89 protein-coding genes and 1 pseudogene (2 of these 90 cut by a window edge) are annotated in these 115343 nt (G+C 34.6%); 34 read left to right on the top strand and 56 right to left on the bottom strand.

Annotation, left to right across the window (positions count from 1 at the left end; all coding sequences use genetic code 11):
- The 4 genes from moeB to SJY30_RS07440 form a co-directional block, all read left to right on the top strand.
- A protein-coding gene (gene moeB, locus SJY30_RS07455; protein ID WP_396634940.1) for a molybdopterin-synthase adenylyltransferase MoeB crosses the window boundary here: on the top strand, positions 1–645 show its 3' portion. It extends 429 nt beyond the left edge of the window; only the last 645 of its 1074 coding nucleotides appear in the window; the start codon falls outside the window, past its left edge; the stop codon is at positions 643–645.
- On the top strand, positions 629–1405 hold the full coding sequence (locus SJY30_RS07450; RefSeq protein WP_396634939.1) for a sulfite exporter TauE/SafE family protein: 777 nt from the start codon (positions 629–631) through the stop codon (positions 1403–1405). The genes moeB and SJY30_RS07450 overlap by 17 nt, the downstream gene beginning before the upstream one ends.
- A gap of 65 nt (positions 1406–1470) precedes the next feature.
- Positions 1471–2661, top strand: a complete 1191-nt coding sequence (locus SJY30_RS07445; RefSeq protein WP_396634938.1) for a molybdopterin molybdotransferase MoeA — start codon at positions 1471–1473, stop codon at positions 2659–2661.
- A gap of 21 nt (positions 2662–2682) precedes the next feature.
- Positions 2683–3090 (top strand): hypothetical protein, encoded by a 408-nt coding sequence (locus tag SJY30_RS07440; RefSeq protein ID WP_396634937.1) that lies wholly within the window; start codon positions 2683–2685, stop codon positions 3088–3090.
- A gap of 80 nt (positions 3091–3170) precedes the next feature.
- Here the strand turns inward: SJY30_RS07440 and SJY30_RS07435 are convergent, their stop codons facing one another.
- From SJY30_RS07435 to SJY30_RS07425, 3 genes are all read right to left on the bottom strand, one after another.
- Entirely contained in the window at positions 3171–4463 is a 1293-nt protein-coding gene (locus tag SJY30_RS07435) for an amidohydrolase family protein (protein ID WP_396634936.1), read from the bottom strand.
- A gap of 39 nt (positions 4464–4502) precedes the next feature.
- Entirely contained in the window at positions 4503–7457 is a 2955-nt protein-coding gene (locus SJY30_RS07430; protein WP_396634935.1) for an amidohydrolase family protein, read from the bottom strand.
- 174 nt (positions 7458–7631) lie between these two features.
- On the bottom strand, positions 7632–8699 hold the full coding sequence (locus SJY30_RS07425; protein ID WP_396634934.1) for a DUF3810 domain-containing protein: 1068 nt from the start codon (positions 8697–8699) through the stop codon (positions 7632–7634).
- A gap of 68 nt (positions 8700–8767) precedes the next feature.
- On the opposite strand from SJY30_RS07425, the gene SJY30_RS07420 reads away from it, so the two are divergent.
- A complete protein-coding gene (locus SJY30_RS07420) occupies positions 8768–10213 on the top strand; it encodes an aminoacyl-histidine dipeptidase (RefSeq protein WP_396634933.1) in 1446 nt (481 codons plus the stop codon).
- Between the two features lie 60 nt (positions 10214–10273).
- On the opposite strand, the gene SJY30_RS07415 is transcribed toward SJY30_RS07420, so the two are convergent.
- The 3 genes from SJY30_RS07415 to SJY30_RS07405 are packed head-to-tail and all read right to left on the bottom strand — an operon-like array spanning position 10274 to position 12988.
- The gene (locus tag SJY30_RS07415; RefSeq protein ID WP_396634932.1) at positions 10274–11413 is read right to left on the bottom strand and encodes a peptidylprolyl isomerase; all 1140 of its coding nucleotides are present in this window, start codon (positions 11411–11413) and stop codon (positions 10274–10276) included.
- A 10-nt stretch (positions 11414–11423) separates the two neighbouring features.
- Positions 11424–11975 (bottom strand): gliding motility-associated peptidyl-prolyl isomerase GldI, encoded by a 552-nt coding sequence (gldI, locus tag SJY30_RS07410; RefSeq protein WP_396634931.1) that lies wholly within the window; start codon positions 11973–11975, stop codon positions 11424–11426.
- The gene (locus SJY30_RS07405; RefSeq protein ID WP_396634930.1) at positions 11972–12988 is read right to left on the bottom strand and encodes a bifunctional oligoribonuclease/PAP phosphatase NrnA; all 1017 of its coding nucleotides are present in this window, start codon (positions 12986–12988) and stop codon (positions 11972–11974) included. Before SJY30_RS07405 ends, gldI begins: the two co-directional genes overlap by 4 nt.
- Before the next feature lie 75 nt (positions 12989–13063).
- Between SJY30_RS07405 and SJY30_RS07400 the strand changes: the two genes are divergently transcribed.
- Together SJY30_RS07400 and SJY30_RS07395 are read left to right on the top strand one after the other, a co-directional pair.
- Positions 13064–14092: an alkaline phosphatase D family protein gene (locus SJY30_RS07400; RefSeq protein WP_396634929.1), complete on the top strand. Its 1029-nt coding sequence runs from the start codon at positions 13064–13066 to the stop codon at positions 14090–14092.
- A 45-nt stretch (positions 14093–14137) separates the two neighbouring features.
- On the top strand, positions 14138–14557 hold the full coding sequence (locus tag SJY30_RS07395) for a nucleoside-diphosphate kinase (protein ID WP_036153417.1): 420 nt from the start codon (positions 14138–14140) through the stop codon (positions 14555–14557).
- A gap of 80 nt (positions 14558–14637) precedes the next feature.
- Here the strand turns inward: SJY30_RS07395 and SJY30_RS07390 are convergent, their stop codons facing one another.
- From SJY30_RS07390 to recF, 3 genes are read right to left on the bottom strand one after another with little or no spacing between them, the layout of a single operon-like run.
- The gene (locus SJY30_RS07390) at positions 14638–14934 is read right to left on the bottom strand and encodes a DUF721 domain-containing protein (RefSeq protein WP_036153419.1); all 297 of its coding nucleotides are present in this window, start codon (positions 14932–14934) and stop codon (positions 14638–14640) included.
- Positions 14934–15350 (bottom strand): lipocalin family protein, encoded by a 417-nt coding sequence (locus SJY30_RS07385; RefSeq protein WP_396634928.1) that lies wholly within the window; start codon positions 15348–15350, stop codon positions 14934–14936. Before SJY30_RS07385 ends, SJY30_RS07390 begins: the two co-directional genes overlap by 1 nt.
- A 2-nt stretch (positions 15351–15352) precedes the next feature.
- Positions 15353–16432, bottom strand: coding sequence for a DNA replication/repair protein RecF (gene recF, locus SJY30_RS07380; RefSeq protein WP_396634927.1), 1080 nt, complete (start codon positions 16430–16432; stop codon positions 15353–15355).
- 123 nt (positions 16433–16555) lie between these two features.
- On the opposite strand from recF, the gene SJY30_RS07375 reads away from it, so the two are divergent.
- From SJY30_RS07375 to SJY30_RS07345, 7 genes are read left to right on the top strand one after another with little or no spacing between them, the layout of a single operon-like run.
- The gene (locus SJY30_RS07375) at positions 16556–17323 is read left to right on the top strand and encodes a tol-pal system YbgF family protein (protein ID WP_396634926.1); all 768 of its coding nucleotides are present in this window, start codon (positions 16556–16558) and stop codon (positions 17321–17323) included.
- Positions 17323–17808 carry a 6,7-dimethyl-8-ribityllumazine synthase gene (ribH, locus tag SJY30_RS07370; RefSeq protein WP_396634925.1) on the top strand — a complete coding sequence of 162 codons (486 nt, stop codon included), beginning with the start codon at positions 17323–17325 and terminating at the stop codon, positions 17806–17808. Before SJY30_RS07375 ends, ribH begins: the two co-directional genes overlap by 1 nt.
- Positions 17809–17865: 57 nt before the next feature.
- Positions 17866–18228 carry a riboflavin synthase subunit beta gene (locus SJY30_RS07365; RefSeq protein WP_396634924.1) on the top strand — a complete coding sequence of 121 codons (363 nt, stop codon included), beginning with the start codon at positions 17866–17868 and terminating at the stop codon, positions 18226–18228.
- Positions 18228–20078: a DNA mismatch repair endonuclease MutL gene (mutL, locus tag SJY30_RS07360; protein WP_396634923.1), complete on the top strand. Its 1851-nt coding sequence runs from the start codon at positions 18228–18230 to the stop codon at positions 20076–20078. The genes SJY30_RS07365 and mutL overlap by 1 nt, the downstream gene beginning before the upstream one ends.
- Positions 20079–20822 carry a rhomboid family intramembrane serine protease gene (locus tag SJY30_RS07355; RefSeq protein ID WP_396634922.1) on the top strand — a complete coding sequence of 248 codons (744 nt, stop codon included), beginning with the start codon at positions 20079–20081 and terminating at the stop codon, positions 20820–20822.
- A gap of 3 nt (positions 20823–20825) precedes the next feature.
- Positions 20826–21707 carry a rhomboid family intramembrane serine protease gene (locus tag SJY30_RS07350; protein ID WP_396634921.1) on the top strand — a complete coding sequence of 294 codons (882 nt, stop codon included), beginning with the start codon at positions 20826–20828 and terminating at the stop codon, positions 21705–21707.
- Positions 21708–21718: 11 nt separating this feature from the next.
- Positions 21719–22741 (top strand): endonuclease/exonuclease/phosphatase family protein, encoded by a 1023-nt coding sequence (locus SJY30_RS07345; RefSeq protein WP_396634920.1) that lies wholly within the window; start codon positions 21719–21721, stop codon positions 22739–22741.
- Here SJY30_RS07345 and SJY30_RS07340 read toward each other — a convergent pair.
- The 9 genes from SJY30_RS07340 to udk form a co-directional block, all read right to left on the bottom strand.
- Positions 22722–23042: a DUF6122 family protein gene (locus SJY30_RS07340; RefSeq protein ID WP_396634919.1), complete on the bottom strand. Its 321-nt coding sequence runs from the start codon at positions 23040–23042 to the stop codon at positions 22722–22724. The two genes, SJY30_RS07345 and SJY30_RS07340, sit on opposite strands and share 20 nt — an antisense overlap.
- A complete protein-coding gene (locus SJY30_RS07335; protein ID WP_396634918.1) occupies positions 23035–23664 on the bottom strand; it encodes a WbqC family protein in 630 nt (209 codons plus the stop codon). The genes SJY30_RS07340 and SJY30_RS07335 overlap by 8 nt, the downstream gene beginning before the upstream one ends.
- The gene (lepB, locus tag SJY30_RS07330) at positions 23661–25361 is read right to left on the bottom strand and encodes a signal peptidase I (RefSeq protein WP_396634917.1); all 1701 of its coding nucleotides are present in this window, start codon (positions 25359–25361) and stop codon (positions 23661–23663) included. The genes SJY30_RS07335 and lepB overlap by 4 nt, the downstream gene beginning before the upstream one ends.
- 94 nt (positions 25362–25455) lie before the next feature.
- Positions 25456–26157: a 4-hydroxy-tetrahydrodipicolinate reductase gene (gene dapB, locus SJY30_RS07325; protein ID WP_396634916.1), complete on the bottom strand. Its 702-nt coding sequence runs from the start codon at positions 26155–26157 to the stop codon at positions 25456–25458.
- Between the two features lie 2 nt (positions 26158–26159).
- On the bottom strand, positions 26160–26801 hold the full coding sequence (locus tag SJY30_RS07320; protein WP_396634915.1) for a DUF5683 domain-containing protein: 642 nt from the start codon (positions 26799–26801) through the stop codon (positions 26160–26162).
- Positions 26794–27702, bottom strand: a complete 909-nt coding sequence (locus tag SJY30_RS07315; protein WP_396634914.1) for a ParB/RepB/Spo0J family partition protein — start codon at positions 27700–27702, stop codon at positions 26794–26796. Before SJY30_RS07315 ends, SJY30_RS07320 begins: the two co-directional genes overlap by 8 nt.
- Before the next feature lie 2 nt (positions 27703–27704).
- Positions 27705–28478, bottom strand: a complete 774-nt coding sequence (locus SJY30_RS07310) for a ParA family protein (RefSeq protein WP_396634913.1) — start codon at positions 28476–28478, stop codon at positions 27705–27707.
- A 189-nt stretch (positions 28479–28667) separates the two neighbouring features.
- Complete coding sequence (locus SJY30_RS07305) at positions 28668–29000, bottom strand: septum formation initiator family protein (RefSeq protein ID WP_036153454.1); 333 nt, start codon at positions 28998–29000, stop codon at positions 28668–28670.
- A complete protein-coding gene (gene udk, locus SJY30_RS07300; protein WP_396634912.1) occupies positions 29000–29614 on the bottom strand; it encodes a uridine kinase in 615 nt (204 codons plus the stop codon). Before udk ends, SJY30_RS07305 begins: the two co-directional genes overlap by 1 nt.
- A gap of 107 nt (positions 29615–29721) precedes the next feature.
- Here udk and SJY30_RS07295 point away from each other — a divergent pair, with 107 nt between their 5' ends.
- On the top strand, positions 29722–30945 hold the full coding sequence (locus tag SJY30_RS07295) for a multidrug effflux MFS transporter (RefSeq protein ID WP_396634911.1): 1224 nt from the start codon (positions 29722–29724) through the stop codon (positions 30943–30945).
- A gap of 161 nt (positions 30946–31106) precedes the next feature.
- A complete protein-coding gene (locus tag SJY30_RS07290) occupies positions 31107–32825 on the top strand; it encodes a hypothetical protein (RefSeq protein WP_396634910.1) in 1719 nt (572 codons plus the stop codon).
- 64 nt (positions 32826–32889) lie between these two features.
- Here SJY30_RS07290 and acs read toward each other — a convergent pair whose 3' ends face one another.
- Positions 32890–34797 carry an acetate--CoA ligase gene (gene acs / locus SJY30_RS07285; protein ID WP_396634909.1) on the bottom strand — a complete coding sequence of 636 codons (1908 nt, stop codon included), beginning with the start codon at positions 34795–34797 and terminating at the stop codon, positions 32890–32892.
- 63 nt (positions 34798–34860) lie between these two features.
- Here acs and SJY30_RS07280 point away from each other — a divergent pair, with 63 nt between their 5' ends.
- Positions 34861–36120: a DUF3644 domain-containing protein gene (locus SJY30_RS07280; protein ID WP_396634908.1), complete on the top strand. Its 1260-nt coding sequence runs from the start codon at positions 34861–34863 to the stop codon at positions 36118–36120.
- Between the two features lie 7 nt (positions 36121–36127).
- On the opposite strand, the gene SJY30_RS07275 is transcribed toward SJY30_RS07280, so the two are convergent.
- The 7 genes from SJY30_RS07275 to nagB form a co-directional block, all read right to left on the bottom strand.
- Positions 36128–37822, bottom strand: a complete 1695-nt coding sequence (locus tag SJY30_RS07275; RefSeq protein ID WP_396634907.1) for a sodium:solute symporter family protein — start codon at positions 37820–37822, stop codon at positions 36128–36130.
- Between the two features lie 33 nt (positions 37823–37855).
- Positions 37856–38116, bottom strand: a complete 261-nt coding sequence (locus SJY30_RS07270) for a DUF4212 domain-containing protein (protein WP_036157977.1) — start codon at positions 38114–38116, stop codon at positions 37856–37858.
- A gap of 133 nt (positions 38117–38249) precedes the next feature.
- A complete protein-coding gene (locus SJY30_RS07265; RefSeq protein WP_396634906.1) occupies positions 38250–39326 on the bottom strand; it encodes an anhydro-N-acetylmuramic acid kinase in 1077 nt (358 codons plus the stop codon).
- A 25-nt stretch (positions 39327–39351) separates the two neighbouring features.
- Positions 39352–40908, bottom strand: a complete 1557-nt coding sequence (locus SJY30_RS07260; protein WP_396634905.1) for a glycoside hydrolase family 3 protein — start codon at positions 40906–40908, stop codon at positions 39352–39354.
- Entirely contained in the window at positions 40901–42175 is a 1275-nt protein-coding gene (locus SJY30_RS07255; RefSeq protein ID WP_396634904.1) for an MFS transporter, read from the bottom strand. The genes SJY30_RS07260 and SJY30_RS07255 overlap by 8 nt, the downstream gene beginning before the upstream one ends.
- A 1-nt stretch (position 42176) precedes the next feature.
- On the bottom strand, positions 42177–43694 hold the full coding sequence (locus SJY30_RS07250; protein WP_396634903.1) for a glycoside hydrolase family 10 protein: 1518 nt from the start codon (positions 43692–43694) through the stop codon (positions 42177–42179).
- Positions 43695–43753: 59 nt separating this feature from the next.
- The gene (nagB, locus tag SJY30_RS07245; protein ID WP_396634902.1) at positions 43754–45682 is read right to left on the bottom strand and encodes a glucosamine-6-phosphate deaminase; all 1929 of its coding nucleotides are present in this window, start codon (positions 45680–45682) and stop codon (positions 43754–43756) included.
- 202 nt (positions 45683–45884) lie between these two features.
- Here nagB and SJY30_RS07240 point away from each other — a divergent pair, with 202 nt between their 5' ends.
- Entirely contained in the window at positions 45885–46634 is a 750-nt protein-coding gene (locus SJY30_RS07240; RefSeq protein ID WP_396634901.1) for a DeoR/GlpR family DNA-binding transcription regulator, read from the top strand.
- Positions 46635–46638: 4 nt separating this feature from the next.
- Entirely contained in the window at positions 46639–47451 is an 813-nt protein-coding gene (gene murQ, locus SJY30_RS07235) for an N-acetylmuramic acid 6-phosphate etherase (protein ID WP_396634900.1), read from the top strand.
- Positions 47452–47542: 91 nt separating this feature from the next.
- On the opposite strand, the gene SJY30_RS07230 is transcribed toward murQ, so the two are convergent.
- Positions 47543–48664, bottom strand: a complete 1122-nt coding sequence (locus SJY30_RS07230; RefSeq protein WP_396634899.1) for a PQQ-dependent sugar dehydrogenase — start codon at positions 48662–48664, stop codon at positions 47543–47545.
- Between the two features lie 126 nt (positions 48665–48790).
- Here SJY30_RS07230 and SJY30_RS07225 point away from each other — a divergent pair, with 126 nt between their 5' ends.
- Positions 48791–57355, top strand: a complete 8565-nt coding sequence (locus tag SJY30_RS07225) for a T9SS type B sorting domain-containing protein (protein ID WP_396634898.1) — start codon at positions 48791–48793, stop codon at positions 57353–57355.
- A gap of 175 nt (positions 57356–57530) precedes the next feature.
- Positions 57531–58244 (top strand): prolyl oligopeptidase family serine peptidase, encoded by a 714-nt coding sequence (locus SJY30_RS07220; protein ID WP_396634897.1) that lies wholly within the window; start codon positions 57531–57533, stop codon positions 58242–58244.
- Positions 58245–58254: 10 nt separating this feature from the next.
- On the opposite strand, the gene SJY30_RS07215 is transcribed toward SJY30_RS07220, so the two are convergent.
- From SJY30_RS07215 to tsaD, 8 genes are all read right to left on the bottom strand, one after another.
- On the bottom strand, positions 58255–61629 hold the full coding sequence (locus tag SJY30_RS07215) for a VCBS repeat-containing protein (protein ID WP_396634896.1): 3375 nt from the start codon (positions 61627–61629) through the stop codon (positions 58255–58257).
- 304 nt (positions 61630–61933) lie between these two features.
- The gene (locus tag SJY30_RS07210; RefSeq protein ID WP_396634895.1) at positions 61934–63625 is read right to left on the bottom strand and encodes a RagB/SusD family nutrient uptake outer membrane protein; all 1692 of its coding nucleotides are present in this window, start codon (positions 63623–63625) and stop codon (positions 61934–61936) included.
- Positions 63626–63629: 4 nt separating this feature from the next.
- Positions 63630–66800 (bottom strand): SusC/RagA family TonB-linked outer membrane protein, encoded by a 3171-nt coding sequence (locus SJY30_RS07205; protein WP_396634894.1) that lies wholly within the window; start codon positions 66798–66800, stop codon positions 63630–63632.
- Positions 66801–67212: 412 nt separating this feature from the next.
- On the bottom strand, positions 67213–68391 hold the full coding sequence (locus SJY30_RS07200) for an RsmD family RNA methyltransferase (RefSeq protein WP_396634893.1): 1179 nt from the start codon (positions 68389–68391) through the stop codon (positions 67213–67215).
- Between the two features lie 6 nt (positions 68392–68397).
- Positions 68398–69498, bottom strand: a complete 1101-nt coding sequence (locus SJY30_RS07195) for an AI-2E family transporter (RefSeq protein ID WP_396634892.1) — start codon at positions 69496–69498, stop codon at positions 68398–68400.
- Between the two features lie 3 nt (positions 69499–69501).
- Positions 69502–70152 (bottom strand): DUF4159 domain-containing protein, encoded by a 651-nt coding sequence (locus SJY30_RS07190; RefSeq protein ID WP_396634891.1) that lies wholly within the window; start codon positions 70150–70152, stop codon positions 69502–69504.
- 57 nt (positions 70153–70209) lie between these two features.
- Positions 70210–70917: a 16S rRNA (uracil(1498)-N(3))-methyltransferase gene (locus SJY30_RS07185; protein ID WP_396634890.1), complete on the bottom strand. Its 708-nt coding sequence runs from the start codon at positions 70915–70917 to the stop codon at positions 70210–70212.
- Positions 70918–70933: 16 nt separating this feature from the next.
- Positions 70934–71962: a tRNA (adenosine(37)-N6)-threonylcarbamoyltransferase complex transferase subunit TsaD gene (gene tsaD, locus SJY30_RS07180; RefSeq protein WP_396634889.1), complete on the bottom strand. Its 1029-nt coding sequence runs from the start codon at positions 71960–71962 to the stop codon at positions 70934–70936.
- A 65-nt stretch (positions 71963–72027) separates the two neighbouring features.
- Here tsaD and SJY30_RS07175 point away from each other — a divergent pair, with 65 nt between their 5' ends.
- The 4 genes from SJY30_RS07175 to SJY30_RS07160 all read left to right on the top strand — a co-directional run bounded on the left by SJY30_RS07175 (position 72028) and on the right by SJY30_RS07160 (position 79590).
- Positions 72028–76476, top strand: coding sequence for a translocation/assembly module TamB domain-containing protein (locus tag SJY30_RS07175; RefSeq protein ID WP_396634888.1), 4449 nt, complete (start codon positions 72028–72030; stop codon positions 76474–76476).
- Between the two features lie 162 nt (positions 76477–76638).
- A complete protein-coding gene (gene pfkA / locus SJY30_RS07170; RefSeq protein WP_396634887.1) occupies positions 76639–77625 on the top strand; it encodes a 6-phosphofructokinase in 987 nt (328 codons plus the stop codon).
- A gap of 24 nt (positions 77626–77649) precedes the next feature.
- The gene (gene gap, locus SJY30_RS07165; RefSeq protein WP_396634886.1) at positions 77650–78651 is read left to right on the top strand and encodes a type I glyceraldehyde-3-phosphate dehydrogenase; all 1002 of its coding nucleotides are present in this window, start codon (positions 77650–77652) and stop codon (positions 78649–78651) included.
- 87 nt (positions 78652–78738) lie between these two features.
- Positions 78739–79590: an N-acetylglucosamine kinase gene (locus SJY30_RS07160; protein WP_396634885.1), complete on the top strand. Its 852-nt coding sequence runs from the start codon at positions 78739–78741 to the stop codon at positions 79588–79590.
- Between the two features lie 4 nt (positions 79591–79594).
- Here the strand turns inward: SJY30_RS07160 and SJY30_RS07155 are convergent, their stop codons facing one another.
- Positions 79595–79975 carry a RidA family protein gene (locus SJY30_RS07155; protein WP_396634884.1) on the bottom strand — a complete coding sequence of 127 codons (381 nt, stop codon included), beginning with the start codon at positions 79973–79975 and terminating at the stop codon, positions 79595–79597.
- A gap of 17 nt (positions 79976–79992) precedes the next feature.
- Positions 79993–82676, bottom strand: a pseudogene (locus SJY30_RS07150) (putative LPS assembly protein LptD).
- A 179-nt stretch (positions 82677–82855) separates the two neighbouring features.
- Here SJY30_RS07150 and SJY30_RS07145 point away from each other — a divergent pair.
- The 9 genes from SJY30_RS07145 to SJY30_RS07105 all read left to right on the top strand — a co-directional run bounded on the left by SJY30_RS07145 (position 82856) and on the right by SJY30_RS07105 (position 93729).
- A complete protein-coding gene (locus tag SJY30_RS07145; RefSeq protein ID WP_396634883.1) occupies positions 82856–84172 on the top strand; it encodes an N-acetylmuramoyl-L-alanine amidase in 1317 nt (438 codons plus the stop codon).
- A 47-nt stretch (positions 84173–84219) separates the two neighbouring features.
- Positions 84220–85185 (top strand): MlaD family protein, encoded by a 966-nt coding sequence (locus SJY30_RS07140; protein WP_396634882.1) that lies wholly within the window; start codon positions 84220–84222, stop codon positions 85183–85185.
- A 15-nt stretch (positions 85186–85200) separates the two neighbouring features.
- On the top strand, positions 85201–86526 hold the full coding sequence (locus SJY30_RS07135; RefSeq protein ID WP_396634881.1) for a 4Fe-4S dicluster domain-containing protein: 1326 nt from the start codon (positions 85201–85203) through the stop codon (positions 86524–86526).
- A gap of 8 nt (positions 86527–86534) precedes the next feature.
- A complete protein-coding gene (locus tag SJY30_RS07130; RefSeq protein WP_396634880.1) occupies positions 86535–87326 on the top strand; it encodes a (Fe-S)-binding protein in 792 nt (263 codons plus the stop codon).
- Between the two features lie 16 nt (positions 87327–87342).
- Positions 87343–87825, top strand: a complete 483-nt coding sequence (locus tag SJY30_RS07125; RefSeq protein WP_396634879.1) for an ABC transporter ATPase — start codon at positions 87343–87345, stop codon at positions 87823–87825.
- A gap of 94 nt (positions 87826–87919) precedes the next feature.
- Positions 87920–90829, top strand: a complete 2910-nt coding sequence (locus SJY30_RS07120) for a glycoside hydrolase family 3 N-terminal domain-containing protein (protein WP_396634878.1) — start codon at positions 87920–87922, stop codon at positions 90827–90829.
- A gap of 19 nt (positions 90830–90848) precedes the next feature.
- Complete coding sequence (bshA, locus tag SJY30_RS07115; protein ID WP_396634877.1) at positions 90849–91988, top strand: N-acetyl-alpha-D-glucosaminyl L-malate synthase BshA; 1140 nt, start codon at positions 90849–90851, stop codon at positions 91986–91988.
- Positions 91981–92427, top strand: a complete 447-nt coding sequence (locus tag SJY30_RS07110) for a hypothetical protein (RefSeq protein ID WP_396634876.1) — start codon at positions 91981–91983, stop codon at positions 92425–92427. Before bshA ends, SJY30_RS07110 begins: the two co-directional genes overlap by 8 nt.
- 120 nt (positions 92428–92547) lie before the next feature.
- Positions 92548–93729: an OmpA family protein gene (locus tag SJY30_RS07105; RefSeq protein ID WP_396634875.1), complete on the top strand. Its 1182-nt coding sequence runs from the start codon at positions 92548–92550 to the stop codon at positions 93727–93729.
- Positions 93730–93837: 108 nt separating this feature from the next.
- Here SJY30_RS07105 and SJY30_RS07100 read toward each other — a convergent pair whose 3' ends face one another.
- The 19 genes from SJY30_RS07100 to SJY30_RS07010 form a co-directional block, all read right to left on the bottom strand.
- On the bottom strand, positions 93838–94536 hold the full coding sequence (locus tag SJY30_RS07100; RefSeq protein ID WP_396634874.1) for a hypothetical protein: 699 nt from the start codon (positions 94534–94536) through the stop codon (positions 93838–93840).
- 384 nt (positions 94537–94920) lie between these two features.
- Positions 94921–97497 carry an Ig-like domain-containing protein gene (locus SJY30_RS07095; protein ID WP_396634873.1) on the bottom strand — a complete coding sequence of 859 codons (2577 nt, stop codon included), beginning with the start codon at positions 97495–97497 and terminating at the stop codon, positions 94921–94923.
- A gap of 601 nt (positions 97498–98098) precedes the next feature.
- Entirely contained in the window at positions 98099–98896 is a 798-nt protein-coding gene (locus tag SJY30_RS07090) for a hypothetical protein (RefSeq protein ID WP_396634872.1), read from the bottom strand.
- Positions 98897–98972: 76 nt separating this feature from the next.
- Positions 98973–100010 (bottom strand): glycosyltransferase, encoded by a 1038-nt coding sequence (locus SJY30_RS07085; protein WP_396634871.1) that lies wholly within the window; start codon positions 100008–100010, stop codon positions 98973–98975.
- A gap of 262 nt (positions 100011–100272) precedes the next feature.
- A complete protein-coding gene (locus SJY30_RS07080; protein WP_396634870.1) occupies positions 100273–101046 on the bottom strand; it encodes an SDR family oxidoreductase in 774 nt (257 codons plus the stop codon).
- A 10-nt stretch (positions 101047–101056) separates the two neighbouring features.
- Complete coding sequence (locus tag SJY30_RS07075; RefSeq protein ID WP_396634869.1) at positions 101057–101797, bottom strand: SDR family NAD(P)-dependent oxidoreductase; 741 nt, start codon at positions 101795–101797, stop codon at positions 101057–101059.
- A gap of 37 nt (positions 101798–101834) precedes the next feature.
- On the bottom strand, positions 101835–103109 hold the full coding sequence (locus SJY30_RS07070) for a carbamoyl-phosphate-synthetase (RefSeq protein ID WP_396634868.1): 1275 nt from the start codon (positions 103107–103109) through the stop codon (positions 101835–101837).
- Between the two features lie 62 nt (positions 103110–103171).
- Positions 103172–104404: a glycosyltransferase family 2 protein gene (locus SJY30_RS07065; protein ID WP_396634867.1), complete on the bottom strand. Its 1233-nt coding sequence runs from the start codon at positions 104402–104404 to the stop codon at positions 103172–103174.
- Positions 104405–104408: 4 nt separating this feature from the next.
- Complete coding sequence (locus SJY30_RS07060) at positions 104409–105227, bottom strand: SMP-30/gluconolactonase/LRE family protein (protein ID WP_396634866.1); 819 nt, start codon at positions 105225–105227, stop codon at positions 104409–104411.
- Positions 105228–105236: 9 nt separating this feature from the next.
- Entirely contained in the window at positions 105237–105983 is a 747-nt protein-coding gene (locus tag SJY30_RS07055; RefSeq protein WP_396634865.1) for an SDR family NAD(P)-dependent oxidoreductase, read from the bottom strand.
- An 82-nt stretch (positions 105984–106065) separates the two neighbouring features.
- Entirely contained in the window at positions 106066–106671 is a 606-nt protein-coding gene (locus tag SJY30_RS07050; protein ID WP_396634864.1) for a sugar transferase, read from the bottom strand.
- Positions 106672–106802: 131 nt separating this feature from the next.
- Positions 106803–107984 carry a glycosyltransferase family 4 protein gene (locus SJY30_RS07045; RefSeq protein WP_396634863.1) on the bottom strand — a complete coding sequence of 394 codons (1182 nt, stop codon included), beginning with the start codon at positions 107982–107984 and terminating at the stop codon, positions 106803–106805.
- Position 107985: 1 nt separating this feature from the next.
- Positions 107986–109134, bottom strand: a complete 1149-nt coding sequence (locus tag SJY30_RS07040; protein WP_396634862.1) for a glycosyltransferase — start codon at positions 109132–109134, stop codon at positions 107986–107988.
- 1 nt (position 109135) lies between these two features.
- Positions 109136–110212, bottom strand: a complete 1077-nt coding sequence (locus SJY30_RS07035) for a glycosyltransferase (RefSeq protein WP_396634861.1) — start codon at positions 110210–110212, stop codon at positions 109136–109138.
- A 4-nt stretch (positions 110213–110216) separates the two neighbouring features.
- Positions 110217–111104: an ATP-grasp fold amidoligase family protein gene (locus tag SJY30_RS07030; protein ID WP_396634860.1), complete on the bottom strand. Its 888-nt coding sequence runs from the start codon at positions 111102–111104 to the stop codon at positions 110217–110219.
- 55 nt (positions 111105–111159) lie between these two features.
- Positions 111160–112011 carry an O-antigen ligase family protein gene (locus tag SJY30_RS07025; RefSeq protein WP_396634859.1) on the bottom strand — a complete coding sequence of 284 codons (852 nt, stop codon included), beginning with the start codon at positions 112009–112011 and terminating at the stop codon, positions 111160–111162.
- A gap of 306 nt (positions 112012–112317) precedes the next feature.
- On the bottom strand, positions 112318–113250 hold the full coding sequence (locus SJY30_RS07020; RefSeq protein ID WP_396634858.1) for an ATP-grasp fold amidoligase family protein: 933 nt from the start codon (positions 113248–113250) through the stop codon (positions 112318–112320).
- 64 nt (positions 113251–113314) lie between these two features.
- Positions 113315–114658, bottom strand: a complete 1344-nt coding sequence (gene murJ / locus SJY30_RS07015; protein WP_396634857.1) for a murein biosynthesis integral membrane protein MurJ — start codon at positions 114656–114658, stop codon at positions 113315–113317.
- Positions 114655–115343: the 3' portion of a glycosyltransferase family 4 protein gene (locus SJY30_RS07010; protein WP_396634856.1), read on the bottom strand. It continues 415 nt past the right edge of the window; the window shows 689 of its 1104 coding nt (coding positions 416–1104); the start codon falls outside the window, past its right edge; the stop codon is at positions 114655–114657. Before SJY30_RS07010 ends, murJ begins: the two co-directional genes overlap by 4 nt.

The following is a 115343-nucleotide window of genomic DNA, read 5'->3' as shown; positions in this document are numbered from 1 at the left end:
GTGTATGGGGCACTACACGCTTTTGAAGGTCAAGTAAGTGTTTTTAATTACAAAGGCGGACCAACATACCGTTGCTTGTTCCCAACTATGCCGTCGGCAGATGCAGTGCCTAACTGTAATGAGAATGGCGTTTTGGGTATTTTGCCTGGAATTATTGGTAATCTACAAGCTTTAGAAGTGGTAAAGGTTATTGCGGATATAGGTGAGGTGTTATCTGGTGTTTTATTACTGTTTGATACACTTAGCCAGCGTATGCAACGAATGAAATTTCAATTGCAAGCTGGTAACAATGAGATTAAAACCTTAGCTTCTAGCTACGAGTTTGATTGTGAACTTCCGCTAAAATCAATTGAGTCCGGTGAACTTCAAAAATTGCTATCAAGTAACTCAATTGAACTTATAGATGTACGAACGGATAAAGAGTTTCAGAGGCAACATTTAAAAGAAGCCAAGCATATACCATTGGGTTCGTTAACTGATAGGGTCGCTGAGGTTAATTTAGAGAAAATGGTTTATGTAATTTGCCAGTCCGGTATTCGTAGCAAAAAAGCAATAGTAAAATTGCAAGAATTATTTCCGGGTAAAGACTTTGTTAACGTTACGGGTGGTATGAACCAGATGAAAAATTATGTTGATACCAATTGAGCAACTAATTATACTATGCATTGGTTTTTTTATCATTGCTACACTTTATTCTTCTGTAGGTTTTGGTGGTGGCTCTAGCTATTTGGCTTTGTTAACGCTATTTCTAACTAGTTTTTTTGAGATTAGATCAATTGCATTGGTTTGTAATTTAGTAGTTGTTTCCGGTAGTACGTTTCTGTATTTTAAAAATGATCATGCAAAGTGGAAAGATTTTTTACCCTTTGTTTTGGCAAGTATTCCGTTGGCATATATAGGAGCTACATTTCGTTTAGAAGAGCGTGTGTTTTTTATGATTTTGGGATGTTCTCTTATATCATCAGCATTGTTCTTGGCAGTTCAGACCTTTAATATAAACCAATCTAAAAATGAGGTTGAAGATTATCCTAATTATTTAAGTTATGTATTAGGAGCGGGAATTGGGTTCTTGTCTGGATTAGTAGGGATTGGTGGAGGAATTTTTCTTGCTCCGATTTTAAATCATTTACGATGGAATAAAGCCATCAAAATAGCCGCTCTAGCAAGTTTCTTCATTTTGGTAAATTCTGTATCTGGGTTATTTGGGTTGATAACCAGTAATTCATTGTCATTACCATGGCTAGAAACTATTTGTTTGGTTGTAGCCGTTCTTCTTGGCGGACAGTTAGGTATTCGCATCAGTCTTAAAAAACTTTCGGCAAACGGTATTAAAAGGGTTACTGCTTTGTTGGTGTTTGTAGTGGGTATTAGAGTCTTGTTGGTAAATGGACTCGGGTTATTTTAGAAGTTTAAAATAATTAGCTACAATTCTTCAAGGCTATAGTTTGTAATAGTTTTACCTTTAATTCTATGATTACATTTAAAGAAGCATTTCAGAAAGTGTTGGATGATCCTCTTGATTTGGGAACGGAGAATGTTTCACTTTTAAATAGTTTAAATAGAATATTGGCTGAAGATATTTATGCAGATAGGGATTTTCCTCCATTTGATCGGGCAACCAAAGATGGCATTGCAATTCAGTTCTCAGATTTTGTGAATAATGGTCATTCTTTTGCAGTTGAAGGAGTTGCTGCCGCTGGTGAAGTTCAACAAATTTTAAAAGATAAAAGTAATTGTTTGGAAGTGATGACGGGTGCTGTAGTGCCTGAAAATTGTGATACTGTTGTTATGTATGAACACATCACTATCGCAGATAACAAGGTTACAATTAAAGAGAAGGTCAAAAAAGGTCAGAATATACATTATCAAGGTAGTGATGAAAAGGCTGGTGCGCTTCTATTATCGAAAGGAAAAAAAATTACTCCAGCGGAAATCGGAGTGATGGCTACGGTTGGGAAAGCTATGGTTGAGGTTATGGGTAATCCTAAAATTTGCACTATTGCTACTGGTAATGAATTGGTAGAGGTAGAGGATATTCCCAAACCACATCAAATTAGAAAATCTAATATGCTAACAATTGAAGCAGCATTAATGAATTCTAAAATTGAAGCGAGTTCCCTTCATTTGTTAGATGATAAAGCAATTATTAAAAATGAATTGGAAAAAGCATTAACTGAAAACGATGTACTTTTGTTAAGTGGCGGAGTTTCAAAAGGAAAATTTGATTTTATTCCGGAAGTAATGGAATCATTGGGTGTGGAGAAAGTTTTTCATAGAGTATTGCAAAGACCAGGTAAGCCATTTTGGTTTGGAATTCACTCAAAATTGAAAACGGTTATTTTTTCTTTTCCAGGGAATCCGGTTTCTACATTTGCCAATTATCATCTCTATTTTTTACCATGGTTGCAGGTCTCTTGGGGACTACCATTAGAAAATTCGTATATTAAGCTAAGTGTGGCAATTAAAATAACACAGCCGTTAACCCGTTTTATTCAGGTGGGTACTGAAATAAAAGAAGGTATATCTTGGGCAACGCCCGTAGTCGAAAATGGATCGGGAGATTTAACAAGTTTAGCAAAAGCTGACGGTTTTGTCTGTCTAGAACCAAGAAGTACGGATTATGAGGTAGGGGAGGTTGTGCCATTTGTAAGAACCAGATAGTAATCAATTAATTTTTTCTATATGAATCCAGTAGTAAAGAATATTTTGGCGATCATAGCCGGAGTAGTTGTTGGTAGTATTGTAAATATGGGAATTATTATGATTAGTGGTTCCATAATTCCACCACCTGAGGGTGGTGATATAACAACAATGGAAGGACTAAAGGCCACCATGCATTTATTTGAACCCAAGCATTTTATTTTTCCTTTTCTTGCCCATGCTTTGGGAACTTTAGTAGGTGCCATCGTCGCAACTAAAATTGCGGCAACCAGAAAAATGGTAATGGCTTTGATTATTGGCTTGTTTTTTCTAATTGGTGGTACTGCAAATATTGCTATGTTGGGCGGTCCAATGTGGTTTACCGCTTTAGATATTATTGTGGCTTATATGCCAATGGCATATCTAGGATATATGCTTGGTAAGAAATAATTACAACATTTTTGTAAATAACAAAGAGGCTGTCTACAATTGTAGACAGCCTCTTTTGATATATCAACTTATAAAAATCACTATTCTCCTTCGTACTTGCCCATATAGCGTTTCCAAAGCTCAGTTTGGTGTGTTTCTAATGAAACTGTTCTACCATCAATAAAAACATGTGTTAATTGATTTCCGGCCATTTCTAAAGCATCACCTTCAGATATGAAAAGTGTGGCACTTTTGCCATTCTCTAATGTTCCATAAAGATCATCTATACCTAAAATCTTGGCAGTATTACCTGTTAATAATTGAACGGCTATTTCTTTGTCCAAACCTTGCTGTGCTGCTTGACCTGCATAGAAAGGTAGGTTTCTAGTTTGAAAGTTCGCTGCATCTGAATTTTGAATTCCTACTAATAAACCCGCATCTACTAACAACTTAGGTAATTTATAAGGTAAATCATAGTCATCATCATCAAATACAGGTAGGTTGTGTGTGTACTGAACCAAAACAGGAATGTTATTGCTCTTTAAAAACTCAGGAATTTTATAGGCATGATAACCTCCAATTAATACGACTTCTTTGGCGCCATTAGACTTTAAAGTGTTGATTGCATCTATAATTTGCTTTTCATCATCGGCATGCACATATAATTTTTGGCTGCCATCAAATACTCCTTGCATTGCTGCGTAAGCTGGGTTTACTTCTTTAGGGGTAGATTTACCATAGGCAGCGGAAGTCTTCAAAAATGTAACTACTGCTTCTGTTTGTGCAGCATAATCTTTGTTGGGGTGATACCCTGGGTCTTCGCCAGCCCACCAACGACCTTGCTTAAAAGTTGCAGGCCAGTTTAAATGAATCCCATCATCTACTTTAATAGCGGCATCTTCCCAGTTCCAAGCATCAAACTGAACAATACTTGATGTACCTGAGATTCTACCACCAGACGGTGCAATTTGTCCGATCAAAACTCCATTAGGGCGCATGCTTTCTACCACTTTAGATTCTGCATTATACGCGATTAAACTTCTTACATGTGGTATGAAATCTCCTATCTCATCTTCATCCTTAGATGCTCTTACGGCATCGATTTCAACAAGACCTAAAGTTTTTGCAGGGGCAATGAAGCCTGGGTAAACATGTTTGCCCGTAGCATCTATTACTTTGCCTTTTCTGGCAATTCTCATTTTAGAGTCGCCTACGAAAGTAATTTTACCATCTTCAAACATGATAAGTGAGCTTTTAATAACTTCCCCATTACCTAAATGCGCGGTTGCACCTTCAATAGTAATAGCTTCGGTTTGTTTAGAACCGGGTGTTTGTTGTGCCAAAGCTGGTAGGACCAATGCTAAGGCTATGATTAAGGTTATAAATTTTTTCATTTGTATTGTTTTATATTTTAAGAAATGCAGTTTGATGATTTAAAGGCTTTCACAAGTGAAATCTCTTTTTACACTCTGTTTAGGACCTTGAGTTTTTTTACCACTACTTTTCTCTTTAAGCATCATGGTGACCAACTCATTTCTTTCTTTTTTGATTTTCTCACGGTTTTTCTTGTCCGTTTCTAAATCAAAATAAGTAACACCTTCGATCATTGTTTTTTCTGCTTTCGTATAAATAGATAGTGGACTACCAGACCATAACACTAAATCTGCATCTTTACCTTCTTTAATACTTCCTACACGATTATCTAGATGTAAAAGCTTAGCAGGATTGATAGTAACCATTTTCCAAGCTTCTAATTCTGTCATGCCACCATACTTAATTGTTTTTGCAGCTTCTTGATTTAATCTTCTGATCATTTCGCGGTCATCACTATTAATTGCCGTAACAACACCTTGCTGTTGCATGATAGCAGCATTGTAAGGTATAGCGTCGTTTACTTCGAATTTGTATGCCCACCAGTCGCTAAAAGTACCGGCACCAACACCATGTTCCGCCATTTTATCGGCTACTTTGTACCCTTCTAAGATATGAGTGAAGGTATTAATTCTGAAGCCAAAGTGTTCAGCAACTTTCATCATCATATTGATCTCGCTTTGTACATAAGAGTGACAAGAAATAAATCGTTCTCCGTTTATGATTTCAGCCAATACTTCCATTTCCTCATCATAACGGTAAGGCTCACCGTTTTTCTTTTTGGTGTCATACTCTTTTGCCCTTTGAAAATAGTTCATGTATAACTGTTCAACACCCATACGTGTCTGTGGGAAACGAGAGAAGCTGCCCCAGTTACTTTGTTTTACATTTTCACCAAGTGCGAATTTGATGAACTTAGGTGAGTTGTCATATATTAATCCGTCTGCTTCTTCGCCCCATTTTAATTTCAATATGGCAGATCTACCACCAATTGGGTTTGCAGAACCATGTAGTAATTGTAGTGATGTAACACCACCTGCAAGAGAGCGATAAATACCCATATGTTCTGGGTCTACCACATCTTCCATTTTAACTTCGGCAGAACTGTTTTGACCAGCTTCGTTTACGGCTAAAGCTGCAATATGACTATGTTCGTCAATGATACCAGCAGTTAAATGTTTGCCTGTAGCATCAATAACTGTTGCGCCACCAGCGTTTAAATCTTTTCCTATTTTGACAATTTTTCCGTTTTTAACAAGAACATCGGTATTTTCTAAAATTCCAGCATCTTCGCTTGTCCATACCGTAGCATTTTTGAACAATGTGTTTTGTGCTTTTGGTTTTGATGCGAATCCATACCCTACATTAGGGAAGGTAACCGGCATTACTTTTATTGTTTTGTCCTTGTCTATTTTCTCAGCTTCTTTTTCTGTGAAAGATTTGGATTTGGTTGCCGTGAATTGCGACTCTGTACCATCAGGTAATACCAAGCGACCAGTTAGATTGTCCGATGCTTTAGTAACTGCACCTATCATTCTATATGTTTTTTCACCTTTATCTGTAGCAAATGACATAGTTACCCAATTGTCTTTATATGCTATTTTAGAAGACAATTTTGAAGTGTCTTGTTTTACCTCAATTTTAGGTTTAGAGATTTCTCCTGTTATAGAAACATCATAAGATTTTCCTTGAATGGTTAAGTTGTAATCTCCACGAATGTCTTTTGAATCCATTGAATTAACAACACTTTTTGTGCCTTGAACCCAGTTTTCATATAGTGTAGTAGATTTATCAAAAACATCACCTGAAGTTATTAAGAAGTTGGCAAGAGCACCTGTTTTTAAAGAACCTATTTCATTTGATTTTCCTAATATTTGCGCAGGTACAGTGGTTAAAGCTTCTAGCGCTTTGGTAGAGGAAAGTCCGTATTCAATGGCTTTCATCAACTTCGCTTTAAATTTAGCCGGTGATTTTAAATCATGGGTAGTCAGTGAAAACTGAATTCCGTTTTCTGCCAATACCTTTGGGTTAGAAGGAGCTTGGTTCCAATAGCGCATATCTTGTAAAGAAACATACCCTACGGCATACGGATTAGAAACATCGTAAGCGTCTGGAAAGTTAAGTGGTAAAATGAATTTTGCATTGGTAGCTTTTATTTCTTCAATACGCTCAAATTCATTACCGCCACCTAAAATGGTGTATTGTATACCATTGGCATCTCCTATCTTATCGGCACGTAAATCATGGGATTTATCTTTTGCTTCAAAAATTTGAACCAAACTTTTATTCTCATTAAGTGCTTCCAAAGAAAGGTCAGTAGTAGACGCATTGCCTTTAGCATACCAGTTGGCATCACTATACATTTGTCTCAACAGCGCCAATGTTCCCATTAATGAACCAGGGTAAGATTGCCCTTTGGCAATACTCCTGCTTAAAGAAAAATACTGTGCAGAACGGTCCTCTAGAATTCTGTTTGCATTAGTTCCGTTTCCATTTAGAGCAATAAGCACACCGGTACCTCTGGCAATACCATCTTGAATGTGAGAGTTAACGACACCAAAACCAGCTTCACGAAGTATTTTGGCTTCCTTGTCATCATAAGTGAATTTTTCAATTGCTTTGTTTTCTGGCATGATATGGTCGTTCCAGTAATAGCCCTCTCTAGAAGGTTCGTATTGGGTAGATCTGCCTCCGCCCGGTTTCTTCTTTGCTTGCTCTACGCCAAATTTAGAGTACACATCAATGAAGGAAGGGTAAATAGATTTTCCATCTAAATCGATAACAACAGCATTTTTTGGAATGCTAACGGTACTTGAAGCGCTAACTACTTTACCGTGTTGAATTAATAATGTTCCCTTTTCAATTACTTGTGTTGGGGTTACGAAGATTTTTGCATTCGTAAAAGCCGTGTAGTTGTTATTGTTGACTTTTACCCCAGCGTTTTCTGGGAAATAATCTTGTGCATTTAATAATGAGCCATACCCGAGTAGGCATAGCGCAAAAAATAGTTTTTTCATTATGTTTGGTTTGAATTAGTGTTTTAAAAATACTCGGATTCTATAGTAAATTCGGTCTGTTTCACTTTTCTTTAACAATTGAATTGGCAGTAATTGAGAATAGCCATTATTTTCTTAAAATATTAAAGGAAAGACTAATATATCGCTTTAGGATCGCGAAGTTCTAAACCTATTTTAAAGTTGATGATCTTTGTGATAGGCTACTAAAAAGAGTACAACGGCGCTATAACTTTTAATTCCTTCTTTTTGATTATTAGCTTTTAGGAACGTATCAAAAACAGATTTAAATACGGGTTCCATAGGGTTTTCATAAGAGTTCCAAAAAATAGCCATTTCTTGAAAGTTGCTTTTAACACCAGCGTTTAGCTGAAGCATTAATCTGTCGAAATCTTTTTTGTCCGATCGTCTAATATCATTTAGACAATAGCCTAAGCCATAGGCATAAGCTGCATATTTAAAATAGTCATCTTCGTTATTAGAAGTAACCAAATAACCTATAAAGTTTGTTTCGTTTTCTGCGGAATATCCCAACTGATGACCAACTTCATGACCGGCAACAAAGGGAAATCTAAAGTTGGGCAGTAAATCGTTTACTTGAGCTTCGTTGGTAAACGGATTTAAATATCCGGCGTAGCCCATATATGTTAGGCCGGTACTGAATAATGATTTTTTAATGCTTGGTGTATCGTAAGCTAAAAATGGATGTATCGTTTTTAAATGGTCGTAACCTTGAATTGTTTTATTGAAAATCTCCTTTTGAGAATACGGAATTTTGACTGCTAAACTTGAGTCATTTGTGATAGTTACCTGTGTTTCGTTCGTTTTTTGAATTAACCGTTCTGTGAATTCAAGTAAGTCTTGATAATCTTTATTAGGTGTTAATTCCAGTTTTTTAGCTAGCGGTTCCCTATAATAATTTAAACCCCACATCACATGAAATGTGAAATAAGCTACGGACAGTACCATGGCTACATTCTCTGTAAATTTCAGTTTATTTCGCCAAATGTATTTTCTGTTTTTAATTAGGTAAAGGAGTGCAAGTACTATTAACACGAAGTAAATGATATCACCTACTGAAAAGGGTATCCATCCCAATAGTAGTCTAAAGAATTTAGAAATTATAGGATATAATCCGTTACTATAGTATTTTTCAACTAAGTCTGACCGCGTACCTAGCCATTTTACAACTATAATTTGGGGAATCAATGAAATTACAATGGCATTCTTTAAAGATATCTTCATTATCTCAAAAATAGCGAAATCCTTTTTCTATCAGTATTTTTGCAGGCACTAACCATGAAAATAATAGTATGGATATAAATAAATTAGAGCCAATCTCAGTTTGGAAGAATTTTTCTAGATTGAATGCGGTGCCCAGACCTTCTAAAAAGGAGGAAAGGGTCATTAGCTTTATGTTGGAGTTTGGCAATGCTCTTGGTCTAGAAACTTTCTCTGATGAAATAGGTAATGTTATTATAAGAAAGCCTGCCACAAAAGGTATGGAAGATAAAAAAATGATAACGCTGCAGAGTCATTTAGATATGGTACATCAAAAAAATGCAGATACCGTTTTTGACTTTGAGACTCAAGGTATAGAAATGTATGTTGATGGTGATTGGGTGAAAGCAAAGGGCACCACCTTAGGAGCTGATAATGGTATGGGTGTTGCTGCTATAATGGCGCTTTTGGAAAGTACGGAAATACAGCATCCTGCTCTTGAAGCTTTGTTTACAATTGATGAGGAAACTGGAATGACTGGAGCTTTTGAATTGAAAGCAGGGGTCTTACAGGGTGAAATTCTTTTGAATTTAGATACGGAAGAAGATGATGAAATTGATATAGGTTGTGCAGGTGGTATTGACGTTACGGCAACTAGAACGTACAATGAAAAGGACGGAACTCACGGTGATGCCGGTTTAGAAATTACTGTAAAAGGTTTAAAAGGTGGCCATAGTGGTATGGATATTCATAAAGGTTTGGGTAACGCCAATAAGATAATGAATAGATTACTTTTTTTAGGTCTTGATTATAATGTTCGTATTAGTTCATTGTACGGTGGTAGTCTTAGAAATGCAATACCTAGGGAAAGTGTTTGTAAACTAAATGTTGGAAGAAAGCATGCCGAAGAATTCTTTGAAAAGATAAATGAACTTTCTAAAGCCATAAAGGCAGAGTTAAGTGTGCAAGAGCCAGATTTACAAATAGAATTTAAAGATTTAAAACCTGCCAAAAAGGTAATGGGTCTTGGTGCTCAAGAAAAACTGGTTAAAGCTGTCTATGCTGCACACAACGGCGTATATGCTATGAGTGCTGCAATTGATGATTTGGTGGAGACTTCTAACAATATTGCTATTGTAAAGGTTGAAAAAGGAGAAATATCTATTGGGTGTTTAACGCGCTCGTCTGTTGATAGCGCAAAGTTAGATTTGGCTAATTCTCTGCGTTCCGCTTTTGAGATCAGTGGTTTTAAGGTAGAGTTTAGTGGAGCTTACCCAGGTTGGAATCCTAATCCTAATTCAGAAATATTAACTGTAGCGAAAGACACCTATGTTAATTTGTTCAAAGAAGAGCCTAGGGTAGTTGCTTGCCATGCAGGTTTGGAATGTGGTATTTTAGGACAGAATTATCCTGATGTAGATATGGTAAGTTTTGGACCGACCATTCTTGGAGCCCATTCGCCAGATGAACGGGTTAGTATTTCATCTGTTCAGAAGTTCTGGAGTTTGCTTTTAGAAATTCTGAAGCATACTAATTAAAATTTCAGGTATAAAAAAAGCCCTTTAGTGAAAACTAAAGGGCTTTTTTACTTTTTATAATTATTGGGCTAAGCCCGTAATTTCTAAATCAAATATTAAATCTGCATCTGGTGGAATTGGACCGCCACCTTGTGGTCCATAACCTAAATGAGAAGGGATGAATAAACGAACTTTATCACCAACTTTCATTGTTAAAAGCCCTTCTCTAAATCCTGCGATTAAACGAGATTCGGGAGAATAGTCCATAGGTATTGGCATATAGCCACCACCTTGTTGTCTCTTAATATCGAACATACCATATTTCTGGGCAATTTCTTCGTAGTTGCTATCAAATAAAGTGCCGTCCATTAAATAACCAGCATACATTACGTTGACTTTCTGACCTACTTTTGGCTTTTCACCAGAACCACTTTCTAAGGTTAATACCTTAAGACCGGAATCCAATGTTTTTGCCTTTGCTTTTTGAGCTTCGATAGAAGAAGCAAACTCAGTTTTTATTTTTTGAACTGCAGCTAATTTTTTAGCTTTCTCTTTTTCAATAGCAGCAAGTCTATCTTCTTCACCATCAAAATAGTCTGTCATGATTTGCACGGCATCAAATTTACGAGCCTCTTTACCATTTCTAATAATCTCAACAGTATTCATAATAACTGGTTCTACAGGTTTGTTACCTGCACCTACAGCAACATTTGCAATAGAATCAACTACATCCATACCTTCTACAACTTCACCAAATACGGTGTGTTTGTTGTTTAGCCAAGGAGTTTCCTTATGTGTGATGAAAAACTGACTGCCGTTAGTTGTTGGTCCTGAATTGGCCATTGAAAGAATACCTTTTTTATCATGAACCAAAGAGTCATTGAATTCATCCATGAATTTATAACCAGGGTTGCCTGTTCCTTGACCTAAAGGATCACCACCTTGTATCATGAAATCTTTCATAATCCTGTGAAACGTTAATCCGTCATAGTATTTTTTGCCTTTGTATTCTTCGCTAACGAAAGTATTTGTTCCTTCTGCTAAAGAGACAAAGTTAGCCACGGTAACAGGAGTTTTCTCTTGCTCTAAACGAACAATGATATCGCCTTTAGAAGTTTTGATGTCTGCAAATAAACCGTCTCCTAAATCTGCTCTTTTACTGGTTTTGCAGCTAGCTAAAACTAAGCCTATTACTGCAATCAAGTACATTTTTTTAATCATAATGGTCATTTTAATTTACTGTGTTGTCTTCTTGTTTTTCTATTTTTAAAATGGTAATCGTAGATTTTATGGGAACATTACTGCCTATTTTATTTTCATCGCCATGGTAGCCAAATGCTATGGATGAAGGAAAGAGAAAGGTGGCTCGCTCATTTTCTTTTAGCATTTTAATAGCATCTCTAAGTCCTAAGAATAACTCTTGCTTATCAACTTTATAGGTAACAACACCAATTTCTTCTTGAGAATATATAGTGTCATTGTCCAAAGTTAATATGTCATAGTTGAATGCAACTAGATCGTCGGTTTTAGGCGTGTAATCACTTTCTTCATTAACGGTTAGGTAGTGGTACCATGATCCAGAGCTGCTATGAGAATAGTGCTTCAAAGAATCTAATGCTATAATTTCTTGAATTTTACTTTCTTCGGCTTCCAATAATTTTCTGCTTCTTTCAATAGACGCCTTAAAAAAACTGCCGCTTTTTGTCTGAATAGGTCTTCTTGGTTCTGGTCCGTCGCAACCTAATATCAATATGGATAAAAATAAAAATGAAACTAATCTCATGATTGTAATTGATCTTTATATAATGGTAGTAACGATGTAAATTTGGTAATTGTCTCTTCTAAATTATCGTCACTTTTTCCACCCGCTGCATTTGTATGTCCGCCACCACTAAAATGTTGTCTTGCAAAATCATTTACAGAAAATTCACCAACAGACCTAAATGATATTTTATAAATACCTTCTTCTCTGTTTTCTATAAATATGACGGCAAATTTAATACCGTCTAATGTTAAACCGTAGTTTACAAAACCTTCCGTGTCTCCTTTTTGGTAATTGAAGGTGTCCAGTTCATCTTGGCTCAACGTAATGTATGCTGTTGAAAACTCTTCTAATATCACCATGTTCTTCAAAGCGCAGCCTAGCAAATGTAATCTGCTTGGAGAATTGGTGTCATATATACGGTGGTGTATTTCGGTGCCTTCAGCACCTTTGTCCATAAGGTCGGCAATGACTCTGTGGGTATTACTTGTGGTAGCTGCAAATTTAAAAGATCCAGTATCTGTCATGATTCCTGTATAGATACAATTGGCCATTTCAGGAGTAATGCTGTTTTCTTTGCCCAGTTGATTAATGAGTACATAGACCATTTCGCAGGTAGAACTCATTTTTACATCTGAATACATGATTTTAGCGTAATCTGATGGCTCTTGATGGTGATCAACCATTACAAAAGTTGCTTTTGCGGATTCTAGAATATCACTCATTTGACCTACGCGACCCAAATGGTTGAAGTCTAATGTAAATATGATATCAGCATTATTGATGCATGCTTTAGACTGTGAATTTTCTTTTTCGAAATTCAAAATTTTATCTGAACCTGGCATCCATTTTAAAAACTTTGGATAATCATTGGGCGCTACAATGCTGGCGGTATGACCTGTATTGACTAAATAATGCCAAAGTGCCAATGTTGATCCAATGGCGTCTCCGTCGGGGTTTTTATGTGGGATAATTGCTATTTTCTTAGTTGAAGAAAGTAACTTTTTCAGCTCGTTCAGGTGCTCTAAATTCATGGCGGCAAAGATACAATTTAATAATATAGGCTTTAAACCGAAAGCCTTAATTTTACCCAGACTTAACTATCTCATATGAAAATAATATACTTTTTAATGAGCACCCTCGTATTGGCATCGTGTTCATCCAACAAAAAAACAGTAGAAGATAATGCTGTGAATGCCGATTTTGTACTGGCGTTTGGTTCCTGTAATAGAGTTGATTTACCAAATCTCTTATGGGATGATGTTTTAAATACAGAACCGGATGTTTGGGTATGGGGAGGCGATAATATTTATGCGGATACGGATGATATGGTTGCCTTAAGAGCTATGTACAATGTGCAAAAAGAACAATCCGATTATAAAAAACTACTAGAAAGTACTGATGTATTAGGTACTTGGGACGATCATGATTATGGTCTAAATGATGGCGGAGTAGAATTTAAAGCCAAAGAAGCTAGTCAGCAAGAGTTTTTAAATTTCATGAATGTGCCAGATGATAGTCCGCTAAGAGAACGTAAAGGGGTTTATAATGCTAAGAAATATGAAGTTGATGGTCATTCAATCAATATCATTATACTTGATACCCGATATTTTAGAACAAAATTGACTCCTGATACCGAAACCGAAAAAAGATTGAAACCCAATGAGTATGGAGAAGGAACTATGTTGGGAGAAGTACAATGGAATTGGTTGGAGAAGGAATTGAATACATCAAAATCTGATTTTAATATTATTGTAAGCAGTGTGCAGTATTTATCTAATGAACATGGCTTTGAAGCTTGGGGTAATTTTCCTCATGAAGTAGATAAACTGGCAAAGATGATAGCAGATTCTAATGCAGACGGTGTAATTGTGTTATCTGGAGACAGACATATTTCTGAATTTTCTAAAACCAACATTGATGGTGTGAGTTATCCGGTTATAGATTTTACCAGTAGCGGACTCACACATGCTTATAGAGGTTTTACCGGTGAGCCTAACAAATATAGAGTAGGAGATGTTGTTTTTACAGAAAGTTTTGGAATCTTAGAATTTGATTTTGATGCTAAAAAGGTTGATTTTAAGATAGTTGGTGATAACGGAATAGTACTGGAGAAATTAGAACAAGTCTACGAATAGTTGTGAGATATGTGGAAAAATGTATTTTTGCGCAAAAATTAAGATATGAGTACGAATAGAACGTTTACAATGATTAAACCAGATGCCGTTAAAAATGGACATATTGGGGCTATTTTAGAAAAAATTACTGCTGCTGGTTTTAAAATCGTAGCGATGAAATATACACAATTGAGCTTAAGAGATGCACAAGAATTTTATGGTGTACATAGAGAGCGTCCTTTCTTTGGTGAGTTAGTTGAATTCATGACTAGTGGTACAATTGTAGCGGCAATCTTGGAAAAAGAAAATGCTGTTGAAGATTTTAGAGCATTGATCGGTGCTACCAACCCTGCAGACGCAGCAGAAGGTACTATTCGTAAAATGTTCGCTACTAGTATTGGTGAGAATGCAGTACACGGTTCTGATAGCGATGAGAATGCAGCTATTGAAGGTTCATTCCATTTTTCTGGTAGAGAAATTTACTAAGTTAAATTGTTTAGATATAAAAAATGCCAGCTCTTTTGAGCTGGCATTTTTTATATATAGTATTTTCCAACAGCCAACAACTATCTAAGCACGAGTTTTTTTACGACTTCTTTTCCAATTTCTTCGTTTAGCATTCGAACTATTTTTGATTTGCCCATACTTAATTCATCGCGTAATACAGAAGAGCTTAACGCTACGTAAAGCGTACCGAATTTTAATTCTATTTCTGTAGTGTAATTATTAACACCGTTACCCATAAGCTTAGCCCATGCTTCTCTGGCGTCAACCTTATCTATTCCTTTTTCCAATTTATTCTTTTGAATAAATGCGGAAAGTGCATCTTTCATTGAAGTGTTGTCGTTGCCTCTACTTGCCATTATGGGGTTATGTTTATAGGTTCAAATTTGTAGTATGTATAGGTAATGCCTTGGTTGTTCTTTACCTTAAAGCTTTCTTCTGATAATTCTGTCAATACCTCTTCCCAAGTGTTAGCATTATTATTGTAGCTCATAAATATAGAATCGTTAGAAATTCTAATTGTAAAAGGCTCGGCATCATTAGAAGTTTCAAAAGTACCATTAAATTTAGGGTCTACTTTTTTTCTGAACCCTTTTAACGAATCTAACTTTATATAGTCAATAGTACTGTTAATTGAGTATTCTTTTTTAGCTCCGTCTTTAAAAGTAACTTCTTTAATTTCCCAATACCCGTTTAATAAATGCAATTGATTCTTATCAATTTTTGAATTGCAAGAAATAAGAATCAAAGAACAAATGATCAGTAATTTTTTCATCCTTACAATTTAAATATTTTATACGATTGATGAATTTTTTTAACAACACTTTCGGTTCTGTCGGCATGGGTGTCACTTATAAAGATCTGCCCAAAATTTTCATTGTTTACCAAAGTGATGATGTGAGAGACCCGGTGCTCATCCAACTTATCAAAAATATCATCTAAAATTAATATCGGGGTAGTGCCACTTTGAGATTTCATAAAATGAAACTGGGCAAATTTTAAAGCTATTAAAAAAGACTTCTGTTGACCTTGGCTGCCAAATTTCTTAATAGGGTAGTTGCTGATTTCAAAACTAAGGTCATCTTTATGTACTCCTACACTAGTATATTGTAAGGCTCTGTCTTTGTCTAAATTTTTGTTTAAAAGCGTTAGCAAGTCATAATCTTTCAATTTGCTATTATAGGAAAGGGAAACATCTTCTGTATTGCCTGTGATAGATTTATATTGTTCTTGAAAAATAGGAATAAAGGCTTCTAGAAAAGATGTTCTTTTTTTAAAGATTTCAGTACCATACGTCTCCATCTGCTCATTGTATACCGCCAAAGTATCTTTATTAAAAGTTCTATTGGCCGCAAAGTATTTAAGCAAGGCATTTCTTTGAGAAACTACCTTGTTGTAATTGATGAGGTTTTGTAAATAACTTTTGTCTGATTGAGAGATAACACCGTCAATGAACTTTCTACGTGTATCGCTGCCTTCTATGATAAGGTCTCTATCTGCCGGAGAGATAATAACCAAAGGCAAAAGACCAATGTGGTCTGCAAAACGGTCATAGGCTTTGCCGTTTCGTTTTATAATTTTCTTATTGTTCTTCTTTAGGCTGCAGACAATTTTTTCTTCTCTTCCCTCTTTTTCAAAAGTGCCGTCGATTACAAAGAAATCTGATCCGTGACGAATATTTTGAGAAGAAACGGGGTTGAAGTAGCTTTTGCCAAATGATAAATGGTAGATGGAGTCAAGAATGTTTGTTTTTCCAATTCCGTTATCACCTACAAAACAATTTATTTTAGCATCGAACGACAATTCTTTGGACTCAAAATTTTTGTAATTGATCAATGATAATTGTCTCAGTAGCATTAAGAATATCAGATTTTAGATTTGGAAGAATGTAAACTAGCTTAAAATATCCAAAAATAACGAATAAATACACTTTGCGATTTCAATAAAACCATTATTTTTGCGCGATCAATAAATTTAGAGATGGCAACATATAAGAAAAGAGGATATAAACCTGAAACAAAGGTTGAACAGCAAGAATTTGACGAACAGGAAAGCACAACAGCTGAAGTTTTTAGTTCGTTAGATGAGGGCGCTTCTAGATCTGAAGAATGGGTTTCTAAGAATCAGAATATCATTTTGGGTGTCATTGGTGTTATTGCTATTGGTGTTTTAGGCTACTTGGCTTATGACCAATTTGTAGAAAAGCCGAAAGAGGCAAGTGCTGCAAATGAAATGTACTACCCACAACAATATTTTGACCAAGCATTGGTTGCAACAACAGCTAAAGATTCATTATTTACATTGGCATTGGAAGGTGCTGAAGGAAAATATGGTTTTTTAGATATTATAGAAGAATATAGTGGTACAAAAGCTGCTAACCTTGCAAACTACGGTGCGGGTATGTCCTACTTAAATATGAACAATTATCAAGAAGCTATTACTTATTTAGAGGATTTTAGCTCTGATGATGATGTTTTAGGTGCCTTGGCAAAAGGTGGTCTAGGTGATGCTTTTATGCAATTAGACCAGCCTTCTGATGCTTTAGGGTATTATGAGGCTGCTGTAAAGCATAGTGATAATGATTATACTGCTCCTAAGTTTTTGTATAAAGCTGGCGTAACTGCTTTGGAGATGGGAGATAAGGATAAAGCCTTAGGTTTCTTTCAAAAAATTAAGGACGAGTTTCCAAAATCAGAAAATGCCAATTCTATAGATGCATTTATAGGTATGGCTAAAAGTGGTGAATAATGGCTACAGTAAATAAAAATTTATCGGTTTACGATAAGGCAACAATCCCAAACGCGAATGGACTTCGGTTTGGGATTGTTGTTTCAGAATGGAATTCAGAAATAACAGAGGGTTTATATTCAGGTGCAGTAGAAGCTTTGTTAGATTGCGGAGCACAAGAATCTGATATTACCCGTTGGGATGTTCCTGGTAGTTTTGAACTTACTTTTGGTTCAAAGAAAATGATCAAGAGTCTTAATATCGATGCAGTTATTGCCATTGGAAGTGTTATACAAGGCGAAACCAAACATTTCGATTTTGTTTGTGATGCTACTGCTCAAGGCATAAAAGACTTAAATGTTATTACTGATGTGCCGGTTATATTTTGTGTTCTTACAGATAATAACATGCAACAAGCCATAGATCGTAGTGGTGGTAAGCATGGAAACAAAGGTACTGAAGCCGCTATTGCAGCCATAAAAATGGCAGTTTTAGGTAATAAGTAAAATTTTTCACTAGTTCAATTTCCATTAAGTATACGGTTGCTAGGTTAATGTCACAAGATGTTAACAATTTTTGGCATTGGTAACATGCCCCATTTTTCTATTTTAAGTAACTTTGAGGCTATGGGGATGTTGAGCAAAATAACGCGGTTACGAAAAAATAGGTCATTTGAATACAATCCTAGGTATTATGATGGCAAAGGAAAAGGGAACCCATATAAAATGGAACCTAAATTCGACCAATTTCGTAGCACATTAAATACATCTCGAGGATTAAAAAGAAAAATCAATAGTGCAATTGAAGATTCTAAAAGGAAGGGAGATCGCAACTTAAAGATTAGAATGGCTATTATAATTGCAGTACTGGTTTTTATTTTTCTTTATATCATTGATTTTGACCTCACAATTTTCTTTACTTCATAATGGCAGATATTATTAGATTATTACCTGACCATGTAGCAAACCAAATTGCTGCTGGTGAAGTGGTGCAACGTCCATCTTCTGTGGTAAAAGAGTTAATGGAGAATGCCATTGATGCAGGTGCTACCGATATTCAACTTATTATTAAAGATGGTGGTAAAACACTTATTCAAGTGGTTGATAATGGTAAAGGTATGAGCGGTACAGATGCACGCTTAAGTTTTGAGCGCCATGCCACTTCTAAAATTCAAAAGGCAGAAGATCTATTTAATTTGAATACCAAAGGTTTTAGGGGAGAGGCTTTGGCTTCTATTGCGGCTATTGCACATGTAGAAATGCTTACAAAGACCGAAGATGACGAAATTGGTACGAAAATTAAGATTGAAGGGAGTAAAATAGTTACGCAAGAGGTGGTAGTTGCCCCTAAAGGGACCTCAATGCTGGTAAAGAATCTTTTCTTCAATATCCCTGCAAGACGTAATTTTTTAAAATCTGACCAGGTAGAATACCGACATATAGCAGACGAGTTTCATAGAATTGCATTGGCGCATCCTCAGGTTGCTTTTAATTTTTATAATAACGGTAGCGATGTTTTTCAATTACCAGGTAATGATTTTAGAAAACGTATTGTACATATTTTTGGAAGAAAAACAGATGAAAAACTTGTGCCTGTAGAGGAAGAAACTCAGGTAGTAAAAATATCAGGATACATCCAAAAGCCCGAATTTGCTAAAAAAAGTAGGGGAGAGCAATTTTTCTTTGCTAACAATAGATTTATAAAGAGTCCGTATTTACATCATGCTATATTAGGTGCTTTTGAGGGAGTAATCCGTCCGGGTACGCACCCTGGTTATTTTTTGAACTTAGAGGTTGATCCAGGTACTATAGATATTAATATACATCCTACCAAAACAGAAGTAAAATTTGATGATGAGCACACCTTGTATGCCATGCTTAAATCAACGGTAAAGCATAGTTTAGGTCAATTTAATGTGGTGCCTGCGCTTGATTTTGAGCAAGACCAAAATTTAGATACTCCTTATTCCTACAAAAACAAACAGGTAGGTATACCGCAAGTGGTGGTAGATTCTTCATTTAATCCTTTTGAGACTGTAAAACCTTCAAAAAGTAACTCTGGTGGGGGTAGTTATTCAAAGTCAAAAGTAGATGGATGGGAGAAGTTGTATGAAGGTTTAGAAACAACGGTAGATAGCGGTGTTAGCCATTTAGAGTTTGAGTCAGAGGTTGTGAACAGTAGTATTTTCGATGGTGAAAAAGAGGTTGTTGATCATTCTACTACTACTTTTCAAATGCGCAAAAAGTATATTATAACGACGATAAAGTCTGGCATGGTGGTTATTAATCAAAGTAGAGCACACCAACGTGTATTGTATGAGAATTTTTTAAAAAATATTACCATAAAAGAAGCTATAAGTCAGCAGTTACTTTTTCCATTGACCTTATCTTTTTCTACGAGTGAAATTAATATTTTAAAAGAAATCAAAGATAATCTTTGTACCGTAGGTTTTGTATTCGGGGAGATTACTGAAGACGGAGTAGAGATTTCTGGAGTTCCTGTACTAGTTGTAGAAAGCGAAGTGCAAATGATAATGGAACAACTAATTTCTGATTTTCAACAAGAAGTACCTGGTGATAGTTTTTCTCAAAGTGATATGTTGGCAAAAACATTAGCTAAAACACTTTCGGTGAAAACAGGCGAAACCTTAGATGAGTTTTCTCAAGTTAAATTGGTGAACGATTTATTTGCATGTAAGGAAACAACTTTGAGTCCGTTTAACAAAAAGGTATACATTACAGTTACAGAGAATGATATTGAACGAAAATTTATATAAATGGGAAGAATAACAGAAACAATAAAACACTTACTGATTATTAATGTTCTGTTTTTTGTTGCTACACAATTGTATGGCGAACAGATGTACGAGTGGTTTTCATTGTACTTTCCAAAGAATGATCATTTTCAGTTATGGCAAATCATCACCCATATGTTTATGCATGGTGGTTTTATGCATATTCTTTTTAATATGTATGCTTTGTGGGCATTTGGTACGCCTTTAGAGCGTATGTGGGGTAGAAATAAGTTTTTGTTTTTCTACATTTCTGCTGGTTTAGGTGCTGCTTTAATTCATATAGGTGTGAATTATTACTATTACAATGCCGGTATGACTGCTTTGATGGATGCAGGTATATCTGAGAGTAGTATTCTAGAGATTATCAATAGCGGACAGTATAGTACAGATTGGTATGGGATAGCAGGTAAAGCTACTATTGACAATTTCTTAGGAGCATTTAATACTCCGGTGGTTGGTGCTTCAGGTGCTATTTACGGTATATTGGTTGCGTTTGGGATGTCTTACCCGAATAGCGAATTGTTTCTTATTTTTCTTCCGGTTCCTATCAAGGCAAAATTCTTTATACCTGTTTTAATAGGTTTAGATTTATTTTCAGGTGTAACTGGGTATAGTTTGTTTGGACAGGGTATTGCGCACTTTGCGCACGTAGGAGGTGCTTTATTTGGATTCTTAATGATGTGGTACTGGAAAAAAAATCAGTTTAATAATAATAGGTGGAACTAAACTATGGCTCAACCAGATTTAAAATATCAATTTAGTAGATTAAACATTGCAGAAAAACTCATTGCTGTCAACGTTTTAGTTTTTATTGTAAATGCTTTAACCCCCTTTTTATTAGGCTTGTCAATCAACACTATTGTGCAATGGTTCGAATTGCCTAATGATATTGTCGATATCGCTTTTCAACCATGGTCTATTGTAACTTATTCATTTTTTCATGGAGGGATAGGTCACCTATTTTGGAACATGTTGATGATTTATTTCGTAGGTCGTATCTTTTTAAATCTTTTTGACGCCAGGCGATTTTTAAATGTGTATTTGATAGGAGTTATTTTAGGCGGACTCTTCTTTGTTTTAGGTTATAATATATTTCCTGCTTTCTTTGATGTTAATGCAACTTTAATAGGGGCTTCTGCAGGTGCTAGTGCTGTTTTGATATTTATTTGCACCTATTTACCTAACCAAGAAGTTCGGGTTATATTCTTTAATGTAAAGCTATGGATGGTTGGTGCCGTGTTGGTTTTGAGTGATTTGATTCAACTACCAATTAGTAATTCAGGAGGTCATTTAGCGCATTTGGGAGGCGCTTTTTTAGGTTACCTATATGCAAGTCAGTTAACAAAAGGAAACGACATAGGGTCTGGATTCTCAAAGTTTATGGATAGTATTGTCAACATTTTTAAAGGTTCAGAGAAGAAAGCGCCATTAAAAACAGTATATAAGAATAAAAGCACTACCCGTAGTAACAGCAAGTCTGCCGTAGATTACGACAAGAAAACACATCAGAAAAAGATTGATGCTATACTAGATAAAATAAGCAAGTCTGGCTATGAAAGTTTGTCAAAGGCTGAGAAGGACTTTTTATTTAAAGCGGGTAAAGAAAATTAAACATGAAGAGAATGTCTTTTTTTAAAAAGTTCATGTTGTTTTTAAATGTGATTGCAGCAATATGTTTGGTTTTAGCTTGCATTGTACCGTATACATCTATAGCTAGTTTAGCATTTATTAGTTTAACAGTGCCTGTATTGGTTTTAATAAACATGTTGTTTTTTCTATACTGGTTATTTGGCAAGAAAATTTATATGATGCTATCTCTTTCCATTTTAGTTTTTGGATACTTTACACTTGGTTCTTTTATTGCTTTTAATGGTAAGTCAAAAACTATTGCTGATTCTGATACCATTTCTATGTTAACTTATAACGCATTGGGTTTTCATAGTAAATATCATGGAGATTGGGAGAATATCACTAGTCCAGAAGTTGTAGAATTTATTGAAGGTGAGAATCCTGATATTATTTATTTTCAAGAATTCGAACCGCATTATCTTAAGGACCATATGTTGAAAAACTATCCTTATAAAGCCAATAAGTTTCAGATAAAAGATGGGGAGTCAAGTAAAAATTTAGCGATATTTTCAAAGTTTAAGATTATTAATAATGGAGAGCTTGATTTTCCAAACACTTTTAATGGTGGCGTTTATGCGGATATCGTATTTAAGAAAGACACCATTCGTTTCTATAATCTGCATCTAGAATCTTTAAGTATAAGACCAAATTATTTTAAAAAAGAACGGTCAGATAAGCTGCTTGTTAGACTAAGGGATTCTTTTGACAAACAAGAACGACAATCTGATATTGTGAGAGAGCATATCAAAACCAGTCCTTATCCTGTTATTGTAGGTGGTGATTTTAATAATACCCAATTTTCTAAAGTGTATTTTAATATTAAGGGTGATTTAAAAGATAGTTTTTTAGAATCTGGACACGGATATGGTGAGACTATCAAATTTTGGAAGTTCCCTTTTAGAATTGATATGATTTTGGGAGATCCTAGTTTTACATTCTTATCTCATAAGAATTACAAAATAGATATATCCGATCACGAACCTATTATGGCAATTTTTAAGGTGTCCGAAGAATAAAAAGGCAGTCTACTATATCTGCCAATATATGCAATAGCAATGCTAAGCCAAAAATTCGGGTTTTCTTAAATATGAACATTACGGTATAGAGACCAATTGCCCAATAACTATGAAGCGGATGAAAATTGATACTGCACCGGTTTGGGTCAAATAATGGAGTTGCTAGCAAGTGATCTATATCAATTACAATTGCAGATAAAAGTATTACTGCAGACCAAAGCATATTTTCCCTATATAAATAGATAGCAATTACAATGGGTACAATAAAATGTATTCCATAGTGCGCTACGAACCTAATCATTTGAGGTAGCTATAAACTCTTGTTTTAGATATTCTATACTATTTGGACCTAGGTTAAATAAAAGATCTAGAATGCTTAGGTTGGGCGTAAAACCATGTCGGTCACCAAATACTTGTGTGTAGACTTCGATATTTAGTTGAGGCTTGAATTTTGCGCTTATCAAAAATCTATAATCTTCCTTATCTTCAGGTTTGATTTCAAAAGTAGTTGTTTTAGCCGTCGGCATTTCTAATTGAAGACATTCGAATATTGTTTCAATCGTTTTTAAATTATACTCAAGTAGGCTTTCGTATGGTCTATCGTATAACGGTTTAATATCATCTTCATAGAACTCAAAGAATGGTGATGTTCTATAGGCGGTCTCTAACGTGCGCCAATGTTGTCTCTGCCAAGGATAGGAATTATCAATTTTAACATCCTTATACTTTTGTCTACCATTTGATCTGCCTACATGAATAATAGGAATACTAAGTATGTGCTTGCCTCGATCATTAGAAATATAGGTTCTATTCCTGAATGTCTGTTTTTGGTAATTATCATTCACCTCCCAACAAATTGGGTGGTGCATGATATAACTAAATGTTAGAATGTTAGGGAAATATGAGGGATGAATTAATTTCACTTTTTATCCTTTTTACGTTTCCAGAACCAATTTCCTACGAAATAAGCTACTAGTAATATTAAGAAATATTTGAAATAAGATTGTGGTTCTCCGTCCCCATTTACAGTTGTGAATATACGATCCCATCGTGGTCTCCAGTTACTAATACCTTCAGTGAAATTATCAAAACTCATCCAGATGAAGATTGGTGTTCCAACAATATGATTTTCAGGTACATAGCCCCAGGATCTACTGTCTTCTGAGTGGTCTCTATTATCACCCATCATCCAAAAGTAATCTTGTTTAAAAGTGTAGCTTGTTACTGGGTTGCCGTTAATGCTAATTTGATTTCCAGATACCGAAATCTCGTTCTTCTCGTATTCTTTTATAATCTTCTTATATAGGGGAAGTACTTTTAAATTTAAATCTACCGTTGCTCCTTTTTTAGGGATGTAGATGGGTCCTAATTGGCTGTAATTCCAAGGATAATCCGGACTTTGAGGAAATAAATTAATGCCTCTTCTCCCTTTTTCTACTACTTGTTGTACAACAGAATCAATATTAGGATTGTTTCTTAGAGATGCAACCATATCTGCAGTTAAAGGAACCGTACGTTGGCGATCGGTAATTTCTTTTAATGCGAATCCGTATTTGGATATAATATTTGAGGGTATACCTGATGCCTTTGTATATAGTTCCAGTTGCCCATTATCCGTTGGCTTATAACCTACTAAATAGGGGTTGAGGGCATTTGCTTGATTTTGGTTTAACTGTCCTGATACATACTTTCTAGTGAAATCAGTTACACCTAAATCGTCAAGTGTTTTAGAAGATACTCCCTTAGAGCTGTAAATGTTGTAATCAAACTGTGGTTTGGCACTTTTAGGTAATTCTAAAGGCTTACCGTTAATAAAAACATAACCATCACGCACTTCTAGAGAATCGCCAGGTACACCAACGCAACGTTTAACGTAGTTAGATTTTTTGTCTATTGGTTTGTCAACGCCTTTTTCTTTTTTAAAAAATACACGAACGGTATCTGCGGGCCAACTAAATACGACAATATCATTTCTCTCTACCTTTGTAAATCCCGGTAGTCTGAAATAGGGTAGTTGTGGTTTCTTTAAATAGGAAGGAACTCCTAATACAGGTAATGTATCATGAACCATTGGTGCGGCAACCGTTGTCATAGGTGTTCTTGCGCCGTAATGAAACTTACTTACAAAAAGAAAATCCCCCACTCTTAATGTACGTTCTAGAGAACCTGTAGGTATTACATAAGGTTGAATGAAATAGGTGTGCACTAAAGTCGCAGCAACTACTGCGAATAAAATGGAGCTAACCCATTCACCTGCAGCTGTTGTTGGGTGCAATGATCTGTCTTCAATATATTTTACATCGAGAGCATAGTTTACGTAGTAAATATAAAAACCAAGTGTCAATACTACGATCCATGTTTCTAACTTGCTGTTTCTTCCGAAGCTTCTAATGGTTTCTACCCATATTACCGGGAACATCAAAAGGTTGATTATAGGAATGAATAATAAAATCACCCACCATTTTGGTCTGTTGATTATTTGCATTAAAACTATGGCATTGTAAACCGGTATTGCTGCTTCCCAAGCTTTTCTGCCTGCTTTAACGTATAGTTTCCAAGTACCTAAGAAATGTATTACTTGTACAATGAGAATAAAAATAATCCATTGAGTGCCGTTCATCGTCTTTGTTTTTTATTGAAATAGAATGAATTTTTAGATGTATTGGTTAACATCGATAATCCATCAGTCTTATAGATTGATTTTTGTTACGTTTTTAACCTAGGTTTAACACATCTCGCATTGAAAAAACACCTGTTTTTCCGATGATCCATTCAGCAGCTGTAACTGCTCCTAAAGCGAAACCTTCTCTGTTATGGGCAGTATGTTTTATTTTAATACTATCTACAATACTGTCATAAGCAACGGTGTGTGTACCTGGTACTTTACCAATTCGTTTAGATGTGATTTTAAGGCTCTCGTCAGATGCGCTATCTAATTTCCATTGGGCGTAATTAGAATTAGCAATGACACCTTCTGCTAAGGTTATTGCTGTACCGCTTGGGGCATCTAATTTTTGTGTGTGATGTATTTCTTCTAATTCTACTTTATATTCAGGAAGATTTTGCATCATTTTTGCCAAGTAATTATTTAGCTCGAAAAAAATGTTTACTCCTAAACTAAAGTTAGAGGCATAGATGAAAGCACCTTTCTTTTCTTTACATAAAGAAATTGCTTTATCATACTTATCTAACCAACCTGTTGTTCCAGAAATTACGGGAATGTTATTGTTCAGGCATTTGGAAATATTACCGAAGGCTGCTTGTGGCATACTAAAATCAATAGCAACATCCATACTGCTGAAATCAATATTCTCAGAATTTTCGTCAATTTTGGCAACAACTTCATGACCACGTTTTAGAGCGATTTGCTCTATCATCTGACCCATTTTTCCGTATCCGAAAAGTGCAATTCTCATTTTTAAAATTTTATAATTAATGCCATTCCGTAATTAGGACTATTGGTTACTTGATTAAAATCAAGATAAGGCTCAAAGTCTAAACTTAGGTCATCGTCAATATTAAACTGTTTTAAATGTGCGTCAACATTGGCATCAACAATATTCAATACATACATTCCAATTGCGGCAACTAGCCAAAGGTCACGATCATTTTGAAAACGCTCTTGTTGGTTTTCAAGCCTGTCTACATCAAAAAACGGAAATGTTCCTTCGCCATTGAATTCATCGTCGGTAAAACCTGCCTGTCTTCTTTTAAATGCAGTTCTAAAGCGATTATATTGTTCATTGTTCCAGCCATACATATACGCACTTCCGCCAATGAGCCCCCATGCAATAGGGGCTTTCCAATATTTTTTATTATAAATTTGACCCAAACCTGGTATAACGGCAGAGTAAAATGCTGCTCTACTTGGTGCTAAAGGGTTAAATTCCTTTTTTACTTTTTTAAAAGAAACGGAATCTTTAATAACTACTCCTTTGTCAGCTAAATCTGCTTGTACACTGTCTATTTCAGTTTTAGGAATAGAATCTTGCTCCTCTTGAGAATAGGAGAAATTAATAAATACCAATAGAGTACTAAATAATAAAAGATAGTTACGCACCTGTTATCAATTTTTTGATACGGTCAAATTCCTCCTGAGACTTAAATGGTATGGTTATTTTTCCTCTTGCGTTATCAGTAGATTTTATATCCACCTTTACCGATAAGGCATCGGTTAGCTCTTTTATCCCTTTACGAACAAAAACAGAAGCTTCTTTTTTTACTTTTTTAACTACTTCATCAGTAGGTACATCATCTGCATGATAGGCTTTTACAGCACTTTCGGTATCTCTAACGGAAAGGTTGTCAAATATAATTTTTTCGTAAAGTGATATTTGATCTTGCTTTTTGTCGATATTGACCAAAGCTCTACCGTGGCCCATGGTTAGAAATCCGTCACGCATACCCGTCTGTATAATCGGGTCTAACTTTAAAAGACGTAAATAATTGGCAATAGTTGATCTTTTTTTACCTACACGCTCACTTAGCCTTTCTTGAGTAAGGTTGATTTCATCAATAAGACGTTGGTAAGAGAGTGCTATTTCAATAGGATCTAAATCTTGTCGTTGAATGTTTTCAACCAAAGCCATCTCTAAAGACTCTTGGTCGTTAGCAATACGTATATAAGCTGGTATCGTTTCTAAACCTAAAAGTTTAGAAGCACGATATCTTCTTTCACCAGATACAAGTTGGTATTCGTTAAAGCCTAATTTTCTAACAGTAATTGGCTGTATAACCCCCAATTCCTTTATAGAAGCGGCTAATTCCTTTATGTTTTCATCATTAAAATTAGAACGTGGTTGAAATGGATTTACTTCAATGTGTTCTAAATCTAGCTCTATTATATTACCAACAACTTTATCTGCATTCTTATCTGATGCCGTGTTTATATCATTTTCCGGATCTTTCAAAAGAGCCGAAAGTCCTCTACCAAGAGCTTGTTTCTTTGTCGCTTTTGCCATACTTAAACCGTCTGCTTATTTTTTTTGACTATCTCGTTAGCCAAGTTCAAATAATTTGTTGCTCCTTTACTTGCAGCATCATATTTGATTATACTTTCTCCATAACTTGGAGCTTCACTTAATCTAACATTACGTTGAATTACAGTGTCAAAAACCATGTCTCCAAAATGCTTTCTTACCTCATCAACTACCTGGTTAGATAAGCGCAATCTAGAATCGTACATCGTTAACAGCATGCCTTCAATATCCAATTCGGCATTATGTAATTTTTGAACGCTCTTTATCGTATTTAATAGTTTGCCCAACCCTTCTAATGCAAAATACTCACATTGTATAGGTATTACTACAGAATCCGCAGCTGTCAAAGCATTCAATGTCAATAGCCCTAATGATGGGGCGCAATCTATTAATATGTAATCATAATCATCTTTAAGCTCGGTAATGGCTTTTTTCATCATATACTCACGCTCATCCTTGTCTACCAGTTCAATTTCAATAGCTACAAGGTCAATGTGTGCGGGAATAAGGTCTACGTTGGGTGATGTAGTAGAAATAATGGTTTCTCTGGCTGATTTGGTATGTTCCAATAACTGGTACGAACCTAATTCAACGCCGTCAACATCTATACCTAACCCAGAAGTGGCATTCGCCTGAGGGTCGGCATCTATTAATAATACCTTTTTTTCCAATACACCTAGCGAGGCAGCTAAGTTTACCGAAGTAGTAGTTTTACCTACACCGCCTTTTTGGTTGGCTATAGCAATAATCTTGCCCATGTTCAAAGTAAGTTAGGTGGTAAAAATACAATTATTTATGGGGCTAATGAAAGCTTTTTGTTAACACTAAGTGAATTAGCCCTTACTTTTCTTTAATAAAGCGTTAAACTTTTAATTATGAAATGGTTAACGCCGTGTTTGTTACTTAGTATATGAAAAGGCAAAAACTTATTAAAAGAATATGAAAAATTATTTATTATCCTTGAGTTTTAAACTGTCTTCGTATTCAATAAGATATATTTCTTCGTTCTTTTTCTTTAAATAATATTCTTCTCGAGCAAAACGTTCAAGTTCATCTTCGTCAGATAGTTTTTCGATAATTTTTTTATCCCTGGCTATTTCCTCTTTTAAAAAGTCTTGGGTTTTTTCTAATTTCTTGATTTCTTTTCTTAATTCTAAATGAATTAAGAGTGAATTGGTGTCAAAAAAAAGCATCCAAACAACAAAAACGGACAGTACCAATACATACATATTGGTCATGATCTTAAACCATTTTTTTTGTTTTAAATCCTTAAAAGCCATTACTCTTGCATAAATTTTTCGTTGATAATACTCTTAACTATTTCAACGGCAACCGTGTTATATTTATTATTCGGAATAATAATATCTGCATACTCTTTAGTAGGTTCAATGAACTGTTCGTGCATTGGCTTGATTACGGCTTGGTATTTTTCTATGGTTTCATCCAAATCCCAACCTCTTTCATTAACATCTCGCTTTAATCTTCTGATCAGTCTTTCATCTGTATCTGCATGTACGAATATTTTAATATCGAACATTTTACGAATGGCAGAATTGGTCATAATCAATATACCTTCTACGATAATCACCTTTGTTGGGTGTGTTAAAACTGTTTTTGCAGTTCGGTTACATTCTAAAAAGGAATATACAGGTTGTTCGATTGATTCTCCATTTTTTAAAGCGATCAAATGTTGCTCCAATAATGCGAAATCTATAGAACTTGGGTGGTCAAAGTTAGTTTTTCGACGCTCTTCAAGAGATAGATGAGATAGGTCGTTATAGTAAGAATCTTGTGATATTACCCCAACTTCTTGATTTGGTAATTCATTTATTATTTGATTTACTACTGTGGTTTTTCCACAACCTGTTCCACCGGCAATACCTATAATCAGCATACATTGTTATTTAATGCAAAAGTACATATTTGAATTTCAAAAATGCATACTCTCAAATATCAACTTTTAATAACATAGCTTGAAATGTTAAGCCGTATTTTTGCACAATGCAGAATGAACAGGTAAAACCGAATTTTGAGTTTGTTGCCCTAATGGCTTCTTTAATGTCGATTGTTGCATTGACAATCGATGCCATTTTACCGGCTATGGCAGATATTGGTGTGTCTATCAATAGCTTAGATCCAACCCAAAATCAGTTATTGGTGACGATGATTTTTTTAGGATTGGGAGTAGGGCAGTTGTTTTTTGGACCACTATCAGATAGTCTTGGTAGAAAGCCCATTGTATACTTTGGGTTTACTGTTTTTTTGATTGCTAGTATCATATGTTTGTTTGCACCAAATCTTGAGTTAATGTTGGTTGGTCGTGTATTGCAGGGAATTGGTCTGTCTGCACCCAGAACTATAAGTATTTCTATAATTCGTGATACCTATAGAGGAGATTATATGGCAAAAATTATGTCATTTGTTACAGCGTTCTTTATTCTTGTTCCTGTAGTGGCACCTGCTATTGGTAAAGCGGTAATGGGTATTACGGGTTGGCAAGGTATTTTTTATATGCAGCTGTTTTTTGCTTTGGTTGTAGGGATTTGGTTTTATAAAAGACAGGAAGAAACCTTGCATCCGGAATACAAAGTTCCTTTTTCTTTTCATGTTTTTATTAGAGGGACTAAAGAGATTTTTAAATACAAAGAAACCGTTTCGTGTACCATGATATCAGGATTGATTACAGGGTCTTTTCTTGTATACTTAAGTTCTGCTCAACATGTTTTTGAAGAGCTTTATGGGTTAACTGAAACTTTTCCTTACGTGTTTGCTGGACTTGCGCTTTCAGTAGGGTTTTCTACTTTAATGAACGGTACGTTGGTATTGCGTTTTGGAATGCGGAATTTATCTTTTACAGCATTAGTAGTATTCACATGTATAGCCTTGTCATATAGTCTGTTATTCTTAGGGGCTAAAAATCCAAGTATTACCATTTTACTGATATTCTTATCACTGCAGTTTTTGTGTTTAGGATTTATATGGGGAAACATGCGATCTATTGCAATGGAACCTATTGGTCATATTGCTGGTATTGGCGCAGCAATTACAGGATTCATCTCTACAATTCTCTCTATTCCAATTTCAATTTTCGTAGGTAGCTTTATTGAAGATTCTGTTTGGGCACTTTTTGCAGGTTTGGGTGTATGCGGATTCATATCGGTAATATTATTTATGACATTTAAAACGCGACCTCTTTTTGCAAGCAATCGTGCGTTTTCCAAATGATTTTTTATAGATAAGACTTGTTCTTAATTGTAGATTAAGTATTCCGGTTTTTTGTCATTTATACGTTCTTCAATGCGGATTGCACGTTAAATATTTGATTTTCAGTCTCATGAATCTATATTGTAAATATTGTATTTTGATAAATATTGATGTTTACAGCTATGAAAAAATCATTTTTTTATTTCTTTGTATTACTTTTTGTTTTCACAGCTTGTAAGAATAGAGGGAACACTGAAAATATTTCAAACAGACCTTTTATTGCTTGCGCTCCCATCACAACAGATATATCATGGTATCAATCTGATAATATTGCTCCTTTGATAGACGGGTTAAATGTGATGGAGTTCCCTGTAACGACCAATAATAGATTAGCACAACAATATGTAAATCAAGGTATGGTTTTGGCTTATGGTTTCAACCATGCTGAGGCGGCAAGATCTTTTTACTATGCCACTAAGTTAGACCCTAATTGTGCAATGGCATATTGGGGTTTTGCGTATGTACTGGGACCTAATTATAATGCAGGGATGGAACCAGATAATTATCAAAGAGCTTACGATGCAGTACAAAAGGCAAAAGAACTGGCGGAAAATAAGGCTTCTCAAAAAGAAAAAGATCTTATAGATGCCTTGTCAAAAAGGTATGTTCAGTTTCCGGTTGAGGATAGAGGTAATCTTGATTTGGCATATTCAAACGCGTTGCGTGAAGTTCATAATAATTATTTATACGATGCTGATGTTGCTGCACTGTATGCCGAGTCAATAATGGATATGTATCCTTTTGATTTGTGGGATGAAAAAGGAAATCCTAGAGATAGAACAAATGAAATAATTCAAGTAGTCAACAGCGCTTTGGAAATAGATCCAAAACACCCGGGAGCACATCACTTTAAAATTCATATGCTTGAAGCGTCCTTACATCCGGAAGATGCTTTAGAAAGCGCTGCAATTTTTGATGAAGGTCTAGTGCCCGGTGCCGGGCACCTTGTTCACATGCCTTCACATATTTATATTCGAACAGGGGACTACCATAAAGGCACATTAGCAAATGTTCAGGCAGTAGCTGTTGATAGTAGTTATGTGGCTTCCTGCCATGCTCAAGGTGCATATCCTATAGCTTACTTTCCTCATAATTATCATTTTTTGGCAGCTACCGCCTCATTAGAAGGTAATAGTGAAATGGCATTGGACGCATCTGATAAAGTAGCAAAGCATTCAAGTACCACGTTAATGAAAGAGCCAGGTTGGGGAACGCTTCAACATTTTTATACGATACCATTTTACATTAACGTGAAGTTTGGAAAGTGGAATGAAATATTAAAAATGAAAAATGAAGTTCCTTCTTTAAAATATCCATCAGCTATTTTAAGTTATGCCCGTGGAATGGCTTTTTTAAGATTAGATGAAATTGAAAATGCAAAAAAGGAATTACGAACTTTAGAGGTTTATTCGAAAGATGATAGTTTAAAGGAAATATCAATTTGGGATATTAACTCGGTATACATTTTGGTTCAAATAGCTAGAAATGTTTTGAAAGCAGAAATCTTGGCTAAAGAATCTAAGTACCTAGAAAGTATAGTATTATTGAAGGAAGCGGTTGAAATTGAGGATGGTTTAAATTATAATGAGCCACCAGATTGGTTTTTCTCTGTAAGGCACCATCTTGGGGCTGTACAAATTGATGCAGAACTTTATGACGATGCAATCAAATCTTATGAAGAAGATCTGGCTAGGTTACCTAAAAACGGGTGGGCATTACATGGTTTAAAACTGGCATATGAGAAGCTGAATGACCAAAATATGGTTAACGAAACTGAAGCAAAAAGAAAGTTAAGCTGGGAAAATGCGGATATAGTATTGACAACTTCTCTAATAAAATAAAATTCGCCAAACCTATTTTTAGCAGGTTCGGCGAATTTCTTAAAAAATTTAGATACAAATATGGCTACAGCGAATTGTCCATGATTTCTTGAACAACTTCCGGATTTAGTAACGTACTGGTATCTCCTAAATTACTTGTATCATTACTTGCGATTTTACGTAATATTCTACGCATAATTTTACCACTTCGTGTTTTTGGAAGCCCAGATACAAACTGAATTTTATCCAATTTTGCAATAGGACCAACAAGTTCGGTAATCTGTTGGTTGATTTCTTTTCTTAGGTTATCTCGATCTCTACTTTCACCTATTTCTTTTAGAATAACATATCCGTAAAGAGCATTTCCTTTTACATCATGAGGGAAACCTACAATTGCAGATTCTGCCACTGCTGGGTGTTCGTTAATGGAATCTTCTATTGGTGCAGTACCTAAATTATGACCGGAAACTATGATGACATCATCTACACGACCAGTAATTCTGTAATACCCAACGGCATCTCTCAACGCGCCATCGCCTGTAAAATACATGTTTTCATATGCTGAAAAATAGGTGTTTCTGTAGCGGTCGTGATTACCCCAAATAGTTCTAGCTATAGATGGCCATGGGAATTTTACGCATAGCCTGCCTTCTACTTGATTACCTTTTACTTCTTTTGCGTTTTCGTCCATTAACGCTGGTTGTATACCAATAAATGGCAGTGTTGCATAAGTTGGAGTAGTTGGGGTTACGTAGGGTATCGGGGTAATCATAATACCACCGGTTTCTGTTTGCCACCACGTATCTACAATAGGGCTATTCTTTTTACCTACGTTATTATTGTACCAATGCCATGCTTCTTCATTGATAGGTTCGCCTACAGATCCTAAAACTTTAAGGCTTGATAAATCATGCTTTTCAACAAAATCCAAACTTTCTTTTCCGAGCGCTCTAATAGCAGTTGGCGCGGTATAAAACTGATTTACTTTGTGTTTTTCAACAACTTCCCAAAAACGACCAAAATCCGGATAGGAGGGAACGCCTTCAAACATTAAAGTAGTTGCTCCATTTGCTAATGGTCCGTAGACAATATACGAATGTCCGGTAATCCAGCCGATATCTGCGGTGCACCAATACACATCATTCTCGGTATATTGAAATACGTTTTTAAAGGTGTAGGCGGTATAGACCATGTAACCTGCCGTGGTATGCACCATTCCTTTTGGGGTCCCCGTAGAACCTGAAGTGTAAAGTATAAATAACGGGTCTTCAGCATCCATAACCTCAGCAACACAATCTGCATAGGCTTCATCTAACAATGGTTGTAGCCATTTGTCCCTGCCTTCTAACATATCAATTTTAGATTTGGTACGTTTTACGACCAGCACATTTGTAACTCCTGGGCACCCTTCCAAAGCTTTATCTACAATGCCTTTTAGATCTATTGATTTGTTTCCTCTATAAGAACCATCTGATGTCAATACAACCTTACAGTCAGAATCATTGATACGCGTTGCTAATGCATGAGATGAAAACCCTGCAAATACTACTGAATGTATAGCCCCAATACGCGCACATGCTAAAAGGGCCACAGATAATTCAGGGATCATAGGTAGATAAATGCAAACACGGTCACCTTTTTTGACCCCGTGGTCTAACAACACATTCGCCATGCGGCATACACGTTCATGTAACTCTCTGTAGGTGATGTGTTGTGCTTCTTCTTCCGGATTGTTAGGTTCAAATATGATGGCGGTTTTCTCTCCTCTCGTTGGTAAATGACGATCCAAACAGTTTTCCGTGATATTCAATTTAGCACCTTCAAACCATTTTATCTCGGGTTTTTTAAAATCCCAAGTCAATACATTGTCCCATCGTTTACGCCAAACAAAATGTTCTTCAGCAATTTCTTCCCAAAAAGCTTCAGGATTACGAACCGATTTTCGATAGACTTGATAATATTCCTCCAGATGTTTAATGTGATAATTACTCATGGTAAGTTTGATATTTATCCCTAAAAATAATGAAACTTATACATATTTTCGCTAGTTTGAGATATGTTTAAAAACGTTGGTAATAAATCGGTTAAAGTACATCCAAAACAAAAACTTACATTTAAATTTTTGCAAGCTAAAGAGAGATCAAATAGTACTTTTACAGCAAAGGAATTGGCTGAAGCATCAACATATGATTTAAAAGCTTCATTAAAGGCAAAATTAAGTCGAAGTGAATTTGGCGAGTTTATTGTAAAGCTAAAAGAAGGTTCATATAAAGCTCAAAATACTTCTGGTATTACTGTTGAGGATTATGCTTATAGAACAAGTTCGAATTATAGGATTTTAAATCCTACAAAAAATCTTACCAGTACTTCAGCTAAAACAGAATCTAGAATTTTACTTGATAAAAGTGTTCAGGCTATTCTCGCAGCCATTGAAATTTACAATAAACCAAACTTTGCTTACAGAGAAGAAACGTTTTCTATTTTAATTGTAAATGCATGGGAACTTCTTTTGAAGTCTAAAATAGTTTTTGATTCTAAAGAAAATTTAGAATCATTGTATATAAAAGATATGCATAAACCAAATGAATTTGTTAAGTCGAGGTCTGGGAATTACCGAACAATCTCAATGGGCGATGCGATAAAAATTATTACCTTAAATGATATTTTAGTAAATAATCTTAAAATTCTTATAGAGTTAAGAGATAATGCAATTCATTTTAGAAATGATAGTTATGGTTTAAATTTGAAGTTATTAGAAGTTGGTACAGCAAGTCTGCAAAGCTATTTAGAAATTACTAAAGAATGGTTTAAGAAAGATTTGTCTAAATATAATTTTTACATAATGCCAATGTCATTTTTTCATTCACACGAAATGCAAAGCTATTCTATTAACTCCGAGAGTCAACAAAACCAAAATCTGATTAATTATATATCAAAAAAAGAAAAAGAACATCCTTTTAATGAAGATAATGGACATAGGATTAGTTTACATTTAGAGACTAAATTTGTTAAAAGTAAGTTTAAATTTGACTCTGATAATCCTGATGCGATTTCAGTTATAATAAATGAAGAAGACAAATTCAAGACTAAATTTATTTGGAATTATAGAGATCACCTTATTCCAGGTTTGAGGAAGAGATATACCAATTTTAAGCAAGATCAAAGGTTTTATAATTTATTGAAGGAATTTAAATCTAACAATAAATTTTATCAAGAGAGATATCTAAATGCTAAGGAGAATAAAGGTACAAGTAGGGGATGGTATGATCCTAATATCCTAAAGGAATTTGATTGCTATTATATAAAAAAAGGTTAAACTTTTTTTAATGTCCCGTGGCTTCACCTGCGCCACTTGGTATTCTAATATTTTCTACAATTTCTTGCACATCTTTAGGTGGTTCTGGTGTAAATTGAAGAACAATAATGGCTACAATAAAGTTAGCAATCATAGCGATACTACCAAAGCCTTCAGGCGAAATACCAAACCACCAATCATCAGGTGTTCCGCCACCAAACCAGCCGAATTTAAACTTGGTCATATAGAATAACATAAGAACTATACCTACTACCATTCCACTAATGGCTCCTTCTTTATTCATTTTTTTATAAAATATACCTAGTACAATGGCTGGGAAGAATGATGCCGCTGCCAAACCAAATGCCAGTGCAACTACTGCGGCTACAAAACCTGGCGGATTAATACCAAAGTAACCTGCGATAATTACCGCTACCGTTGCGGCACCTCTTGCTACCCATAATTCTGCTTTGTCAGAAATATTCGGTTTAAACACTTTCTTTACCAAATCATGAGAAACTGATGCAGAGATCACTAGTAATAAACCTGCTGCTGTTGAAAGTGCTGCCGCTAATCCTCCTGCTGCAACCAAAGCAATTACCCAGGCAGGTAAATCTGCAATTTCAGGATTTGCCAATACCATAATATCATTATCAATTGTTAATTCATTTTTAGATGCATCTGCTACATATTGAATTTTACCATCCTCATTCTTATCATCGAAAGAAAGGAGTCCTGTTTCTTCCCAGTTTTTAAACCAAACCGGCATACTTGAGTATTCTTCATTACTTACCGTATTAATTAAATTGGTCTTTGCAAAAACAGAAACTGCAGGTGCCGTAGTATATAGAATAGCGATTAACAGTAAAGCCAACCCGGCAGATTTTCTTGCGTCTTTTACTTTTTTAACGGTGAAGAATCTAACGATAACGTGTGGTAACCCTGCGGTGCCCACCATTAAAGCTAAGGTGATAGCAAAAATATCGGTCACCGATTTAGAGCCATCGGTATATTCGTTGAAGCCTAGTTCTGTTGAAAGTCCGTCTAACTTATCTAAAAGAAAAGTACCAGAACCATCATTAAGCCTTGCGCCCATACCCAATTGCGGAATAGGATTTCCTGTCATTTGTATGGAAATGAATATTGCGGGAACCATAAAGGCAAAAATCAATACACAATATTGCGCTACTTGTGTATAGGTAATACCTTTCATTCCTCCTAAAACGGCGTAAAACAAAACGATAATCATACCAATGATAACACCTGTATTGATATCTACTTGTAGAAATCTTGAGAATACTACCCCAACACCCCGCATTTGACCCGCAACATATGTGAAGGAAACAATCAATGCGCAGATTACTGCAACAATACGTGCAGTTTTTGAATAGTATCTGTCACCTATAAAGTCTGGTACGGTGAATTTGCCAAATTTTCTTAGGTAAGGGGCTAGCAGTAATGCCAGTAGTACATAACCGCCTGTCCAACCCATAAGGTATACGGAACCATCATAGCCGGCAAAGGATATTATTCCTGCCATAGAAATAAACGAGGCGGCAGACATCCAGTCGGCTGCCGTTGCCATACCGTTAGCAAGTGGTGATACTCCGCCACCAGCAACATAAAAGTCTCTGGTAGATCCGGCTCTAGACCAGATTGCAATTCCGATATAGAGAGCAAAGGTGAGTCCTACTAAAATATACGTCCAAGTTTGAACACTCATAAGTTGGTTTTTTGGTGGTTGATGGTTGTGTTGTTATTCGTCGTATCCGTATTTTTTATCCAATTTGTTCATGAGTCTTACATAGACAAAAATCAAGATGACGAATACATAAATAGATCCTTGTTGTGCAAACCAAAAACCTAGTTTAAAACCACCGATTTTTATGGCATCTAAAGATTCTTTAAATAGTATACCAGCACCAAAAGAGACGATAAACCAAATAGCTAATAAAATGAACAAGTACCTGACATTTTCTTTCCAATAAGCCGACGCTTTCTTTTGTTTATCTGACATGTCTATTTTGGTTTTAATGAAGTCCATCTCCTAAAAGTTGATTTAAGGAAACTTCAATTAAAAATTAGTGTGTTGCAGGGGTGAATCTCTGCTTATTTGATTCTCGATTATTGAGTAAATTAGGTAAAAAACTTTAATTGGGTATGAACAATACTCCACTTGAAGAATCTTTTTTTGCTCCAGTTACTGATGAAAGTACATTTGTTAATTGCTCCACTCTCAATACACCCATTAATGCGAATACCAAAGCTTCTTTAAATTCAATGATTATTTTTTCTGGTACAACTACTTTTGTCTTTGTACCTAATTTTTCTTGTAGTGTTTCTATTAAAAATGAATTGAGTGCGCCACCGCCTGTTACTAATAATTGTTGGTCTTTATTTATAAAATTTAATTGAATCTGTTGAGCCACTTTATCACATATATGATTTATGCTGGTGTATAGTAAATTTTCAATTGTATCATCTGTATCTTCAACAATGGGTACCACTTCTTCTAAAAACCACTCATAACCTATAGATTTGGGGTGTGGCAATAGATAATATTCAAGATTATTTAACCGCTCTAGCATTTCTGTATTTATACTCCCAGAACGTGCAAGATTTCCGTCTTCATCATATTCTAAATCAACCTTTCTGGTAATATAATTTAGAATCATATTAGCCAAACCAATGTCGTAGGCTATTCTCTTATCTTTTACTTCAAAAGAGATATTACTGATTCCTCCTAAATTCAGGCAAAATTCATATTCATTAAAAAACTTACGGTCACCAATAGGCACCAATGGCGCTCCTTGTCCACCAAGTGCTAAATCATTTGTTCTAAAATCTGCTATGACCTTAATTCTCGTAGCATTTGCTAAATGTTGACCAGAACCTACTTGAAACGTAAGTCCCATTTCTGGTCGGTGATGTGTGGTATGACCGTGACTTGCTATGTAGTCTACATCTAATTTGTTCTCGTTTATAAATATTGAGGTTTGCTCACCTAGCCACGTACCGTACGTATTATGTAATTCAATGAGTTTTTCTGCGGACAAACTAATAGCGTTTTTTAAGGTATTCAGCATTTCTGAAGAATACTTAACGCTTTTGGTTTTTTTAATATTAAACTGCCATACATCATTTTTCTCCCAAATGTGACAATATGCTAAGTCAAGACCATCTAATGATGTGCCAGACATAAGACCGATAATTTTATATGTTTTCATTTGGATGCTTTTTTAATATAATAGATTAGCTCAATGATACCGGCAATTTCCCCTTTGCTTCAAGTTGGCCTAAAAAATGTTCGGTTGCCACATCTTGAAACTCTTTAAAATTCTGATATGCAATTACCGTTGCGGTTGTTTTTTCGGTGTTTAAGTATTTCAATGTATACGGATTACCGAAATGATACAGAACAACTTTTTTAGAGGCGATCAGTTCGTTTATGAAATCGATTTCTTCATCAAAGAACCCGAATTTATTCGTCGGTTTTATTTGTGGGGGAGTCAAAAGCAAAAGAATTTCAGTTTCGTTCTTAACTTCCTTTTTCATCTCTACAATGTTCTCTAAGATATCTTGTTTAGATTGGTCCGTCCCAAATCTTTTAATAGTTAATGTGCAGAAATTCGATTCTTTAAAATTTGCAATATCCTCGCTAGAACCATGATGCAGTGTAAGTGATTGCTCAGCTATTTTTCTATTCAAAGATGATGGGTCGGTTACTTCTGATTCAGAATTACCTTCGATAATCGCTTTTTCCTTTAAATGCCAAATACGCTCTATGCTTTTATTTATTTGTTTTTCAGATGCATTTTGTAAGATGAATTGTATTCCTTCTTCAATATGTTCGGCAAAGCATAGTACGTCGTTACCGGCATTAAAGGCAAGCCATTCTAGTTCACCCTTTGTTGGATAATTTTTAGATACGGCATACATATTTAAAGCATCGGATATTACAACACCGTCAAAACCCATTTCATTGCGTAACACTCCTGTAATAATATCTTTATTTATGCTTGAAGGTAATTCTGGACTAGTGGTTAAAGCGGGGACGGATAAATGCCCTGCCATTACCGAATCTACACCTTCGTCTATCAAATTTTGAAAAGGATACAATTCATTTTCAATTAAATCTTTTTTCGATTTATCTATAACAGGCAAGCTCAAATGCGAATCTGTAGCGGTGTCCCCATGACCCGGAAAATGTTTTATGCTTGTAAGTATATTTTCGCTTTGTGTACCTTTTACAAAAGCTGTCGCCATGGTAACTACGTTGTGCTTGTTGTCACCAAAAGAACGATAACCAATTACGGGATTATTCGGATTAACGTTGACATCAACTACGGGAGAAAGATTCCAATGAATACCCGCAGCTTTGCAATCTTTGGCAATCTGCTTACCAACTTCAAATACCAAATCTTTATTTTCTGTATTTGCGCCTAAGGTTATGGCATATGGATATTGAGGCGTATTTTCTATTCTCATTGCCAATCCCCATTCGGCATCAATAGAAATTAATAGCGGGTATGTTGCCGCTTTTTGATATCTCTTGATGAGGTTTCTTAAGGTGTCAAAGCTATTTTTATTGACAACTATTTTTTTCTTGCCTTCAAAATTGGTAGCCGCACTTGCCCTGGAGTGAAAAAAGCATAGACTGCCAATATGATGCTCAGAAATCAGTTTTTCTAATTTCTGAATTTCTTCTTCTGTATCATTAATAAAAGCTGCAGGCATAAAAAGCTGTCCCACTTTTTCAATCAAAGAGAGTTTTTCTATAGCTTCTTTTGTAGGTATCATATTATTCATTGGGAAGTGTTGTTTTTTTGCCGAAATCTGCCGGATAAGAAATGAATTTTAAAAGGAATAATGCTGGCAAAGCGGCAATTACGACCCAAACAAAGAAGCCATCATAGCCCAGCCATTGTTGAATATAGCCGCTTACCATACCTGGTAGCATCATACCTAGCGCCATGAAACCTGTGGCAATGGCATAATGAGATGTTTTAGACTTGCCATCTGCAATGTAAATGAGGTACATTAAAAAGGCGGCAAAACCGAATCCGTAACCGAACTTTTCAAAAATTACGGTCGCCGTTACGGCATAAATATTTGTTGTATTTGTGATTGCCAAAACAGCATACAAAATGTTTGGGAGGTTTAATGAAAGCACCATTGGTAGCATCCACTTTTTTAATCCGTCCCTTGAAATTAAAATACCTCCTAAAATACCTCCAATAGAAAGAAAAATAACTCCTGCTGTGCCAAAAATGGTTCCTAGCTGTTCTGTAGAATAACCTAACCCTCCTTTATCAGGGGAATCCAGTAAAAAAGGAGATGTCATTTTTACCAATTGCGATTCTCCCAAACGATAGGTTAGAATAAAGGCTAGAGCAATGCCTATACCTGGTTTTTTAAAGAATGAAGCAAATACTTCTAAGAAACCTGCAGGTTTTTCTTTTTCTTGGTTGCTTTCAGATTCATATTTTGGAGTGACGAAAAAGTTCGCAACGGTCATAATGAGCATTAAAAAAGCTGCTGCCGACATGGTTACGCTCCAAGCTTTAGTATTGTCTCCATATTTATTTTCTAAAAACCCTGCTAATACAACTATCAGTCCTTCTCCTGTTACCATGGCAAGACGATAGAAGGTACTTCTCATTCCAACAAAGAAAGATTGTTTCTTTTCGGTAAGACCTAACATGTAATATCCATCTGAAGCAATATCATTTGTTGCAGAAGCAAAAGCTGCCATCCAAAAACAGGCTAATGATGAAACGAAGAACATTTTGGTGGGTAGAGTGAGTCCAACACCTAACAAGGCAATGGCAATTAAGAGCTGCATGCTCAAAAACCATTTACGCTTGGTACTTTTTAAATCAACGAACGGACTCCATAATGGTTTTAATACCCAAGGTAAATAGAGGATACTGGTATATAGTCCAATATCTTCATTACTTACACCTAGTTTCTTGTACATGATTACAGATACGGTAACTACCAATACATAAGGTAAGCCCTGCGTGAAATATAACACGGGTACCCATGCCCAAGCTCCTTTGTCTTTTTGTACCATATTACTTATTAACTTGTTTTAAATTGAAAATTATAGGTGTAGTTTCTTTACCATATACGTCTATAAAACTAATGGCATTATATTTTTTTCTTAGTTGGTTAATAGGAATACGTACAACATTGGAGGTGTTATCAACATATATTTTAGATCGTAATTTCTTGATGTCATATGTTTTTTTGACCCGTATACCAGAAGTGTAAAACAAAGCAAACCGTATTTCCCTTAAATCATTGAATTCAAGAACAAGCTCTGAATCTGTTTTAGAAGTAGTTATTAACTTAGGTTTTTTTGCAGAATGCTTCTTTGATAAGGTGGAAACCGGATTTAATGCTGGTTTTTTGTAATATTTATTATGCATATACTCAACTACATCATCATTATCATTCATTAGGGATTTGGCGCTGAACATAATATTACCCTCTATTTGAGGTGTTTCACGGGCAAGCTCAATCTGATTTGGAATTTCCTCAATATCATCCCATGCTTTATCGCTGTTGTTTCTAATCTTATATGGACCATTGCCTATATAGAGGTTAGTATCGTAGTTGTTTTTTGACCACCAATCTAAAATTTTTCTGTGAGATGCTACGGGTAAATCCATACTCCAATAAACTTGTGGTGCTAGATAGTCTATCCAACCTTTTTCCATCCAAAGTAAAGGGTCCGCGTATAAATCTTCGTAGGTGGTTTGCCCTGCTTTAGTGTCAGAACCTTTTGGGTCTGTGGAATTGTTTTTCCAAACACCGAACGGACTAATACCAAACTGCACCCATGGTTTTATGGATTTAATGGTTTCGTGAGATTGCCTTACTAATGAATCAATATTACTGCGTCGCCAATCATCAATTTTTTGATTCTTCTGTGCATAAGTTTTGAACGCCAATGAATCATTAAAAACGGCATCTTTAATGGTATAAGGATAAAAATAATCATCAAAATGTATGGCATCTACATCGTAATTGGAGACTAACTCCGCAATGATGTTAGAAAAACGTTCGCGTACTTCTGGCAATCCAGGATTGTAGTAGTTCTTTTTACCGTAATGTACCATCCACTCAGGGTTTGTGCAATAGTCATGCGTTTCTGATAGTACTTCAAAATTCTCATCGAAAGTTGCTCTATATGGGTTTAGCCATGCGTGGAATTCCATACCACGTTGGTGAGCTTCATTGATCATCCACTCAAGAACATCTGTATTCCATTTTGGAGCTTTACCTTCTTCACCGGATAAAAACCGGGAATAGGGTGCGTAATCAGATTTATAAAAAGCATCACCAGCAGCGCGTACTTGTACAATTACGGCATTGTAATTTTCCTTTTCGTAAAAATCTAAAATTTTAAGGTAGTCCGCTTTTTGTTTTTCTGCGGTGTCATTGCCATTTTTTGGCCAATCTATATTGACCACGGTAGCGATCCAAACCCCTCTGAATTCCCTCTTCGGATATTTTTCATAAGAATTAAAAATTCCACACGAATGAAGCAGCAATAAAAGTACGAGTAGCGTTAGTTGTTTCGTCATAAATGTAAAAAAGACCCATTTTAAAACTAAAAATAGGTCTTTTAATTCAAATTTAGTTGTTAGTTAAATTTATGTCTTACAAAGGCTTCCATAGCTGCGTATGAAGATAAGCCCATAGCTTTATATTTATTAGCGGTGTCGCGGTTTCTTTCTTCTGCACGCATCCAGAATTCTCTTGAGTCATCACCTTGAAACATTACTCCGTCTTTTTGAGACTGGTGGCAGAAAATAGCATACCTTTTTTTCAATACTTGCCCCGGGCTCATAGGTACGGCCATTTCAATTTCGTTGATATCCCACTCATGCCAAGCACCTCTGTATAACCATAACCAGCAATCTTTCATAAATGATTCTGATTTTAATTCTTCACAAGCTGCAAATACGGCATCTAAACAAACCTTATGCGTACCGTGTGGATCTGCTAAGTCACCAGCGGCATAAATTTGATGAGGTTTTATCTCCTTGATAATAGCTACTACTATATTAATGTCTTTTTCAGATAAGTTTTTCTTCTTTATGGTGCCTGTCTCGTAAAACGGCAAATCCAAGAAATGTACATTTTCATCTTGTAGCCCCATGTATCGGGTAGCGGCATAAGATTCACCTCTTCTAATTTTACCTTTTAGATTTCTAACTTCTGGCGCATCTATACGAGTTTCATTCTTATCTGCGATAGATTTTATAATAGTTTCTGCCTCTTCAGATGGATTAATCTGCATGGCAATCTCGGCATATTTTCTGGCATCGGCATCAGAAACCGCAATGTTGCCAGATGTTTGGTAAACGATATGAACATCATGTCCTTGCTCTACTAATCTATCAAAAGTTCCGCCCATAGAAATTACATCGTCATCTGGGTGTGGACTAAAAATAATGACACGCTTTTTTGCTGGTGTTGCACGTTCTGGTCTATGGGTGTCATCAGCATTTGGTTTACCACCTGGCCATCCGGTAATGGTATGCTGCAGCTTATTGAACATTTCAATATTCAGATCATATGAATCAGCCAAAGCTAATAGATCGGCCATGCCATTATCGTTATAATCTTTATCTGTTAAACTTAATATGGTCTTACCGGTATTTTCACAAAGCCAGACCAAAGCTTTAGCTTTTAATTCTTCCGTCCATTCGCATGCATCGACCAACCAAGGTGTTTTATTTCTTGTTAATTGGCTACCGGCACCGGTATCTAAAACAAAAGTACAATTGTCATGTTCTTGTAAATATGTTGCCGGTACATGAGATGAGATATCGCCTTCAATAGTTTTTTTAATGATACCCGCTTTGTTTTCACCCCAGCCTAATAAAACAATTCTCTTGGCTTTACGTACTGTTGCAATCCCCATGGTAATAGCTTTTCTAGGGACATTGGCTATTCCTAAAAAGGCAGGTGCGGCATCTACGCGCGTTATATGGTCTAGCGTAATAACTCTTGTTCCAGAATTAAAATGTGATCCTGGTTCGTTGAAACCAATATGCCCGGTTCTACCAATACCTAATAGTTGAAAATCTAAGCCACCATGCTCCTTTATTTTGCGATCATAGTCTAAACAATATGCAGTTGTTTCTTCATTACTAACCGTACCATCTGGAATATGAATATTCTTTTCTGGTATATCTACATGATTAAAAAGATGCTCGTGCATGAAGTAGAAATAACTTTGTATGTTATTAGGCTCCATCGGTAAATATTCATCTAAGTTGAAGGTCACAACATTTTTGAAACTCAAACCTTCTTCTTTGTGAATGCGAACCAATTCTTCATAAACCCTTACAGGCGAAGAACCTGTGGCCAAACCTAAAACACAGTTTCTTTTTTGCCCTTGTCTCTTTTTTATTAAAGCGGCGATTTCATGAGCCACTACTATTGAAGCTTCGTTGGAATCTTCGAAAATTACGTTGTGAATTTTTTCGAATCGTGTTTCTTCAAACTGGCCAATAGGCTTATGGGAGATGTCTATTTTAGAATTTTTAACTATTGTCTTCATGTGGTTGTGGTAGGGTTTTGGATTTTGACTCTTTGCAAATATATGCGTTATTTTGATTATTTGCAGTTTCGTGCAGTAAATTGTGCTGTATTTTGCTGTTAATTGATCGTTAAATTCTATTTACATTATATTAACGTCATAAAACTGCATGAGTTAAAAATTCCTATCTTTGTGTGATTCATAAGTAAAAAAGAGCTTTTAAATGCTAAAAGAAGAACGGCAACAGACTATTTTAACTGAGGTTGATTTACACAATAGAATTCTTATAACCGATATAGCAGAGGCTTTAGATGTTTCTATCGATACTATTAGAAGAGATGTAAAAGAGCTTGACGCTGAAAATAAACTACGTAAAGTACATGGTGGCGCAATATCTATGGGTTATATGACCAATAGTGCTAAGAATAACAACATATATAAGGTTGATGATAAAGTGACCATAGCAAAAAAAGCAGTGAACATGTTGCGTAACGGCGCGGTTATTTTTTTAGATGGTGGTACTACGTGTATGGAGTTGGCTAGAATTATACCTGAAAATTTAAACCTTACTTGTTTCACCATTAGTCTGCCGGTTGCTATGGAGCTTTCGCATAAAGCCAATATAAATGTTATTTCTATAGGAGGACAAATTTCTAAGGAAGCCCAGATTGCTATTGGTGCAAATGCCATTCACCATATTTCTGAAATTCGATTCGATTATAGTTTTATAGGTACCGGTTATGTTGATGCCACTTATGGGTTAACGGAATTTGATTGGGATATTGTTCAGATAAAAAAAGCGGTGATAAAAGCTTCTAAGAAAACCGTGCTTTTATCTATTTCTGAAAAACTAAATTCTCAGCACCGGTATAAGACTTGCGATATCAATTCTATCAATACTATGATTACCGAGTTAAAGCCGGATGACAATTTGCTAAAGGCTTTTAAAAATCACGATATAAAAATTTTATAATTAAATGGATTACAAAAAGATTACTGAGACTCCGTCCAATCACGACAACTTAGAGTTGATGGATACCACTACTATTCTTCAAAAAATGAATGAGGAGGATAAGAAAATAGCCGATGCGGTAGAAAAAACGATTCCGCAAGTAACAAAACTTGTAGATGCCTTAACGGAAAGATTTAATAAAGGAGGAAGACTTTTTTACATAGGCGCCGGTACCAGTGGTAGATTGGGAATTTTAGATGCTTCTGAAATTCCGCCAACTTTTGGTATGCCACATGAACGTGTTGTGGGTTTAATTGCCGGGGGAGATACGGCTATAAGAAAAGCTGTCGAAAATGCCGAAGATGCAACTAAACAGGCATGGTTAGATTTAAAGGTCCATGATATTAATGCTAATGATGTTGTTGTTGGTATTGCGGCATCAGGTAGTACGCCATATGTTATAGGGGGATTGGAGGATGCCAAGAAAAATGGAATTTTAACTGCAGCGATTACCAATAACCCTGGTGCACCAATTGCAAGAATTGCAGATATTCCTATTGAAATAAATGTAGGTCCAGAATTTCTTACCGGTAGTACAAGAATGAAAAGTGGAACTTCTCAAAAATTGGTTTTGAATATGATATCTACTGCGTTAATGATAAAAATTGGGAGAGTAAAAGGTAATAAGATGGTGAATATGCAATTAAGCAACGATAAGTTGGTTGATCGCGGTACGCGCTATATTATGGAAGGCTTAGATATTGAATACGCAGCTGCAGAAGCGTTGCTGAAAAAACATGGTTCCGTAAAGCTGGCTATAGATGCCGGTTGGGGATAAGTGAGGATCTAAAGTATATTATAAAAATAGCAAAAGGTCTGTAACGGTTAAATGAAGTTACAGACCTTTTTTTAATGTTTGGAGTTGTTGTCTATTTTTTCGGTATCAACTTATAAATACCTTTGCCTTCAACGGCTACATAAATATAACCATCAGGTCCTTCCTTTACGGCTCTTACTCTACCTAGTCCTTCCATTAACTTTTCTCTTGCAGTTACTTTGCTACCGTCTAAGACCAAACGTTCTAAATATTGAAAAGCTAAAGACCCTACTAAAAGACTTCCTTTCCAGTTTTTATACTTATCTGTTGTCACATACTCCATTCCGCTAGGTGCAATCGAGGGTACCCAATAATGTATAGGTTGCTCCATGCCTTTCATTTCTGTTTTATCGGTAATAGGTGTACCGCCATAATTGATGCCGTAAGTAACTAGTGGCCATCCATAATTAGCTCCTTTTTTAATAATATTAATTTCATCGCCACCTCTGGGTCCGTGTTCATTGTCCCATATTTCACCTGTGACGGGGTGCTTTATCAACCCCTGCGGATTTCGGTGTCCGTAACTGTAAATTGCAGTCTTGGCGCCTTTTTCATTTATAAATGGATTGTCTTTCGGTATACGTCCATCGTCATGTATACGATAAATTTTGCCACCATCTCTTTTTATGTTTTGTGGATTAATATCTCTTTCCCCTCGTTCACCAATTGAAAAGTATAGATATCCTTCGTTATCAAAAGCAATTCTAGATCCAAAATGTTGCCCTTTAGTAGTATTGGGTGTTGCCTTGTAAAGTACTTGTTTTTCTGTCAAAGAACTATTCTTCAATTTTGCTCTCATAATTGCCGTATGACCGCCTTTTTCATTCCCATCTGTTGATGCATATGTGAGGTATATCCACCCGTTTTCTGTGTACTTAGGATGAAGGGTTATATCCAACAATCCGCCTTGGCCTCTATTATATACCTCAGGAACATTGTCAATTATCGTTTTTTTTCCATCGTCGAAATGTATCAATTTTCCTTCTTTTTCAGTGATTAAAATACTTTTGTCAGGAAGGAAGGTGAAGCCCCATGGAATCTGTACCTCATCGACGAACAGCTTAGCAGTAAAAACAGACTCTTTTGGCGCAGTTGCCTTGTTATCAGTATTTTGTGCGCAAGAAAAATTTAGCGTTACAACGAATAAAAGGTTGAGAATGATACTATTTTTCATATACAGGCGTTAGAAATATATTAAAGAACACATGATTATTTAAAAGACAAAATATAAGCAAAAAATTACACCAAAGAACTAATTAGATCCCAAATCGACTTTGTTCTTAAAAACGAACCTTAACCTATGCTTCCAAAACAACAGCGGTATGCGCTGTATGTACTACTTCTGATTGTTCTTTCAGTAATTGGTACTACGGTCCTAGCCAACTCTAAAGTAACTACTTTATACGAAGAGGTGGCTCATGTAATCGAAAAGGCTGTTTCGGTTTCTACCAACAATCACACGACATTAGAAAATAAAGTTTCGACAAAGTCTAGCTTAGCGGCTCCGGCAATGTTTTCTACACCAATAGTAGGTGCGGACAATACGGTAACTTGTAATGATAATGGATTTACAATTGCCCGATTTAATTTATGTGGTGATTTTGATGATCGTATCATAAGTTTAACTGGTGGTCCTTATAGCTCAGTTTCATGGCAGGTATTGGGTGGTTCTTGTTCAGCAGATGTGAATGTAGAATGTCCTAATACTACAGATACTTGTTATACGGAAATTGGAACCGGACAAACTTTTAATCTTGATGCCAGTTCTGTATCTGCTACTTCAGGTGCTGAATATAGAGTTGAAATAGACAATCAACCATATTACTTTAAAGTAAAGAAAAGTACCATAACCCAAACCTTTGTAAAGCAAGATTATATATGTGGAGTAGATGGTAGAATACAGATTACCAATTTGTCTAGTGCTTATGAATTTAGTATTGATGGTGGTACTTCTTGGCAAGGAGCAATTTTTTCTAACCTAACTCCTGGTACATATAACATTTTAGCAAGATTAAGAAATACTGCTAATACTTGCGAATATCCTTATGAGCCTATTGTTATAGAGGAAAGAGAAATAGAAATCGCTACAACTTTTACAGATGCATTATGTAGTGGCGATACGGGTACAATTACCGTAACCGCATCTAATGTGCCTGGACCTTACAAATATACATTGCTGAATTCAAGTGGTGTTGCTCAAGAATTTACTGCATTTATTTCAACAAACCCCTACACTTTTGCGGCTGTAGGTTTTGGTACATATACAGTACAAGTTGAAACACAACAATGTACCGGTGATCCGTTGAACGGAATTGATCCTCCAAGGCAGAGTTTAGATGTTAATGGAGATCCAATGACAATTGGTGCAGGGGCTTCTGCTTTAGATGCATCAACTGAGGTGAACAGTAGTTTTGGCTGTTCTGATATTTCTAGTGTAGATATTACGTTAAATACGTCAGGTGGTTCTGCGCCTTATACATTTACTGTAAACGGCGGAGCTGTACAACCTTCTTTTGGAGATGCTGCTACAGATTCTGGTACTACAACATATACGGTTAGCACTGCAGGTACTTACGATTTTGTAATTACCGATAGTAATGGTTGTATTATAAACGCTTCTTCAGATGTTGAAGATTTATTGCCGCCAGATGTAACTGTTGCTGGTGTTGATGGTACGTGTAGTAACGGTGGTGCCAAATTGGAATTTACTATCAATAATGGTAGAGGTTACAATATTTCCTATAGAGAAAGTGCATCTGATGCATGGGTGAGCACTCCACAGATTTCAGTTGCGGCAGGTACGTATAATGATATTGAAGTAAGGTACCAGCAAGGTGCATTCGAATGTACTTTAGCCTTGCCGTCGGTAACGGTAGACACGGTTGGATCATTAACGGGATCTGCTACTAAAGTTGCCGATGTTACATGTTCTGGTACTGGAAACGTAGGCGGACAGATTGATTTTGTTGGTCCGTTTTCTGGTGGGTCAGGTAGTGGATATGTTTTTAGTATTGATGGGGTTAGTTTCTCAACAACGACTTCTTATACCGACTTAGCTGCGGGGACCTATACACCTATAATTAAAGACGCAGGTGGTTGTCGTTTAAACCTTACTTCGGTAGAAATTTTAGATGTTGATCCACCTACAGATTTAGATTTTGCCCAGAGCAATACTAGCTGTGCCGCGGGTACTACAGATGTGCAGTTGACACCAACAAGTAATGCTGCAACCAATAGATATGAAATAATTAGTCCGGCTTATGTTGATAACGGTACTAATGATACGTTCGTTGGGTTATTAACTTCTCAGGCATATATTTTTCAAATTACCGATGTAAATGGTTGTTCTTATACTGAAGGTTTTAGACCTGTTGAAATCAGTTCTATTCGAGTTCAAGTTAAATCGGGTGGAGACCTAAGAGTATGTAATGGAGCTACCGATGGTAGCGGAACTTTTATTGTTGACGGTTTCGCAAACAATTATACATACGATATTAACGGAGGCACCACTAGTGCTCCACAAAGTGACCGTGAAGTTGACTTGCCATTATCTGGAGCAGGTACATATACAATTACGGTTACCGACGCTGATACAGGATGTACAGATACTATTTCATTGGATATTAATGAAGCTCCAATATTGGATTTATCTACTTCTACGGTTACAGCTATGAGCTGTGCCAATGGAAATTTAGGAGCCGTTAGAGCAAATGCAACTGGTGGTTGGGGTACATACAGATATACTTTAACGCAACCTGTTGGTCCACAAATCGGTCCGAAATCCGGAAGAAATTTCGGTAATCTTTCTGCAACGGGAACATACACGTTAACTGTTGAAGATGCTGAAGGTTGTACAGATACTTTTTCATTCGATTTAAACCCTATTGATGCTCCAAGCATTTCTTTGGACGGACCATCATCTGATTTCTGTTTTGTAGCAGGTACTGGTGCTACGGTTGCAGTAACTTCTACTGCAGGTACTGCAGCTATTGGTTCACATCAATATAGAATTAATGGGGGTACGTTGCAACCAACTGCAATTTTTGGCGGACTTTCTCCTGGTAATTACACAATTGAAGTTGTTGATGGTAATGACTGTTCAGATAGTATTTCAGTGACAATTGCTCCACAATTGAGAGTAAATACAAGTATTACAGCGGAAATACCTTGTGGTGGAGCTGATGGTAGAATTGAAGTAAGTGTTAATGGAGGCTATACTTCTGGTGCTGGAGCAAAACAGTATGAGGTGAGTTCTGATGGTGGTGCTACTTTTGGAGCTGCTATGCCACTAACTACCGATACTTTTGATTATGATACAAATGTACCTGGCGATTATGTTTTCAGAATTACCGATAATAATACTACAAGTAGTGGTTGTGTAGCAGAGTCTGTTGCAATCACTTTAAACCCGCCTCAAAATATTGCTGCTGCATCTTATGTTGCTAGACCGGTTAGTTGTAGTTCAACAAATAATGGTTCGGTAACTATTATACCAGATGCTACAAGCGGTGTGCCACCTTACGAAGTTAATTTCAATGGAACAGGATGGGCATCGGAAACGGTATACTCTAACTTAACTGTAGGTACTTATTCTTACTTGGTTAGAGATGCTAGAGGTTGTGAAACCCCAGCTGATAAATTTGATATTGTGTTAGATACAACACCACCACCTGCAACTACGGTTTCTGAGGAACAAGCTGTTTGTGGAGGTAGTGGACCAGTTAGTGGTGGTATCAATATTGATGCTGTAACTGACGGTACGGCTAATTATACATTTGTAATTGAAGATAATACAGGGGTAGAAATTACAAGAATGGAAGATGTTGATCCTTCTGCCTTACCGGTACAAATTTTAGATCCACTTTTAGTAACGGGAGATTATACGGTTATTACAATTGATGCAAATGGCTGTACTGATATAGATACGGTTTCCATTACTTCTAACGAAGTGGTAATTGCACCAATACCGCCACCAGCACCAATTGATTGTGATGATACGTCATTTACTTATGCGGTAAGCGTAAGTGGAGGTTCTGGTTCATATGAAATTAGATTACTAAATCAACCTGGTTTTTACGCTTTAAATAATACACCGGCTTTAAATGACCATACGTTTAGCAATACTACTGATGGTATTCAGTATGGAGTAGCGTATACCGTAGTTGTATTAGATACCGGTACAGGTTGTACCTATGAGCAGGAAATTCCACCTGTAGATGCACCTTCAACTTTAGAGGTTACGGCAGTTTCAACACCTGGGGCTTGTGATACCAATAGAAATGGAGAAATAGCTTATGATATTATTGGTTATACCATTGGTGATAATTTAAGAATTACCTTAATAGATAATTCAGATGGCTCAAGTATAGTTCTTCAAAATTCTGTCAACACTACAGCATTGCCTTACACAGCTACATATGCAGAATTACCTGGCGATTATCAGATATTGGTTGAAAATTTAACCGATACATGTACCGATGCCGCTCCGGTTACCATACTTCAGAATTTACCTGATATTGATATTTTACAAGAGGTTCCTGCAAATTGTAATGCTTTTGGTCAAGTTACCGTACAGGGTAGAGGTGGTTCAGGTGGTCCGTATGAATTTGCCTTTATGGACAGTGGTCTGGCTCCTACGGGTTGGACAACGGATACAACGTTCTCGGCACCAGATGGAACTTATGATGTTTATGTGAGAGATGCAAGTGGTTGCACTTCTTTTGATATTGCTACCATTATTTCTTTAAATCCAGATTTACCGGTTCCAACATTTGCTGTGGTTAATCAATGTGATCCTACTTCAACTGCGTTTGATATTACGGTAAGAGTACCTAGTTCTATTAACACACCAAGATTTACTTTAGGTGGTGATGAGAGATTGCCAACTGTTGTCGGATCATTTTGGGAATATACTTATGTTGTTAGTAGCCCTGGTGATTATGTAGTAGATGTAGTAGATGCCAATGGTTGTACTAGTGAAGGTACTGCTACGGTTTATGACTTCTTATCTGCAACTGGTAGATTTTCAGCAGATAGTACGTGTAATGATGCCGATGGTCAAATTACAATTTCAACTACTGGTGGTAGTGGAGATTTTGAATTTGAGCTAACAGGTGTAGATTATAATTCTAGTGCAGTTGGTCCAATAACACAAAATAATGATCCAATTTTTACAGGATTAGCTCCTGGTACATATGAAGTTTTAATAACTGACAATATTGTAAATGATGGTGCTGGTTTTTGTGAAACTACGGTATCTAACATTATTTTAAATCAAGCAGCACAGCCAGCTATAGTTTCAGAAGATGCAATTGATATTAGCTGTAGAGATGAAAATGATGGGTCTATAGAGGTAGTAGTTGGTCCGGCAAATGCATTGGTTCCATTTACAAACCAAGATACGCCAATTACCTACATCTTAAATGATGTTACTTCAGGGACTACAGAAGTTACTAGGAATAATACGGGTGCATTTTCAGATTTACCAGCAGGTGATTATCAAGTACAGGTGTTAACGGCGCGTAACTGTGAGGTTCTATCTATGGTACACACAATCACAAATCCTGATGCATTTAGCATTACTGCTAGTGCTGCAGATTTTGCTTGTGAGCCAGGTGCAAATAGATATAGTTCAACCATTATTACAGTGACTGTTGACGATGCAGGTACTGTTGGTTCTGGATATCAATATAGTATCACCGGTTTTGAAAATTATCAGCCAGGGAATACTTTTGAAATTATTGATGATGGTTCTGCTCAAAATATTACTGTTTATGCTATTGATGGAAATGGTTGTCAGACTACATTTGACGTTCCTACTATCAATCCACCTACAGACGTCGTTCCAACAATTGTTGAGGTAGATATTTTAAATTGTAGAGATGATGAGCGTGTACGTATAGAGGTAGCAGGTACAACTGATTTTACGGTAAATACGGTTTCGGTTACTGCGGTTGCCCCTGTAACAAATACAGCTGGTAATAACTATGTTGATGTGTACTTGCCAGATATAGGTGATTACTTGTTCGAGGTTGTAGATAATACAGTTGGCTGTACCTACCCAATGCCAGTACATACGGTAAATACGCCGATAGCACCTACGGTATTAATTAGCGAGGCTAAACCGGTTAGTTGTGCGGTACCTGGTAACGATGGAGCTCTATTTATTACAGTGAGCGATTATGTTGGTGTATTTGACTACATCGTTTATGAGGCTACTGATGATGCAAGAACAACCCCTTTGGCTTCAGGAACTTTTGATACTAATAATTTCCCTGATGTAAACGGAGACGAAGCTAGAATAGATAACCTTATAGGTGGTAACTTAATTGTTGATGTTGTTTCTATTGATACGCCATTCTGTTCTGGAACAAGTAACGTTACCAACATTAGAACTCCAAACGGAGAACTTCAAGTTACTGCTGAGTCTATAGGCAATGTAAGTTGTACGAATGATACTGGTGAAATTATAGCTACCGGTACTGGTGGTTGGGATACAACTCCTTATGAATACAGGTTATTAATGAGCACTGACGGTGGTTCTAGTTATACTACTGAAATAGCAGCATTCTCAAACGATAATGAATTCACAGGATTGTCTTTTGGTTTCTATGAAGTAGAGGTGAGAGATGTTGAGGGTTGTACAAACACAGTGGAGATAGAACTAGAAGAAGTACCGCAAATAATTGCCGGTATAAGAGAGCCGCAAACTTTAGATTGCCCTAATGGTAACAATGCTGTTCTTGAAGCTTATGATATCACTTCTGGTGATGCTATTACTGCTACACCTGGTGCAAGCGGCGGTTTCCCTGGTGCTGGTTACAATTACACATTATTATATTTAAGTGGTGATGATAACACAGCTATTGTATCTGAAAGTGGATTGCAAAATACACCAACTTTCATTGGCGATAGTGGAGGTTATATTAGCGCTGGTTGGTATGCAATAGAAGTATCTTCTAGTTTTGGATGTTCGTTCGTAACAGATGCTTACTACGTTGATCCACCACCACCAATTCAACCTGTTTTGGTTCAAATTAGAGTGCCTGGTTGTGGAGGGGATGGTGAAATAAGATTGACGGTTGAGAACCCTGATCCTTTATTTACCTATGAATATTTAAGAGTTGAAAACGGAGTAACCATTGGTTCTTATGTGCCTATGACTGGTAATTCTATATCTGTAACAGGTGTGCAAGGTATAACATATCAATTCGATGTAAGAAAAGTTAATGCGGCAGGTACTTGTCCGGCAATTCGTTCTAATGGTATTACTATGACAGATGCCTCTGATCTTGAATTTTTACCAAATTCTCCAGTAGATCCTATTTCTTGTGCATCTGAATTAGATGGTAGAATAGAATCTTTTGCAAGTGGTGGTGTAGGTAATAATATGTTTACTTTATATATAGGGCAACCAACAGATGGTTTTAATATAGGAACTGCAACTATTTTTAGAGGTCCCCAATCAGAAGGTACTTTTGAAGGTCTTCCTGAAGGTACTGATTATTGGATTGGTGTTACAAGTGGATTAACTTGTGAGGCTGTAGATGGTCCGTTTGAAATAGTTAGACCTGATCCAATAATTTTTGATGCCGTTCCTACAGATGTTACTTGTAATGGAGAAGAAGACGGTACCATTACAGTTTCTGTAAGTGATGGTGGTGAAGGTTTGATTCAATTTGCTATTGCTCCTAACTTTAATGAATTCTTTAGTGATTCTGATAATCCAGGTACTTATACTTTTGATGAACTTGCGGCTGGTACTTATGAAATCTTAATTAAAGATGACAACGGTTGTTTTGAAAAAGATTTCATTACGGTGGAAGAGCCAGACCAATTAGAAGTAATCAATATTCAAACTACAGATGAATTATGTATTGGGGCTAATGATGGAACAGTAGTTTTTGATATCATAGGCGGTACTCCTTTTAACGATGTTTTAGTGAATCCTACTCCGTATTTTGAGTATAAAATTGAAATGGTCGATCCAGTTGATGAAACTGGTACAGCGGTATTTGCACCTTATAACGGAGAAATAATCGAAGATTTACAAGGTGGCGCTTCATATATTATTTACATACAAGATGCTAACTTGTGTGCAGCTTCAGAGTTGTTTACTGTTGATATTGGAGTAGATTTAACAGCAGAACCGCAAGTACAATATGGTTGCGAAGGTATTTTTCCAAATAGTACCACAACTATTCAGTTAGATAATACCAATTTGCTTTCAGAATTGATGTTTGCATTAGATCCAATAGATCCTACAGATGCAATTACCGCAAATGCAAATGATGAATATGTTTGGGGAGATTTACCGGCAGGTGACCACACTGTTTATATCTATCATGAAAACGGATGTACAAATTTTGTAGAGTTCAGTATAGATGCATATGAGCCGCTAAGTTTGGTAGTTGATAAAACAGGGCCAAATGAAGTTCAAGCTGCTGCAGAAGGTGGTTACGGAGAATATGAATTCTTCTTTAACGGACAATCTTACGGTGAGGAAACTACATTTACAACTAACGAAAGCGGAATAGTAAATGTTAGGGTTAGAGATGCAAGAGGTTGTGAGCTTGAATTAAGTGTACCGTTCGAGTTTACGGGTATGCTGGAATTCCCTAATTTCTTTACTCCTGATGGAGATAACCTTAATGATATTTGGTCACCAAAGAATAGAGATCTTTTTGACGGAGTTGAGGTTAGAATATATGACCGTTACGGTAGAGTAGTGGCTGTATTGGATGAGGTTAGCGGTTGGGACGGTACCTATGAAGGTAAAGAAGTGCCAACAGGAGATTACTGGTACGTAGTAAATGCCAATAGCGATGAGCTTAAGTATGTAGGTCACTTTACTTTATACAGATAAATTAAGATAGTAACATAAAAAAAAGAGGATGCATTTTGCATCCTCTTTTTTTATTTTATTAAGTTTTTTAAAACTTCATCGTCTAACTTTTTAAACCTTAATGAACCTAAAACTACAATAACTATAAAGGAACTTGTTTTTAGGGTACATTTGATGGATAATTTAGATTTTACAGATGAGGGCAATTATATATATTATTTTATTGGTTATTTTTCAAAGTTGCGCATCTCAAGCAAAGCCCATTCTAATAGATTCGGCAATGGAAACGAATGTAAAAGAAAATCTAGCCTATTATCTGTATTATCCAGACGATTATGAAGAAGAAATTGAAAAAGATTTTCCTATCCTTTTGTTTTTACATGGTGGTGGTGAATCGGGCGATAGTTTGGTTACCGTGAAGAGAAATGGCCCTCCAAAATTAATAGTTCAAGGTAAAAAGTTTCCTTTTTTAATACTGGCGCCTCAAAATCCGAATGCCAAAAAATGGTGGAATACTAGAGCGGTAAAACAATTGCTAGATTCAATTGTAGATAATAATAGAATAGATAAAAAGCGAATTTATTTAACGGGATTGAGTAGAGGAGGAGGGGCTGCTTGGGAATTGGCAGTGCAATACCCAGATACTTTTGCAGCTATGGCAGTAGTATGTGGCATGGCACCATTACCATATGCTTCATGGATTAATCGCGAAATGCCGATTTGGGTTTTTCACGGAGAAAAAGATAAATCCATTCCCTTTTCCGAATCTGAAAATATGGTCGCTAAATTAAAGGAAATGGGCTATGAGGTCATTTTCACGAGATACCCTAACGTAGGTCACAACGCATGGATAAAAGCGTATGAAACCGAAGCTTTGTATAATTGGTTTATAAATCAGGAGTTGAAATGACCAATTTCCCTTAGTTTTTCTGGAATACACGTAATGAATCTCTATTCTGAGTAACGATATAATAAGGCTTTTCTTTATTGTTACTTTTCACCTGTATAATACTTTTTGAATCTCCAGGCACAAGAAATCCGCTTTTAGATGTTTCAATAGATTTGAATTTGCCATTTCCGTCGTTTTGTAGTAATAAACCATTAAAGGCATCATTTCTTCCTATAAAAACTTCATTTCCAAAATTATTTCCAACTAATAAAAGATCTTGGTAACCATCATTGTTATAATCCAAAGATGTAATTCCGTTTATGGGAGCAACTTGAGCTTCTATAGGTAGTGGACTATATTTAAATGTACCATCACCATTATTTGCTATAATAATACTATTATCATAATTACCAATTAATTTAGTTGACCCTTCCAATTCTTCATCTGTAAATAGGGTAGCAATAGTTGCTTTGGAATATGCTTTAAATGTGTTGTACTTTGCTCTAAAAATTGGACTCTGTCCGTTTAAATCTCCCCAAAAATTTACAGGAAATGCCTTGTAGGTAGGATTGTCAAAGCTGTCTTTGAAATATGCGAACATTACAGGATCAATAGTGCCGTTGTTGTCAAAATCTTTTGCGACTACGGTTACTGGTCTTTCCGCCGAAGGTTGATAAAAATTATTCATACCTAAATTACCTACTACGAAATCTATATCGCCATCATTATCTATGTCGGTTTTTATGATACTTTCCCACCAACCAGAAAGATTTTCAATTCCTGTTTTATCTAATTTTTTAAAACTGGAACCGTTATTTTTAAATATTGAGATAGGCATAAATTCACCAACAACAATTAAATCATCATTTCCGTCTAAATCAATATCTGCCCAAACAGCATCTGTAACCATACCTATGTTACTTAAATCAGGAACCATACTATTGGTTACATCTTTTAAAATGCCATTTTGGTTTTTTAATAAGAAGCTTTTTTCCGTATTAGGGTATTTTGAATAAGGAGTTCTGCCGCCAATGAATAAATCGATAAACCCATCTTTGTCAAAGTCTGAGAAGCTAACAATAGAACCGCTTGCATTAATTGTAGGCATTTGATCAGTTGCAATATCAAAATTTCCTTGACCATCATTTATTAATAATCGATGATTGTAGTATATACTTTCTAGATTAAATTCATTGCTGCCGGAAACTAAATACATGTCTAAATCACCATCGTTTTCTAAATCGAATAAAGCTATACTTTCCTCTTCATATTGTTTGTTTTCTTCATCATCAAATAAACTTTGTTGCATGAACTTACCTTCTGCGTTTTGAAAAAATAGTTGAGGTGAATTGCCTGAAGAACTACCAATAATAAAATCTTCAATGCCATCACCATTCATATCTCCCACGGCTGTTACTGGACCATTTTGGGTTAATTTATGTGGTATTGTTCGTTGAATATTATAGTCTACAATATCTTTTTCTTCATGTAAATATGATAATCCTATATCACTTGAAACTTCTTTGAAAATCGTTTTTTCTTTTTTAGCAACTAATGGGAAACTTAATTTATTTGAGGCTATTGAAACTGCATCTTCATAATTTAGAATTATTCTTTGATTTGCTTTGATATTAGAAATTTTTTGAAACTTATTATCTGGCCATAGTATTTCAATGGATGTTATTTGTTTTTTGGAGCCGAGACCAAAATGCATGATGTCTTCAACGGTAGACATATAGCCTCTGTAGGTATGATGTTCCTTATATTGAAATGTATCATCATCAAATCTTAAAACAGTTTTCGCACCTGTTTTTTGCGATTTTAAAGGGGAATCTTTAAGGTCTATACTTAGGTAATTATGTTGACCATCTTTTAGGTCGGTTTTGTTTTGAAAAATCAACGCCTCATCGTTAATGTTATTTACGATATAATCTAAATCACCATCATTATCTAAATCAGCAAATGCAGCACCATTGGAAAATGATGCTACTCCAATACCCCAATCTTCACTAACATCTGTAAACTGATTGTTGGTGTTGTTTTTATATGCGTAATTAGGAATCTTTATTTTTGGGATGGAGTCTAAAATTTGAGCGGGACTTAAATATCTACTAACGTTAAATTTGAAATCGCCAAAATCTAAGTCTGTAATATCTCTTGGAAATCCATTTGTAATTAGTAAATCTTCATATCCATCATTGTCCATATCAGCAAATAGGGGAGACCAGCTCCAATCTGTTTTAGATACACCTGCCATTAATCCTATTTCGCTAAAAGGCACATCGTTCCCATTACCTTTTTGTAACATGTTTCTGGTATGTTGGTATTCATAGCCAAAACGGTCGTTTAAAATATATTCTGTGTATTTGTTTCCTGCTAATGTTGTTTTTAATCTTTTATTGGTTTCACCAAGCATATCTAAGGTGATAATATCCAAATAACCATCATTGTTATAATCGGAAATATCATTTCCCATAGAAAACTTACTTTGGTGTTTAATATTCTCTTTTATCTTATTAGTAAATGTTCCGTCTTGATTGTTAATGTAGAGAATATCATTTGACAGGTAATCATTACTAACATATATATCTGGCCAACCGTCATAATTTAGGTCGGCTATAGAGAGACCTAAACCATAACCTTCTATGGTTATACCTGCTTCTATCGTAACATCTGTAAATGTGCCGTCACCATTATTTTTATATAACTTATCATTACTCAGGGCTGAACCGTCTGTAATTTTTTTTCTAAAATTAGATGGTAAAATATGTACATCTACGTTGTTTAAAACATATAAATCTAAAAGACCATCTTTGTTATAGTCTATGAAAGATGCACCCATACTATTGCCAGATTCTTCAAGACCATATTCTTTGGCCATATTTTTAAAGGATGGTACACCATTGTTATCTAAACCTTGATGTATAAATAGTAAATTTTTCTTTTCCTCTTCACTGCTTAGCATTGCAGAACAGACGTAAATATCTAGAAATCCGTCATTGTTTATATCTGCCAAGGCAATTCCTGTATTCCATTTATTTAGAGCTTCTATTTTAGATTCTTTGGTGACATCTTTAAATTTAAAATTACCTTCATTTAAATATAGCTTGTTTGAAACTTGATTTCCGCTAAAAAATATATCCGGTTTTTGGTCATTGTTAAAATCTCCTATAGCTACGCCACCACCGTTGAAAATATATTCACTTGTTAAAATATTGAAACTATCTGTCTCAACTATTTTGTTATTGAAATCAATTCCTGAATCTGAACTTGGTACAATTTCAAATAATGAATCGCTCTGTTTTTTACAATGAGTGGCATTAAGTAGAAACAGTACTAAAGTTATAGCTAGAATTGTTCTTACAGCCTTATGCTTAAAAGTAGTTGTTAGTTTAGAAGTATACAAAGTGAGATGGAGTTAGTTGAATGTAAGAGTTGAAAAAAATGATAATTAATAGAAGATTGGATAACTAAATCCAATCATTTTATCAAGTACCAAAATAATATTTTTGAATAGAATATCATAGCCACAAGGGTATTTACTTATAGCTTTTATTGTAATGCTTGTTTGTACTTTAATCCGTTAATCAATATGGTAATTCAAACATATTCTAATGATAATAAATGGAGGGTGAATTTCTGTCAATAGCATCAAATAAAAAAGCAGGACATGTTAATGTCCTGCTTTAAATAATTTTAAATACTATTATTTAGTAACCAGGATTCTGCTCTAGAATACCACCACTTAAATCAATTGCCGATAAAGGAATTGGTAAAACTTCATTTTTAGCTTCAAAAGCATTAGCCTTTGTACCGAAGTTTGCAATAGTACGGCTTTCATTAGAAATATACTCATTGATTACTTCCACTCCGTTACCCCATCTGTATAGGTCGAATAAACGGTGACCTTCCATACCAAGTTCTAAACGACGTTCATGACGAACAGCTTTTCTTGCGAAAGCTTGATCGGCAAAACTTGTGTAAGGTTCAATTACATAGTTAGCAGCATCTGCATCACCTGCTTCATTTTGAACATATGTCATATTCTTAGCTCTGTTACGTACTAAGTTTACCCATGTTAAGGCTGATGCCAAATCATTGGTTTCAACAGCAGCTTCAGCACCCATTAAAAGAACATCAGCAAAACGTATAATATGATAATTTATACCTGAATGTTGTTGACCCCAAGCACCTGTACCTTGGTTGTCAGCATCACCACTTTGGTATACATTTTTGGCAGGTAAATAAGGACCTGAAATATCTGAGAAAGTTGCACGAATCCAAGAGTGACCAGGGAAAGTACCATAACGGTTATAATCAACACCTCTTCTACCAACGGTATAATCTAATCTTGGATCTAAAGGACCTGTGTGTGGTGTAAAAGCATCTTCATCTTCAATACCATAATCGTTTGCTACATCAGACTGATTGAAGGTATCCAAAAGAGGAAGACCAGTAGTTGCATCAGTTTGAAAAGCATTCACTAAATCTTGTGAAGGTTGGTAAAAACCACAGCAAGATCCAAACGGTCCTGGGTTAGGGAAATTTAATACCCCTCCAATATTACCATTAAATGACTGTCCATCATCAGCTGTAAATTGAATTGCAAAAACTGCTTCAGAACTATTCTCTCCTGTACTTTCAAAATTAGCTACAAACTCTGAGTTTAAGCTATACGGACCATTGTTTATCACATCTTCCAATAAATCAAAAGCAGCAGCCCATTCAGATTGTTGTAAATGAACTTTACCTAAATAAGCTTGAGCAGCCCATGAAGTTGGTCTACCTGACTGTTCTTGTGTTGCAGGTAAATTATCCATAGCAAATTGTAAGTCAGCTTCAATTTCATCCCAGATAGGACCAGGGTTAGGTTGATTGAATTCTGTATTTGCGTAATTCTCTTCAGAAATGTAAGGTACATTTCCATAAATTCTTTGCAATTCAAAATTAAAATGACCTCTTAAAAAACGAGCTTCTGCTAATTTTCCGGTTAAATCTGCATCTTCAATGGTTGCTATTAATGCAATTACAGCGTTAGCTCTATTTACACCGGCAAATATAGATGACCATTTACCTAAAACATAAGGGTTGCCCGTAGTCCAGTTGTAAACTTCCATTTCAAAAAGATCAGCTTGATCACCATCAGTACTACCTTTATGGGCGTCATCTGCTACAACGTCAAACCACCAGTTATCTCCACTTGCTGCAAATCCATTTCCAGCAAGGTTGTTTCGGATACCATCAAGTGTAGAATATGCTCCAATTAAAAGGAGTTCAACACCATCTTCATTTTGTACCGCAGCGTCACTAAGAGCACCAACTGCAGGTTGCTCTGTAAAATCATCACTACATGCGCTTATAACAGCGAATAGTGAGAATAAATAAATTAATTTCTTTTTCATTTTTTTACAATTTTAAATTAAATCCAAGTGTAAGAATTCTAGATTGTGGTACAACCTGACTATCTACACCTAATGTTAAGTTATTACCGGTAACCGATGAAATGATCTCAGGATCAAACCCATCGTAACCTGTAACCGTAAGTAAATTTGTGGCTTGTACGTAAACACGTAATAAATCAAGACCAATCTTATTTGCTACTTTATCAGGGAAAGCATAACCTAATTGAACATTTTTTAAACGTAAGTAAGAACCGTCTTCAACAAAGTATGAATTTGGTTGTGTTTCACTATTTTGAATAGAATTACTTAATGCAGGTAAAGTAGCATTTGTATTCGTTGGTGTCCAAGAATCTAAAACTCTTACACTTCTATTACCATCAACAAATGTTGGGAAATCAGTAAATATCTTAGTGTAATTGTAAATGTCATTTCCTTGAGAACCTTGTAAGAATAATGAAAGGTCAAAAGCTTTGTAGCCTAAATTAAAGTTGAAACCATATGTGAAATCTGGGTGTGGAGAACCAATAAAAGTTCTGTCGTCATCATCAATTACGGTGTCACCGTTAACATCTCTATATTCAAATCTACCTTCATCTGTAAAACCGATTACTTCTCTACCGAAGAAAGAAGAAATAGGCTGACCAACTTGGGTTCTAGATACTGCACCACCACGGAAACTGTCATCACCAGTTTGGAACTCACTGATCCAATCGGTTACTTCATTTTTGTATTTTGAAAAGTTTACATCAAAGCCATATTTCCATCCTGATTCAGTTTCGTCCTTGTAACGTAGATTGATGTCAAAACCAGTATTGGTTACATTACCTGCATTTACATAAGGTGCTCCTGCATCAATTGCAGTTGTACTGATCAAACTGTTGTCTTGAACAATTAAATCTTTGGTTTTAATGTTGAACCATTCAAAATCTAAATTTAATTTATCATTAAAGAATCCAAGTTCAATACCTGCATTGATTGCTTCACTGGTTTCCCATTTTAAATTTGGGTTACCAACAGCAGATAATAATGCTCCTGTTGCTATAGAGCTACCATCAATAGCATAATTAGATAAACTTTCATTTAGTGAAGAAATGTTGATTGTAGGGTTACTAGCTGGTAAAGATTGATTACCTAATTGACCCCATGAACCTTTTAGTTTGAACCAGCTTAAAGCTGAATCAGAAGAAATAAAATCTTCTTTACTAACTACCCAAGCACCACTAATTGATGGAAATGTGTCACTTTTATTATCTCCAGCAAAACGTGAAGATGTATCATTACGTAAAGTACCTGTAATAAAATATTTGTCAGCATAAGAATACGTTGCAGAACCAAATAAGGAATACAAACTAGTAGTAGCGTCATAGGCATTGTCAATGTTAGGTGTACCACTACCATTGTTTAATAAGTAAAAGTCTGGTGTTTCAAATAAGAAACCGGTTCTACTTACTTGTTTCCCTTTAATACCGTCTTCAACAGACTCAATACCTACTAAAGCGTCAATTTTACTGTTTTCAAAGGTTTTTTTATAGTTTAAGGTATTTGTGAAAGTCCATGAATAACCATCTTGGTTTAGCTCTGTAAGTTGATTGGTTCCTAATGGCTCACTATGCTCAGGATCTAATGCTTGAAAACTTCGAGTATTAAATGAGTTAATTGTTCCACCAAAATTAGTTTTAAACGTTAGGCCATTTGCTATTTCAGCAGATAAGTAGATATCACCTAAAACCCTAAGTGTCTTATTAAAGTTATCACTTGCTCTACTTAATTGAGCTAACGGGCTTCTTGAGTTACCTGTTCCTTGGGCTCCTGTACCTGCAAAATTACCATTATCATCATATAAAGGAATTAATGGGCTACTTCTTACGGCTTCTTCATATCTAGCTCCGGCACCACCTTGGTTTCCGTTTGAATAGGCTGTGCTAAAGTGTTGACCAATACGAACTTTATCTCCTAGTTTAAATTCAGAGTTTAATCGAATTTGACCTATTTTATAAAATGTGTTTACAAGATTACTTGGATTGTTCAAGAAATTTGCGGAAAGTGAATACTTACTGTTTTCCTCACCATTAGCAATAGAGAATGCAACACTTTGAATAATTGATGTTCTAGTAATAGCATCTATCCAATCTGTGCCATTTGGATTTACAGCAGCCGATGCGTCACCTCTTACGATAGGGTCATAAGAAACTACTCTTGTATAACCATTTAATGATGAAGGAACAACTGCAGATGAACCATTACCATATTGTGGGTGATCAAACACTGTACCATCGTTTGCTGAACTTTGAAACAATACATCTCCTAACTGTTGTGCATTTAAAAATTCAGGAGTGTTTGCTATTGAAGAAAACCCAGTGTATGTGTCAACAGATACAATTGGTTTGTCCATATTATAACCACCACCTTTAGTTGTAATAATTACTACCCCGTTAGATGCTCTTGCACCATATATAGCAGCTGCACCATCTTTTAGGACGTTCATTTGATCAATGTCGTTCGGGTTAATACTGTTTAATACAAATGGGTCATCTGTTTGTAGACCATCAATAATAAACAATGGGTTGGTATTGTTACTAGTACCAAAACCACGAATGTTAATTTTTGGTGGGCTACCTGGTGTAGCATTCTGTACTACAGTTACACCACTTACACGACCTTGTAAAGCAGAAGCAGCATTTACAACTGGTGCTTTCGTTGCTTCAGATACATCTACAGATGCTACCGAGCCTGTTAGATCACCTCTTGTTTGTTGAGAATACCCTAATACAATAACTTCGTCTAGAGCAGCAGCATCTTCAGCTAAAGTTGCATTCACACTTGATTGACCATTTACAGCTATCTCAGTGCTTTTAAACCCTATATAGCTAAATACTAAAGTTGCGCCATCAGATACGTTTAAGGTATAATTACCGTCAAAATCTGTTTGCGTACCATTCGTTGTTCCTTTTTCGACAACATTGGCTCCTGGTAGTGGTTGGCCTGTGTCATCTAAAACGGTACCCGTAATAGTAGATTGAACTGTTTTTACTTCAACTTTATTTGAAGCACTTGTGTTTTCATTTGCTTGTACCATTTGGGTGCCTAAGCAAACGATCATCGATAAAATTCCAGATTTAAAAAAGGAAGACCTTTTTCCAGATTTCATCAACGTGTAATCACGTTTTTGATTCATAATCCTTGTTGTTTGTTAGTTTAAATTAATTAAGTAGATTTTGTATTATTTAAATTTTTTAGTTGCAGTATTAAATGTTAAAAAAATCAAAATCTGGTATAATAATAGCAATTTTACTTGAATTACCGTAAGTATAGTTGTATTTTTTTATTAGGCTAATATTACTCATATAAGCTATTGTTATTGTAATTAATTGTATTAATAGGCGTAATTATTGGGTTATCAATAATTTAGGGTTGATATAATTTGTAAATCATTAAGTTCTTTTTTTAACATTTTTGTTGTTAAATGTAAGAAAATATCTAAAGATAATTTTATAATTTACAACGTTATAGTTAGTGAATTTTACATTCTAATTTTTATGAATGTGTGGACATAGAAAACTTCAAAACGATTTTTTTTTGGATGATTTTTAATGTTGAAAAGTAGAAATTATTAATAATTTTCCATCGAAGTTCGTGGTGCAGAATAGGTAGTTGTTTCCACCGTCTTTAATGCCTAGTTTTTTTCTGATTTTTTCAACCGAATCGGGGAAGTTTCTTGTGGTGATATTGGCTTTGGAAATCCCTGTTTTTTTAAATGTTTTCTTTGAGTAATCATAAATATCTTCAACTTTAAATATACGCCCAGGGAACTCAATTAATTTTTCTGATGTGTATAAATGAGAATTAGGGTGAAGTTTATATAAGTTGAAATGCTTTCCTATAAAATGAAACGAACCAGATTTTAAAATGGATGCGTTTGGTTCATATATATATGCCAAAGGCTCTGAATATTCAGAGATTGTATGTTCCTCGTCGCTTATATTAAAATTGAACTCTTGTACGTTATTAGATTTAAAATTTACTGTTTTTATAAGAGTTTCACTATTAAAACCCTTTTCAATTAGCCAAAGTAGCTCTTTTACATCATTGTTAACAGCTACGATGTGTATCTCTTTTACAGATCCCAATTCTTTTAGACCGCTTTTAATATCTAACAATGGTCCGGTTTTAATAATTAGATTCGAAGATTTTGACAGTAAAAGATGCATGTTGCTTATTACATTGGGTTCGCAATCAGCTAAGTAATATACTTTTTTGTTGTTCTTGTCTCTTCTCGATGGGTCTACATAAAGCCAATTATATGTGTTAGAGGTGTTATTCAAAAATGCTAATCCATCTTCTGAAATACATTTTATATTAGTAATGCCCATTTGGGCGAAATTGTAATCTGCAATTTTAGATAGAGCTTCGTTTTTTTCGAGGTAAGTGACTTGGTTTACTTTACGGGAAAACGCAAATGAATCTACCCCAAAACCACCAGTTATATCAATTAAAGAATTGCCTTCTATTAATGAAGCTTTGTAATTTGCCGTAATTTCTGATGAAGTCTGTGAAAGATTAAGTTTGTTAGGATAATATATATTTTTGGTTTTAAACCATGTAGGTAATTTTGATTTTGCCCTTACTTTCGACTCGATTTGTTCAGCCAACTCTTTTTGGCTGACATTGTTGAACTTTGGTTTTGATAAAATGATTTTGTGAATATCGGTCTTTAGGTTATCATCAATAAAATTTTGTACTTCACTACTTATTAATTCTTTATTCACAACAATCTAAAGATTATGGGTCAAAGATTTTACTATTTGATTATCATAAAGAAATTCTTTTAAAATAACTTTAATAGCAGTATATCCAGGAACAGCTACTATCATACCTACGGTACCAAATAATAAGCCTGCAATAATGATAACCAAGAAAATCTCTAAGGGATGAGACTTTACGCTATTTGAAAATATAAAAGGTTGGGAGAAAAAATTGTCTACCAATTGCCCTATTAGCAATCCTATAAATACATAACCTGTTTTTGGTAATATTACTTCACTAAAATCAGAACCCAAATTACTGGTCATGGTCAATGTCAACATTATAACGCCACCAATTATAGGACCTATGTAAGGTATGATATTAAAAAGGGCGCATAAAAAAGCTATAACTACTGCATTTTCAATACCGACTATAAGTAAGACAATCGTGTAAATGACAAATAGAATAAAAATCTGTAGTAAAAGACCAACAAAGTATCTTGACAATAATCCATTAATTTTTCCAATTGAATTGGTGGTGCCTTTCTTCTTGCCTACTGGAACGAAAATCAATAAACCGTGTTCAAATAATTTACTGTCCTTTAAAAAGAAAAAAGAAATAAAAAGAACTGAAAATAAACCAATACTCGCCGTGCTCAAGATGTTTAAAAAGGAGTTCAAAAAATTCGGGATAAAACCAATATCCAAACCTTGTAGAATATTTTGTTCTAAACCAGAATCGTCAATTACATCTTCTACTATATGCGATGATAAGCCTAGGTAGTTTGTAATTTGATGGTATAATGTATTTAAGCTTTTCTGCAATTCGTCTATATCAAGTAACGACAGGTTTTTGCCTTGCTCTGTTAACAATGGTATGAATAGAGCTATAATACCTGCCAACAAACCCACCATGAGAACCATTGTGATGATAACTGCCAGTATATTTGGTAATTTAAGCCGTAATCTAAAAAAGCGTACTAGTGGGCTGCCTATTAATGCGATAACTGCTGCAATTGCCAAATACGCGATAACAGATTGTATGGTATATAAAAAATAGAGTAAAATGGCTATGCCAACTAATACACCTATTGCTCTTAATATGCCTTGCGATATGGTTTTTGCGGTCATTGATTAGTTTTTAAAGGCATAAGTTATAATATTGGCGCCCATTTGTAGCGCTTTTTCTCTTACCTCTGCAGGGTCATTATGCACCGATGGATCTTCCCAGCCATCACCTAAATCTGATTCTGATGTAAACAATAATACGATTCTATTGTTTTTTGATATGGCAAAGGCTTGCGGGCGCTGTCCATCATGCTCATGAATTTTTGGCAACCCTTTTGGAAAGGAATAGGTGTTTTTAAATATTTGATGTTCGGCACCTAACTCCTCTAGTTCTGTATTTGGAAAAAGCTTTTTGATTTCTCTAGTGATATAAGGCTTCATGCCATAATTGTCATCAATATGTAAAAATCCACCGGATAAAAGGTAGTTTTTTAAGTTTTCTATTTCTTGATCAGAAAACACAACATTACCGTGCCCTGTCATATGTAAAAAGGGATATTGAAAAATGGAACTACTACCAACTTCTACGGTTTCTGGTTTACTGTTTATGGTTGTGTCAATATTATTGTTGCAATAGGTGATTAAGTTAGGTAATGCAGTGGGGTTGGCATACCAATCTCCACCACCTTGATATTTTAAAATAGCTATTTCTTGGGCATTGGCAGACCAATTTAAAACTAATATGAAAAAGCATAAGACATATATAATTCTTTTCATATTCAAATCTACAAAAATAGGTTGTGATAAATAAAAAGGGTTTTTGGCTATTTACTTTTAGCCATTGTTAATGGTTGCTATAATAGTGCAAGCTACGATTGCGGCAGTTTCTGTTCTTAATCTTGTTTTGCCCATAGCAACAGGGGCGTATCCTTCTTGCATAGCATTTTTAATCTCTTCGGGAGAAAAATCACCTTCAGGACCTATTAAAATAGTAACATCTTTATCTGCAGCGACCCTTCTTTTTAGTTCATGCCTTTCGGTGTCTTCACAATGCGCAATAAATTGTAGTTCAGCAGCTGGTTTTTCTAAAAATTCAGAAAAACTAATGGGTTCGTTTAGTTTAGGTAGATATGTTTGCAAAGATTGCTTCATGGCTGATTCTAACACACGTTGCATACGCTCAAGTTTTAATACTTTGCGTTCTGATCTGTCACAAATGATAGGTGTTATTTCATCAATGCCTATTTCGGTAGCTTTTTCTAAAAACCACTCAAAACGATCATTCATTTTTGTTGGTGCAACTGCTATATGTAACCAATGAGATTTTGGATGGGTTTTTTTAGAGGACACAAGTTCTACCTCACATTTTTTTAAATTATCCCCAATTATTTTTGCTTCAAATAAATAACCATAACCATTTGTAATCCAAAGCTGGTCACCATTTTTTTTTCTCAAAACCTTTATGATGTGCTTACTTTCATTACTATCGAAAATGAAAGTGGCATCAGTGTCTTTTATATCTGGATTATAAAATAATTGCATGTGGTTTTTTTAAAAGCTATGATATAACATACCTGGCTTTAGCCGTTACATCTTGTTGAGAAAATTTCTCGTTCTTGTATTTTTGATAGCCTACAATACCTATCATGGCAGCATTGTCAGTGCAATACTCGAATTTAGGAATATAGGTTTTCCATCCAAACTTAACTTGAGCTTCAACCAGTGCATTTCTAATACCGGAATTGGCTGATACTCCACCGCCAATGGCAATTTCTTTTATACCAGTCTGTTTTACGGCTTTTTTCAATTTTCTCATCAATATAGTGATGATCGTATATTGAATGGAAGCACAAATATCCTCTAAATTGTTCTTGATAAAATCCGGATTCTCTTTCGTTTGTCTTTGAATAAAGTATAAAATATTGGTTTTTAATCCGCTAAAACTAAAATCCAAGTCTTTTACATTTGGTATGGTGAATTCAAATTTATGAGGATTGCCAGTTCTTGCATATTTGTCTATTAATGGTCCGCCAGGGTAGGGTAGACCTAAAATTTTCGCACTCTTATCGAATGCTTCACCAACTGCGTCATCTAAAGTTTGCCCAATAATTTTCATATCAAAGAAATCATTGACTTGAACTACTTGCGTATGACCACCACTAATGGTCAATGCCAAAAAAGGAAATGATGGTGCCTTCATAGTTTCGTCATCTATAAAATGAGCTAAAATATGGGCTTTCATGTGGTTAACTTCAATAAGAGGTATTTGTAAACCTAATGATAAAGATTTTGCAAATGAGGTGCCTACAAGTAATGAGCCCATTAGTCCAGGTCCGCGTGTAAATGCTATGGCTGATAATTGTTTTTTATCGATATTTGCTTTGGCTATGGCTTGATGAACGACAGGGACTATATTTTGTTGATGCGCTCTTGAAGCAAGTTCTGGTACAACCCCTCCGTATTCTTCGTGAATAGCCTGGGTAGCCACGACATTACTGAGCACTTTATCGTTCATTAAAACTGCCGCAGAAGTGTCGTCACAAGAAGATTCTATAGCAAGTATATAAATTGTATCGTGTTCAGACATATTTGGAATAAAATTTGAACAACAAAGGTAAAACATAAAGACCTATCAAAAAACTGAGAAAAATATTGGTTAGAACATTATTGGTGCTTTTGCTGATATGTGTTTTAGGTACTATAATATTTTCACTGCCGGTGGTACAGACCTTGCTGGCACAGTTTGCTACGAAAAAAATTAACGATCAGTATGGTACGCATATCAATATTGAGCGCTTAAAGGTTTCTTTGATTTCATGGAATACGGGTTTGGAAGGGATCTATATTGAAGATTACAAACAAGACACTTTGTTTTATGTAAATGAGCTTAAAACCTCTATTCTTAGCATAGGTAATTTAGCTCAAGGTAATTTAGAATTCGGAGATATAGATGTTGATGCTCTGAATTTTAAGCTTAAAACGTATTTCGGCGAAACAAATACTAATTTAGAGGTTTTCGTAGATAAACTAGATAATGGCAAACCACGCGAGCCAGGTACGCCACCTTTTAGTCTTTCTTCATCTAATGTAGATATTGAGAATAGTAGGTTTAAGTATATAGATGAAAATCTAAATAATGCAACTGTCTTAAATTTTGATAGTCTCAATATAATCGCAGGAGATTTTTTAATTTTAGGTCCTGAGGTTTCTGCAGATATTCAAGAAATGTCCTTCTTTAGTAATAGAGGATTAAAAGTTGATAGATTAGCAACAAATTTTAAGTATACAAAGCAGCAAATGCGCTTTGATTCTTTGCAAATACAAACTCCACTTTCTGCTTTAGATGGTAGTTTGGTATTTAATTATGACCGAAAAGATTTTGCGGATTTCTTGAACAAAGTTAATGTGGTAGCAGAGTTTAAAGAATCTAAGGTTGCTTTTGATGAAGTCAACTTGCTTTACAATGAATTTGGTAAGGGAAAAGAAGTAACGTTCAACGCCAATGTCAACGGAGTTTTAAATGATCTTAATACCGATGATCTCTTCCTGTTTTCTGATGATACCGGTATACGTGGCGATTTTAATTTTAAAAATTTATTTAACAAGCAAAAACCTTTCAGTTTAAATGCTGAAATGAAAAATGTAACAAGCAGTTATTATCAACTAAATGCTTTATTACCAAATTTAATTGGCAAGTCATTACCTTCTTCTTTTAGTAAGCTTGGGCAATTTACTATTCGTGGTAATGCTTTTATTACCAATTCTTCAGTAGATGCAAAAGTAAATTTAAACACTGCTGTAGGTAGCAGTTATGCGGATATTGTACTAAGTGATTTTAATAATATTGACAATGCTACCTATAAAGGATTTATCTCTTTAATAGATTTTGATTTAGGTGATTTTACTGAAAATAAAAACCTAGGAAAAACGACTTTGGATTTCAACGTAGAAGGAAAAGGTTTTGTGAAAGAGAAATTGAATACCGAGGTTATAGGGCAAATATATTCTATAGAATTTAATAACTACAATTATCAAGATTTACGAGTTTCAGGTCTAATTAAAGATCAGTTGTTCGATGGTTCTTTAATCAGTAATGACGAGAATTTTAAATTTGATTTTAAGGGTCTGGCCAATGTGGCGGAAACAAGAAATAATTTCAACTTTATAGCTTCTGTAGATTATGCCGATCTTAAGAAGTTGAATATTATAAATGATAGTGTTTCTGTGTTTAAGGGTAACGTTAGTATGGATATTACCGGTACTACCTTAGATAATATTACGGGTGATATCAACTTCACGCAAACGAGCTATCAAAACGTAAATGATACTTATTATTTCGAAGATTTTGCAGTGACCTCTAGCTTTGGTGAGGATCGCGAGCGCACTATCAATATAAACTCACCAGATATAATTACCGGTTTTATGAAGGGTAATTTTAAAGTGAGGGAATTGGGTAAACTTGTACAAAACTCTTTGGGTAGTATTTATACAAATTATAGACCTTTTCAAATATCTGATGGTCAAAACCTTTCCTTTAATTTTAAGATCTATAATAAGATTGTAGATGTATTCTTTCCAGAAGTACGTTTTGATCCCAACACTTTTATAAAAGGTAATATAGTAGCTGATGATGGTGATTTTAAGCTCAATTTTGCGTCACCAAGTATAGAGGCTTTTGGTACGGCTGCCGATAGTATTGAGGTGAGAATTGATAATAAGAACCCGCTCTTCAATACTTTCGTTTCTGTAAGCGAGTTAGATACACCATATTATAATTTTAAAGATTTTAATCTAATTAACACCACTCTAAAAGATACCTTGTTCTTTAGGTCTGAATTTAAGGGAGGTAGTGAATTTAACGATTCATATAACCTGAACTTTTATCATACGTTTAATAAGGATAATAAATCTGTTATTGGCCTAAAAACTTCCGATGTTAATTTTAAAGGAAATAAATGGGTATTGAATAAAGATGGTGATACCAAAAACAAGGTTATACTAAATAGAACTTTAGATAGCATTACAATCCAAGAAATTGTAATGAACAATGAAGAAAAGGAGCAGATTCGATTAAAAGGCCAATTGGCAGATTCAACATATAAAGATCTGCAGCTTCAGTTCAAAATAGTTTCTTTAGATAAAATAACACCTGTAATAGATAGTCTAAAATTACAAGGAGAGGTTAACGGTACTTTGAACGTACTCCAAAAAGACGGAATCTACTTACCATCGTCAAATTTAAATATTGTTGATTTTGGAATTAACCGTATTCCTTTAGGAGATTTAGCAATCAATATTATCGGTAATAAAGATTTGACCGAGTTTCAGGTAAATTCTCAATTGTCTGACAATAAGCAAGAAAAATTTAGTGTTGTTGGTAGTATTGAAAATAAAGGAAAAATACCTAAAGCAAACCTAATCGCCAATTTCAATAATTTTGGTTTAGAGCCATTTAGTCCCTTAGGCGAAGGTGTTATAGACCATATACGTGGTGATATTGATGGTAGGGTCAAGATAGAAGGTAATGTGGATAATCCTGATTTTAATGGTCTGTTAACTTTAGATAATGCAGGTATTGCCGTGCCGTATTTAAATGTCGATTATGGTTTTGCACCCCGTTCAAGAGTAATACTTAAAAATCAGACTTTCGACTTTGAAAATATAGCATTGGAAGATGTCACAAAAGGCACACGAGCTAATTTAGATGGTACAATTACCCATAGCTTTTTTAAAGATTGGGTTTTGGATCTGAATGTAGATACCAAGAATGATAAATTCTTAATTCTTAATACGGAGTTTAAAGAGGGGGAATTATACTATGGTACCGGTTATTTGAATGGTACGGGTCGTATTTATGGTCCAACAACGGCATTGAACATTACGGTCGATGGATCTACGGCAAAAGGTACATCACTAAAAATTCCTTTAAGTGATGTGGTAAGTGTAGGTGATTATTCCTTCATTAATTTTTTAGAAAAGAAAGATAAGTTAAGAATTGAAAACCAACGTCAATTAAAAGATTATCAAGGTCTTGAGTTAGAATTTAACCTTGATGTAACGCCTGATGCCGAAGTTGAAATTGTGACCGATACCAAAACAGGAAGCTCTCTGAAGGGTACCGGTGTGGGTATTATATTGATACAAATCAATACCAATGGTAAATTTGAAATGTACGGGGACTATGTTGTAGTTACCGGTGAGTTCAATTATAAGTTTGGGGGAATCATAGATAAGAAATTTAAGGTAGAGCCCGGTGGTACTATAAATTGGGATCAAAAACCTTTAGAAGCTATTTTAGATATGGAGGCGGTGTATTCTTTAAATGCCAATCCGGCACCTTTGCTTGATGACGCAGGTTTTACTAGAAGAATACCTACTGATGTAATTATTAGTCTAACAGGTCAACTTCAAAAACCGGATATCGATTTTGGTATTGATTTTCCGGGTACGAACTCCATCGTCAAATCTGAATTGGAATATCGTTTACAGGATCCAACGGTCGAAGAAAAAAATGCCATATTCTTATTGGCACAAGGTACATTCGTAAATTCTCAAAGTGGTATCAATCAACAAGCGATAACAGGTAACTTGGTTCAAAGTGCATCCAGTATTCTAAACTCTATATTAAGCGGTGGTAATGATAAATTTAATCTTGGTCTATCTTATGAGCAAGGTATATTGGATCGATCAGCAGATATTGAAACCGATGATAGAATAGGGGTTACGGTATCTACCCAAATATCAGATAGAATATTGTTCAATGGTAAAGTGGGTGTTCCGGTTGGCGCATCTAGTGAAACCTTGGTTGCGGGTGATTTTGAAATCCAGGTATTGCTGAATGAAGAAGGTACGCTAAGTGCTAATTTCTTTAGTAGGCAGAGTGAGATACAAGCCTATTTGTCAGATCAACAAGGCTCCACTCAAGGAGCGGGAATATCTTATGAGGTAGATTTCAATAATTTTAAAGAACTTTTTCAAAAGATCTTGGTGACTAAGCCAGTAATTGAAGAAGAACCGGTAAAAGTAATTGAAACCCCATCTTCGGTTATGGGTAATGATAGTTTAATACGGTTTTATGATAAGCCTAAATCATTAAATTAAAAAGCCATTTCTTCTCTTTTTTGCATTAAATAACAAATTTTAACAATTTGAATATTAATCTGTTATAGCGAAATCCTTTTCGTTGATTTTTTCTTAAAATACGACTAACCTTTATTCAGTTTTTGACTTAGATTTATTAATTTCGTTAGCTTAAATTTTTCAATGTCTTCAGAAATAAAAAAAATAGCAGTACTTACTTCAGGGGGTGATTCTCCAGGTATGAATGCTGCCATAAGATCAGTTGTTCGTACATGTGCCTACATGAAGGTGGATTGTGTTGCAGTCTACAGAGGGTACCAAGGTATGATAGAGGGGGATTTTAAACCTATGGATGCGCGTAGCGTAAATAATATTATCAATAAAGGAGGTACTATTCTAAAATCTGCACGATGTGACGATTTTAGAACTCCCGAAGGTAGAAAGACAGCGCACGATCAACTACTAAAAGCTGGTATAGATGCATTTGTGGTTATAGGCGGTGATGGTAGCTTTACAGGTGCCATGATTTTTAATAGAGAATATAACTTTCCTGTTATAGGTATTCCCGGTACTATTGATAACGATATTTTTGGTACTACGTTTACTTTAGGTTTCGACACAGCTTTAAATACGGTAGTAGAGTGTATCGATAAAATTAGAGATACGGCAAGTTCTCATAACAGACTGTTCTTTGTAGAAGTTATGGGTAGAGATGTTGGGCACATAGCATTGAACGCAGGTGTTGGTGCAGGTGCCGAGGAAATCTTGATTCCAGAAGAAAATTTAGGGTTGGATCGATTGCTTGAGTCTTTAAAGAGAAGTAAAGAATCTGGTAAGTCTTCAAGTATCGTAATCGTTGCAGAAGGTGATAAATCTGGTAAAAACGTATTTGAACTTAAAGAATATGTTGAGGAGCATTTGCCAATTTACGATGTTCGTGTATCGGTATTAGGCCATATGCAAAGAGGTGGTGCGCCATCTTGTTACGATCGAGTTCTTGCTAGTAGAATGGGTGTTAAAGCGGTAGAGGCTTTGCTAGAGGGTAAAACCAATCTAATGGTTGGTATTCAAGATAATATGCTTACCCTTACGCCGATCAATAAGGCAATCAAAGGGCATACAAAAATTGATAAGGAGCTTATAAGGGTTTCAGAAATAATGACTACATAATATTAAAAATTAAAAATAGAGAAAATGTCAAATTTGAAAATAGGAATTAACGGTTTTGGTAGAATAGGTAGATTGGTATTCAGAACCACAATTAAGCGTGGTGATGTTGATGTTGTTGCTATCAACGACTTGTTAGATGTTGAGCACTTGGCTTACTTGTTAAAGTACGATTCTGTTCACGGTAAATTCGATGGTACCGTAGAGGTAAAAGATGGTCATTTGGTAGTAAATGGTAAAACAGTACGTATTACTGCAGAAAGAGATCCAAAGAATATTAAGTGGGATGCTGTTGGTGCAGATACTGTTGCAGAATGTACCGGTATTTTTACAACTTTAGAGACAGCTCAATACCATATTGATGGTGGTGCTAAAAAAGTAGTTATTTCTGCTCCTTCTAAAGATGCTCCAATGTTCGTAATGGGCGTAAACCATAAAGAGGTGAAGGCATCAGATGTTATTGTGTCTAATGCATCTTGTACTACGAACTGTTTGGCTCCTGTTGCTAAGGTGTTAAATGATAGCTTTGGTATAGAAGAAGCGTTGATGACAACGATTCACGCAAGTACTTCTACTCAATTTACAGTAGATTCACCTTCTAGAAAAAACTACCGTTTAGGTCGTTCTGCAATGTTGAATATTATTCCTTCGACTACTGGCGCAGCTGTTGCGGTAACCAAGGTTATACCTGCGTTAACAGGAAAGCTTACTGGTATGGCATTTAGAGTGCCTACTGCAGATGTATCTGTTGTTGATTTGACTGTAAGAACAAGTAAGGAAACTTCTTTGGATGAGATTAAAAAAGCTTTCAAAGCTGCGTCTGAAGGTGAGCTTAAAGGTGTATTGGGTTATACTGATGAAGCTGTTGTTTCTCAAGATTTCGTAAGTGATCCAAGAACTAGTGTTTTTGATGCAGAGGCTTGTATAGAGCTTAACTCTGGTTTCTTTAAATTGATTTCTTGGTATGATAACGAGGCTGGTTTCTCTAACAAAATGGTAGACTTAATGCAGCACGTTAATACCTTATAACCTTAATTTTAGTATAACATAGATATATCCTGAAAATGAGGCGCTTTTACCTTATTTTCAGGATTATTTTTTAAAGACCTTCGGTATATGATTTTAATAGTAGATAGTGGCGCAACCAAGTCTGATTGGATTGCATTGGATGAAAATGGTGAACAACTTTTTTTAACACAAACTTTAGGTCTAAGTCCTGAGGTTCTGACAAAAGATGTTATTGAAGATCGCTTAGCGAATAATTTTGAAATCTCGAAGAATAGGGAGAAAGTAACACACCTTTATTTTTATGGAGCTGGTTGTGGTACCGACCGAATGAAATTGTTCTTAAAAGCAATTTTTAAAGATTTTTTTCCGAATGCAAAAGCTGATGTAAAAGAAGATACATATGCCGCCATATTTGCTACAACAAAAGTTGGTCATCAAGGTATTGTATGTATTTTAGGTACAGGTTCTAACTGTAGTTATTACGATGGTAACCAATTGTTTCAAAAAGTAACGTCATTAGGTTATATACCTATGGATGATGGTAGTGGTAATTTCTTTGGTCGAAAATTAATACGTGATTACTACTTTCATAAAATGCCTGCGGATCTAGCACATAAATTTGCTAAGCAGCATGATTTAGATCCAGATGTTATTAAAGAGAATTTATATAAGCAGCCCAATCCAAATACCTATTTGGCAACTTTTGCTCGGTTTTTGATCGAGAACAAAGATCACCCATATTCTAAAGGCGTTATAGATAAAGGATTTCAGCAGTTTATAAATAACTATGTAATGCAGTTTGAATTAGCAACAAAAGTACCAATCAATTTTGTTGGTAGTGTTGCTTATTACCTAAGAGAAGAACTAACTTCTGTATTGTTAAGAAACGATTTGATTGTTGGTGTAATTAGACAAAAACCTATTGAAGGTCTTGTAGAATTTCATAAAGCCAATATGTAAATTATTACTTTACGGCAATCATAGAAATTTCAACATTTACGAACTTGGGTAAATTTGCAACTTCTACGGTTTCTCTTGCTGGTGCGGTTTCTGCATTAAAATAAGAAGCATAAACTTCGTTAACTTCAGTGAACTGATTCATGTCACTAAGAAAAATAGACGATTTAACAACATTTTCAAAGGTCATTTCAGCTTCGGTTAAAATGGCCTTTAAATTTTCCATAGACTGTTTGGTCTCTAGTTTAATATCCCCAGAAACTAATTCTCCACTTTTAGGATTTAGAGGAATTTGACCTGAAATGTATAAAGTGCCGTTACTTAATGTTGCTTGGTTGTAAGGTCCTATAGGTGCTGGAGCGTTATTTGTGTTTATAATTTTCTTCATTTTTTCTGATTTTGGTGTTAGTTCTGGCTTCTGTTTTCCCATTTAAGATCCTTAAGTATAGACGAATCTATACCTATAAAGAAGTACCACCTTTTATATTGTCCAAAAGGAGTCCAATTAAAGCGCATGGTAAAACTTTTTAAGTCTCTCTGAAAACGAAGTTGAGTTAATGTAAAGCCTTGATTCTTGAAATCGTAACCAGATGAGCCACCAACGGACCATCTAGGAGCAAGTTCTATATCTCCCGAAAACATCAACGAGTGACTGCTAAATTCATTTTGCCTTGCAGAATTACTGTAATTGGCTGAGTAGGCCAATCTAAAGTTCCATGGTATTTTGGTTCCGAATATGGGGTTTTCAACATCAGAGTCTTCGTTGTCTTTTCTAACGGGGTTTGCGTTAAAGTCATCTGCACGACCAAATAAATCATCTTCTCTACCGCCACTTTGGGCAACATAGTCAAAAGGATCGGTTTCTTCTTCTTCGTCTCTGTCTTTATCGTCCTTTTTGCCGAACATTTCACTGCTAATAGAATAAGATACATTGGCATTAGCCCTTGTTAGTCTAAAAAGGCTTCCCCCATTATCAACGTTCCATGTATCTATTCTTCTACCGTTGTTGTCGATTGCGTAAGGGTCAAGGCTGCAGAAAAGTTAATCGACATTTTATTGTCAAGAATGTTGGTTCCGCCATTAATGCTCAAAGGGTTGATGCGTAACGAATCCGATTCAAAATTATATCCTGTAGAAATATTGAAATTACTTAATAACGAGATTTTTTTGGGCTCTATTTTTGTAGAATCTTTATCACGAACCTTTGCCTCTAAGGTATTCGCTAACGAAAAACTTAAACTGTTCGATTTTCCTAAAGAAGGTGCGCCATTAAGAGTTCCCGTAAAACGGCTGTACTGCACTTCAACGCCGTCTTCACCAAGATACTCATCATAAAACTGTTCAAATGATGGGGCGTAACCATAGCTTAAAGAAGGTCTCAAGGTATGCCTGATCGCTTGAATTTTTTTGTCTTCCCCGAAATCAAAAGTACCGTATAGCGTAGTACCGACACTAGCGCTAAAATTGTAGCTGTTGTACCTGTCAAAACCACTTACAGTATCTATAACAACTTCTTTTAAAACATTATCATAGCTTCTGTTGTAAGTTTCTAAAGACCAAACATCTTCGTAGCTAGCGCCCATACTGACACTGAAAAATTTAGCTACTTTGAAGTTGGTCGCAACGGGAATACTGTGGCTTGCTCCAATTCTTGCGTTATCGAACATTTTTGCGGTCAAAAAGTCGGTGTCGTTCGTAGTAAGCCTATTTTGCGCGTTTACGTTGTATTGAAAATTAATGTTATCAATAATGCCTTTTTTAATTCCGTCGCGTTTTACAAAAGGATATATACGCTCTACACTAGCTTGAAAAGTAGGTAGGGTCATGGTGATATTATCGGTATCTGACTCTGTTGCCGTCGCAGAGGTCAATTGCGAATGTGTAGCGGTTAAACTCATATTCACAGATGGGTAATTCGGAAATGTTTTAGAGTAAGAAATCGACGACGATAAGGTGTTATTTTGAGTGTTGGGTAAATTTCTTTGTTGCAACGAATTTCTATAATACTCACTACTACCTAAGTTTACGGAAGCTGAGAACCTGGAATTCGGACTTGACTTCGTATCCTGCGAATGTGAAAATTGAATATTATAATTTCTAGACAGGCTATAGTCGCTGAAACCTTTTTGGCTTCTTACTTGATTTTCGAACCGTAAGTTAATGTTGCCTCGGTATTTATAGCGTTTCGTGTAAATAGAGGCTGTTCTAAATGCGTAACTACCATTGGTATAAAAATCTCCAGATAGCGTTATGTCAGCATAGTCCCCTAATGGAACATAGTATCCCATATCTTGTAAAAAGTAGCCCGTATTTGGGTCGTTACCGAAAGATGGCATTAAAATACCCGCCGATCTACCAACTGTTAATGGAAAATATGCAAATGGCATTGCAATAGGCGTAGGTACGTCAGCAATATATAAATTACTGAAACCGGCAATTACCTTCTTTTTAGGTACGAATTTTGCCTTTCTAACTCTTATGTAGTAATCAGGATTTATAGTGTCTTTTGAGGTGGTCAGTTTACCTTCGCTTAAAAAGTAAACGGAATCGTTTTCTTTTTTTGTAATTTCAGCATAAACCTTCATAGCATCGCTACCCAATGACCCGGCAGCTGCTTGCTGTTCCGTTCTAGAATTCCAGATCAGCGCTTTTTGTGTGTCAAAATTAAAACGTATAGAATCTGGTATAACAATATTTTCTCCTTGTTTAAAATAAGGCAGCTGAGTGTAATTACCTAGGGAGTCTACCATTCTACCCGCATATACTTCATTCTTAATATAATCCATTATAATGATACCGGCTTTTAATTCGGTATCTTGATAATAGATTTCCGCCTCATTGTAGAGGTGTATCTTGTTTTCTTTTTGACTTAATTTTACGTAGTCTTTTGCCTTATATTTAATTTTATCTAAAAGCAAAGGGGGTTTTTGGTTTAAGGAATCTGTAGCTAAAGAATCGTTGGCTACAGCGTCTTTGATTGCCGTTGGGGGTAATAATGGCGCAATTATTGAATCTCTTTCAGCTTTGATGTTGAGAGTCGTAATTTTACCTTCTTGACCGGTGGCATAAAAAGCACCGGCAAAGACCATTAATAGGAAAAGTAAGTATTGTTTGTTTGATTGCAAGGCTATATATCCTATTTTTGTAAAGGTTTGGCGGTCCAATGAGCCGTTATTTAAGATGTCAAACTTACATATATTTTTTAATCCGTATGTAGGGTCTTACAATAAATTTAACCATTACAAGGGCGATAAAATCCCTAACACTTATGAAAATAAAATTCTTTAGCATTTCTTTAGTTTTAACTACAGCGTTATTACTTCTGTCTTTTACAGTGTCTGACAAAGAAAATGAATCAGATGACCCGTTTATTGTTGTTCTTGATGCCGGGCACGGTGGGCACGATCCTGGTAATTTAGGTAACGGTTATTTAGAGAAACAAATAGCTCTGAACATTGTTTTGAAAGTTGGTGAAATTCTTTCGAATAGCAAGGATATAAAAGTTATTTACACTCGTAAAGACGACACTTTTATTGATTTATACGTTAGAGGGGAAGTGGCAAATAAAGCAAATGCAGATTTGTTTGTTTCTGTGCATTGCGATTCGCATACTTCAGATGCGCATGGTGCGGGTACTTTTGTATTAGGGCTTCATGCCAACAAGCAAAATTTTGAAATAGCCAAGAAAGAAAACTCCGTAATCTACTTAGAAGATAATTATGAGAATAGATATGCCGATTATGATATCAACTCACCAGAATCGGTTATAGGTCTTACCATAATGCAAGAAGAATTTTTAGATCAAAGTGTAGCATTGGCTTCAATGATTCAAGAAAATTTTTCTAAGAAACTTAAAAGAACCGACAGAAAGGTAAAACAGGCAGGTTTTATTGTATTGCATCAAACTTTTATGCCCAGTGTTTTGGTAGAAACAGGTTTTTTGACCAATAAAGATGAAGGTGCTTATTTAAACTCTACAAAAGGTCAAAATGAAATGGGCGATGCAATTGCCAAGGCGATTTTACATTATAAAGAAGGAGTTCAACCAACTACGAAGAATGTTGAAACCGTTGTTGCCAAACCAACAGCCCCTCCAATTACAAAAGAAATTGTAGAAAAGGTAGAGGATAAGAAAGAGGTTGTTGTAGAACCGGTCAATGAGGCTGTTAATGAGCCTGTAAAACAAGTAGTTGCCGAAGTAGAGAAGCCAACAGAGGTTAGTACATCACCAAAAGTTGAAGAAACAAAAGAAGTGGCAGAGGCGCCTGTCGTTAAGGTTGAAGAAGCGATCAATGAAAAAGAAGTTGCAAATTCTATTGTCTTTAAAATTCAATTAATGGCCAGTAGTAAAAATGTAGCACTTAATTCAAACAATTTTAAAGGATTGTCTAACCTATCTCAAGAGCCATATAAAAACTTATATCGTTATATGTATGGTGAAACAAGGTCATATAGAGAAGCAAAAATGATGCAGACTCAAGCCCAAGAAAAAGGATATGCAACGGCTTATATTGTTGCCTATAGGTTAGGAGAAAGAATTCCTATTAAAGATGCTATTGACGAGGTTTCTAATTTAAGACCATAAGTTGCAAAATTTATTCATAATTTTGAGAGGACTAAAAACATATTTGTTTGAAACTATCTAGAGAATTAAAAACAGGAATTATCGTAATTGGTGGCATATTGCTGTTCATCATGGGGTTCAGCTATTTAAAGTCAACTCCTATATTTGATAATAGTAAAACGTTTTTTGCCGTATACCCAAATGTTGGTGGCTTACAATCAGGTACTAATGTCTCTATAAACGGATTTAGTGTTGGTAAAGTAAACGATATTAGATTTTTAGATGAAAAGGGAAATTTATTGGTGACGTTTACTGTTGGTAATGAGTTTAAGTTTTCTAAAAATAGTACTGTCGAACTTTACGATACCGGTATTATTGGTGGTAAGGGATTACAGATTAAACCTGTTTTTGATGAGGCTTTAGCGCAATCTGGTGATACATTACGTACAGAAACAAGACCAGGTATTACAGATTTGGCACAACAAAAATTAAATCCGTTGGTACGTAAAGTCGAAACGGCAATTTCTGATGCAGACTCCGTTTTGGTCAATGTAAATTCAGTTTTGGATATGAATACCAAAAAAGAATTAAAAGAAGTAATTGGAGGTTTAAACACCTTAATAGCTAATTTAAACGGTAGTGCTACTCAGCTTAATTCGGTTTTAGACAAGAATAAGGATAAATTGAATAATTCTTTTGAGAATTTTGAACAGTTATCAGCTAATTTCGCAAAACTTTCAGATTCTTTAAATTCTGCCGGACTAGGCAGAACCTTGGCTAGTTTAGAATCTACTATGGCCAGTTTGGATAAGGTAACCAATAAGATAGAAAATGGTGATGGATCACTTGGTTTACTAATGAACGATAAAGAATTATATACCAATTTAAATAATGCATCACGTGAATTAGACTTACTTTTGCAAGATTTTCGTTTGAATCCAAAAAGGTATGTTAATGTTTCTGTGTTTGGTAAAAAGCAGAAAGACTACGAGTTGCCAGAAAATGATCCAGCCACAAATTCTATTGAGAAGTAAAGAAGACTTAATTATATGCAATATCTCCCGAATGTAATTTTTGTAATACTGCTTGTAGCAGGTATTGGTTTTTTCGTAAAAAATGTTTCTAGATTAAAACGTAATATTTTTTTAGGAAAAGAAGAATCGTTAACAGATAATAAGCCACAACGTTGGAAAAATATGGCAAAGATTGCCCTTGGGCAATCCAAAATGGTAGTCAGGCCCATTGCAGGAGCTTTACATATCATCGTATATATAGGTTTCGTAATTATCAATATTGAAGTTTTAGAAATTATTTTAGATGGTATTTTTGGTACGCATAGGTTATTTGCCGTATTAGGACCTGTTTATGATTTCTTAATAGGGTCTTTTGAAGTGCTTGCTTTATTGGTTATCGTTGCCGTAGTTATTTTCTGGATTAGAAGAAACGTTATTAAGTTAAAACGATTTTTTAAACCGGAAATGGAAGGTTGGCCAAAGAATGATGGTAACCTTATTTTGTATATAGAAGTAGTATTAATGGTACTTTTTCTGACCATGAACGGTGCAGATTATCAGTTACAACAAATGGGTGCTGACCACTACGTACAGGCAGGTTCCTTTCCTATTAGTAGTTTGATCGCTCCTTTGTTTGATGGTATGTCCATTTCTAGTTTGGTGTTATTAGAGCGTACCGCTTGGTGGCTGCATATTGCTGGAATCTTATTTTTCCTTAATTATCTGTACTACTCAAAGCATTTACATATTTTACTTGCATTCCCAAATACGTATTACGGGAAGTTGACACCAAAAGGAGAATTCAAAAACCTGCAATCAGTTACTGATGAGGTTAAAATGATGATGGACCCAGATGCCGATCCTTATGCTGAACCTGCAGAAGATGCTGCTGTACCGGATAAGTTTGGTGCATCAGACGTGCAAGATTTGAGTTGGGTACAATTATTAAATGCTTATACCTGTACCGAATGTGGTCGTTGTACTAGTGAGTGTCCCGCAAATCAGACCGGAAAAAAATTATCTCCTCGTAAGATCATGATGGATACTCGTGACCGTCTAGAAGAAGTTGGTAAGAATATCGATGCTAATAAAGGCGAGTTTAAAGATGACGGTAAACAATTGTTGAACGATTATATTACCCCAGAAGAATTATGGGCATGTACATCTTGTAATGCCTGTGTTCAAGCCTGCCCAATTAGTATTGACCCTCTTTCCATAATTATGGATATGAGACAGTATTTGGTAATGGAACAATCTGCTGCTCCGACAGATTTGAATAATATGATGGGTAATATTGAAAATAATGGAGCACCTTGGCCATTTAACCAAATGGACCGTTTAAATTGGAGTAAAGAATCTTAAAGATAGATATGGCAAGTGAATTAAAAGTGCCTACAATGGCAGAGTTTTTTGCGTCGGGAACCGTACCTGAAGTTTTGTTTTGGGTAGGTTGTGCTGGTAGTTTTGATGATAGAGCAAAGAAAATAACGAAAGCCTTCGTAAAGATTTTAAATAAGGCGAATGTTTCTTTTGCGGTACTTGGTACAGAAGAAAGTTGTACCGGTGATCCTGCAAAACGTGCTGGTAATGAGTTTTTGTTTCAGATGCAAGCAGTAACCAACATAGAGGTGCTGAACGCTTATGAAATAAAGAAAATAGTAACGGCATGCCCGCATTGTTTTAATACCATTAAAAATGAATATCCTGGCTTAGGTGGTAGCTATGAAGTAGTGCACCACACTCAGTTTTTGAAAGACCTACTGTCCGAAGGTAGAATTTCTATGGAAGGCGGTAGGTTTAAAGGTAAGCGTATCACTTTTCATGATCCGTGCTATTTAGGTAGGGCAAATGGAGTATATGAAGCACCAAGGGACTTAATTAGAAAGTTGGATGCTGAGCTTATTGAAATGAAGAGCTGTAAGCAAAGAGGTCTTTGTTGCGGTGCAGGTGGTGCACAAATGTTCAAGGAGCCTGAAAATGGTGATAAAGATGTGAACATTGAACGTACAGAGCAAGCCTTAGAGACTAAACCGGAAATTATAGCTGCAGGTTGTCCTTTCTGTAATACTATGATGACCGATGGGGTGAAGAATAAAGAAAAGGAAGATGATGTTGCAGTAATGGATATCGCAGAAATGATTGCGGCTGCAGAAGATTTATAATTTAAAGAAGCGAAATTTGCTAGTAGAATTTAACACATTACCAAATACTTCAAGAGTTTGGATATACCAGTGTAATCGATCATTTTCTGAAAAGGAAATCGCTGAAATTGGAGCTGACTTAGATACTTTTTTAACCTCATGGACTGCACATGGTAATGATTTAAATGCAGGTTACGAAATTAAGTACAGAAGATTTATAGTCATTGCCCTTGATCAAACTACCCAAGGTGCTACCGGTTGTTCTATAGATGCATCGGTACATTTTATACAGGCATTAGAAAAGAAATATGATGTTCTGTTGCTTGACAAAATGAATGTATCTTATAAACAAGGTGAGTTTGTAGCTTATAAAAGCTTGATTGATTTTAAGGCTATGGCCAAGCAAAAAGCCATTTCGAAAAACACGATTGTCTTTAACAATCTGGTTGCCAATAAAGGAGAGTATTTGGAACACTGGGAAGTACCTGCTTCTGAGAGTTGGCATGCTCGTTTCTTTTAACATAATTTCTTCTTAAGTATCAGAATTTATTGGGTTTTATCGATGAAATGCAATAATTTCAAGCCATAATAGTTATCTCAGTACATATTTTTTTATGCGCTATATTTTTATTCTTATTTGTGGGTTGTTTTGCTGTTCCAGTATATTAGCTCAAAATCCTTTAGTAACTAAGGATAGCACCAATCAACAGAGATGGGTAGATGCTCAGTACAATCAAATGAGTTTGGACCAAAAGTTAGGTCAGTTATTTATGGTAAGCGTTGCTTCCAATCAAAGTAAGCAAGCAACAGATTTAATTAAGAATTTAATAGTAAAAGAGCATTTAGGCGGAGTAATTTTTTCTAAAGGTGGACCTGTACGTCAGGCTAAACTTACCAATGATTATCAAGAAGCCTCAAAAATTCCCTTACTTATTGGTATGGATGCGGAATGGGGACTATCTATGCGCTTAGATTCAACTTATGCTTTCCCGTGGAATATGACCTTGGGTGCAATTCAAGATAATTCAATTGTTGAAAAAGTAGGCTACCAAATAGGTAAGCATGCAAAACGATTAGGTGTTCATATAAATTTTGCGCCTGATTTAGATATCAATACCAACCCAAAAAATCCAATTATAGGCAATCGTTCTTTTGGAGAGGATAGGGATAATGTAGTAGCAAAGGGAATAGCTTTTATACGCGGAATGGAGAGCGCAGGAGTATTGGCAAATGGAAAACACTTTCCTGGGCATGGTGATACAGAGGTAGATTCGCATCACAATTTGCCGGTAATACCGTTCTCGAGACAACGATTAGACAGCCTAGAACTTTATCCTTTTAAAAAATTGATTGGTTCTGGTTTAAGTAGTATTATGGTTGCTCACTTAGAAGTGCCTGCCCTTGAGATGAAAAAAGGAATGCCTTCTTCATTATCCGAACAAATTATATCAGGTATTCTAAAAGAAGAACTAGGTTACCAAGGATTGATATTTACCGATGCACTGAATATGAAAGGGGTGTCTACGAAAGGTAAAGATGGTAGCGTAGAAATAGATGCTTTTATGGCAGGTAACGATATGTTGTTAATGCCTGAAAATATTGTTAGCGCAAAAGAGAAATTAGCAAAGGCTTATGATAAGGGTAAGTTGTCTGAAGAGCGATTGGCTTATTCTGTCAAAAAGATTTTAATGGCGAAATATAAGGCAGGGTTACATAAGTACAGACCTATTGTTTTAAATAATTTATACGAAGATTTAAATAGCTTAGAAGATGATATTATTTACGAGCAAGCTATTGAAAATGCAATTACGGTTGTAAAAAATAAGCTCGATATACTGTCTATTAGAAACCTTGATAATAAGAAAATCGCTTATGTGAAAATGGGCGATTCTGATAATGAGGCTTTTGTAAATGGGCTAAAGAATTATGCCGATGTTACAGTAGTTGAGGCAAATGATATCAATACCTTAAAAGCTAAGTTAAAAGATTTCAATTTAGTTATTGTTGGTCATCATAAGAGTAATGAAAGTCCGTGGAAGTCCTATAAGTTTTCAACTAAAGAACTAAACTGGTTGCAAGCCATAGGAAGTGAACGTACCTCTAACCTTATACTTTGTGTATTTGCTAAGCCATATGCTTTATTGGATGTTAAATCATATGATATGATTGATGGTGTGGTCATGTCTTATCAAAATAGTGCTATAGCACAAGAGAAAACGGCAGAAGTATTATTTGGAGCTGTTAGTGCTACAGGTAAAATACCTGTTTCTGCACATCCAGAATTTCCTGTGCATACAGGTATTCAGGTAAAATCATTAAGTAGATTGGGATATAGTATACCAGAACGTGTTGGTATGAGCTCCAAAGGACTTAGAGAAATAGATGAATTAATGAGCCATGGTTTGGATAGTTTAATGTTTCCTGGTGCTCAAGTTTTAGTTGCTAGAAAAGGAAAAGTAATTTATCAGAAAAGTTTTGGTAAACCTGCCTATGATAGTAAAGAAAAAATAACCAATGATTATATTTATGATCTTGCTTCTTTAACCAAAATATTGGCCACTTTGCCAATGGTAATGAAGATGGAGGAAGAAGGTAGAATAGGTTTGAACAATACTTTTGAAGAGTTGGTGCCAAATTATTCTAACACTGAAATTAAAAATGTTACCGTTTTAAAAGCACTTTCCCATTACGGCCGTTTACCGGCTTGGATTCCGTTTTACATAAATACTTTAGACGAAAATAAAAAACCATCAGGTGAATTTTATAGAAATAAACCATTGCCTGGTTTTTCAACAAAAGTGTATGACAATCTATATTTAGCAGATGCATATAAAGATTCAATTTACAATAGAATAGGTAGACAAGATTTAAAATCTAATAGATATCGTTATAGCGACGTACCATATTATGTAATGAAAAAGGTAGTCGAAGAAAGTTACGGTCAAAGGTTAGACGGATTAACATCTAATTTTCTTTATAGTAGGATAGGTGCAAACCATACCTCATATAATCCTTTAGAGAAATTTGACAAGAATAAGATTGTTCCTTCTGAGGAAGATAATTATTATAGGTATGGTAGAGTACAGGGTTACGTTCATGATATGGGTGCTGCAATGCAAGCAGGCGTCGGTGGTCATGCCGGTCTCTTCAGTAACGCTAATGACGTTGCCAAAATCATGCAGATGTATCTACAAGATGGGTATTATGGCGGTACTAAGTTTTTCGATTCTAGAACTGTAAAGAAATTCAATACCTGTTATTTCTGTGATAATAATGTGCGTAGGGGAGTAGGTTTTGATAAGCCACAGTTGCAACATAGTGGTCCTACTTGTGGTTGTGTATCTAGAAAAAGTTTTGGGCATAGTGGTTTTACCGGTACGTATACTTGGGCTGATCCAGAAGAAGAAATAGTCTACGTATTTTTATCAAATAGAACCTATCCTTCCGCATCTAACACACTTTTAGTTAAATCTGGGTTAAGAACAAGAATTCAACAAGCCATTTACGATTCAATTCTGAATTAAAAAAGGTAATTTTGTTGTAATGAAAATAGCAATAGTATGTTACCCTACCTTTGGTGGTAGTGGTGTTGTAGCAACAGAATTAGGAATTGCATTGGCAAATAGAGGTCATGAGATTCATTTTATTACTTATAAGCAGCCCGTGCGTTTAGAGCTGTTGAGTAATAAGATATTTTTTCATGAAGTTCATGTACCAGAATATCCACTCTTTCATTATCAACCTTATGAACTTGCATTATCCAGTAAGTTGGTCGATACTATTAAACTTCATAAAATAGACCTTTTACATGTGCATTATGCCATACCTCATGCGTATGCAGGTTATATGGCTAAGAAGATGTTAGAAGAAGAAGGTATTTACGTGCCTATGATTACTACATTGCATGGTACGGATATTACTTTAGTAGGTAAACATCCATTTTATAAGCCTGCGGTTACCTTTAGCATAAATCAGTCTGATGTTGTTACCTCTGTTTCTGAAAGTTTAAAACAAGGAACTTTAGATACTTTTGATATCAAGGGGGATATAGAAGTTATCCCTAACTTTATAGATGCTAAAAAGTATAGTACATCTTTTACTGATTGTCAAAGATCTAACATGGCAACTGAAGATGAGCGTATTGTAACTCATATTAGTAATTTTAGAAAGGTAAAGCGTATACCAGACGTTATTAAAATATTTAGTAAAATACAGTTAGAGATTCCTTCAAAACTAATTATGGTAGGCGAAGGTCCTGAAAAGGCAGGTGCTGAACGTTTGTGTGAAGAATTAGCTATAGCGGATAAAGTTATCTTCTTAGGTAATAGTAATGAGATAGATAAGATTTTATGCTTTTCAGATTTGTTTCTCTTACCGTCTCAATCCGAAAGTTTTGGTCTTGCTGCTCTGGAAGCCATGATTAATAAAGTTCCTGTTATTTCAAGTAATGCAGGTGGTATACCAGAAGTGAATACAGAAGGCGTAAGCGGATTTTTAAGTGATGTAGGTGATGTTAGCGATATGGCGGCTAAGGCAATTACCATTTTAAAAAATGATAGTGTTTTGGAACGATTTAAACTTAATGCCTTAAAAGAAGCACAGCGTTTTGATATTCAAAAAGTAGTACCTCTTTATGAGGAGGTCTACGAAAGAGCTTATAACGGAAGATTCAAAAATGTTTAGATATTCTATTTGTTTATTTTTGGCGGCAATAATTCAATTGAATTCTTGTAAAAGTACTGCTCAAAGTAATTTGCAAGAATCTAATGAAATGGGTATGGAGCTTATCTTAAATGAAAATTATAGCGGCTTTGAACAAGAAGAGTATATTTTAATAAAAAATCAAAAAGATTTAAATGCCTTTTATGGCAAAATAAATCGAACAAGAAAACCAGGATTAACTCCGCCTTCTATAGATTTTAATAGCGAAATGATTCTAATTTGGTGTGGCGATAGTACAGCTTCTAGTTATGCTGATTTAAAATTGAACGAGAAGGTTGATATTTTGCAAATTCATAAGCTTAAAACTACAGCTTCTAAAGAAGAAAATAGTTTTATTGTAAGTCCTTTCAGTGTGTATAAGTTGCCTTTAAGTACAAAAACTCTTAAAATTATGAAGTAATTAGTCGATAATAATTCTACATTCGACTATCAAACGATTTTAATTACTGTACACGGTAATTATTTGCCAATCTTCTCATCTACAACTAATTTTACATTTTATAATCCCAAATTTATAATTATGAAAACTACTACTTTTTTTAGTTTTTTATTACTTCTCATGGTGTCATCTGTCGGTTTTGCCCAAGATGAACTTCAGATTACTGCGAAAGATAGTATTGTGCAGAGTTCTTGGATTTTCGGTGTTGGCTTAAATGCTGTAGATGATTCAGGTAATGTTTTTGATGGTATCTTTAACGTAGGGGAAGAGTGGAATATGGTTCCATTTCCATCTAGATTAAGTATTGGTAGGTATTTCAAGAGTGGTCTAGGTTTAGAGGCTATAGGAACCTACAATCAATATAAAGAAGGTAATAATATTGATGGAGTCTTTATAACTGAAAATATCAATTATTATGGAGTAGATGGTAGAATAACGTATGATTTAAATAAAATTATAGGAGAGACAGGTTGGTTTGATCCTTATGTGGGTATCGGAGCTGGTTATACTGATGCTAATAATAAAGGTAGGGGAACATATAATGCAGTTGTAGGTTTTAGAACATGGTTTTCAGACAGATGGGGGTTAGACTTCAATTCCACGGGAAAATGGGCTATGAGCCAGGGAGAAGGGGCTACTAATCATATACAACATGCCGCTGGAGTTGTTTATCAATTCGGAATTGAAAAAGGTCTTTCTAAACGAGGTGAAGAGAAGTTAGAATTATTAGCGGCAATTGAAAAAGAAAAGCAACGCCAAACAGATTCTATCAATGAAGTAAATCGTTTGAAGGACGAAGCCTTATTGGCAGAAAGACTTAAGAAGCAACAAGAGGCTGATGCATTAGCTGCTGCTGAAAAAGCAAAAGTAGATGCTATGAATAGACGAAAAGCAGAAATCAAATCTAAGATAGAAAATTTAGGAAATGTTTACTTTGCGTTAAATTCATCTTACGTTAATTCGTCTTCAAAATTAGTTTTGGATTCTTTAGCTCTAGTTCTAGAGGAAATTCCAACATTAAAATTAAAGATTACTTCTCATACAGATTCACGAGGAACTTCTAAATATAACGATTGGTTATCTCAACGAAGAGTTGATAAAACTAAAGCTTACCTAATTTCCAAAGGTGTTTCTGAAGATAAATTAATGACAGAGGCATATGGAGAATCTATGTTATTAAATGATTGTGATGACAATACGTTTTGTCCAGAAGAAAAGCATGCAGTAAACAGACGATCTGAGTTTGTTATACAAGAATTTTAAAAGATTAAGATATAAGAAAAGCCCGATATGTGTTTTAGACATTTATCGGGCTTTTTGTTTATGTAAATTTTTACTACAGTCCTTTTCTATAAGTTATAAATTACAATTCTAACCTACACTAAAAGTAAAGACTTCTGAGGTGGACTCATTTCCTACACTGTCTTTGGTTACAATTTTCCAATAGTAGATTTTGCCAGCTTCAACAGGAATGTCATTATATCTGGAAGTGGTAATATCGTTTTCATAAATATCGGGATTTTCTATTTTCCCAAAATATAAATCATATGCTGTAATATCATTGTTAGGGTCTTCAGATCGCCAGATTAGGTTTACTGTAGTACTTGTTTGAGATATCGAAGCACCACTTACAGGGGAGATAGCTATTGCCGGAATAGGTGCATTGGAATCAATTTCAGGTCCATTGTTATAAAATGACCAGGTATTACTTTTACTATCTGCTATACCTGTTACAAACCAAGAATATTCAACACCTCTTTGCAGGGTTATTGCAGATTCAGATTCTAAGCTCTCATAAATAATAGTATCATTGCTATTTAAGTTAATAAGTTGCAAGCTGTAAGGACTAAAATTATCGTCATTTTTATTTGACCATTTAAAAACTAATCTGCTTTCGGTACCGGATACATTTGTACCTTCATTAATTACAGATTCGTTTTCTGGATAGATTAACAAAATATCTATTCCATCATCTATTGGCTCAGTATCCGCATATTCTAATACATCTAAATCAACTCCGCATGATTGAATTATAATTACTATAAAAAATAGAATCAACCCTTTTTTCATTTTGCTTTAAGTTTGAAGGATACTTTGTCTTTATAAATCTGTCTTATACGTAGACTTCCATGAAGAATAGTTAGTTAATATATAAACTTAATGATTGTAATTAAGTTTATATAATAATTCTTAAACTTCTAGTACTGTAAAAATAGCTATTTCAATGATATTTTCTGTAAGAGAATTCATATCTAGTAAAATACTTCTGTTCTAAATATATCTGTTTTTTAGGGTTCTTAAAATCCAATATATTAATTTGTTTAGAACTATTTTGGACTCAGTATATATTTCTGTTATTATCTGAAGGTAAAATTAATTTCTCTGTAATTTATTAAATAAAAAAAGTCGGCAACTAAAAATAGAAGCCGACTTTTATATTAGTTACTTTAAAGACTACTGTCTTAAAAGTGGGATGATTTGATTGGAACCACCTTTTGAAATACTTAGATAGTAAACACCCTTCGTTTGTCTTCCAACATTAGATAATTCAAGATCAATATCTGTCGCAGATTCACCAGCCTTAAATGTACCTTTTTCTAATTGAATTCCCATAGCATTAGTAACGGTGTATTCGTAATTGCCACCATTACCTTTTGGTAAATGAACTGATACTTTACCGTCTGTTTGAATTGGGTTAGGAAATGCATATGCAGTTTTATTTGTAACCGAACCAACACTAAAGTTTATTGTTTCGGTAGCAACAAGAGATCCACTACCATTAGCACCTGTATATGCAGACACTTTTAAAGTATAAGAACCGTTAGAAAGGTTTGCAGCAAGGTAATCTCCGTCAATATCTCCAAACAAAGCATATGGTGCAACATTTTCATATCTTGTTTCACTTTGTGCTCCTGAAAGTACAAAAAGTACACTCTGCGCCGTAGAAGGAACATTTGCTCTAATATTTACATTTTGTGTATTTGATGAGCTTAAACCTGATCCATTTGATAAGGTACCAATATTCGCATTAGATATCGCATCGATTAGATTTAATGTTAATGAAGGAGTAGGAGTGGTTGGTGTTGTTGGAGTAGAACCACCAGATCCTACCGATACATTTACGATATCTGAACCTGTAGCACCATCATTATCAGTAACAACTACTTGAACTTGATAATTTCCTGATGTAGATTCTTGAAAAGGATGAGATGTATATACTTCTCCATCAGTATCAACTAAATCTCCATCAATAAAGACCTGGTACTTAATAACATCACCATCACTATCATTAGCAATTACGTCAACAAAAACTTCTTGTTCTACAGATATAACCTGTCCTTCGCTTAATGAAGTTATTTGAACTGTCGGTGCTTGATTTCCACTTGTTGGTGGAGTAGGAGCAGTAGTAGATCCTACTGTAATATTGACTACGGCAGAATTTGTATTATTGTCATCATCTGTGACAGTAGCTTTGATTTCATAATTTCCATTACTAATGCTCCTAATAATATGAGGAGTGTAATTTGAGCCATCTGTGTCAACCAAGTTATCATTTACAAAAATTTGATATTTAACAACGCTACCATCGGCATCAGAAGCTGTTAAATTTACTGATACATCAGAGCCAGCATTGAAACTCTGACCATTAGTTAGGTTAGTAATAGTTACTGCAGGATCAGAACTTGATGTTGGAGGTGTCGGATTTGTAGTTGGTTCATCATCATCATTCACAGTAATAACAACAGTATCTGAAGTTGTCTCGCCTGAGTTATCAGTTACGGTAGCTCTAATGGAATAATTACCAGTACTAATATCTTCTATAATGTGGGGTGTGTAGTTGGTACCATCAGTATCTACTAATACATCATTAACAAATACTTGGTGTTTTACAACACTACCATCAAGGTCATTAGAACTAACTGCAACAGAAACATTAGATCCAGCTGCTATTGTTTGGCCATCGTTTAGGTTTGTTATATCAACCGTTGGAGCAGTATTGGATGTTGGCGGAGTAGGTTCAGGATCTGGATCAGTAGAACCACCACCAGTCACTGTAATATTTACCGTACTAGTATCAGATTCACCATTGCTATCTGTTACTTTTGCTGTAATTACATAGCTACCTGGTTGAATGTTAGTAATAGTATATGGACTGTAGTTAACACCATCAGTATCAACTAAATTGTTATTCAAAGAAAGTTCATGCTTAGTAATGTTTCCATCAGGATCACTTGAAGATAATTGTACCGTAACAGAACTACCACTTGTAATACTTTGACCATTGCTTGGGCTAGTAATATTTACAGTAGGAGCTTCATTAGTTGTCGGTGTCGGTGTTGGGGTAGGTGAAGGTGTACTTCCAGAACAAGAGGTAACAGACCTGGATAAACTCTCTGCTTGATTTGCAGAATAACTACCCTCTTTATACAACACCATTCTGTCTATAGTATGACCATTGGATCTTGCAGAAACTTGTATATTGTATACACCTGGACTATTGAATCGTGCATATACTGCATGTGCGTCAAAATCACTTGTCTTCGTACTAAAGCTCCAATCTATAGTATTTGTATATACCTTAAACCAGCCTCCTGAACTTGCTCCTTCTGGATTTGGGCTTTTTCCTGAACCTCTAGGATAAATTCTACTACTGCCTCTTTGACCATAAAAGTCCGAAGCACTAATTTTCAACCAAGAATCATTATGTTCTGTACTAGCATTACTACTGGCAATAACACTAATTTTGTTTCGCCATATAAATCTATATGTTCCCGATGAGTTAATTTTAACTTTATAGGTTATAGTTGAGTTTCCAGGTGAGTTAAAATAATTACTTCCCCTATAGGTCAATGCTGAACCTCCTGATGAACCAGAAGTTGATTCTTTTCGCCAGCTTCCAGAAACTTTTGAATCTAATTCTAAAATGGCAATACCATTTTGTTCTTCAAAATCCGCTCCGTCACATTGAGCGTAAATTTGTTGAAAGCAGAATGCCTGTAACAATAAAACAAGAGTAATTTTTAATTTCATAATTAATGTTTAGTGGAGTTGTTAATAATTAAATAGTTAAATATTTCGGTTAATATTGCGCGATGGAATTTGACTATAAGTTGTTGTCTATTAAACTTGGGGAGAGATTGTTAACGACAAACTTCAACTTATTTACGACGAAAGTATCTTTTTGGTCTATTAAATACCAGAATAATTTAAAAAGATCGTTGAAATGCACAAATTCAAAATTTTGAACACTAAAATTGCTGAGTATAATTATAGTTCTTTAATTATTTTAAATATAAGAGGAAAGCCTTAAAATCGGTAATCTTATGTATATCAGTGAAAAAGAATAATTTTAAATTTCTTTCTCTTTAAAATTTTAATACCGCTATTGAATATGAATTAATTTTACTTCAAAAGAGGTATGTGAAAATATCATGAAAAGGGAGCATTGTTACACATGCGAAAAGTACATGTCATTAATTATACTAATTATTATTTTGCGGTTTATTAAATTGATAAGGTAATTTTGAAAGATGGGTGTTTTCAATGAAAAAGCTTCAACTATATTCACTGATATTGTGATTTAGGTTGAAGCTTTGTTATTTGAAAATTATAAATTGCTAGAAATTAATCTTTAAGAAATATTATAAAAATTAAATGATTTCTTAAATCTATTTCCTATGTATCTAGGTCTGTATCTTGTAATTTTAGAATAAAGGCTTTTAATATGACTTATTGTCAAAAATTTAGTTTGATTTACAAGTTTCATCATTTTTGATTGGGACATATAATGGTTCTCTCCATTTGCCATACTATACAATGCGGCGGGTTTAGGGTATGGTATCAATGAAAGATTATTATTAAGTTCTATGGTTTCATGAAAATAATAGAGGTATGGCTCTTGTTGTATTACCTGTTGAAATAATTCTTTCTTAATGATAATACAAGTACCACATCTAACATTAAAATTACTACGAATCATAAAAGCAAATTTACTTCCTTCTGTATAGAAATAACCTTTGTCAACATACCAACCAGGTATATTTTCTTTGATTCTACTATTTACATATTTACTAATGCCATTATCGATACAATCATCAGAATCAACAACCATAAAGTAATCTACGTTAAAGTTGTCTATGGCATATGAATACGCGCTTTGTATTTTTCTTGCCTTATCACCTTCTTTGAGTTGTCTATCTTTTTCCCAATCTTCGTTAGTTAATTTTGGTATATCGAAATCAACTTGTATATAATGAACTTGAGGATGTTCAAACTTATTAGTGGGTAATTCATGACAAGCAACTACTATTTGAAAATCCTTGTCCTTTTGACCATTGATTGATTTTAGACTACGGTTTACCAATTCACTGAATTTATCCCAATCAGAAGAAAGTTTCTTACTCTTTACAGGTACAAGGAAACAAATCATATTTATATATTTTAGTTCAAGTAATAAAGCTTTTTGGTAATTTTTGTACCAAAGCACGTTTTGTTATTATTCAATTTTAAAGAAATGAAAATTTCTTTGAAATATTTAAGCTTAGTAGAAGTAAGGTTTTGTTATTTATTATCGGTAGCAAAACTAATTTCTCTGTTAGGTTATTATTTCCTACTCCGCCTAATTTAGGGTCAATTGGGTAAGCATTTAACGTTTTCATTTGATCTAATATTTTATTTAAATCGTTTGAATTAAGTCGATATTTAAATGCGCGTATAATTAAAGCGTAAACTACTGCCTGTTGCTTAGCTTTTAATTTTGATATAACTAATTTGTTTTCTGGTATTGATCGATCATAATTTTTTATCAGCTTATCAAGCTCTTCTACTGCTTTTACCATACCTAAAATAAATTCTAGATTTTTTTTAGGTTTTTTTGAGGTAACTATAGAACCAGCAACCTTAATATACCTATGTGCGTCAATATCAACTTTTGAGGTTCTAGTTGATGCTAAAAAAACACTTGCAGTAAAAATTAGATCTTCGTATGCTCTCATATCCTCAAGAAATAGAATACCTGTATTTAAAAGAAATTTTCTACTAATTAAATACCGCCAGGCTTGATTTCTTAAATCATTTTGAGTGATGAAATCAGTACCTTTCATAATAGAGGTGCATTTATTCTTTATGTCCTCTAAATTAATACTTGGTAAATCGGTTAATTTTCCTTCCTCAATATCTTTAGTATCAAATTCTAAAATATCAAGATTCTTATTTTTTGATAATGATAGAAGAACATTTAATGCGTTTTTAGATAATAAATCATCTGCATCTAGAAAATAAAGATAATCTCCTTCAGCAATGCGCAATCCATTATTTCGGGCGGCACTTGGGCCTTGATTAATTTGTGAAATCAATTTTACATTGACTATGTTTTTTTTATTTACATAATTATTTACGGTGGCAACACTAGAATCTTTTGAGCCATCATCCACAATGATTATTTCGTAATCGCTAGAAGATAATCCTTGGTCTAATAGACTCTGTAAGCAACGCTCAATATATTTTTCCTTATTATATAAAGGAATGATTATGCTTAATTTCATCACTGGTTGCTAACGTTCTAGCAAAATTTTAAAATTGGATTTAACATAGGTGTTATAGTAATATAGAAGGCAATTATAAAAATCAAAATTGCTTTATCCACTTTTAATGTACTATAAATAGGTCGTAAAATTATTGATTCTAGCATTATCACCTAATAAAATTGTTTTCTAACATTTTAATCGGATTAATTACTTCAATTTAATTTTACGAACCTATTATTTCTTTATGAACTTATAATTAAAAATCTAAAAATCAGATAATTTATCTCCCTAAATACCCTCCATCTACAGGTATAACGGTACCAGTAATATAATCGCTAGCAGAAGAACATAAGAATACTGTTAAACCTTTTAAATCTTCACCATTACCCCACCTTTTCATAGGTACTCTAATGAAAACTTCTTCTGTTCTTTTTTTATCGTTTATCAAAGCTGTATTAAGTTGCGTATCCATATAACCAGGTGCTATAGCATTGACGCAGATACCCTTCGCAGCCCAATCATTGGATAGTGCTTTTGTCAATTGACCTACGCCCCCTTTTGAAGCTGCGTAGGCAGGAATAGTAATTCCTCCTAAAAAACTCATTAAAGAAGCAATATTTATTATTTTTCCGCCTCCATTTGCTAACATGTTTTTTGCAACATATTTGCAGTAATAGAAAGTAGCGTCAAGGTTAATGGCAATTACTTTACTCCACTCTTCATCAGGAAAATCTTCACTAGGGTATCTTCTTTGTATACCCGCCGAGTTGATTAGAATATCGATTTTTCCAGCTAATAATTCTAATGCCGATTGATAGGATTCTTTAATTTCAGATATCTTACTGATGTCTGCTCTAATAGCATCTACTTCTAGACCGTCTTTTTTGAATTCTTTACAAATGTCAAAAACCCTTTCGTCAAAGTCTATAACTACAGTTTGAGCACCTGCTTGTGAAATAGCTTCAACCATGGCTTTTCCAAGGTCACCGGCGCCACCAACTACAATTGCCTTTTTTCCGGCTAAACTAAATGATTCTAATATATTTGATTTCATATTTTTTATTTTATCCCATGAATAATCCTCCGTTCACATCTAGAACTGAACCTGTGGTAAAGCCAGCATCGTCACTTGCAAAATAGCAAGCAGCGGCTGCAACTTCTTTAGGTGTTCCAAATCTTTCTAAAGGAAATCTTTCTTTTAATTTCTTTAAAACTTCAGGGCTACGTGCCGCAGACATATCTGATTCTATGGTCCCTGGTGCAATACAGTTAACTGTAATTCTTTTTTTGGCAAGTCTTCTGGCTAAACCATATGTCAATGCAATGATTCCACCTTTAGATGCGCTATAGGCCATTCCATTTTCAAATCCACCCATTCTGCCAGAATTAGATGATAAATTTATAATTCTTGGATGTTTGCTTTTTTCCAAATACTGAATTGATTTTTGAATCATGGTAAAAGTACCTCTTAGATTTACTGCCATAACATTATCCCATTCTTCTATAGATGTATCTTCTATGCTAGCCATATCTAAAATGCCGGCACTATTTACGAGAATGTCTATTCCACCAAAGTGCGAATTAATATGCTCAAGAGTTTCTTCAACCGATGATACATTTGTAACGTCACACCTATAACCAATTACCTTATTTCCAGTATTATCAATATTTTCGGCTGCCTTCTTTGCACTATTTTCTGAAACACTTAATATGGCTACATTGTAACCAATAGCGTAAAATTTTTCAGCTATTGCTAAGCCTATATTTCTTGATCCACCGGTAATAACGGCTGTTTTATTTTGCATACTCTTATATATCAGTAGTTAATTCTATGTATTCTTATTAAAGATAATTTTCTTTAATTATTGTTTCTGGCCATGTTAATATCATGTCATTTCCAGAATTATCGGTAATCACTAATTCCTTTTTAAATTCTGATATTTTGGAATTTAATTCTTCAAGTGAATCGGCTACAACATAAATTCGTGAAAAAACTTGTCTCTCTGTGCCTAACCATTCTTTTTTAACGCTATCGCCTTCTTTAAATCTATCTAAAACAAAAATCACATTTTTATCTTCTTTAATTTCAGATAAACCTTTAATAGAATTAATTGTTCCTTCTTTTAAAAGAACCCAAATTGTACATGCTTTTTTACCTCTAAACATATAGTCGTTCTTTTCAGGGAAGTCTTCTTCCCCCAGAACTCCCGTAAAGGCAAAATTGATGAGCATTTTTCTATGATCAAAACCATTAATATGTGCCAAATGAATATGTGGTGCTTCACCTTGTAACCTAAATCCAGGATCATAAGCGTAAAAAACACCTTTCTCTACAAAAAATTGAAGGTTAAGTACCCCATTTTGAATATTTAATTTTTTGAAAAAATCGCTAAGTTTCGGGTGTATTTTTTCAACAAATAAATTCGTGTTTTTTGAAGGATAGATGGCTCCAATACCCACGGGGCTAAAATCTCCTTGTATTTTCGTAGTTATCCTATCATACGTAGCGGAAAGATATGGTGTGCCATTTCTAAATGTATAATAGACGGCCATATCATCACATTCCATATATTTTTCTACTAGAACGACTCCTTTTTTAGAAAATTCTAATGCTGTTTTTACAGAATCTTTAAAGTCTTTGTCGTTCCTACATATTTTCATACCAACGCCACCACCATTATCAACAGGTTTGATCATTAATGGATAATCAATATTTAGTGGTTTTTCTATACTTGAATTTGTATTGAGATAAGTGCCAGGTATATCTTGTATATTGAATTTCTCACAATATTTTTTAAATCCATCTTTGCTACAAAATGCTTCAATAGCCTCTTTATTGGCATAAGTGGGCATATTCAACTTCTTGCAAATTTCACCATAGGGTTTTACTAGAATGTCAGCTACACCAACAAGTACGGCATCTACTTTTAAGTCTTTTGCCAATTGTACTATTTTGTCCACTTCGAAACCATCTATGTCGTAAGTTTCAGAAGCATTTTTTTTTGCAGGGGCATTTGGGTTTGGATCAACTACAATAGTATGAATACCCATTGATATTGCTATATCAACTAGAATTGCTGTTTCAGGATTGCCTCCTAATATGATAAGTTTTTTCATTGTAAAACCTTATTTGTTTTTATAAATCATTAGATTGATAATGTGTCTTAATTTTTAAATAATTAAATATTTTGAAATTTAAACTCACTGTCAAACCCCAATTGATCAAGTAGATTACTTACTTGATCGAAATTCGTATTGATTTTTACAATCTTTTTCTCATCTACACCAACTAGACTTAATTCTTTTTTTATCTCTTTATAATATGTTGGATTTATTGTAGCGATAATTAAATAGTCATAATCTAAGTTATTCGCAGAACTAATGGGTTTTACGCTATTGCCGCCAATTTCTAATTCATGATAATCAATGTCTATCCAATTAACTACATCGAAAAAACTATTTTTTAAGTTGGTCGATAGAATGTGTTGACCAAAAGAGCCCGAGCTGTACACTACAACTTTAGAATTATTTTTAACATTTAAGAAAGGGTTGAACAGTTGATCGCCATCTTCATTATATATTAAACCGCCAGACCTTACTAATATTTGAGAGTATAGGTAATAGGTTATTTGTTTTCTAATATTTTCTTCATCTAACGAAAGTGAAAGTTTAGATTGTAAGTAATTCATTAATAACCCTAATCTATAATATTCGGTTTTTGGGTTTTCAACTGATTTTACAATAGAATCATGACGTTGGCGATAATAGTAAAGTGGAGTGCTGCTAATAACTATTTTTTTACATATCGTTAAATATGAGAAAGTTATTGCGGCATCTTCACCCATGACAACATCATCAGGTACATTGAATAGTATTTGGTCTAATAATTCTTTTTTGAAAAGTTTGTTCCAAACATAAGTAGATACTCCATGCTCACAGAATTCACCGTTATAGATTGCATTTGGTAGTATTTCTTTTTTTATATCACCTTCGTTATAAATACCTACATTTTTTGGCTTTATAGTTTCTATTTTACCATCAAATTCCCTAAAGTGACCTGTAACTACCAAATCTGCTTCATTGGCATCGGCAAGCTTGAACATGATATCTAGGTAAAATTTATCTACCCAATCATCACCATCAACGAAGGTGATAAATTTACCGTTTGCTTTTTTTAAACCTTCTTTACGGGCACTTACGAGACCTCCGTTTTTTTTATGAATTACTTTAACTCTGCTATCTGCTTTTGCATATTCATCACAAATTCGAGGACAGTTGTCTGGGCTTCCGTCATCTACAAGAATTAGTTCAAAATTTAAAAATGATTGAGATAAAAGACTGTCAATACATTGTGGTAAATATTTTTCTATTCTATAAATAGGAACTATTACGCTAACCTCTACAGTTTTCATAAATTTATTTTTTGTTTAATTCAAGATAGTACAGACCACCTTCATAAATATTATTTTCAGATGTTGACTTTGCGGTAGTAACATATAAATTGGCATTATCATCAAAACAACAAGAGGTAATATTAATACACGGTAATTCTAATTGTTGAATTTTGTTTCCCCCTAGAGGATTCCATTGAGATACACATGAACCACCCCATTCCGCTATCCATAACATACCGTTATTATCTATACACATACCATCAGGACTTCCTTCGCCTTTTAATTCGATTACATAAGAATCAAATTGAACATTACCTGTATTTAGGTCATAGGCATATTTAGCTACTTTTTTAGTTGGTGTATCAATAAAGTAGAGCCATTTGTTGTCTAAAGAAAATGCTAGCCCGTTCGATATTGTCGTATTTTCAATGATGGTTCTATATTCACCTTTATCATATGAAAATACTTGTCCTATATTTTTTTTCACCTCAGGGTATCCCATAGTACCAATAATATACCTGCCCTTTGGATCTTTGATACCATCATTAAATCGAACCTTATCATCAATTTCAATTTTAAAAACCAATTTCTTTTCTAGCGTACTAAAATTAATTTCAAAAAAACCGTTTTTAGATGCAGCTATAATTTTTTTATGGTCTTGTATGTATATGCAACTTACAGGAGAGTCAAGTTTAACACTAAGTAACTCCTTCGTTTGTGGATTATAAAAGTAAACTAAATGGTCAAAAATGGATACAAAATAGAGGCAATTATTGTTTGTGTCAAATACAGGTCCTTCTAAAAGCTCAGAATTTCCATTAAAAATTAATGTTTGGGTCATAAATTGTTACTATATATACTCTCCTCCAGTTATTCTTATAACAGATCCTGTAGTCATCATAGACTGATCTGATATTAGATGCATTACCGCCGGTAACGGGTCAATAGTGTTTAACATTCTGCCCATTGGTACTACGTTAGAAACTTTTGTTTTCAACTCTTTTTCACATATGCCTTCTTTTGATCTTAATTCTAGCTCACCTTCGGTATTTGTCCAACCCATAACAATATAATTAGATCGAACGCCATACTTGGCATAGTGATGTGCAATATGTGTAGATAACGTGTTGAGCGCATTTTTGGTTAGGGCATAGGGCGCTCTATCTTTTGCACCATAATCCATATGTGCCGAACCAAAGAAAATGATAGATCCAGAATTTTGGTCGACCATAGATTTTAAGACATGTTTAATCAAGAAAAATGGTGCTTTCAAATTAACATTGAAAATGCTATCGTAAATATCCTCTTCAGCATCTAGTATAGATGCTATGGGCGAAATGCCAGCATATAACACTAAAGCATCTATTTTTTTAAATCGCTTGATTGTTTCATTGTAGAAATCTTCAATGCCATCAATGCTATTTAAATCTAGTTCATGAAAGTAAAGTCTGTCTTTTGCATTTAATGATTCAATTAAAGCTGTACCGTCAGCATTTTGTCTACCGCTGAAAGCAACATTGTAGCCTTTTTCAATACAAGACTTCAATATTTCTTTGCCTACACCTTTGGCACCTCCTAAAATCATTACGGTTTTCATTATCACATTTTAAATTACAGATAGTAAAACGAGCTATTATGCTTATTATTATTATTTGAACGTGATAAAGCTATAGATAGTGTTATTTGCTTCCAACAAATTTTTCCATGGTAGTATTTTCAGATGCAGAGATGTCTGATCTTTTAACCACTTTCAAGAAAGTCATAAAGAATATTTTCATATCTAGTATGAATGAAACATGATTAACATACCATACATCGTATTCAAATTTTTGATCCCAAGAAATAGTGTTTCTTCCATTTACTTGAGCCCACCCTGTAATGCCTGGCTTTACCAAATGTCTTTTATTTTGCTCTTCACTATATAAGGGTAAGTAAGATACCAACAACGGTCTAGGTCCTACTAGACTCATATCGCCTTTTAGTACGTTGAGCAACTGTGGTAATTCATCAAGAGACGTGTTTCTAATGAATTTTCCTATGACTGTCATACGCTTAAAATCTGGTAGTAAATTTCCTTCTTTATCTTTTTTATCGTTCATTGATTTGAACTTGATAATCTTAAAAACCTTTTGGTTCTTACCAGGTCTTTGTTGATAAAAAAATGCACTGCCATTATTGGCAATTGAAAGTGATACCCATATAATTAAAAATACCGGACTAAAAACTAAAAGCACCAGTGCGGCAATTACAAAATCAATTAATCTTTTAAAAAATCTAGTATACATGTTATAAACTATGCTTAGGTTACAAAATTAAATATTAAAAGATTCTTATGTAGCAGTAATTAGACCAATTGCGGTAATATAGGGCTAATGAACAAGAGCTCTTGTTTTTAAAATTATTTACAATTGCAAATTTATTTTGCAGTTGCGATAATACGTTGGTACTCTTCTAATATTGATTGCCAAACGTAGCTTTGTTCATAGCGTTCTGTAATTACTTTTCTCGCATTTTTTGCCATTTGTAGCACAAGTTGTTGGTCTTCTACAAAATTGGTCATGGCTTTTAATAAAGATTGTTCGTCTTTAGATGGTATAATATGTCCGTTTTTGCCATGCTCAATAATTTCGTTACTTCCATTAATATCTGTTACTATAGCTGGTAACCCCATTGCACCGGCCTCTAGAACTACATTGGGGAAACCCTCTCGGTAACTTGGAAAAACAAGAGCATTCGATACAGATAAATAGGGTCTAATATCATCTTTTTTGCCAACCCAGATAATGCGTTTTTCTGCATTTAACTTTTTCCAGGTACTTTCTGGTAAAATATCTGTTTCTCCTTCATGAGAACCTACAAGAATCAATTTTACATCAGCATGTTTTTTAATAAGCTTACAGAAAGCGCTGACCAGTTCGTTCATGCCTTTATCGTTCACCAACCTACCAATAAAAATGAAAACAAAATCTTTATCTGTAATACCTAGATTGTCCTTTTCAACCATTAAAGATTTTTTTGGGAATAGATTAGGGTCAAAATAGAAAAGGTCTTTACCATTAACGTTACCGTTGGCTATGACTTTTAAAGGTTTTGTGGTAACCTTATATTGTATTAGATCGTTTTTTACTCCGTTACCTTCAGGGTACACATTTGTAGCAAATCTGCAGATTATTTTATCAAATAATAACAAAAGCCTTTTTAAAAATCCCGTTTGCGTGGGGAAAATTAGTCCTGTAAATGTATGTGCCCTAACAGGTACATTTGCGCAATATGCTGCTATCATGCTAAGTAACCCGGCTTTAGGGGTTATAGAGTGTACCATTAAAGGTTCTTCTTGACGAAAATACCTGTAAAGTTTATATAATGAGACCAAATCTTTTAACGGACTTATTGATCGTTCTATATTTATACCTTTGGTTCGTATGCCTTCACGGTCTTCCACTTGCTTTAAAACAGTACCTTCAGATGCCACACCTATAATTTCGTAATATTGGTTTAAAAAGTGAAGTTGCCCTTTTAATAATCCATATAGTGAACCAGGAACCGCGGCTGTTCTAATTATTTTTTCTTTAGAAGTTTTTTTATGGGCAAGAGACATATTATGCTAAGATATGATTTGTGTACAGTTCTAAAATAGGTTCTCTCTCAAAATCTTTGATGCGTTTTTTTACATTGATTCTGCAATCTTCTAAATATTTAGGGTTTTCTAGGCAATATACTATTCCTTTTTGTAATAATTCTGCATTCCCCACAGGGCTCAGTATACCATAATCCGTTATCATGATATTGTCAATTTTAGTTTCTTTGAGTTCCATGATTTCATCAGGACCAGATTTACAGTTGGTAGTAATTATTGGTAAACCACACGCCATAGCTTCCATAATAACATTAGGGAATCCTTCATGGTTAGAACTGAAAATAAAAATATCTGCAGCCTTTAAATATTGAAATGGATTACTTTCAAAACCCATTAAGAAAACTTTTTTTGTAATACCTAAAGCATCTATTTGTGTCTGTAGATCTTCGCGTAGCTCTCCCTCTCCAAAAATATATAATCTAACATTTTCAACACCAGCTATTGCTTCTATCATAAGTTTATGATTTTTGACTAACTGTAATCTTCCTACACTTACTAAGTTGGTATAGTTAGAATCGAAAATTGATGCTTTGGAATCTATGTCATCTATCTTTTCTAAATCAATGGGATTGTAGATTACGCCTGTTTTATTTCGCGAAACATTAAAATTAGCAATCAAATCTTCGGCGCTTGCTTTGGCATTACTAATAATCAAATCTGCTTTTGGGTATAATTTTTTTACTAAAAAGCTATTAATCTTACTTTGTAGGTCATCATACCCATATTGCATACTAGGGTAATTACGTTCACTTACCATAAGTTTGTAGGGGTGGTTCGTAAACCAACGGGCCATGATGTTTATATAGCACGGTCTTGTTAAAAGACTAAATGAGTGTGTTATTCCTTCTTTTTTTAAAAAACGGGCATATTTAAAAGCTAAATAAGGTAGTTTCAGAAATTTAAATAAACCTGATTCAACAACTTCAGATTTTTCTAAATAATGAATTTGAATATTTTCTATGCTTGGATATACAATTTTAGTATTCATCAATACTAAAACTACGTTATAATTTTTAGCCTGTAAATAGGGTAGGAGGTAGGACATTACCCGCTCAGCACCACCGCCTGACATAGAATAAATAAAAATTGAAATTTTAATGTTTTTTTGCAACTTATTTTCTTTTGACGATTTCTTTAAAAAATTCTTCGTAGTTGTTTAAAATAATTTTTTTATCAAATTTTTTATAAACAGATTCAGATACTGATTTTGGATTAAAACTGGATAAATTGTTTAAGTGATTTATGTATTCTTCTTCTGTATCTACTAAAAAGCCATTAATTCCAGTTTCAACAATTTCTTTTGTGCCACCTGGAACATCAAATGCAATAACAGGCGTGCCTACGGCACAGCTTTCTAATAGAGCATTTGGGAAACCTTCTGAAAGTGATCCTTGTAAAAAAAAATCGCTCTTGCTAAGATGGTCAGCAACTTTTTTAGTATAGGGTATATGCCTTAATTTTTTATCAATATTTAGCTTTTTGGCTTCTGATAAAATTTCATCTCTTAGGGGTCCATCACCAATTATAGTATAGGTAAATGGAGTTGTTACTTTTGATAAAATTTTAATCAATCTAAGGTGTCCTTTAATTTCAACTAATCTACCAACCGTAATAAAATTTAATTGGTCTTTATCGAGCGTATTTTCTTTATTTATTTTGAAGTCATCTGTAATTGGATTCCTTATGATTTTTAAACTTTCTTCTCGCACACTAAATTCGTTAATGCAATCAACTGCCATGTCTTTAGATTGACAAATTACATAATCCATTTTTCTTAGTGCTCTACCAAGTAAATCAGGGGTCCAAGATTTTTTTGGTGTTTTATCAATGTTAAAACTAATTTTAGTTATAGCTGCTTGTCTAGCAACATAAACACTTTTTCTATAAAAATATGATGAAATTCCAATAGCAACGTTAAGGTGAGAGACAGTACTAATAACTATATTAGGCTTTTCTTGCCTCAAGGTTTTTATTAGTTTTGGTATAGAACGAGATACTCGTTCTTCATTCAAAAATTTAACCTTTGATTTTTCAATATCATAGGCAATATCCTTTTTAGAACCTATAATGATTAAAGAGCAGTCAAATAACTTATTATCAAGATTATTTGTTAAAAAACTAATTACTCTTTCTGCACCACCAGCCATGAGATTAGGTATAAAAAAAAGAATTTTTATTTTTTCGGTCATTTGGTTATAAGATTTTTAATTCATTACCGAGTTTTTTATCCCAAATCTCTGGTAATATGGGTCTGAAACCACCATCATGATGAAATGTTATTTCACCAAAATAAAGTTTACCATCTACATCATACCAATCAACTCTAACATATTTGAAAGCTTTTGCTAAAAGCTTAGAGAGCCTAATCATTTCTTTCAAGGTTTTTGGTCTTTCTAAATCTTCGCTACTTGGATCCGTACTTTTTCCATTTTCTTTTGGTGATGACCATCTAAATTCTTCTCGTTCCCAATTGGTATTATACCAGTTTCTATAATGTTGGTCACTACCTCTTCCCATATCAACACTTATCATTCTTACTTTACCGTTAAAACAATGCAATTTATAGTCAAAAGGAATTCCGCCGTTTTTATCTTGAAGTAGTTTTTCTACAATAATTCTTGGCTCAATATTTTTATATTGCCATTCTCTTGAAACTAAATAGTAGTTAGATTTTAAACGTTCTTCGAAGGATTGCTGCACTTCATCCCAATTAATTTTTGATTTGTCGTAAACAAATATTCCACCACTACTGTCATGATTGGCCTTTATAATAGATGGTGAGTCAGGTATATTTTCAGCTATTATATCTTTAGGGTTTTTTGTTGAAAAATATAAGGGTACTAAATACTCTTCACCAATTTTATCCTTTATAAATTCTCTTACCAAGTATTTGTCAGAACATTGTGTATGTAAAGGAGTTCTGTCGTTTAGTTTTAGCCAATTAATTTTTTCATTTAATGTTTGCGGATTTTTTAAATTAATTGGGTAACCAATATGATGTTTAAATTTAAATTTTACCAATTGTTTATCGGGGATAATTGGTAATAATAGATAATATATCCAGTTTAATATTTTTGTCATATTCTATTAAAATTGTTTTTGAAAAACGTCTTTAAGGTAGATTTTAGTTTTTTGATCAGATTTTATTTGTCTCAGTTAAATCTAATTCAGAAGAGTTGTCGTAATTTCTAATTTTTAAGTAAATGAATAGTGATAAGGCCATACTTTGATAATTGGCAAAAAATGTATGACTTACCATAAAATTTAATAAAACTACTATAAGAATATAAATCAAGTTGGGCTCTTTTTTAAAATATTTTAAACTGTTTTTGAATAGATAAAAATATAGACCAATGAATACTAAAAAAGGAAATATTCCACTTTCTCCTATTATCATTAAGAAAGTGTTGTGTGCACCAGGTAATTTTTTGGTTTTTACTTGAAATGACTTATAACCATTGCCAAAAAATGGTTTTTCAAATACATAGTCATAATACTGGGCCCATGTTTGATCTCTAGAATCGTTTTTTATAGTTTTAGTTTTTACCTCACCTTCGCCAAAAAAAGCAGTAAGTGCCTCAAACCTATCTGCAGCGAATAACTTTTTATTACTAAAGGTAACAACTAGAATTAATGCGAACATACCTATAATAGGAGCTAATAGGTTTTTGCGGTCTTTAACTACTGCTAATATATTTATTAGAACCCATACGACTATAAATGTTCTTGATAAAGTAAGTATTCCTGCAAGTGTAAATATAGCTTGACCTATTAACCGATGTTTAGCATTTATAATACTGTAAGAAATAGCTACACCCAAAAGGCAGGTGAATCCAGCGGAATTAGGGTTAAGGAAAAATCCACTATATCTGCCTTGAACCAAGCCATAAAGAGCATTGGTATAAGGAAATATTAGTGCATTTAAAATGATACTAATGGCACCTATTAATAATATATAAAAGAGTTCTTTATATATTGTTCTTTGCATTATTTCTGTAATACCTAAGATTAACACAATAAACCTTATCAATTCTTTTATTAGTTCTATTTCAAAACCATAATAATTAAAGCTGCTTATAGTAAAATATAAGATAGTAAACAATAAAAAAGCTACGACTGGTTTTTGTTTAGGTCTGGAATGTATAAAATATATAAGTAAAAGTAATGATGTAAAAATACTAACAGCCGATGATAATGATGGGTTGGTATACACCAATAAAAAGCCTGGTATATTACATAATACCAGAAATAAAATTAAATATCTTAATAGCTGAATTTTCAAAACTTGAATAAATTATTTTTGTGTTAATTTGACCATAGCACCTAACTTATAGTCCCATTCTTCTGGTTCTATTGGCCTACATCCGCTATCGTGGTGGAAAGTTATTTCACCGAAATACAGTTTATCATCTACATCATACCAATCTATTCTAGAATAGTCAAAGGGATTTGCTAATTGATTAGATAAAGCACACATTTGCTCTAATTTCTTAGGTGGTGGCACGTCAAATTCAGCAGGATTAGTTTCTTTGTTCTCTGAAACAGATGTCCATTTAAATGGACATCTCGTCCAGTCTGTATAATACCAGTTTCGGAAATGTTTATCTGAACCTCTACCAATATCTACTTGTATCATGTGTGCTTTACCATTAAAACAATGAATCTTGTAGTCTAGAGGTATTTTACCGTCTTCAGTAATGAGTAATTTCTCTATTATTATACGAGGCACTATGTTTTTATATTGCCATTCCTTTTTAGATTTATAGTAATTTTTTTTCAGTCTTAAGGTGAATAAATTCTGTAATTCTTGATAATTAAGTTTTTTCTTATCATAAACAAATATACCTCCACTACTATCATGATTGGCTTTAATAATAGAAGGGAAATCGGGAATATTTTCTGGTTTTAAATCATTTGGGTTTTGAGTTTCAAAATGTAACGGTACTAAATAGTCTTCACCTATTTTTTCTTTAATATACTTACGTACTTCGTATTTATCTGCACATTGAGTGTGAATAGGTCTTCGATCGTATAACTTCAACCAATTAATCTTTTCGTTTAATGTTTTTGGATTTTTTAGGTTTAAAGATTTTTTTCTTCTTTTCTTATAATTATAACGTACTACCCATTTATCAGGCCATAAATTATCCTTACTATAATGAAAAGTGTAAATCATTAATTTCCCTAGTAAGGTATTATGATATATCCAAAAAAAATTTTTTTTCATGCTTTTTTGTTGAAGTGTAGATTTTATAAATACGGAATAAAAGCCCATTTATTGTGTTCAATACCTATTCTCTTGTTTTTAACCTATTCAAATACCAATACATGGTCATACTTTTTAAAACGGTAATAATAGTAGTGCATAAGGCAATGCCAAATATCCCGTACATTTCGATGAAAATATAATCTAAAATTAAGTTTAAAATCAATGCTACAAATGAAATATAAGCCATTATGCTATTTTTGTTAATACTTGTAGCAAAATTAATCATTATCATACCAGTAATTTTGAACGGAATGTAGGCTAGAAATATTTTTTGAATAGTAGAAACCACTTGAGTGTCTTCTGTAGTGAATTCTTTTCGTTCAAATAGAAGGGCTACAATAAAATCAGATAGTAGAATACCAAATATAGTAATAGCTACTAGTCCAATGAAAACCCATTTTATGTTTTTGAAAAGATTTTCAAAAGCTAATTTTCTATTGCTCAAAACCAATTTTGTAAAGTAGGGAAGTAGAACATTACCCATAGCAACTAGTAACAAACTACTTAAAAAAGCTGGAATTTTTAAACCATAATTAAGTGCAGCTATAGAACCTACTACCAATTGAGCTGCGAAGAATTGGTCTACTACAGAGTTTAAAGCTGTTAGTAGACCTGAACTTATTTTAGCTGGTAATTGTTTAAATGCTATTTTGATATTGTTATTTTGATAATCTGGTTTCCCTAAAACTATAATTTTCTTATTTTTTGCAACAATAAGTAGATAGAGACAACTAGCAAATGCACCTAATGTTGTACCCCATGCCAGTAAGGTATTTTCGTAGTGTTCCTTAAAAAGAAAAATACTTAATAGGATGAAAAGTGGTGTAAAAACACCAGCAAAAGAACTAAATCTATATTCATCATTGACATTTAATAAAGCGCCCAAAGTAGAGGCTAGACCCCAAAAAAATATAGCAAATAGAAGTATAGGTAGCTGTTCTTTCACCAGTAAGTAAAATTCTAGTGATTTGTCAGGGTATAAAAGTTCGAGAAAAGTATTGGTGGATAAGTAGGTTATTACTGCAAAAAATAAACTTACAAAAACTGTAATGAACAGACTGGTCGTTTGAAAACTACCAATATTTCCTTTTATTCCAACTTCATTTATATAATTTGGTATGAATACACTTTTGAACGAGTTTAAAAATACACTATTAATAACCCCAGGTATTAGTATTGCAACATAGAATGTGTCTAATTGTAAAGATAATCCAAAATTAGCAGCTACAACTGTTTCTTTGAAAAAGCCTAAAATGCTAATAAATAATGTAACTCCACTAACTAAAATAAAATTTTGTAATACTTTTTTACGGATTAATTCTTTAGATTTTAATTTTATAGTTGATATAATAAAACCGAGATTCATGAATTTTGAAGAGTTTGTTTAATTAGTTTTTCCCACTTTTTAGTCACTTTATGCTCTTCTAAATGCGAAACACTTTCCGCAGCTTTTAGACCTATTTCTTTTCTTAACCTTGTGTTGCTAATTAACTCATTAATAGTTTCTGCCAATATATCAATATTATCGACAGGTGTTAAAAAACCATTGACACCATTCATAATTAATTCTGTTGGACCTGTGGGACAATCTGTAGAAATACAAGGTAAGCCTAAATACATTGCTTCTGTTAAGGCATTTGGAAATCCTTCAAAACGACTCGGAAAAATAAAAATTTTAGCTTTCAGAAGATAATTGGAAATTTGATTTTTACGGCCAGTAAGAATTATTTTATCTTCCATACCAAGTTCGCTAATCATACTAGTATATTCCTTCCTTTTAGGACCTTCGCCAACTAAATGTAATTGCCAATTAGGTGGATTAATTTTGGCAAAAGCCTTAATGGCAATATCTTGACCTTTTTGATAATTTAAACTACCTACATTTAATATGATATTTTCTTTTTCTATGCTTAGATTATTTTTTGCTTCAATATGATTTTTTGAAATAGGGTTAGCCAAAATTTTTATCTTCTCTTCTTTCATATAATTTTTGAAAAAATTGAGTATTGGCTTAGTTTGTACGACTAATATATTTGATTTACCATATGTAA

This window comes from Maribacter sp. R86514, assembly GCF_044597005.1.
Classification (GTDB): Bacteria; Bacteroidota; Bacteroidia; order Flavobacteriales; family Flavobacteriaceae; genus Maribacter.
This window is presented reverse-complemented; position numbering and strand designations above follow the sequence as displayed.

What these genes read in the sequence shown, in the direction of transcription:
- SJY30_RS07450 (WP_396634939.1), top strand. Translation starts at nt 629, where the DNA reads ATGTTGATACCAATTGAGCAACTAATTATACTATGCATTGGTTTTTTT.
- SJY30_RS07445 (WP_396634938.1), top strand. Translation starts at nt 1,471, where the DNA reads ATGATTACATTTAAAGAAGCATTTCAGAAAGTGTTGGATGATCCTCTT.
- SJY30_RS07440 (WP_396634937.1), top strand. Translation starts at nt 2,683, where the DNA reads ATGAATCCAGTAGTAAAGAATATTTTGGCGATCATAGCCGGAGTAGTT.
- SJY30_RS07435 (WP_396634936.1), bottom strand. Translation starts at nt 4,463, where the DNA reads ATGAAAAAATTTATAACCTTAATCATAGCCTTAGCATTGGTCCTACCA.
- SJY30_RS07430 (WP_396634935.1), bottom strand. Translation starts at nt 7,457, where the DNA reads ATGAAAAAACTATTTTTTGCGCTATGCCTACTCGGGTATGGCTCATTA.
- SJY30_RS07425 (WP_396634934.1), bottom strand. Translation starts at nt 8,699, where the DNA reads ATGAAGATATCTTTAAAGAATGCCATTGTAATTTCATTGATTCCCCAA.
- SJY30_RS07420 (WP_396634933.1), top strand. Translation starts at nt 8,768, where the DNA reads ATGGATATAAATAAATTAGAGCCAATCTCAGTTTGGAAGAATTTTTCT.
- SJY30_RS07415 (WP_396634932.1), bottom strand. Translation starts at nt 11,413, where the DNA reads ATGATTAAAAAAATGTACTTGATTGCAGTAATAGGCTTAGTTTTAGCT.
- gldI (WP_396634931.1), bottom strand. Translation starts at nt 11,975, where the DNA reads ATGAGATTAGTTTCATTTTTATTTTTATCCATATTGATATTAGGTTGC.
- SJY30_RS07405 (WP_396634930.1), bottom strand. Translation starts at nt 12,988, where the DNA reads ATGAATTTAGAGCACCTGAACGAGCTGAAAAAGTTACTTTCTTCAACT.
- SJY30_RS07400 (WP_396634929.1), top strand. Translation starts at nt 13,064, where the DNA reads ATGAAAATAATATACTTTTTAATGAGCACCCTCGTATTGGCATCGTGT.
- SJY30_RS07395 (WP_036153417.1), top strand. Translation starts at nt 14,138, where the DNA reads ATGAGTACGAATAGAACGTTTACAATGATTAAACCAGATGCCGTTAAA.
- SJY30_RS07390 (WP_036153419.1), bottom strand. Translation starts at nt 14,934, where the DNA reads ATGGCAAGTAGAGGCAACGACAACACTTCAATGAAAGATGCACTTTCC.
- SJY30_RS07385 (WP_396634928.1), bottom strand. Translation starts at nt 15,350, where the DNA reads ATGAAAAAATTACTGATCATTTGTTCTTTGATTCTTATTTCTTGCAAT.
- recF (WP_396634927.1), bottom strand. Translation starts at nt 16,432, where the DNA reads ATGCTACTGAGACAATTATCATTGATCAATTACAAAAATTTTGAGTCC.
- SJY30_RS07375 (WP_396634926.1), top strand. Translation starts at nt 16,556, where the DNA reads ATGGCAACATATAAGAAAAGAGGATATAAACCTGAAACAAAGGTTGAA.
- ribH (WP_396634925.1), top strand. Translation starts at nt 17,323, where the DNA reads ATGGCTACAGTAAATAAAAATTTATCGGTTTACGATAAGGCAACAATC.
- SJY30_RS07365 (WP_396634924.1), top strand. Translation starts at nt 17,866, where the DNA reads ATGTTAACAATTTTTGGCATTGGTAACATGCCCCATTTTTCTATTTTA.
- mutL (WP_396634923.1), top strand. Translation starts at nt 18,228, where the DNA reads ATGGCAGATATTATTAGATTATTACCTGACCATGTAGCAAACCAAATT.
- SJY30_RS07355 (WP_396634922.1), top strand. Translation starts at nt 20,079, where the DNA reads ATGGGAAGAATAACAGAAACAATAAAACACTTACTGATTATTAATGTT.
- SJY30_RS07350 (WP_396634921.1), top strand. Translation starts at nt 20,826, where the DNA reads ATGGCTCAACCAGATTTAAAATATCAATTTAGTAGATTAAACATTGCA.
- SJY30_RS07345 (WP_396634920.1), top strand. Translation starts at nt 21,719, where the DNA reads ATGTCTTTTTTTAAAAAGTTCATGTTGTTTTTAAATGTGATTGCAGCA.
- SJY30_RS07340 (WP_396634919.1), bottom strand. Translation starts at nt 23,042, where the DNA reads ATGATTAGGTTCGTAGCGCACTATGGAATACATTTTATTGTACCCATT.
- lepB (WP_396634917.1), bottom strand. Translation starts at nt 25,361, where the DNA reads ATGAACGGCACTCAATGGATTATTTTTATTCTCATTGTACAAGTAATA.
- dapB (WP_396634916.1), bottom strand. Translation starts at nt 26,157, where the DNA reads ATGAGAATTGCACTTTTCGGATACGGAAAAATGGGTCAGATGATAGAG.
- SJY30_RS07315 (WP_396634914.1), bottom strand. Translation starts at nt 27,702, where the DNA reads ATGGCAAAAGCGACAAAGAAACAAGCTCTTGGTAGAGGACTTTCGGCT.
- SJY30_RS07310 (WP_396634913.1), bottom strand. Translation starts at nt 28,478, where the DNA reads ATGGGCAAGATTATTGCTATAGCCAACCAAAAAGGCGGTGTAGGTAAA.
- SJY30_RS07305 (WP_036153454.1), bottom strand. Translation starts at nt 29,000, where the DNA reads ATGGCTTTTAAGGATTTAAAACAAAAAAAATGGTTTAAGATCATGACC.
- udk (WP_396634912.1), bottom strand. Translation starts at nt 29,614, where the DNA reads ATGCTGATTATAGGTATTGCCGGTGGAACAGGTTGTGGAAAAACCACA.
- SJY30_RS07295 (WP_396634911.1), top strand. Translation starts at nt 29,722, where the DNA reads ATGCAGAATGAACAGGTAAAACCGAATTTTGAGTTTGTTGCCCTAATG.
- SJY30_RS07290 (WP_396634910.1), top strand. Translation starts at nt 31,107, where the DNA reads ATGAAAAAATCATTTTTTTATTTCTTTGTATTACTTTTTGTTTTCACA.
- acs (WP_396634909.1), bottom strand. Translation starts at nt 34,797, where the DNA reads ATGAGTAATTATCACATTAAACATCTGGAGGAATATTATCAAGTCTAT.
- SJY30_RS07280 (WP_396634908.1), top strand. Translation starts at nt 34,861, where the DNA reads ATGTTTAAAAACGTTGGTAATAAATCGGTTAAAGTACATCCAAAACAA.
- SJY30_RS07275 (WP_396634907.1), bottom strand. Translation starts at nt 37,822, where the DNA reads ATGAGTGTTCAAACTTGGACGTATATTTTAGTAGGACTCACCTTTGCT.
- SJY30_RS07270 (WP_036157977.1), bottom strand. Translation starts at nt 38,116, where the DNA reads ATGTCAGATAAACAAAAGAAAGCGTCGGCTTATTGGAAAGAAAATGTC.
- SJY30_RS07265 (WP_396634906.1), bottom strand. Translation starts at nt 39,326, where the DNA reads ATGAAAACATATAAAATTATCGGTCTTATGTCTGGCACATCATTAGAT.
- SJY30_RS07260 (WP_396634905.1), bottom strand. Translation starts at nt 40,908, where the DNA reads ATGAATAATATGATACCTACAAAAGAAGCTATAGAAAAACTCTCTTTG.
- SJY30_RS07255 (WP_396634904.1), bottom strand. Translation starts at nt 42,175, where the DNA reads ATGGTACAAAAAGACAAAGGAGCTTGGGCATGGGTACCCGTGTTATAT.
- SJY30_RS07250 (WP_396634903.1), bottom strand. Translation starts at nt 43,694, where the DNA reads ATGACGAAACAACTAACGCTACTCGTACTTTTATTGCTGCTTCATTCG.
- nagB (WP_396634902.1), bottom strand. Translation starts at nt 45,682, where the DNA reads ATGAAGACAATAGTTAAAAATTCTAAAATAGACATCTCCCATAAGCCT.
- SJY30_RS07240 (WP_396634901.1), top strand. Translation starts at nt 45,885, where the DNA reads ATGCTAAAAGAAGAACGGCAACAGACTATTTTAACTGAGGTTGATTTA.
- murQ (WP_396634900.1), top strand. Translation starts at nt 46,639, where the DNA reads ATGGATTACAAAAAGATTACTGAGACTCCGTCCAATCACGACAACTTA.
- SJY30_RS07230 (WP_396634899.1), bottom strand. Translation starts at nt 48,664, where the DNA reads ATGAAAAATAGTATCATTCTCAACCTTTTATTCGTTGTAACGCTAAAT.
- SJY30_RS07225 (WP_396634898.1), top strand. Translation starts at nt 48,791, where the DNA reads ATGCTTCCAAAACAACAGCGGTATGCGCTGTATGTACTACTTCTGATT.
- SJY30_RS07220 (WP_396634897.1), top strand. Translation starts at nt 57,531, where the DNA reads ATGAGGGCAATTATATATATTATTTTATTGGTTATTTTTCAAAGTTGC.
- SJY30_RS07210 (WP_396634895.1), bottom strand. Translation starts at nt 63,625, where the DNA reads ATGAAAAAGAAATTAATTTATTTATTCTCACTATTCGCTGTTATAAGC.
- SJY30_RS07205 (WP_396634894.1), bottom strand. Translation starts at nt 66,800, where the DNA reads ATGAATCAAAAACGTGATTACACGTTGATGAAATCTGGAAAAAGGTCT.
- SJY30_RS07195 (WP_396634892.1), bottom strand. Translation starts at nt 69,498, where the DNA reads ATGACCGCAAAAACCATATCGCAAGGCATATTAAGAGCAATAGGTGTA.
- SJY30_RS07190 (WP_396634891.1), bottom strand. Translation starts at nt 70,152, where the DNA reads ATGAAAAGAATTATATATGTCTTATGCTTTTTCATATTAGTTTTAAAT.
- SJY30_RS07185 (WP_396634890.1), bottom strand. Translation starts at nt 70,917, where the DNA reads ATGCAATTATTTTATAATCCAGATATAAAAGACACTGATGCCACTTTC.
- tsaD (WP_396634889.1), bottom strand. Translation starts at nt 71,962, where the DNA reads ATGTCTGAACACGATACAATTTATATACTTGCTATAGAATCTTCTTGT.
- pfkA (WP_396634887.1), top strand. Translation starts at nt 76,639, where the DNA reads ATGTCTTCAGAAATAAAAAAAATAGCAGTACTTACTTCAGGGGGTGAT.
- gap (WP_396634886.1), top strand. Translation starts at nt 77,650, where the DNA reads ATGTCAAATTTGAAAATAGGAATTAACGGTTTTGGTAGAATAGGTAGA.
- SJY30_RS07160 (WP_396634885.1), top strand. Translation starts at nt 78,739, where the DNA reads ATGATTTTAATAGTAGATAGTGGCGCAACCAAGTCTGATTGGATTGCA.
- SJY30_RS07155 (WP_396634884.1), bottom strand. Translation starts at nt 79,975, where the DNA reads ATGAAGAAAATTATAAACACAAATAACGCTCCAGCACCTATAGGACCT.
- SJY30_RS07145 (WP_396634883.1), top strand. Translation starts at nt 82,856, where the DNA reads ATGAAAATAAAATTCTTTAGCATTTCTTTAGTTTTAACTACAGCGTTA.
- SJY30_RS07135 (WP_396634881.1), top strand. Translation starts at nt 85,201, where the DNA reads ATGCAATATCTCCCGAATGTAATTTTTGTAATACTGCTTGTAGCAGGT.
- SJY30_RS07130 (WP_396634880.1), top strand. Translation starts at nt 86,535, where the DNA reads ATGGCAAGTGAATTAAAAGTGCCTACAATGGCAGAGTTTTTTGCGTCG.
- SJY30_RS07120 (WP_396634878.1), top strand. Translation starts at nt 87,920, where the DNA reads ATGCGCTATATTTTTATTCTTATTTGTGGGTTGTTTTGCTGTTCCAGT.
- bshA (WP_396634877.1), top strand. Translation starts at nt 90,849, where the DNA reads ATGAAAATAGCAATAGTATGTTACCCTACCTTTGGTGGTAGTGGTGTT.
- SJY30_RS07110 (WP_396634876.1), top strand. Translation starts at nt 91,981, where the DNA reads ATGTTTAGATATTCTATTTGTTTATTTTTGGCGGCAATAATTCAATTG.
- SJY30_RS07105 (WP_396634875.1), top strand. Translation starts at nt 92,548, where the DNA reads ATGAAAACTACTACTTTTTTTAGTTTTTTATTACTTCTCATGGTGTCA.
- SJY30_RS07100 (WP_396634874.1), bottom strand. Translation starts at nt 94,536, where the DNA reads ATGAAAAAAGGGTTGATTCTATTTTTTATAGTAATTATAATTCAATCA.
- SJY30_RS07095 (WP_396634873.1), bottom strand. Translation starts at nt 97,497, where the DNA reads ATGAAATTAAAAATTACTCTTGTTTTATTGTTACAGGCATTCTGCTTT.
- SJY30_RS07090 (WP_396634872.1), bottom strand. Translation starts at nt 98,896, where the DNA reads ATGATTTGTTTCCTTGTACCTGTAAAGAGTAAGAAACTTTCTTCTGAT.
- SJY30_RS07085 (WP_396634871.1), bottom strand. Translation starts at nt 100,010, where the DNA reads ATGAAATTAAGCATAATCATTCCTTTATATAATAAGGAAAAATATATT.
- SJY30_RS07080 (WP_396634870.1), bottom strand. Translation starts at nt 101,046, where the DNA reads ATGAAATCAAATATATTAGAATCATTTAGTTTAGCCGGAAAAAAGGCA.
- SJY30_RS07075 (WP_396634869.1), bottom strand. Translation starts at nt 101,797, where the DNA reads ATGCAAAATAAAACAGCCGTTATTACCGGTGGATCAAGAAATATAGGC.
- SJY30_RS07070 (WP_396634868.1), bottom strand. Translation starts at nt 103,109, where the DNA reads ATGAAAAAACTTATCATATTAGGAGGCAATCCTGAAACAGCAATTCTA.
- SJY30_RS07065 (WP_396634867.1), bottom strand. Translation starts at nt 104,404, where the DNA reads ATGAAAACTGTAGAGGTTAGCGTAATAGTTCCTATTTATAGAATAGAA.
- SJY30_RS07060 (WP_396634866.1), bottom strand. Translation starts at nt 105,227, where the DNA reads ATGACCCAAACATTAATTTTTAATGGAAATTCTGAGCTTTTAGAAGGA.
- SJY30_RS07055 (WP_396634865.1), bottom strand. Translation starts at nt 105,983, where the DNA reads ATGAAAACCGTAATGATTTTAGGAGGTGCCAAAGGTGTAGGCAAAGAA.
- SJY30_RS07050 (WP_396634864.1), bottom strand. Translation starts at nt 106,671, where the DNA reads ATGTATACTAGATTTTTTAAAAGATTAATTGATTTTGTAATTGCCGCA.
- SJY30_RS07045 (WP_396634863.1), bottom strand. Translation starts at nt 107,984, where the DNA reads ATGTCTCTTGCCCATAAAAAAACTTCTAAAGAAAAAATAATTAGAACA.
- SJY30_RS07035 (WP_396634861.1), bottom strand. Translation starts at nt 110,212, where the DNA reads ATGACCGAAAAAATAAAAATTCTTTTTTTTATACCTAATCTCATGGCT.
- SJY30_RS07030 (WP_396634860.1), bottom strand. Translation starts at nt 111,104, where the DNA reads ATGACAAAAATATTAAACTGGATATATTATCTATTATTACCAATTATC.
- SJY30_RS07025 (WP_396634859.1), bottom strand. Translation starts at nt 112,011, where the DNA reads ATGCAAAGAACAATATATAAAGAACTCTTTTATATATTATTAATAGGT.
- SJY30_RS07020 (WP_396634858.1), bottom strand. Translation starts at nt 113,250, where the DNA reads ATGAAAAAAAATTTTTTTTGGATATATCATAATACCTTACTAGGGAAA.
- murJ (WP_396634857.1), bottom strand. Translation starts at nt 114,658, where the DNA reads ATGAATCTCGGTTTTATTATATCAACTATAAAATTAAAATCTAAAGAA.